Source organism: Paenibacillus sp. P4_A9, from assembly GCF_056402415.1.
Genome location: NZ_JBFUHL010000007.1, coordinates 1 through 115,343, shown reverse-complemented (window position 1 = coordinate 115,343; position 115,343 = coordinate 1). Strand labels below are relative to the sequence as shown.

93 protein-coding genes and 1 tRNA gene (1 of these 94 running past the window's edge) are annotated in these 115,343 nt (G+C 46.6%); 71 read left to right on the top strand and 23 right to left on the bottom strand.

Annotation, left to right across the window (positions count from 1 at the left end; translation table 11 throughout):
* The 7 genes from AC1DVJ_RS08520 to AC1DVJ_RS08490 all read left to right on the top strand — a co-directional run.
* Positions 1-1,273, top strand: the 3' portion of a protein-coding gene (locus AC1DVJ_RS08520) for a hypothetical protein (protein WP_477589881.1). Its footprint begins 467 nt before the window's first position; only the last 1,273 of its 1,740 coding nucleotides appear in the window; its start codon lies beyond the left edge, outside the window; the stop codon is at positions 1,271-1,273.
* Positions 1,274-1,287: 14 nt separating this feature from the next.
* Positions 1,288-3,528, top strand: coding sequence for a glycoside hydrolase family 88/105 protein (locus AC1DVJ_RS08515; protein WP_477589880.1), 2,241 nt, complete (start codon positions 1,288-1,290; stop codon positions 3,526-3,528).
* The gene (locus AC1DVJ_RS08510) at positions 3,525-4,280 is read left to right on the top strand and encodes an MgtC/SapB family protein (RefSeq protein ID WP_477589878.1); all 756 of its coding nucleotides are present in this window, start codon (positions 3,525-3,527) and stop codon (positions 4,278-4,280) included. Before AC1DVJ_RS08515 ends, AC1DVJ_RS08510 begins: the two co-directional genes overlap by 4 nt.
* Before the next feature lie 112 nt (positions 4,281-4,392).
* Positions 4,393-5,232: a glycoside hydrolase family 43 protein gene (locus tag AC1DVJ_RS08505; RefSeq protein ID WP_477589876.1), complete on the top strand. Its 840-nt coding sequence runs from the start codon at positions 4,393-4,395 to the stop codon at positions 5,230-5,232.
* 819 nt (positions 5,233-6,051) lie between these two features.
* On the top strand, positions 6,052-6,699 hold the full coding sequence (locus AC1DVJ_RS08500) for a chromate transporter (RefSeq protein ID WP_477589874.1): 648 nt from the start codon (positions 6,052-6,054) through the stop codon (positions 6,697-6,699).
* 17 nt (positions 6,700-6,716) lie between these two features.
* A complete protein-coding gene (locus AC1DVJ_RS08495; RefSeq protein WP_477589873.1) occupies positions 6,717-7,253 on the top strand; it encodes a chromate transporter in 537 nt (178 codons plus the stop codon).
* A gap of 42 nt (positions 7,254-7,295) precedes the next feature.
* Positions 7,296-8,276, top strand: coding sequence for a formylglycine-generating enzyme family protein (locus AC1DVJ_RS08490; RefSeq protein ID WP_477589871.1), 981 nt, complete (start codon positions 7,296-7,298; stop codon positions 8,274-8,276).
* Positions 8,277-8,344: 68 nt separating this feature from the next.
* On the opposite strand, the gene modB is transcribed toward AC1DVJ_RS08490, so the two are convergent.
* Positions 8,345-9,022, bottom strand: coding sequence for a molybdate ABC transporter permease subunit (gene modB / locus AC1DVJ_RS08485; RefSeq protein WP_477589869.1), 678 nt, complete (start codon positions 9,020-9,022; stop codon positions 8,345-8,347).
* 3 nt (positions 9,023-9,025) lie between these two features.
* On the bottom strand, positions 9,026-9,799 hold the full coding sequence (modA, locus tag AC1DVJ_RS08480; protein ID WP_477589867.1) for a molybdate ABC transporter substrate-binding protein: 774 nt from the start codon (positions 9,797-9,799) through the stop codon (positions 9,026-9,028).
* A 180-nt stretch (positions 9,800-9,979) separates the two neighbouring features.
* Here modA and AC1DVJ_RS08475 point away from each other — a divergent pair, with 180 nt between their 5' ends.
* Both AC1DVJ_RS08475 and AC1DVJ_RS08470 read left to right on the top strand, forming a co-directional pair.
* Positions 9,980-10,933 carry a substrate-binding domain-containing protein gene (locus tag AC1DVJ_RS08475; protein WP_477589865.1) on the top strand — a complete coding sequence of 318 codons (954 nt, stop codon included), beginning with the start codon at positions 9,980-9,982 and terminating at the stop codon, positions 10,931-10,933.
* A gap of 12 nt (positions 10,934-10,945) precedes the next feature.
* Complete coding sequence (locus tag AC1DVJ_RS08470) at positions 10,946-11,221, top strand: transporter suffix domain-containing protein (RefSeq protein WP_477589863.1); 276 nt, start codon at positions 10,946-10,948, stop codon at positions 11,219-11,221.
* Between the two features lie 172 nt (positions 11,222-11,393).
* Here the strand turns inward: AC1DVJ_RS08470 and AC1DVJ_RS08465 are convergent, their stop codons facing one another.
* Positions 11,394-12,290, bottom strand: a complete 897-nt coding sequence (locus tag AC1DVJ_RS08465) for a LysR family transcriptional regulator (RefSeq protein WP_477589861.1) — start codon at positions 12,288-12,290, stop codon at positions 11,394-11,396.
* Positions 12,291-12,543: 253 nt separating this feature from the next.
* On the opposite strand from AC1DVJ_RS08465, the gene AC1DVJ_RS08460 reads away from it, so the two are divergent.
* The 12 genes from AC1DVJ_RS08460 (at position 12,544) to AC1DVJ_RS08405 (ending at position 25,152) form a co-directional block, all read left to right on the top strand.
* Complete coding sequence (locus AC1DVJ_RS08460; RefSeq protein ID WP_477589860.1) at positions 12,544-13,872, top strand: LLM class flavin-dependent oxidoreductase; 1,329 nt, start codon at positions 12,544-12,546, stop codon at positions 13,870-13,872.
* Between the two features lie 16 nt (positions 13,873-13,888).
* A complete protein-coding gene (locus tag AC1DVJ_RS08455) occupies positions 13,889-15,220 on the top strand; it encodes an LLM class flavin-dependent oxidoreductase (protein WP_477589859.1) in 1,332 nt (443 codons plus the stop codon).
* A 20-nt stretch (positions 15,221-15,240) separates the two neighbouring features.
* Positions 15,241-16,884: an ABC transporter substrate-binding protein gene (locus AC1DVJ_RS08450; RefSeq protein ID WP_477589857.1), complete on the top strand. Its 1,644-nt coding sequence runs from the start codon at positions 15,241-15,243 to the stop codon at positions 16,882-16,884.
* 21 nt (positions 16,885-16,905) lie between these two features.
* Positions 16,906-17,829 carry an ABC transporter permease gene (locus AC1DVJ_RS08445; RefSeq protein ID WP_477589855.1) on the top strand — a complete coding sequence of 308 codons (924 nt, stop codon included), beginning with the start codon at positions 16,906-16,908 and terminating at the stop codon, positions 17,827-17,829.
* A 21-nt stretch (positions 17,830-17,850) separates the two neighbouring features.
* On the top strand, positions 17,851-18,747 hold the full coding sequence (locus tag AC1DVJ_RS08440) for an ABC transporter permease (protein WP_477589929.1): 897 nt from the start codon (positions 17,851-17,853) through the stop codon (positions 18,745-18,747).
* A gap of 3 nt (positions 18,748-18,750) precedes the next feature.
* Complete coding sequence (locus AC1DVJ_RS08435; RefSeq protein ID WP_477589853.1) at positions 18,751-20,787, top strand: ABC transporter ATP-binding protein; 2,037 nt, start codon at positions 18,751-18,753, stop codon at positions 20,785-20,787.
* Between the two features lie 44 nt (positions 20,788-20,831).
* Positions 20,832-21,647, top strand: a complete 816-nt coding sequence (locus tag AC1DVJ_RS08430) for a CoA transferase subunit A (protein ID WP_477589928.1) — start codon at positions 20,832-20,834, stop codon at positions 21,645-21,647.
* A gap of 15 nt (positions 21,648-21,662) precedes the next feature.
* Positions 21,663-22,433, top strand: a complete 771-nt coding sequence (locus AC1DVJ_RS08425; protein ID WP_477589850.1) for a CoA-transferase — start codon at positions 21,663-21,665, stop codon at positions 22,431-22,433.
* Positions 22,434-22,447: 14 nt separating this feature from the next.
* Positions 22,448-23,035, top strand: coding sequence for a cysteine dioxygenase family protein (locus AC1DVJ_RS08420; RefSeq protein WP_477589848.1), 588 nt, complete (start codon positions 22,448-22,450; stop codon positions 23,033-23,035).
* Between the two features lie 48 nt (positions 23,036-23,083).
* Complete coding sequence (locus AC1DVJ_RS08415) at positions 23,084-24,259, top strand: CaiB/BaiF CoA transferase family protein (RefSeq protein WP_477589846.1); 1,176 nt, start codon at positions 23,084-23,086, stop codon at positions 24,257-24,259.
* Positions 24,256-24,729 carry a DinB family protein gene (locus AC1DVJ_RS08410; RefSeq protein WP_477589844.1) on the top strand — a complete coding sequence of 158 codons (474 nt, stop codon included), beginning with the start codon at positions 24,256-24,258 and terminating at the stop codon, positions 24,727-24,729. Before AC1DVJ_RS08415 ends, AC1DVJ_RS08410 begins: the two co-directional genes overlap by 4 nt.
* Positions 24,730-24,855: 126 nt before the next feature.
* Positions 24,856-25,152 (top strand): DUF6509 family protein, encoded by a 297-nt coding sequence (locus tag AC1DVJ_RS08405; protein ID WP_477589842.1) that lies wholly within the window; start codon positions 24,856-24,858, stop codon positions 25,150-25,152.
* Positions 25,153-25,214: 62 nt separating this feature from the next.
* Here AC1DVJ_RS08405 and AC1DVJ_RS08400 read toward each other — a convergent pair whose 3' ends face one another.
* Both AC1DVJ_RS08400 and AC1DVJ_RS08395 read right to left on the bottom strand, forming a co-directional pair.
* The gene (locus tag AC1DVJ_RS08400) at positions 25,215-26,156 is read right to left on the bottom strand and encodes an aldo/keto reductase family protein (RefSeq protein ID WP_477589840.1); all 942 of its coding nucleotides are present in this window, start codon (positions 26,154-26,156) and stop codon (positions 25,215-25,217) included.
* Positions 26,157-26,301: 145 nt separating this feature from the next.
* Entirely contained in the window at positions 26,302-27,438 is a 1,137-nt protein-coding gene (locus AC1DVJ_RS08395; protein WP_477589838.1) for a GGDEF domain-containing protein, read from the bottom strand.
* 171 nt (positions 27,439-27,609) lie between these two features.
* Here AC1DVJ_RS08395 and AC1DVJ_RS08390 point away from each other — a divergent pair, with 171 nt between their 5' ends.
* The 5 genes from AC1DVJ_RS08390 to AC1DVJ_RS08370 are packed head-to-tail and all read left to right on the top strand — an operon-like array spanning position 27,610 to position 34,069.
* Positions 27,610-28,773 (top strand): glycosyltransferase family 4 protein, encoded by a 1,164-nt coding sequence (locus AC1DVJ_RS08390; protein ID WP_477589836.1) that lies wholly within the window; start codon positions 27,610-27,612, stop codon positions 28,771-28,773.
* Between the two features lie 26 nt (positions 28,774-28,799).
* Positions 28,800-30,077 carry a metallophosphoesterase family protein gene (locus AC1DVJ_RS08385; protein WP_477589834.1) on the top strand — a complete coding sequence of 426 codons (1,278 nt, stop codon included), beginning with the start codon at positions 28,800-28,802 and terminating at the stop codon, positions 30,075-30,077.
* Positions 30,074-33,298: an AAA family ATPase gene (locus AC1DVJ_RS08380; protein WP_477589833.1), complete on the top strand. Its 3,225-nt coding sequence runs from the start codon at positions 30,074-30,076 to the stop codon at positions 33,296-33,298. The genes AC1DVJ_RS08385 and AC1DVJ_RS08380 overlap by 4 nt, the downstream gene beginning before the upstream one ends.
* A gap of 26 nt (positions 33,299-33,324) precedes the next feature.
* Entirely contained in the window at positions 33,325-33,603 is a 279-nt protein-coding gene (locus AC1DVJ_RS08375; RefSeq protein WP_477589832.1) for a hypothetical protein, read from the top strand.
* A 28-nt stretch (positions 33,604-33,631) separates the two neighbouring features.
* Entirely contained in the window at positions 33,632-34,069 is a 438-nt protein-coding gene (locus AC1DVJ_RS08370) for a hypothetical protein (protein WP_477589830.1), read from the top strand.
* On the opposite strand, the gene AC1DVJ_RS08365 is transcribed toward AC1DVJ_RS08370, so the two are convergent.
* A complete protein-coding gene (locus AC1DVJ_RS08365) occupies positions 34,001-35,041 on the bottom strand; it encodes a YkvI family membrane protein (protein WP_477589829.1) in 1,041 nt (346 codons plus the stop codon). The genes AC1DVJ_RS08370 and AC1DVJ_RS08365 overlap by 69 nt on opposite strands.
* A 117-nt stretch (positions 35,042-35,158) precedes the next feature.
* On the opposite strand from AC1DVJ_RS08365, the gene AC1DVJ_RS08360 reads away from it, so the two are divergent.
* Together AC1DVJ_RS08360 and AC1DVJ_RS08355 are read left to right on the top strand one after the other, a co-directional pair.
* A complete protein-coding gene (locus tag AC1DVJ_RS08360) occupies positions 35,159-35,794 on the top strand; it encodes a DedA family protein (RefSeq protein ID WP_477589827.1) in 636 nt (211 codons plus the stop codon).
* Positions 35,795-35,912: 118 nt separating this feature from the next.
* A complete protein-coding gene (locus AC1DVJ_RS08355; protein WP_477589825.1) occupies positions 35,913-36,833 on the top strand; it encodes an IS1595 family transposase in 921 nt (306 codons plus the stop codon).
* A gap of 71 nt (positions 36,834-36,904) precedes the next feature.
* On the opposite strand, the gene AC1DVJ_RS08350 is transcribed toward AC1DVJ_RS08355, so the two are convergent.
* Together AC1DVJ_RS08350 and AC1DVJ_RS08345 are read right to left on the bottom strand one after the other, a co-directional pair.
* Positions 36,905-37,063: a glycine zipper domain-containing protein gene (locus AC1DVJ_RS08350; protein ID WP_477589823.1), complete on the bottom strand. Its 159-nt coding sequence runs from the start codon at positions 37,061-37,063 to the stop codon at positions 36,905-36,907.
* Positions 37,064-37,785: 722 nt separating this feature from the next.
* On the bottom strand, positions 37,786-38,499 hold the full coding sequence (locus AC1DVJ_RS08345) for a DUF4309 domain-containing protein (protein ID WP_477589821.1): 714 nt from the start codon (positions 38,497-38,499) through the stop codon (positions 37,786-37,788).
* A gap of 267 nt (positions 38,500-38,766) precedes the next feature.
* On the opposite strand from AC1DVJ_RS08345, the gene AC1DVJ_RS08340 reads away from it, so the two are divergent.
* Together AC1DVJ_RS08340 and AC1DVJ_RS08335 are read left to right on the top strand one after the other, a co-directional pair.
* Positions 38,767-39,336 (top strand): xanthine phosphoribosyltransferase, encoded by a 570-nt coding sequence (locus tag AC1DVJ_RS08340; RefSeq protein WP_477589819.1) that lies wholly within the window; start codon positions 38,767-38,769, stop codon positions 39,334-39,336.
* A gap of 80 nt (positions 39,337-39,416) precedes the next feature.
* On the top strand, positions 39,417-39,743 hold the full coding sequence (locus tag AC1DVJ_RS08335; RefSeq protein ID WP_477589817.1) for a hypothetical protein: 327 nt from the start codon (positions 39,417-39,419) through the stop codon (positions 39,741-39,743).
* A gap of 74 nt (positions 39,744-39,817) precedes the next feature.
* On the opposite strand, the gene AC1DVJ_RS08330 is transcribed toward AC1DVJ_RS08335, so the two are convergent.
* Positions 39,818-40,135: a hypothetical protein gene (locus AC1DVJ_RS08330; protein ID WP_056615935.1), complete on the bottom strand. Its 318-nt coding sequence runs from the start codon at positions 40,133-40,135 to the stop codon at positions 39,818-39,820.
* A 177-nt stretch (positions 40,136-40,312) separates the two neighbouring features.
* Between AC1DVJ_RS08330 and AC1DVJ_RS08325 the strand changes: the two genes are divergently transcribed.
* Both AC1DVJ_RS08325 and AC1DVJ_RS08320 read left to right on the top strand, forming a co-directional pair.
* Positions 40,313-40,576, top strand: a complete 264-nt coding sequence (locus AC1DVJ_RS08325) for a hypothetical protein (RefSeq protein WP_477589815.1) — start codon at positions 40,313-40,315, stop codon at positions 40,574-40,576.
* Positions 40,563-41,342 carry an adenosylcobinamide amidohydrolase gene (locus AC1DVJ_RS08320; protein ID WP_477589813.1) on the top strand — a complete coding sequence of 260 codons (780 nt, stop codon included), beginning with the start codon at positions 40,563-40,565 and terminating at the stop codon, positions 41,340-41,342. Before AC1DVJ_RS08325 ends, AC1DVJ_RS08320 begins: the two co-directional genes overlap by 14 nt.
* Positions 41,343-41,413: 71 nt before the next feature.
* On the opposite strand, the gene AC1DVJ_RS08315 is transcribed toward AC1DVJ_RS08320, so the two are convergent.
* Positions 41,414-41,599, bottom strand: a complete 186-nt coding sequence (locus tag AC1DVJ_RS08315; protein WP_477589811.1) for a hypothetical protein — start codon at positions 41,597-41,599, stop codon at positions 41,414-41,416.
* A 113-nt stretch (positions 41,600-41,712) separates the two neighbouring features.
* Here AC1DVJ_RS08315 and AC1DVJ_RS08310 point away from each other — a divergent pair.
* Both AC1DVJ_RS08310 and AC1DVJ_RS08305 read left to right on the top strand, forming a co-directional pair.
* Positions 41,713-41,796: transfer RNA gene (locus AC1DVJ_RS08310), tRNA-Leu, on the top strand.
* Positions 41,797-42,084: 288 nt separating this feature from the next.
* The gene (locus tag AC1DVJ_RS08305; protein WP_477589809.1) at positions 42,085-42,738 is read left to right on the top strand and encodes a Bax inhibitor-1/YccA family protein; all 654 of its coding nucleotides are present in this window, start codon (positions 42,085-42,087) and stop codon (positions 42,736-42,738) included.
* 87 nt (positions 42,739-42,825) lie between these two features.
* Here AC1DVJ_RS08305 and AC1DVJ_RS08300 read toward each other — a convergent pair whose 3' ends face one another.
* Entirely contained in the window at positions 42,826-43,008 is a 183-nt protein-coding gene (locus AC1DVJ_RS08300; RefSeq protein ID WP_477589808.1) for a hypothetical protein, read from the bottom strand.
* A 208-nt stretch (positions 43,009-43,216) separates the two neighbouring features.
* Here AC1DVJ_RS08300 and AC1DVJ_RS08295 point away from each other — a divergent pair, with 208 nt between their 5' ends.
* Positions 43,217-43,498: a hypothetical protein gene (locus tag AC1DVJ_RS08295; protein WP_477589806.1), complete on the top strand. Its 282-nt coding sequence runs from the start codon at positions 43,217-43,219 to the stop codon at positions 43,496-43,498.
* Positions 43,499-43,589: 91 nt separating this feature from the next.
* Positions 43,590-43,781 carry a YqzE family protein gene (locus AC1DVJ_RS08290; RefSeq protein ID WP_477589804.1) on the top strand — a complete coding sequence of 64 codons (192 nt, stop codon included), beginning with the start codon at positions 43,590-43,592 and terminating at the stop codon, positions 43,779-43,781.
* A 78-nt stretch (positions 43,782-43,859) separates the two neighbouring features.
* Here the strand turns inward: AC1DVJ_RS08290 and AC1DVJ_RS08285 are convergent, their stop codons facing one another.
* The 3 genes from AC1DVJ_RS08285 to AC1DVJ_RS08275 form a co-directional block, all read right to left on the bottom strand.
* Positions 43,860-44,804 carry a hypothetical protein gene (locus AC1DVJ_RS08285; RefSeq protein WP_477589803.1) on the bottom strand — a complete coding sequence of 315 codons (945 nt, stop codon included), beginning with the start codon at positions 44,802-44,804 and terminating at the stop codon, positions 43,860-43,862.
* Positions 44,805-44,920: 116 nt separating this feature from the next.
* Entirely contained in the window at positions 44,921-45,925 is a 1,005-nt protein-coding gene (locus AC1DVJ_RS08280; protein ID WP_477589802.1) for a YqhG family protein, read from the bottom strand.
* Positions 45,922-47,712: a DEAD/DEAH box helicase gene (locus AC1DVJ_RS08275; protein ID WP_477589801.1), complete on the bottom strand. Its 1,791-nt coding sequence runs from the start codon at positions 47,710-47,712 to the stop codon at positions 45,922-45,924. The genes AC1DVJ_RS08280 and AC1DVJ_RS08275 overlap by 4 nt, the downstream gene beginning before the upstream one ends.
* A 216-nt stretch (positions 47,713-47,928) precedes the next feature.
* Between AC1DVJ_RS08275 and AC1DVJ_RS08270 the strand changes: the two genes are divergently transcribed.
* Complete coding sequence (locus AC1DVJ_RS08270) at positions 47,929-48,768, top strand: lipoate--protein ligase family protein (RefSeq protein WP_477589800.1); 840 nt, start codon at positions 47,929-47,931, stop codon at positions 48,766-48,768.
* Positions 48,769-48,837: 69 nt separating this feature from the next.
* Here the strand turns inward: AC1DVJ_RS08270 and AC1DVJ_RS08265 are convergent, their stop codons facing one another.
* The 4 genes from AC1DVJ_RS08265 to dat all read right to left on the bottom strand — a co-directional run bounded on the left by AC1DVJ_RS08265 (position 48,838) and on the right by dat (position 52,843).
* Positions 48,838-49,632 carry an ABC transporter ATP-binding protein gene (locus AC1DVJ_RS08265; RefSeq protein WP_477589798.1) on the bottom strand — a complete coding sequence of 265 codons (795 nt, stop codon included), beginning with the start codon at positions 49,630-49,632 and terminating at the stop codon, positions 48,838-48,840.
* Entirely contained in the window at positions 49,632-50,546 is a 915-nt protein-coding gene (locus tag AC1DVJ_RS08260; RefSeq protein WP_477589796.1) for an ABC transporter permease, read from the bottom strand. The genes AC1DVJ_RS08265 and AC1DVJ_RS08260 overlap by 1 nt, the downstream gene beginning before the upstream one ends.
* A 184-nt stretch (positions 50,547-50,730) precedes the next feature.
* Positions 50,731-51,756, bottom strand: a complete 1,026-nt coding sequence (locus AC1DVJ_RS08255; protein WP_477589794.1) for an ABC transporter substrate-binding protein — start codon at positions 51,754-51,756, stop codon at positions 50,731-50,733.
* Positions 51,757-52,012: 256 nt separating this feature from the next.
* Positions 52,013-52,843, bottom strand: coding sequence for a D-amino-acid transaminase (gene dat / locus AC1DVJ_RS08250; RefSeq protein WP_477589792.1), 831 nt, complete (start codon positions 52,841-52,843; stop codon positions 52,013-52,015).
* Between the two features lie 288 nt (positions 52,844-53,131).
* Between dat and AC1DVJ_RS08245 the strand changes: the two genes are divergently transcribed.
* Together AC1DVJ_RS08245 and AC1DVJ_RS08240 are read left to right on the top strand one after the other, a co-directional pair.
* Positions 53,132-55,768, top strand: a complete 2,637-nt coding sequence (locus AC1DVJ_RS08245; RefSeq protein ID WP_477589791.1) for an adenosylcobalamin-dependent ribonucleoside-diphosphate reductase — start codon at positions 53,132-53,134, stop codon at positions 55,766-55,768.
* Between the two features lie 218 nt (positions 55,769-55,986).
* The gene (locus AC1DVJ_RS08240) at positions 55,987-60,681 is read left to right on the top strand and encodes a DUF3320 domain-containing protein (RefSeq protein ID WP_477589789.1); all 4,695 of its coding nucleotides are present in this window, start codon (positions 55,987-55,989) and stop codon (positions 60,679-60,681) included.
* A 409-nt stretch (positions 60,682-61,090) separates the two neighbouring features.
* Here AC1DVJ_RS08240 and AC1DVJ_RS08235 read toward each other — a convergent pair whose 3' ends face one another.
* Both AC1DVJ_RS08235 and AC1DVJ_RS08230 read right to left on the bottom strand, forming a co-directional pair.
* Entirely contained in the window at positions 61,091-61,336 is a 246-nt protein-coding gene (locus tag AC1DVJ_RS08235) for a hypothetical protein (protein ID WP_477589788.1), read from the bottom strand.
* Positions 61,323-62,087, bottom strand: a complete 765-nt coding sequence (locus tag AC1DVJ_RS08230; RefSeq protein WP_477589787.1) for a ParA family protein — start codon at positions 62,085-62,087, stop codon at positions 61,323-61,325. The genes AC1DVJ_RS08235 and AC1DVJ_RS08230 overlap by 14 nt, the downstream gene beginning before the upstream one ends.
* Positions 62,088-62,612: 525 nt before the next feature.
* On the opposite strand from AC1DVJ_RS08230, the gene AC1DVJ_RS08225 reads away from it, so the two are divergent.
* The 11 genes from AC1DVJ_RS08225 (at position 62,613) to AC1DVJ_RS08175 (ending at position 82,205) form a co-directional block, all read left to right on the top strand.
* Positions 62,613-65,492: an endo-beta-N-acetylglucosaminidase gene (locus tag AC1DVJ_RS08225; RefSeq protein WP_477589786.1), complete on the top strand. Its 2,880-nt coding sequence runs from the start codon at positions 62,613-62,615 to the stop codon at positions 65,490-65,492.
* A gap of 255 nt (positions 65,493-65,747) precedes the next feature.
* Entirely contained in the window at positions 65,748-67,490 is a 1,743-nt protein-coding gene (locus AC1DVJ_RS08220) for a sensor histidine kinase (protein ID WP_477589784.1), read from the top strand.
* Between the two features lie 5 nt (positions 67,491-67,495).
* Positions 67,496-69,181: a response regulator transcription factor gene (locus AC1DVJ_RS08215; RefSeq protein WP_477589782.1), complete on the top strand. Its 1,686-nt coding sequence runs from the start codon at positions 67,496-67,498 to the stop codon at positions 69,179-69,181.
* An 88-nt stretch (positions 69,182-69,269) separates the two neighbouring features.
* Positions 69,270-70,943, top strand: a complete 1,674-nt coding sequence (locus AC1DVJ_RS08210) for an extracellular solute-binding protein (RefSeq protein WP_477589781.1) — start codon at positions 69,270-69,272, stop codon at positions 70,941-70,943.
* Positions 70,944-71,036: 93 nt separating this feature from the next.
* Positions 71,037-71,951 carry an ABC transporter permease gene (locus AC1DVJ_RS08205; protein ID WP_477589780.1) on the top strand — a complete coding sequence of 305 codons (915 nt, stop codon included), beginning with the start codon at positions 71,037-71,039 and terminating at the stop codon, positions 71,949-71,951.
* Between the two features lie 12 nt (positions 71,952-71,963).
* Positions 71,964-72,848 (top strand): carbohydrate ABC transporter permease, encoded by an 885-nt coding sequence (locus AC1DVJ_RS08200; protein WP_477589779.1) that lies wholly within the window; start codon positions 71,964-71,966, stop codon positions 72,846-72,848.
* Between the two features lie 44 nt (positions 72,849-72,892).
* Positions 72,893-75,343, top strand: a complete 2,451-nt coding sequence (locus AC1DVJ_RS08195) for a glycoside hydrolase family 38 N-terminal domain-containing protein (protein ID WP_477589777.1) — start codon at positions 72,893-72,895, stop codon at positions 75,341-75,343.
* Between the two features lie 4 nt (positions 75,344-75,347).
* The gene (locus AC1DVJ_RS08190) at positions 75,348-77,417 is read left to right on the top strand and encodes a DUF5054 domain-containing protein (RefSeq protein WP_477589776.1); all 2,070 of its coding nucleotides are present in this window, start codon (positions 75,348-75,350) and stop codon (positions 77,415-77,417) included.
* Between the two features lie 20 nt (positions 77,418-77,437).
* Complete coding sequence (locus AC1DVJ_RS08185; RefSeq protein ID WP_477589775.1) at positions 77,438-78,904, top strand: alpha-L-fucosidase; 1,467 nt, start codon at positions 77,438-77,440, stop codon at positions 78,902-78,904.
* Between the two features lie 48 nt (positions 78,905-78,952).
* Entirely contained in the window at positions 78,953-79,825 is an 873-nt protein-coding gene (locus AC1DVJ_RS08180) for a sugar phosphate isomerase/epimerase family protein (RefSeq protein ID WP_477589774.1), read from the top strand.
* A gap of 4 nt (positions 79,826-79,829) precedes the next feature.
* Positions 79,830-82,205, top strand: a complete 2,376-nt coding sequence (locus AC1DVJ_RS08175; protein ID WP_477589772.1) for a hypothetical protein — start codon at positions 79,830-79,832, stop codon at positions 82,203-82,205.
* 328 nt (positions 82,206-82,533) lie between these two features.
* Here AC1DVJ_RS08175 and AC1DVJ_RS08170 read toward each other — a convergent pair whose 3' ends face one another.
* Positions 82,534-83,367: a helix-turn-helix domain-containing protein gene (locus tag AC1DVJ_RS08170; protein WP_477589771.1), complete on the bottom strand. Its 834-nt coding sequence runs from the start codon at positions 83,365-83,367 to the stop codon at positions 82,534-82,536.
* A 164-nt stretch (positions 83,368-83,531) separates the two neighbouring features.
* On the opposite strand from AC1DVJ_RS08170, the gene AC1DVJ_RS08165 reads away from it, so the two are divergent.
* Entirely contained in the window at positions 83,532-84,665 is a 1,134-nt protein-coding gene (locus AC1DVJ_RS08165; protein ID WP_477589770.1) for a glycoside hydrolase family 88 protein, read from the top strand.
* A 136-nt stretch (positions 84,666-84,801) separates the two neighbouring features.
* Here the strand turns inward: AC1DVJ_RS08165 and AC1DVJ_RS08160 are convergent, their stop codons facing one another.
* Positions 84,802-85,659 (bottom strand): AraC family transcriptional regulator, encoded by an 858-nt coding sequence (locus tag AC1DVJ_RS08160; RefSeq protein WP_477589768.1) that lies wholly within the window; start codon positions 85,657-85,659, stop codon positions 84,802-84,804.
* A 110-nt stretch (positions 85,660-85,769) separates the two neighbouring features.
* On the opposite strand from AC1DVJ_RS08160, the gene AC1DVJ_RS08155 reads away from it, so the two are divergent.
* From AC1DVJ_RS08155 to AC1DVJ_RS08060, 20 genes are all read left to right on the top strand, one after another.
* The gene (locus AC1DVJ_RS08155; RefSeq protein ID WP_477589766.1) at positions 85,770-87,830 is read left to right on the top strand and encodes a beta-galactosidase; all 2,061 of its coding nucleotides are present in this window, start codon (positions 85,770-85,772) and stop codon (positions 87,828-87,830) included.
* A 326-nt stretch (positions 87,831-88,156) separates the two neighbouring features.
* Positions 88,157-89,125: an ABC transporter permease gene (locus AC1DVJ_RS08150; RefSeq protein ID WP_477589764.1), complete on the top strand. Its 969-nt coding sequence runs from the start codon at positions 88,157-88,159 to the stop codon at positions 89,123-89,125.
* A gap of 15 nt (positions 89,126-89,140) precedes the next feature.
* Entirely contained in the window at positions 89,141-90,040 is a 900-nt protein-coding gene (locus AC1DVJ_RS08145) for a carbohydrate ABC transporter permease (protein ID WP_477589763.1), read from the top strand.
* Between the two features lie 50 nt (positions 90,041-90,090).
* A complete protein-coding gene (locus AC1DVJ_RS08140) occupies positions 90,091-91,731 on the top strand; it encodes an extracellular solute-binding protein (protein ID WP_477589761.1) in 1,641 nt (546 codons plus the stop codon).
* A 70-nt stretch (positions 91,732-91,801) separates the two neighbouring features.
* Positions 91,802-92,863, top strand: coding sequence for a glycoside hydrolase family 88/105 protein (locus AC1DVJ_RS08135; protein WP_477589759.1), 1,062 nt, complete (start codon positions 91,802-91,804; stop codon positions 92,861-92,863).
* On the top strand, positions 92,860-93,030 hold the full coding sequence (locus AC1DVJ_RS08130; protein ID WP_477589757.1) for a hypothetical protein: 171 nt from the start codon (positions 92,860-92,862) through the stop codon (positions 93,028-93,030). Before AC1DVJ_RS08135 ends, AC1DVJ_RS08130 begins: the two co-directional genes overlap by 4 nt.
* A 180-nt stretch (positions 93,031-93,210) precedes the next feature.
* A complete protein-coding gene (locus AC1DVJ_RS08125; protein ID WP_477589755.1) occupies positions 93,211-95,040 on the top strand; it encodes an FAD-dependent oxidoreductase in 1,830 nt (609 codons plus the stop codon).
* A 107-nt stretch (positions 95,041-95,147) separates the two neighbouring features.
* Positions 95,148-96,008 (top strand): DUF421 domain-containing protein, encoded by an 861-nt coding sequence (locus tag AC1DVJ_RS08120; protein ID WP_477589753.1) that lies wholly within the window; start codon positions 95,148-95,150, stop codon positions 96,006-96,008.
* 291 nt (positions 96,009-96,299) lie between these two features.
* Entirely contained in the window at positions 96,300-97,862 is a 1,563-nt protein-coding gene (hutH, locus tag AC1DVJ_RS08115) for a histidine ammonia-lyase (protein WP_477589926.1), read from the top strand.
* A 66-nt stretch (positions 97,863-97,928) separates the two neighbouring features.
* The gene (gene hutU, locus AC1DVJ_RS08110) at positions 97,929-99,611 is read left to right on the top strand and encodes a urocanate hydratase (RefSeq protein ID WP_477589752.1); all 1,683 of its coding nucleotides are present in this window, start codon (positions 97,929-97,931) and stop codon (positions 99,609-99,611) included.
* A gap of 15 nt (positions 99,612-99,626) precedes the next feature.
* Positions 99,627-100,934: an imidazolonepropionase gene (hutI, locus tag AC1DVJ_RS08105; RefSeq protein WP_477589751.1), complete on the top strand. Its 1,308-nt coding sequence runs from the start codon at positions 99,627-99,629 to the stop codon at positions 100,932-100,934.
* Positions 100,931-101,899 (top strand): formimidoylglutamase, encoded by a 969-nt coding sequence (hutG, locus tag AC1DVJ_RS08100; protein WP_477589749.1) that lies wholly within the window; start codon positions 100,931-100,933, stop codon positions 101,897-101,899. Before hutI ends, hutG begins: the two co-directional genes overlap by 4 nt.
* Before the next feature lie 201 nt (positions 101,900-102,100).
* Entirely contained in the window at positions 102,101-103,396 is a 1,296-nt protein-coding gene (locus AC1DVJ_RS08095) for an ABC transporter substrate-binding protein (protein WP_477589747.1), read from the top strand.
* 23 nt (positions 103,397-103,419) lie between these two features.
* Positions 103,420-105,255 (top strand): sensor histidine kinase, encoded by a 1,836-nt coding sequence (locus AC1DVJ_RS08090; RefSeq protein ID WP_477589745.1) that lies wholly within the window; start codon positions 103,420-103,422, stop codon positions 105,253-105,255.
* Positions 105,233-106,768 (top strand): response regulator, encoded by a 1,536-nt coding sequence (locus tag AC1DVJ_RS08085; RefSeq protein WP_477589744.1) that lies wholly within the window; start codon positions 105,233-105,235, stop codon positions 106,766-106,768. Before AC1DVJ_RS08090 ends, AC1DVJ_RS08085 begins: the two co-directional genes overlap by 23 nt.
* Positions 106,769-107,043: 275 nt before the next feature.
* The gene (locus tag AC1DVJ_RS08080) at positions 107,044-109,755 is read left to right on the top strand and encodes a beta-galactosidase (protein ID WP_477589743.1); all 2,712 of its coding nucleotides are present in this window, start codon (positions 107,044-107,046) and stop codon (positions 109,753-109,755) included.
* 86 nt (positions 109,756-109,841) lie between these two features.
* Positions 109,842-110,756: an ABC transporter permease gene (locus tag AC1DVJ_RS08075; protein ID WP_477589925.1), complete on the top strand. Its 915-nt coding sequence runs from the start codon at positions 109,842-109,844 to the stop codon at positions 110,754-110,756.
* 45 nt (positions 110,757-110,801) lie between these two features.
* Positions 110,802-111,710 carry a carbohydrate ABC transporter permease gene (locus tag AC1DVJ_RS08070; RefSeq protein WP_477589742.1) on the top strand — a complete coding sequence of 303 codons (909 nt, stop codon included), beginning with the start codon at positions 110,802-110,804 and terminating at the stop codon, positions 111,708-111,710.
* Positions 111,711-111,751: 41 nt separating this feature from the next.
* Positions 111,752-113,326 carry a DUF3502 domain-containing protein gene (locus tag AC1DVJ_RS08065; protein ID WP_477589740.1) on the top strand — a complete coding sequence of 525 codons (1,575 nt, stop codon included), beginning with the start codon at positions 111,752-111,754 and terminating at the stop codon, positions 113,324-113,326.
* A gap of 81 nt (positions 113,327-113,407) precedes the next feature.
* Positions 113,408-114,424 carry a LacI family DNA-binding transcriptional regulator gene (locus AC1DVJ_RS08060; protein ID WP_477589923.1) on the top strand — a complete coding sequence of 339 codons (1,017 nt, stop codon included), beginning with the start codon at positions 113,408-113,410 and terminating at the stop codon, positions 114,422-114,424.
* Positions 114,425-114,534: 110 nt separating this feature from the next.
* Here AC1DVJ_RS08060 and AC1DVJ_RS08055 read toward each other — a convergent pair.
* A partial coding sequence (locus AC1DVJ_RS08055) for a helix-turn-helix domain-containing protein (protein ID WP_477589738.1) occupies positions 114,535-115,343 on the bottom strand: 809 nt, incomplete at its 5' end.

Below are 115,343 nucleotides of genomic sequence, written 5' to 3'. Positions count from 1 at the left end.
TCATCGTTGGGTCATAACCGCTGCACTTTGCTTACTCTATGAAATTTTCCCGCTGCCCGAGCTTCTGGCAAGAGCGGAAGACTGGCTGGCAGAAGGCTTGGATATCACCGAAGATGGTGAGTGGACAGAGCGCAGCAACGGCATTTATAACGCTGTCAGCGATATCGCGCTGTATCATACGGGACGATTGATGAACCGTCCTGAACTCATCGCATGCGTACGCAGTAATCTACGTATGATGATGTATTTAATCCACCCGTCGGGCGAGGTTGTAACGGATTACTCGGGTCGACAGGATTTCGGTCAGACGGCTACGATGGCGAACTACTTTCCGGTTTACCGCTTAATGGCGGCGCATGATAAGGATCCGATTTTTGCTGCTATGGCGGATTATGCGGGATCTTTCATCACTGGCTTCCATGAAGGCGTGAACAACCATCCACTGATGAATATGCTCGTGTACCCGGAAGCGGATATTTCGCAGCTGGAACGAGCGCCGCTGTTGGATCGTTATGTGAAAGTGTTAAATGCGCAGCATCCGATCAAGGAACATTTGCAACAAATAGATGAAGTAGGGCATCACATGCACATCCAGCATAGCAGCATGCATCTCACTTTCGGAGCTCCGCTGGTTCGTATTCGTGACCTGGATCAAAGCGTAACAATAATGTCGCAGACGCCATCTTTCTTCGCACTTCGCCACGGGAAAGCAAGGCTGCTCGGTATTAAACTAGCGACTTCGTTCTCTCCAGGTATTGTGAAATTCGCAGATCTGACAGCGAGTGAAGGTGTCTATAAGCTTGAAACCGTGCTGGAAAAAGGCTACAACGGCCCGATCCCGCGTAGTTTGCTGCCTGCTGGAGCGGAGGGCTCAATGCTCAGCCCTTGGTATTTGCTGCCGCACCAGCACCGGCCGATGACTCATCTGCAGAAGCTGGAGCTGCAAGCGGAAATCACTTCTGGAGATTCCGAATGGACGATCCACGTTTCCTCAGACGAACGTGAAGATGTCTTCACGCAGTTGACCTTCATTTTTGGAAATGAAGGTACGGTGAGTGGTGATGACTTGCTTGCAGGTGAAGAAGGCAAGTTCTTCCTCAAAAGCGGTGCAATGAAGTATGAGGTAGACGGGGATGTTATGGAAATTTCCTCTGGCGCCTATGAACATATCCTGCCAATCGTTCGTGAAGATCAGCATCCGTCCGGATGCCAATATGTCCATGTCAACTTAGTTACCCCTTATGATCGGACTTTCAAGATCCGTCTACTGTAGAAAGGAGGTTCGTTATGACGATCTATTTTAATGAACAAGAGAGTATACAAACCCGTTTGGGGAATGACGATAAACGAACATTGAAAGTTCTAGCTGATCGCTACATTGGTGCTAATCCTCCTGTACCTTTCGCGTTTAGAGCTTTTAGCCGAGCAGGTATTATGCAAAATGAAAAAGGGATGTTTGATCTCGATTTGGGCCGCAGATTTCCTGAGGCAAAGCCTGGTCAATTTTCTTATGCGTATGCCTTGGTTTGGAGTGATGGGGAACGTAATCTGGATCTATTGCTCAGCTGTCTGGGACCGATCCAGTTTTATTTCAACGATGAGCTGACGTACCGTTCTAACGTCATTGACGAGATTAAGCCAGATGCGAGTGTAAAGCTGAATGTGGACTTCGTACATGGCTGGAATCGCCTTTTTATCAAGGCTAAACATACGGCTGCAGGTTTCGGTTGCTTATTCGGTTCGGATGAAGCCAAAGTGCGAATTCTGAATGTGCTTGCGCCGTTTGCAGAACGGCAAGGACAAGCGGGTTGGGTGTTTTCCGAGCCGGTAGAAAAGGATCTATTCGAGGGGCGTTCCTTACCAGATGCGATGTCTTCGGAGAGGAATAACGGTTTGCATTGGCTGCCGATCCGTGAATGGAACGAGAATGAGAGCTCGAAGCCTGCTTGCGAGCGATTATTTGGTATCCAGCCGAATAAGCAGGCGTTTGCGTGGACGAAGCTGAAGAAGGTTAGTGTAGGACAAGAAGCTGTCTTGCTGCGTGGGCATGCAGCGGGTTCTCTAACGATGTGGCTGGATGGCAAGCAGATTCTTGAGCTTGGAGAAGAAGGCAGTTTTCAGGTAGAGGTTCCGCTATCCTATGGTCAACATGATCTTGTGATCCGAAGTGTTTGTGAAGATATTACATGGGGCTATATGTTACAGGCACAATTCGGAGGCGAGGCCGTTAAATTAAGCGCACCGCTGCAGGTTCATGGTTCAGATGATCCTTGGTTGTATCTAGGACCTCTGGCTGCCAATGTTGACTTAACCTATGAAGATTTGGTGCGAACAGATCGCGTATATGCGATGGACATCAATTCCGATAAGAAGACCTATTGGCGATTGGATCGTCCCGATACGTGGATTCGCCCTTACTATGAGAATGCCATGCTAAGCAATAAATGGACAGTTGGCAATGTAACGAATTATGCGCGTTGGGATTACCCGCTCGGCGTTACCATATATGGTCTGCTGCAAACGGGCCGTTTATTGGAGCGAGCTGACATTACCCAATATGCGCTGGATCATGTTCAGAGCTGTACCGATATGTTTACGTATTCACTTTGGGATCGTGAGCAGTATGGCTTCCCAGCTATCAATCAACAATTGGTTATGATGAAAATGCTGGATAACTGCGGTTCCTTCGGCTCCGCGATGTTGGAGGCCTATCAGGAAGATCAGGATCAGGGATACATGCTGATTGCCAATCGAATCGCCAATTTCATCCTGCACGGCTTGGAACGCAAGGAAGATGGCGCTTTTTATCGGATTTGTCAGGATGAATATTCGGCGAATACGATGTGGGCTGATGACCTCTACATGAGCACACCGTTCTTGTGCCGTTATGCTCGAATTACGGGCAGGGCAGAAGCGCTCGATGAAGCAGCTAAGCAATTTCTTCTTTTCCGTAAGTACTTGTATATGCCGGAAGAACGTATCATGTCACATGTGTTTGATTTTAAATATGGCATGGCGACGGGAATACCTTGGGGACGTGGCAACGGCTGGACACTCTTTTCGTTAACAGAGGTGTTGGAGGCATTGCCAGCTACACATGGAGCGCGGCCGGAGCTAATCGGTTTCTTTAATGATCTATGCGGGGGGTATGCTGATCTTCAAGCGGATAGCGGCCTTTGGCATCAAGTATTGAATGACCCTGATGCCTATGAGGAAGCTTCGTGTACCGCGATGTTCGCTTATGCTTTTGCACGTGGCGTACGTTTTGGCTGGCTCAAGGAGCCGCAGCGTTTCATCGAAGCGGCGTTGAAGGCATGGGATGGTCTGACCCGCATCGCAATTGATGCGCAAGGGAACGTGCACGGTGTATGCAGCGGCTCTAGGTATGCGTTTACGGCAGATTATTATAAAAAGGATCTGCTTACCGTCAAGAATGATAATCATGGAGTTGGCATTATGATGCTGGCAGGTTCGGAAGTTGTGAAGTTGAACCAATGGTTGGCAGCTCCGATTGAGGTAATGCAATGATCATTGCTACGAGTAGTGTATGGCAAATCAGTCACTTGGATCTCATCATACGCATGGTATTGGCGGTCGTACTTGGTGGTTTGATCGGTCTTGAACGGGAATGGAACAATCACGCGGCGGGCTTTCGAACGCACATTTTAGTTTGCTTAGGCTCGACGACCATCATGCTGCTGTCAGTGTACGGATTTTCCGATTTTGTGAATGAACCGAATGTCCGTATCGATCCCTCGCGCTTGGCTGCACAGGTTGTTAGCGGTATTGGTTTTCTGGGTGCTGGCGCCATATTACGAAACGGCAGTGTGATTAAAGGATTGACGACGGCCGCTTCCGTGTGGCTGGTTGCGGCAATTGGTTTAAGCATCGGTGCAGGCTTCATTACAGGAGCGCTAGTTTGTACCTTTTTAGTCCTCATCAGCTTGTATGTCTTGAATAAGCTGGAGAAGCATATCATTAGGCACCGTCGAACACACGAAGTTGAAATTTTGATCAATGAACAACCCGGCTTCCTAAGTTCGGTTACTTCTCGATTTGGAGAACAGGGTATTCAAGTAATCAATCTCAAGATGAGGCCAGAGAGTGCTTCTTCACATGAGGCAGAGAATGCTGGGAGCATCCCGATGATGCACTTAATCTTCAGTCTAAGATGTCCCAAGCATGAGAAACTGTTTGCGGCGTATGAGCAAATTTCCGCGCTGGACATCGTCGTTAGCATGGAAGCTTCCAACTTCGTATTTCATAATCAAGCCGCATAAGAACGAAATCCCGCTATGGTCATTGACTGGAGCGGGATTTTTCGAAGTCTAACGGAGAGAAATGATGAGCAGCTAATAAACATCTATTCAATAGAAGGGGGAGCGAGCCAGCGTGTACGTATTCAGCTATTTTAAAGAACAAGAAGAAAAGTTGTTTCTGGCTACGAGTGAGGACGGTTACCAGTGGAACGAAATGAACGATGGAAGAGCAATCTGGGAGTCAGTGATTGGAACAAAGCAGCTACGTGATCCATTTATTTTAGAAGACGTTGAAGGTAAGTTTCATCTCGTATGGACGGACGGTTGGAAGAGCAAAAGCATCGGTTACGCATGGTCCCAGGATCTTGTTGAATGGCATGATGTCAAGCTAATTCCAGTGATGGAGCACCAGCCTGAGACCCAGAATACGTGGGCACCGGAAATTTTCTATGACACTAGTAAGCAAGCTTATCGGATTGTATGGTCATCTACAGTAGGCTCAGGGCCGAGAAATCATCGAATCTGGTCTGCGACAACGACGAATTTTAATGATTTCTCGGAAGCGAAGATCTTCTTTGATCCAGGCTATAACGTCATCGATGCTACCCTTACTGATCTGGATGATCATTATGTGATGCTGTTTAAAGATGAACGAGGGCTTAATGAGAAGGGAACTGCGAACAAAGCCATTCGTTCTTGTATCGTAGCCAAGGAGGATCGTGATGCTCCGACGGTAACCCGTATTTCCGAGTTGATAACCCCAGCGCTAACAGAGGGACCGACGGTTTATCTTGTGGATAGGGACAGTAGCAAGGAATGGATTCTGCTTGTAGACGGATTCCAGGAGCAATATTACGGAGCTTATAGCTCAAGTGATTTAATCACTTGGAACAATATCACGGACCAAGTTCATGTGCCCAAGGGGGCTAGGCATGGCTCGGTGATGAAGCTGAGGAAGGCGTTCATGAAGTAGCATGTGAAAAAAGAAAAGCTGAGCGATGGATGCCTATAAGCATTTATTTGTTTCACATCATCAGTCGGCAATAATTCCATACACGCACATAAGTGCTCAGCGGCTGCAGAAGAATTAGTCGAAAAATTTTAACCGAGCCTATCGCATCGCGCCCCCGTCAATAGGCTCGAAAACCGAGCCTATCGCATCGCGCCCCCGYCAATAGGCTCGAAAACCGAGCCTATCGCATCGCGCCCCCGTCAATAGGCTCGAAAACCGAGCCTATCGCATCGCGCCCCCGCCAATAGGCTCGAAAACCGAGCCTATCGCATCGCGCCCCCTTTAATAGGCTCGAAAACCGAGCCTATCGCATCGCGCCCCCGGCAATTGGCTCGAAAACCGAGCCTATCGCATCGCGCCCCGCCAATAGGCTCGAAAACCGAGCCTATCGCAAAGCGCCCCCGTCAATAGGCTCGAAAACCGAGCCTACCGCATCGCGCCCCCGCCAATAGGCTCGAAAACCGAGCCTATCGCATCGCGCCTCCGTCAATAGGCTCGAAAACCGAGCCTATCGCATCGCGCCTCCGTCAATAGGCTCGAAAACCGAGCATGTTTGTGCCCGAAGCAAACAATGTGCTCCGAATTGATTCCTACCCCTACGTCACTTAAAATCAAATCGAATTAAACTAAGTGAATCTATCGGATTAAAGGAATTAATTCTACGCGATTACCGCAGGTTGATTTCCGCTAATGCACTAACTTTTAAAATGTTTATTCCAATTTGAAGTTAAGCGAAGTATAATTGAGAGACCATACAAATGGGTAAGAGGAGGAATCCATATGCGTATAAGTCAACTACATCTATGTTTGGATATATTCTGGACGTTTCTCAAAATCGGACCTTCCACGTTTGGCGGGGGATATGCAATGATTCCCGTCATTGAGCGGGAAGTGGTAGAAAAGCGAGCATGGATCGCTGAAGAAGAAGTAGCCAATATCGTAGCGATCGCGGGCTCAGCCCCCGGCGGGATCGGCGTCAATACATCTGCCTTTATCGGCTATCGCATGGCAGGCATACCTGGTGCAGCGGCCGCCGTCATGGGCATTACTTTACCGACATTCCTGATTGCGTTAACGCTAAGCATCTTCTTGATCTTCATGCAGTCCGACCCGAAAGTCGTGGCCGCATTCAAAGGCATTCATGGTGCCATTATCGGTCTTATCGTGTTGGCGGCTTACAATATGGCTCGTTCGGCTATTTTTGATAAAACAACATTAGTAACTGCCGTAGGTACTGTGGCGATTCTGTTGCTCCTACCTATTAATCCACTATTTATGATTCTCATCGGTTTGTTTATCGGCTTTGTTTTTGTCAAAGTGAAAGAAACATTTGGTTTCAAAATCAGCCTGGAAAAGGGCAAAGAACCTGTACACACGTCCTACAATGGCTACACCTACTACGATTACTATATCGCGGATGGTATCTAAGAAAGGTGGGAATGTAGATGTTGTGGGAGCTTTTTATTACATTTTTGAAAATAGGATTCATGTCGTTCGGCGGCGGCTATGCGATGATTCCCATCATTCAACATGAAGTTCAGCAGCATGCCTGGATGACAACAGAGCATTTTGAACAGAGTGTGGCTGTGGCGGGAATGGCTCCTGGACCCATTGCGACGAATATGGCAACTCTGATTGGTTATCGTGCAGATGGGATTCTTGGTGCTGTTATATCCACGATTGGCATGGTGTTGCCTTCACTGGTTATTGTCCTTATCATTTCTTCTTTTTATTATAAAATCTATCAAAGCGGAGCGGTAAACAAGATTTTTTATGGGCTAAGACCGATTGTAACGGGATTAATCGTCTACGCGGCTATCCATTTTGGCTTTCCGGACCGTATGCAAAATATCTTTACATGGCAGGTGTTATTCACCGTTGTGATTGCCGCAGGCGTGTTTTTCCTTGTTCACAAGTACAAATGGCATCCACTTGCCACGATTGTGTTGTCGGCACTGGTTGGGATTGCTATATTTAGTTAATTGCATGCAATCTGATAGAACGAAAGCGAGAGGACGACAGTTATGGATACGAATAAACCAACCTGCTGTTCCGCCAGCCGTGGCAGTGCGTCATCCGATCAGCCATCTATGCGACCAGATGCGTCTATTTCAGTCGAGATAACTGCGACGGCGGGGCCAATAGGCAAAGAAGGCATGGTACTGATTCCCGGCGGGAAATTCCATATGGGGACGGACGACCGCGAAGGCTTCCCAGCGGATGGTGAAGGGCCAGTGCGTGAGATTACCTTAAAGCCTTTCTACATAGACCATTGCGCGGTAACGAATGCTGATTTCAATCAATTTGTTGAGGCAACGAGCTACAAAACGGAGGCAGAGTCCTTTGGCTGGTCGTTCGTTTTTCATTTATTCGTGTCCGAAGCGACGGCAGCGCGTGTACAGAATACCGTACAGCAAACCCCGTGGTGGTGGGTAGTTGAGGGAGCCGATTGGCTGCATCCGGAGGGGCCTGATTCGCATGTCGAAGACCGCTGGGATCACCCGGTCATCCATGTTTCGTGGCGAGATGCTATGGCCTATTGCAAATGGGCAGGCAAACGTCTGCCGACGGAAGCTGAATGGGAATTCGCTGCTCGCGGCGGACTAGTTCAGAAGCGCTATCCCTGGGGAGATGAGCTTAAACCAGGCGGTCGACATATGTGTAACATTTGGCAAGGTAAGTTTCCGGACAAGAACAACCAAAGTGACGGCTACGCCGGCACGGCGCCTGTCAAAGCATTCGAGCCGAATGCCTATGGCTTGTATAACGTGGCGGGCAACGTGTGGGAGTGGTGCTCCGATTGGTTCAGCCCGAGCTTCCATGTGAAGGGCAAAAGGGACAACCCTGTCGGCCCTCCATCGGGAGATACGCGAGTACTTCGCGGCGGCTCGTACTTGTGCCACCGTTCGTACTGCAATCGCTATCGCGTCGCAGCGCGCAGTAAAAATACGCCAGACAGCTCGACGGGCAACATCGGCTTTCGCTGTGCAAATGATGCCCAGTAGTTGAGATGAAAAGCCACCTATTCCATAACGGAACAGGTGGCTTTTTGTGTGTAGCGCCGTACCCAACCTCATTCCTCACCCCGCGCCTTCCGGTTCGCCAGCAGCAAGAATCCGAACGAGATGCCGATAATCGCTCCCGCCCAGCACCAAGCTAGCGTGTGATTTCCTGCTTCAACCGCAATGTAGATGGCGGTGGGTAAGGTTTGCGTGCGATGCGGAATATTACCCGCGATCATCAGGGTGGCACCGAATTCGCCGAGGCCTCGTGCAAATCCGAGGATGTACGCTGAGCGTACAGAACGCCAGGCGAGTGGCAAGGTGATGTACGCCAGCACCTGCCACTCGTTAGCTCCTGCTGAACGAGCGGCGTTCTCCAGATCTGTTTTGACCGAGGCGAAGCCTGTCTTCATCGTTTGATAAACGAGGGGGAAAGCGACGACGATCGAAGCGATCACCGCCGCCCCCCAAGTGAAAATGATTGATTGATGGAAGAGTGTGTCCATCACCGTTCCGATCCAGCTCTTCTTGCCAAGCAGCACGAGCAGGATGAAGCCGACGACGGTTGGCGGCAATACCAACGGCAGCATAAATACAGTCTCAATCAAGGACTTGCCCCGAAAGTTCCGCCGTGACATTTGCCATGCCGCGTATCCGCCAAGCAGCAGAACGAAAACACTGGCAACCAAGGCAACCTTCAATGACAACAGAATAGGAGAAGCAAACTCAGTCCATGTGATGTTTTCCATGATCTATTTCCCGACCGTGAAGCCGAATTTGACGAACACATCCTGTGCTTCTTTGCTTTTCAGATACGTGTAAAATTCCGTTGCTTCTTTGTTATGCTTGCTCGCTTTAACAATGCCTGCAGGATATTCGATCGGTTTGTACGATTTGGGGTCAACAGTGAGAGCAACCTTCACCTTCGAAGAGGTTAGCGCATCCGTTTTATACACAAAACCGGCCTCTGCATTACCTGACTCCACATAGGTGAGCACTTGTCGAACATCTTTGCCTTGCACGATTTTGGCTTGAAGCGGGTCCCACAGCTTTGCATTCGTCAAAGCTTCTTTCGCATAGTTGCCTGCAGGAACGGTTTGGGGTTCGCCGACAGCAATATGAGTTACACCAGCTGCAGATAGATCCTCAAGCTTTTGCACGTTCGATTTGCTATCTGCGGGGACGATGACGACCAAGCTATTCAACAGCAAATTACTTTGCTGTGAAGCATCGATCAACGATTTATCGACGAGTTCTTTCATGTTTTTGCTAGCGGCAGAAAGGAAGACATCAGCCGGTGCGCCTTGCTCAATTTGCTGCTGCAGGGCACCGGAAGCGCCGAAATTAAACAGAAGCTTTATGTGTGTGTATTTCTTCTCGTAGTTGGTTTGAATTTCTTTCATGGCATCCGTCAAGCTCGCAGCTGCAGAAATGGTTAGCTCTACATGGTTCTGTTCGACTTGCTTTGAACACCCAGTAACAACAATTGATGCGGCAATAACAATTAACAAAATAGTACGAAACATCACTTTCTTCAGCGCAGTAACCCCTCCACAACTAATTATCTATCTATTTTGATATAAATAGTATGATTTAGATATAAATGATTATAGTTGATCCCCACCTTTTCGTAAATAACTAAAATTTGAATTACATAGAACTTGCGCTTATGATAGAAGAAGACATTACATGCATGGAGGAAAATGATGACAACGGACATTTCCTATACTACAGAAGACATCTCCAAGCTTTTGAAAATCTCCAAGCTAACCGTCTATGATTTGATTAAAAAAGGTGATCTCCCCGCCTATCGAGTGGGCAAGCAAATGCGTGTAGATGCGGCCGATCTTGAGGCATATAAAGCACGAGCCAAAGGTGGGAGAGGGCATGCGGTCAAGACCGAGCCCATAGAAACAGTCCCAACCCAGTATGTCCCAAGCCATTCCATGTCCCAACAATCGCTGGTCATTACTGGACAGGATGTTAGTTTAGATATTTTAGCCAAGCATATGGAGAAAAAAGTCCCTCAAATCAGGCCGCTTCGCTCCTACGTAGGCAGCTTGGACAGCCTCATTGCCATGTACAAGGGTGAATCAGACATCGTCAGCACGCATTTATTGGACGGTGATACAGGTGAATATAACATCCCCTATATACGAAAATTACTGATCGGATCCTCCTATATCGTCATCAATCTGGTCTCAAGATCAGCAGGCTTATATGTTCAAAAGGGGAACCCCAAACAGCTTCGGGGCTGGGCTGATCTCCAGCAGCCAGGTCTACAGCTTGCCAATCGTGAGAAAGGCTCGGGGGCTCGCGTTCTTTTAGATGAGCAGCTTAGGCTTCACGGTATCTCTTATCAACAGATACAGGGGTACGATCAAGAAGAATCCAACCACATGGGTGTCGCTGGAAAAGTTGCGCTTGGTGAAGCGGATTTCGGTGTGGGTATAGAGAATGCCGCCTATATGGTCGGCGGCGTTGATTTCATTCCGCTGATCCAAGAGCGGGTTGATCTCGTTATGCTCAAGAAGCCGGGGAATCTCGCGTGGATCGAGGCAGTCAAGCAGGTACTGCAGTCGGAAGCGTTTCATCATGAGCTGCGTCCGATTCAAGGCTACGATATATCGCAAACGGGTCATATTTTATTTGAAACTTAGGGGGGAAATGATGTGGTCAAAAAACTGGGCATCAGCTTGTTAATCCTATCGACAATCGCATTCTTAAGTGCTTTTACGATCCCAATTTTCATTCATTCGGGCGGCGGGATGGCTAGATGGATTGCGGGTCTGCTCATCTTTAGCGAGGTTACTTTCTGGACGGGCGGCATCCTGTTAGGCAAAGAGGTCGCCAAGAAATATAGAAGCTATCTCAATCCGAAGAACTGGTCACGTAAGAAAGTGTCAGACAATCAAGACAAGATGTCCATCAAACAAGACGAGATATGAGAAAAACTTCTATCGAAGTACTTCGAGGATGAGCGACCGCGTTTTAAATGTTATTTTTATCGCCAATAAGAATTTGTGTTTCCGATCCCCGGAAACTTATAAATTCTTATGTGGTGAAAAAGCAGTATTCCTCATGCGGGAATGCTGCTTTTTTTGTTGCCATCGCATCTCATTAAGCAGATACCGAGCTTTTCAGCTCGCTACGGAATATCTCAACGAGGCTCTCCGTCGCGAGGCTAAACGTACTGCCGTTCATTTTGCGCAGCAAGCCCGTGACTAAGCCCGAATCGAGATCATCGATGGGTTTAAGAACAGTGCCTTGCGGACTAGGCGTTGCCGAAATAACGGGAACAACCGCGATACCGAAATCCGCTTGGACATAATATTTGAGTGCAGCCATATTGCCGATCTCCATGCTAGAGTAAGGACTGCCGCCATTTTCGAGCAGCTCATTTTCTAATTTTTGACGATAAGGGCATTGGGAATTCGTGATAAGTAAGTATTCGTGCTGAATATCCCGCAGATGAATGGACGTTTGGGATGCTAACGGATGGGATTCTGGGATGAGTAGTGCAAGTCTTTCGATGAATAAGGGCTCGAAGGAATGGTCTTCTAATCCCGTATTGGGTGTACTGCAAATGGCCATATCGATGCTCCCCTCATGGAGCATTTGGCCTAGCACGGTGGTGTTCCCAATGTGAATGCTTATCTTCACTTTGGGATGCCGACGCAGAAAGGGACCAAGCAGCTGCGGCAGCCGATAGCTTGCTGTGGGTTCCATGACACCGAGACGAATGATCCCTGCATCCCCTTTGACAAGTTCATCCATAGAAGCTTGTAGATAGTCATACTCCTTTAATAAGAGATCGGCATTTTGATGAAAAAGTCGACCAGCCTCGGTCAGCGTCAATTTCTTTCCCCGTTCTAAAAGCTTAACCCCCAGATCAGCCTCAAGCTTTTGAATATGCATAGTGACCGTCGATTGCCCATATTGCAGCTCCTCCGCTGCCCGTTGGAAGCTGCCGAGCCTGATGATGGTTTGAAATGTTTTGATATTTCGAATATCCAAAGGGATCCCCGTCCTCTCCCGAACAAATGGTTCATGATTTATGAATTCAGCGATCGGTTTTTCTGATTTTACAAAGTCTTACAACTATCATATCATAAATACTTATTAATCCAAGTTGTTTACTTGTATATTCACAAAAAGTGAATCAAACATTCAGTTTTTTGAATTGTACATGTGAAAGATCCTGCATTATGATAAATACCATTAAGTTCATCGGAATAATTAAATATAAAACAAACGGAGGCTGATTCGAATGGCACATGCAAAAAAAATAAAACTAGGTGCAATGATTCATGGCGTAGGCGGAGGCTGGGAAGATTGGAAGCATCCGGATGCAATTACGGATGCAAGCACGAATTTTCAATTCTATAAGCATCAAGCACAAACGGCAGAAGCTGGGAAGTTTGATTTTGCTTTCATCGCAGATAGTGTTCATATCACGGAGAAATCAAGCCCTCATTACTTGAATCGTTTCGAGCCGCTGACCATTCTATCGGCGCTTGCAGCCGTTACGAAACGCATCGGCCTTGTTGCAACGGTGACAGTCAGCTATAGCGAGCCCTACACGGTAGCTAGACAATTCGCTTCACTGGATTTGATCAGCAAAGGGCGCGCCGGCTGGAACGTGGTCACCTCTTGGCTGTCCGGCAGCGCAAATAACTACAGCAAGGATGAGCATCCCCCGCATGAGAAGCGTTACCGCATCGCCCAAGAGCATGTGGATGTGGTGAAAGGGTTATGGGACTCGTGGGAAGATGACGCGTTCACGCGGGATCGAGCAAATGGTCAGTTTTTTGACCCGGCGAAGCTGCATACCTTGAATCACAAAGGTGAGTTCTTCTCGGTGCAGGGTCCGCTCAACATTGCCCGATCGAAGCAAGGGCAGCCTGTCATTTTCCAAGCAGGAACATCCGAGGACGGTCGTAATTTTGCCTCCAAAAATGCAGATGCTATCTTTGTCGGACATGAACATATTGAGGAAGCGAAAGCTTACTACGCGGATATTAAACGCAGAGCTGTTTCCTTTGGCCGTAATGCAGACGATGTATCCATCCTGCCAGGCATTCGCCCAATCATTGGACGTACAGAAGAGGAAGCAGAGCGCAAGTATCTGGAAACGGTCAACCTTGTGTCCATCGACAAAGCGATTATTGCGCTGGGTCGTCCATTTAATGACTTCGACTTTAGTGTTTATCCATTAGATGAACCTTTCCCAGATCTAGGTGATTTGGGCGCGAACAGCCAGCAGGGCGGTTCGGAGAAGATCAAAAGATTGGCGAAAGAACACAATTTAACCTTGCGCCAAGTTGCCCTTCGTTTTGCAACACCGAAAGGGAATTTCGTTGGAACACCGGAGAAGATCGCAGATACGATCCAGCAATGGGTGGAAGAAGGAGCGTCCGATGGCTTCATCATTGCCGTGGGAATACCGGGAGCGTTACAGGATTTCGTTGAGCTGGTTGTGCCTATTTTACAGGAGCGCGGGCTGTATCGAACCGAATATGAGCATGAGACACTGCGAGGCCATTTGGGTCTGGAAGTGCCGGTCAATCGCAATAGTAAAACCGAAGTACTGAACTAATAAGGGGGAAAACCACATGTCCAAATCCAGAAAATTGAAGCTCGGAGCAACGATCACAGGTGTAGGTACTTCGAAACATACATGGCAGAACCCAGAAATACCGTTAGATGCAAGTGTTGACTTTGACTTTTATGCAGGGCAAGCGTTACAAGCGGAGGAAGGCAAATTTGACTTTGTTTTCATCGTAGATAGTACGTATATTACGGAGAAATCAGCGCCTCATTTCTTGAATCGCTTGGAGCCATTGACGGTACTATCAGCGCTTGGAGCGGTTACTTCCAAAATTGGGTTGGTCGGGACGTTAACCGCGTCCTTCACTCAACCATTTACGGTGGCAAGACAGTTTGCTTCGCTGGATCATATCAGCGCGGGTCGTGCAGGTTGGAACGTCGTGACGACAGGGCTTGAAGGTGCAGCGCGCAATTACAGCAGGGATGAGCATTATGCCCATGACGAGCGCTATCGGATTGCGGAGGAGCATCTGGAGGTTGTGCGCGGTCTGTGGGATTCGTGGGAAGATGATGCATTCGTTCGTGATCAACAAACCGGTGTCTTCTTCGATCCGAGCAAGCTGCATGCTTTGAATCATAAAGGCAAGCATTTCTCCGTGCAGGGTCCGCTCAACATTGCACGTTCGCAGCAAGGTCAGCCCGTTATTTTCCAAGCAGGCGGGTCGGACGATGGTCGTAATTTAGCAGCGAAGAGTGCGAATGCGATTTTTACAGGACATGAATCGATCAAGGAAGCCAAAGCTTTCTATCAAGATATTAAGACACGGGCAGCAGCGTATGGCAGAGCGAGCGAAGAGATACTCGTGTTCCCAGGCATCAGTCCAATCATTGGCAGGACGGTAGAAGAAGCAGAGAGCAAGTATCGGGCGATTGCAGAATTAGTAACGATAGAGGATGCGCTCGATCAATTAGGCCGACCATTCACCTATCATGATTTCAAGCAATATCCACTGGATGAACCATTCCCGGATCTCGGCGATCTCGGTAGTAACAGCTATCGCAGCGCAACGGATCGTATCAAGCGGATTGCGAAGGAAGAGAAGTTAACGCTTCGTCAAACGGCGCTGCGGTTTGCAACGCCAAGAAGCAGCTTCGTCGGTACGCCAGAGCAGATTGCCGATACCGTTCAACAATGGTTTGAAGAAGGTGCAGCAGACGGCTTCATCATTTATACAGATATTCCGAGTGTACTCAAGGATTTCGTGGAACTCGTTGTCCCGATCCTTCAGGAGCGTGGCATCTATCGTGAAGAGTACGAAAGTGATACATTGCGAGGCAACTTAGGGCTTGAAATCCCAGTAAACCGCTATACGAAACAGAGAATAGCCCAAGCATAGAGCTTAGAGGGGGAAATCATATGAAAAAGAGAATCGAATCAATCGTCGGCGCACTACTTATCACGTCATTGGTATTATCAGGCTGTGGAGATGCGTCAAAAGATGAAGGAGCTAAGAACACGGCTGAGCAAGGAACGGGGACGGTAACTCCGGGGGGAGAGCTCGTATGGGCATTGGCAGGAACAGTAACATCAGATAGCTTGGATGCGCACAAAGCGGGCTTCGCCCCTACGACGAGAGTCATGCGATCGCTCTATGACAGCTTAGTCGTGGAGCTTCCTGATCACACGTTTAAACCGTGGTTAGCGACAGCTTGGGAGCTTTCTGCGGATAAAAAGAGCTATACCTTTCAATTACGCAAGGATGTGAAATTCCATGATGGAACACCATTCAATGCGGAAGCCGTCAAATTTAACTTCGATCGTATTATCGACCCTGCGACGAAAGCGTACAGCTCGCTCAATGAATTGGGAACCTACCAATCGACAGATGTCATTGATGAATTCACGGTGAAGGTGAACTTCAAATCGCCTTTCGCGCCATTTCTCAGTAATGCAGCTAAGGTGGATTTGGGCTTCGTTTCACCGACAGCGGTGAAGAAGTACGGCGAGGCTTTCCCGCAGAACCCTGTGGGTACGGGTCCATTCAAGCTCAAGAAAATCACACCCAGCTCACAAGTCGAATTCGAGAAAAATCCCGATTATAACTGGGGTCCTGCGAATGCGAAGCATCAAGGCCCTGCGTACTTAGATAAATTAACGGTCAAATATGTGGAAGAAGAAGCGACCCGTGTCAGCGTTTTGCAGAGCAAACAGGTACAGGTGGCGGACATTATTCCTCCGCAAAATCTAGTCGCGTTGAAGGCGGATAAGAATTTCAATGTGCAGGAAACAGAGCTTCTGCAAGCCAATTTCACGTTATATTTGAATATTAAAAAGGCGCCTTGGAATGATCTGAAAATACGCCAAGCTTTCCGCTCATCACTCGATATCGATTCTGCGGTTAAGACGATTTATCTAGGCACTTCGAAGCAAGGTTGGTCACCGATTTCACCGCAGCAGTTCGGGTATACGCCAACGAGAGAAAAGTCCTATCAATTCGATGTCGCTAAGTCAAATCAAACGCTTGATGAGGCAGGCTGGGCGAAGGGTGCAGATGGCTACCGTGCGAAAGACGGCAAGCGTCTAACGGTAGAAGTTATCGACACGCAAGGAAATCGTGAGAAACGATTGGATCTTATTGCGATATTCACGCAACAGCTGAAACAGGTCGGTATAGAGCTGAAGGTGATCACCTTGCCTACGGGAACCTACACGGATCGCCGTAACAAAGGGGATTACGATTTAATTGCAGGCAGTCAATTCTCAGGCGATCCTGATGTACTTAGACAACTCTATTCGGCCAAAGGCCCGTCTAAGGAAAATAACCTTGCCAAAACGAATGATCCGAAGCTAGATGAGCTGCTCGAACAAGGGTATTTGGAAACGGACCCTGAGAAGCGGAAAACCATTTACAAAGACGCTCAAGAATACATTATCGATCAAGTGTATGGAATACCAACGTATGTCTTTAATTATTCCGTCGCTTCAACCAAAGAGGTCAAAGGGATCACATTCGACTCGCCAGCATGGCCTGTCTTCTACGACGCTTGGATTCAAAAATAAGAACATGAGGGGGAGTCCCGGATGGTGAAGTATATATTAAACAGGCTTATCGTTTCTATTCCAGTCATCATAGGTTCGCTGACGCTTGTTTTCTTAATCATTCACTGGCTTCCCGGGGATCCGGCCCAGATGATTGCAGGTGATGATGCCGCACCAGAGCGTATTACCTATTTGAGACATCAACTAGGCTTAGATCGACCGTTGTGGCAGCAATATGTTGTATATCTGTGGGATAGTTTACGGGGAGATTTCGGACATTCTTTTGCCAACAGCCAGCCAGTGATTGATCGACTCCTCGCTCAGCTTCCCGCCACTCTTTCTTTAGCCGCACTGAGCACGTTATTCGCGATCGTTGTGGGGTTTATCCTTGGTATTTTATCAGCCGTATATCAAAATCGGGTTTTGGACTACATCGTGCGCGTCATCAGCTTGTTAGGTGTATCCATGCCAAAGTTTTGGCTCGGCATACTATTAATTCTCGTTTTCTCCGTGCATTTTCAGCTCCTTCCGGCAATTGGGAATGGCAGCTTCAAACAACTGATTCTACCGTCGTTCGCGTTAGGTGTGACAGGAGCAGGGATGTTAACCCGAATGGTTCGCAATAGTGTGCTGGAAGTCATCAATGAGCCATTCGTATTAACACTGCGTGCAAAAGGATTATCTGAAAACATTGTGCTGTATAAGCATGTGCTGCGTAATGCGCTCCTACCGGCGGTGACAATTCTAGGCTTATTGGTCGGTGAAATGCTGTCGGGCGCTGTGGTGACTGAGACCGTTTTCTCCAGACAGGGCTTAGGTAAATTAGTCGTAGATGYCATTAATCAGAAAGATATTCCGGTCATTCAAGCGGCGATTCTGATTACAGGACTTTTTAATATTTTGGTCAACTTAATGGTAGATGTTTCGTATTCCTACGTCGATCCGCGTGTGCGTAAGTCAGGATAAGGAGGAAAGGAGTTGGCTGTTATGCTATTCAACACGGTGACAACAGAAAGATTATTGCGTAAAAGACAAGAACTTCTCACATTCTCATTTCGGTTCAAAAAGCTAAGCTTGTCGAAGGTGCTTCTTGGCCTATCGCTCTCTATTTTAGCTTTTCTGATCGTGTGTGCCATCTTCCCTTCTTGGATTGCTCCTTACTCGCCAACGGATATGCTTACGGATCAACTGCTGCAATCACCTAGTCTGTCACATCCGTTTGGTACGGATCAGTTCGGTCGCGATGTGTGGACGTTGGTCATCTATGGGTGTCAGCAGTCCCTTGTCATGGGTGTTGTCTCAGTTGTCATAGGAGGTTGTATCGGCACGTTTTTCGGTCTTATGGYGGGGTATTGGGGCGGGAAGGTGGATTCCTTGTTTATGCGCTTCAATGATATTTTGATGACGATTCCGGGGATCTTGCTCGCCATTGCCATCTCGGTTGCGCTCGGACCTAGCTTCTTTAATGTGATTCTGGCGATCAGTGTTGCAACCATTCCTGGTAAAGCCAGAGTTGTTCGCAGCCAAGTGATCTCGATTCGCAATCGGCCATTCATAGATGCAGCCCGTGCCGTAGGAACCTCACATGTGGAAATCATGATACGTCATATACTGCCGAATTGTTTTTCACCCTTGCTCGTGATGATGACGATCGGGGTTGGCAGTTCAATTCTAGTTGGAACAGGGCTGAGCTTCCTTGGCCTAGGTGTGGTGAAGGAAATTCCAGATTGGGGCTATATGCTGTCTCAAGGACGCAGCTATATGACGGTTGCTTGGTGGGTAGCGACGTTTCCAGGGCTGGCTATTACACTTCTGGTGATTGTGGTTAATCTAATAGGTGACGAAATTCGTGATCGCATGGATCCTAAGAAATCGAGGGCATAGAGGATGAAACCACTACTTGAAATAGATGACTTGTCGGTTGATTTTCAAACGGCAAGCGGTTCACTGAATGCGATAAACAAGATTAGCTTACAAATAGGTACTGGCGAAATTGTGTGCTTGGTCGGTGAGTCGGGGTCTGGCAAGACGATTACGTCCTTGTCGATTATGCGACTGATTAATTATGATGGGGGCTATATTTCGCAAGGGGATATTAAGCTCAATGGGCAAAGTCTTGTGGGTCTGTCTCAAAAGGAAATCAGCGATCTACGAGGCAAGAAAATTGCGATGATTTTCCAAGAGCCAATGACTGCGCTGGATCCGATCTTCACGATTGGAAGCCAAATCGTCGAAGTGATTGTGCGCCATGAGCGAATTTCGAAGGTTGGTGCGCGTGATAAGGCTATTTCGCTCCTTCGCCGAGTAGGCATTCCAGAGCCAGAAATTCGCATGGGTCAATATCCGTATGAGCTTTCCGGCGGTATGCGCCAAAGGGCGATGATTGCCATGGCACTAGCTTGCGGACCAGATCTGCTGATTGCTGATGAGCCTACAACGGCGCTGGATGTGACGATTCAAGCCCAAATCTTAAGCTTGCTTCGTGAGCTAAAAGATGAATTTCAAATGTCGATTCTGCTGATCACACATGATCTCGGAATTGCGGCTGAAATGGCGGATCGTGTTGTGGTTATGTATGCGGGGAAGGTTGTTGAGCAATCACCCGTGCATCAACTATTCGAAAATCCCGCACATCCCTATACGCAAGGGCTTCTGCATTCCATTGTAACGCTGGATAATGTTCGTGGCTTGAAGCTGTACACGATCAAAGGCACAATCCCCAGCTTGTCTAATTTACCGACAGGCTGCCGTTTCCACCCCCGTTGCCCTTATGCAACGGATCGCTGTTTGAGTGAAGATCCGCCTCTGCAGGAGCTTCATGGCCGTGAGGTCGCATGTTGGAACGCAGAGCGGATTGATCATCTGGCAGCTGAGTTTTTCGGAGATACAGTGACTCCGACACCTGTCGAGTTGATCGCTGGCGAAGACATTCGTAAGGATGCTTGGACGCTGGGCTTGGAGCAACCGTTGCTCCAAGTGAAGAATGTGAAGAAATATTTCCCGATTCGTCAAGGATTGTTTGGTCGAGGCCGCACCTCCATTAAGGCGGTTGATGATATTTCCTTTGACATTCGCAAAGGGGAAACCTTTGGTCTTGTTGGGGAATCCGGCTGCGGGAAATCGACGCTAGGCCGCGTTCTGTTGCAGCTGGAGAAAGCGACAGAGGGCTCGATTCATTTTGAAGGCAAAGATCTGATTCAGGCGGGTTCGAAAGGTTGGAAGGATACGCGAAGAGATATGCAGATCGTGTTTCAAGATCCGTATGGCTCCATTAATCCTCGCTGGAAAGTGGGAGATATCATCGGTGAGCCGTTCTGGGTGCATGAATCCTTACGCGGATCAGCGAAAAGAGCCAAAGTGGAGAACGTGATGGAACTGGTGGGTCTCAATCCATCCTGGTATGATCGCTTACCGCATGAGTTCTCAGGCGGGCAGCGTCAACGGATCGGGATCGCACGAGCGATTGCGTTGAATCCGAAGTTTATTCTAGCCGATGAAGCCGTCTCGGCATTGGATGTTTCCGTTCAATCTCAAATCGTCAACCTGATGCAGGATATACAGCAACGCATGAATTTGACGTATTTGTTCATTGCCCATGGGCTTAATATTGTTCGCTACATTTCGGATCGCATTGGTGTGATGTACCTAGGCAAGCTGGTAGAAATTGCGCCAACGGATGAGCTGTTCAGGCATCCTGCACATCATTATACGAAGGCGCTTCTATCCGCGATTCCAGTTCCGGATCCTAAACGTAAGCGCAGCTTCGTACCACTCGAAGGCGAAATGCCCTCGCCAGCTAGACCGCCTTCTGGCTGCCGCTTCCATACACGCTGCCCAGCAGCGACAGCGCTTTGCCGTGAGGTCGTTCCAGAGTTGACGGCCATTGCCCCAGGTCACTATGCGGCTTGTCATTATCCATTGTAGGAGATTGAATTTTATTAGAAAAGGGAGTGACGATTGTGCCATCCATGGTGCCATCATCCAAGATTATCTCCATCCAAGAAGCGGTTGCACAGATCCCAGATGGTACGAAGCTTGCCGTTAGCGGCAACATGGAGATGTCACCCATGGCTCTCATTCGTGAAATCGTACGCGCACAGCGGCGACAGCTATATCTTGTTTGTGTGGGGGCTGCAGCCGTGAATGCCGATCTGCTGATCGGGGCTGGGGCGGTTTCAACCGTCGAATTCTCACAAATTTCGATGGGGGAGTATGGGTTTGGACTGAATTTTAGGCGAAAATTCGAGCAAGGCGCGATTGTTGGACTGGAGCATGCTTGTTCCACGCTGACAGCTGCGATTGGGGCTGGTGCTTCAGGCATACCCTTCACACCCGTTCGAGGGTTAATCGGAACAGATTATATGACAATTAGACCTGATTTTCATGTGATACCGAATCCGTATCATGCGGAGGAGAGCATTGCCATTGTGCCAGCGATTCGACCCGATGTAGCGATTCTTCACGGCTACAAGGCGGATACGCTCGGTAATATCATTGCCCATCCTGCGCAGAACAATCGACTGTTAGCGCAAGCCTCAGGGAAGACATTCGCTACGGTAGAAGAAATCGTATCTCCTGATGCGCTGCGAAGTGAAGCCAGTCAATTAGGTGCCTATATCCCTGCGCTGTTTCTCAGCGGTGTCATTCATGCCCCAGGCGGCGCTTCGCCAACGGCTTGTCCAGGTTTTTATGACGTAGATGATGAAGTGATTTCCACATATATGGAAGCTTCGGCTTCAGATGCTGCTTTTGATTTGTATGTGAAGAGCTTAATTAACACTTAGCGGAGGAGGTATTGTATGAGTCGTGTGTCAACTTATTCCATGGAAGAGTCCATGATCTGTTACTTAGCTAGAGAGCTGCGCAATCATGAGGTTATTGGGGTAGGGAACAACTCACCGATACCAGCTGCGGCTGCGTTGCTTGCGAAATCGATGCATGCGAAGCAAGCTTCCGTGTATATACTCGGGCAGTGTGACTGGCCCTTCCAGGGGACGAGAGAGTTCTTTGATCTCATGCAGCGCGGGGGGATGGATGTATTTTTTCTGAGTGGAGCACAAATCGATAGTTATGGACGCATCAATTTGCATGTGATTGGCGATTATGGAAAGCCAAAGGTGAGACTCCCCGGCGGGGCAGGCTCAGGTGTTGTCTATTTTACGTGCAAGCGCATTTTCTTATTTAAAACAGACCACGGGATCAAAGGTTTTCCAGAAACGCTCGATTTCGTCACATCCACACCTGCATCGGGGCAAGGCGTTTATCATCAAAATGGATTAGTTGGCGTCTACACGCCCCTTGGTGTCATGAAGCCTAATGGTCCAGAACGTAGATTACGGCTAGCTGCTACCGTTCCAGGTGTGAAACCTTTTGAGGTGCAAGGGCGAACAGGATTTGATTTGGGATTGACCAACGAGGATGACACAGCGATTCCTACCCTCGAACCTCCTTCAGCGATCGAGCTGGCGACACTTCGTTATGAGGTAAGCCAGAAATTACGCCGTATCTATCCGTTGTTTGCGAAACAGCACTTTGGTGCCTTTATGAAAAGCGCAGCAGTTCAATCATAGAAAGAGGGATGGACATGAGCGAAAATAAAATATTTAACCAGCTGGAAACTGATATTTCAGTCATACTGGCTCGTCATCAGGATCATCGAGCAATCATTGATCAGGTGCGTCCTCATCTGCAGGAGCTCCTTACAAATGAGCATTTGCTTCCTGCTGATTTGCAAGTGCCGCTGTCGAATAAATATGCACAATACTTGTTATATAAGCCGGAGAACGAGTCTTTTTCAGTCAACGCTTTCATTTGGGGAGCGGGGCAGGTGGCACCGGTGCATGATCATCTGGTTTGGGGTCTAGTGGGCGTTTACCGCGGTTCGGTTGTGGAGAAACGCTATCGTCGTGAGGATCTCGGCGAATCCGCTGAGCCACGCTACACGATTCGCGAGGTATCCGAGATCACGGCTACCCAAGGTGATATCTCCTTTGTGTATCCGCCTGATTATGATATCCATGGCGTTGCCAATCCATTTGCTGAAGTAGCCATTACGATCCACATCTATGGGACGGATATCGGGAAGCAGCCTAGGCATATTCATGACGTGGCATCCGGGAATGCGCGAGATGTCATCACGAAGCATGATAATGCAAGTCCCATTTATAGCTAATGCCCTCGAACGATCTCTAACCACCAAACAAAGAGGAGCGAAGAGAACATGAGTAGTAACAATCAAGGCCCACTTGCAGGCGTAAAAGTCATTGAATTTGGGCAAATTGCGGCAGGTCCCTTCGCTGGCATGCTGTTCGCAGATCTAGGAGCGGATGTTGTAAAAGTGGAGCGACCTGATGTCGGGGATAGCATGCGGGAATGGCCGCCCTTTTTTACAAACGAAGAAGGGGATAGCTATAGCTCCAATTTCAGTTCACTGAATCGAAATAAACGCAGTATCGCGGTTGATTTTAAAGCGACAGAGGAGCTTGAGCGACTCCGTGAGCTATGTGGGGGGGCCGATGTGATCGTTGAAAATTATCGTCCAGGCGTGCTCGCGAAATTTGGGCTTAGCTATGAGCGATTAGCGGAAACGAACCCGAAGCTCGTCTATTGTTCCATTTCTGGTTACGGCCAGACGGGTGCTTACGCACAAAAGGGCGCATTCGATGTCACCATACAAGCGATTAGCGGGTTAATGAGTGTCACGGGCGAAGAGTCTGGCGAGCCTGTCAAATGCGGTGTTCCTGTGGCTGATTTCGTTGCAGGACTATACGGCGCCTACACCGTCGTTGCGGCGATTCATCAAGCTTTTCGGAGCGGGAAAGGCAGCTACATTGATTGCTCAATGTTAGCTAGTGTGCTTGGGATATCCGCTTTGCAGACAAGTGAATATTACGGCAATGGCGTGGCGCCGAAGCGTTTGGGCAGTGCTCATCCTCGCAACGCACCGTATCAAGGCTATCAAGCAAGTGATAAGCCATTCGTAATTGCAGCTGGGAATGAAAAGCTGTGGCGTGAGGTGGTGGCTGCGGTGGAGCAGCCAGCGTTAGCCGACGATCCGCGTTTTCAGAATCAGACACTTCGCGCGAAGCATCAGAAGGAGCTGGCACAGCTACTTCAGGGAGTATTTAGTCGGAAAACCGCAGCAGAATGGCTCGACATCTTCGATGGGCGTGGTGTTCCATGTGCGCCGATTAATACGTTTGAGGATATTTTGCAGGATCCTGCTGTGACGGAAAGTGGCTTGATTCATGAACTGGAGCTGCCGAATCACACACGAACCACGACAGTAGGCTATCCCGTTAAACTAACGGACTACCAGTTTCAGATCTATCGCAAGCCGCCTCTCAAGGGTGAGCATACGGCAGAAATTTTTCAAGAATGGGGTGTTAGATCGTGAGTGAGACAACAAGACTTCATATCGATATATACCGAGCAACTTCGGAGTTAATTAAACAACGTGTAAGCGAGCTTTCACGTGAACAGTTGGAATGGAAGCCCGCGCCCGAAAAGTGGAGCGTCAAAGAAGTAGTGTCCCATCTGGTGGATGCCAGCTTCGTACACGCCGTGCGTATTCGCAAAATTGTAGCGGAAAATGGCAAAGAGTTTCTCCTCTATGATCAGGATGCCTGGGTTGCGAGCTCGCGAGCGAACCAGTCGGAGCTGAGTGACATTTTACTTGCGTTCGATGCGGTGCTTGCCTATAATGCGCTGTTCTATGCACGTTTGACGGAGGAACAGTGGGAGCGGAAAGGGAATAATAACGGCAAAGAAATCTCGGTCGCCGATCTATTTCAAGGCTTTATCCGTCATGTGCAGACGCATTTGCTGCAAATCCAGCGGAATTTGGATGCCTTAGGGATTAAATAACGGCGAGGCTATCTGCAGTGGAAATACCTATTGAAGGCATCTAACTGGTTGATCCGTAGATGCTCTTTTTTCTTTTGCTCGTTTTTCGGGTATACTAACAGGTGCAGAAGAGAAAGGGGCGGTACGATGTTTACGATTACAACCTACACAGTGGAATTGGTCAGGGATCCTTTTGGGATTTTGACCGGGCGACGATACGAATTTATCATCGATATTGAAGTTGAGGAAGATGATGAGCTATATTCCGAGAGCGGCCTATATATCAGAGCCATCTACAATGTGACCGAAGAAACGTCAGCACTTATGAAATATGAGCTATATGAGAAAACGACAGAGCTTTATCTGGATTTCGATCTGGAGGACGATGAAGTTGCGGTCGTGGAAGCGTTCTGTAAGGAGCATTATTTGGAAGGTAATGAATAAGGAGGAGGAGCGCTGTTGCTCCTCTTTTTTTTGTGCAATTCGTTTGGAAGCTGCAACCTGATCTACCCTTGCAGAATAACCTCAATGCTGCTTAGCACATCATCCGTCAAGCGAATGCCGCTTGCGCTACAATTCTCGATAACTTGTTCTGGTCGGCTAGCACCCACTAGGGCGCTGGATACGTTGTTTTGACGTAAGATCCAAGCGATCGCAAGCTGGGACACCTTGATGCCTAATTCATCCGCAATGCCGGATAATTGGGTTACTTTGTGTAGAACAACCTCATTAAGCTGCTTTTCATCCCAGTTTTTGCTGCTTGCACGGCTATCGGCGGCGATAGGCTGCCCTGAACGGTACTTACCAGTCAGAAGACCTTGAGCAAGTGGCGAGAATACAACCTGACCGAAGCCCTTCGTTTCGCCGAGCGGGATGATGTCTTTTTCAATATAACGAGTGAACATATTGTATATAGGCTGATTCACAACTAGCTTATCTAATAAGAACTTATCTGCGATCGCATAGGCCTCCACAATTTGAGCTGGTGTCCATTCACTTACGCCAATGTAAAGCACTTTACCTTGCCTGACCAAGTCATCTAGCGCGCGAAGTGTTTCTTCTAGCGGTGTCTCAACGTCAAAACGATGGCAGTAATAGAGGTCAATATAGTCCTTATTCAGTCTACGTAGACTAGCTTCGGCTTGTTCTTTAATATGTTTACGGGAAAGTCCGCGATCGTTGGGTCCATCGCCCATTTTACCATATACTTTCGTTGCTAAAACGTAGGAGTCCCGTGGATAAGCGGATAGGACTTTGCCCATGAGCTGCTCGGCTTCACCGCGTTCGTACACATTGGCTGTATCGAAAAAGTTCACACCTAGATCATAGGCTTGTTCAATGGAACGCACAGCAGGGTCTTCCCCGACATAACCGCCATAGGTCATCCAACTGCCTAGACTAATTTCACTAACTTTGAGACCACTATTTCCGAGTTTACGATATTGCATGCTACATTGCCTCCTGATTTAACTTGAAATGTGTAAAGTTGATGTATGTACGGTTCTATTATAAAGAATTCAGCGACCAGACGTAAGAACTAAAAAGCAGGTGAGTTACTTACCTCCAGGTGAGGGACTTACTCACCTCTGCAAGTTAGGCGAACTTCACAACCTTGTTCTTTCCCGTGGTCTTGGCACGATACATGGCTTCATCCGCTTGTTTAATGAGCTCTTCGGCACTCAACCCATTCTTATATTTACTATATCCGATGCTCGCCGTTACAATGGTTTCTTTCTCGATTCGGCTGCGAATTCGTTCAGCAAAAGCGTCCATTTTCACGCTGGGATCGGAAACCATGATCACCATTTCTTCACCGCCATAACGGCCTGCAATCCCGCATTCCTCTGCTTCATCCTTCATAATTTGCGCGACTTGCTTGAGCACATTGTCCCCCATCTGGTGTCCTTGCGTATCGTTCAATTTCTTGAAATTATCGATATCGCTGAACAAAATAGTAACAGGCAAATGGCGCTGAACATGCTGTGTAACGCGATTGTAGAAAAATTTGCGATTATAAAGACGTGTTAGTCCGTCTGTAATGGATGAATTATAGATGGCTTGCATCAGCTCAACGACACGTTCAAAGAGAATCATAAATAAGAGAAAATAATAAATGATGGGCAGCAAATTGACTGCGAGGGTTAGCGCTGGCTGAGCATTCTCATACATATAGGTATTCAGCAGATGAACCGTCTGAAAGAAAAAGTAAATCGTCAAAGCCAGTTGGTATTTCATTTGCTGTCCAATGTACGGAGGAATCATATAGAAGCATAGGAAAATGAGTATGAATACATAGAGCTCTAGACCAATATCTTGCAAAAGACGGACCTGTTGCTCTGTCCCGGTATACATGTTAGGGACAATGATGTGGAGCGTAGACACGATAAAACCCATTACAATTAAGCCGTAGAAAAATATATATTGCTTGCGGTTCGTACGATTATATAATTGATAAATCCCCATATTTATAAGTACAAATGAAATAATTTTGAGCATGTGCTGCAAATAATTCATTAAACTCGTATCGATGCCGTAAAGCGTTACATACAATTGAAGCAAACAATGGATGCCGACAAAAACGAGCGATATCGTCATGGACATATACGCTTTTTTGCGTCGATCCAAAAACAAACGAAGTGAAATGACGAACATAAGAGCTACCATCACAACGATTATCGCATGCGAGAGAAATGAGGCTAGTTCACCGTAAAGCAGATCCATGATGTTCATGTGTTCCTCCAAGAAAACTTATTTTTCGTCATAAGTAGACTCTATTATAAAGGAAAATGAGGTCCAGGGATAGAACATTTGTGCTGTTAAGGCTGTGTTCTCTTTTCTATTCGTCTGACACAAGTTACAATAAGAAGGTAAGCTCAAGGATTTGGGAGAGGGGCTCATGCAATGAACATATTGCAAGCATTGTTTTTTCCCCCGGAACAACCGGGTGGGGTGTCATCCATGGTTCCCTATATTTTGGACCGATTTAATAAAAAAGGATGGGAATTGGAGCTATTTTCGCTGCCTAAGCGGATTCGCGGCAAGGGAACTGAGGAAGTAACATTCACTACTTTCGATTGGCGTAAGTATGCGGGAAACCCGATTATCGATAAATACATTCAAACCTATAAAGATTATGTATGGTGGACGAAGCTCAGAATTTCTAAGAAATTTGATATTATACATGCCCATCATCCTATTGCTGCATTGGTAATGAAGCAGGTTTTTCCAGATACACCCGTGATTTTGACCATTCACTCCAGCTTCGAGAGAGAGCTCATTCTTAATGGGCGCATTGCTGAGAATGGCGTGGAACATCAATTTCTAACCCAGATTTATGGGGAGCTGGAAGCAAAAGTAGACCAGATTATAACAGTTTCAAATTCGTTTAAGCAGTATATGGCGGAATATGTACAAGATAGTGAACGCATAGGCGTCATTCCGAACGGCTTTGATGAGAAACGCTTCCGTCCGATTTCACATGAGAATCAAGTCACGCAATTCATTACCGTCTGTCGGTTAGTGCCCGCCAAAGGGTTGGATACGCTGCTTATTGCCTGTGGTGAGCTGAAGAAGCGCGGACATCCGTTTGTTCTCCATATCATTGGCGATGGACCAAGCCGCGAAGAGCTTGAGAAATTAGCGATCGAGCAAAATATTTATGAAGATACGATTTTTTATGGGTATATGCTCCATCCGGAAGAATTCATGCCGTTCTTCGATGTATTCGTTCTGCCATCCCGTGCAGAGGCTTTCGGTTCCGTGTTCGCTGAAGCAGCGCTGTGCTGGTTAGCTTTGATCGGTACGAATGTTGGCGGGATTGCTGAGCAAATTGAGCATGGTCACAATGGCTTACTAGTACCTGTTGGGGACGCTATGGCGCTGAGTCATGCACTAGAGAAAGTCGTGATAGACCCTAGCTTCCGCTATAATTTAGCGCGAGCGGCTTGGGAAAAAGCTAAAAAGACCTACTCATTGAATCGTGTACTTCGTCAATTGAAAAGTGTGTATGAACGCTATCAAGTGACAGAGCAGACGGATCAAGAGGAAACAGGTCAACAAGAATAAAGTTCAATAAGGAAGGCGTTTGAGCCATGAAACGACTGCGGTTTATACATGCTGCCGATTTGCACTTAGATAGTCCATTTAAAGGCATGTCGGCGCTTCCTGAGCGGGTTCGAGAGCGAGTTCGAGAATCGACGTTCGAAGCGTTGAAGGAGCTTGTGGCTCTTGCCCTGCAAGAAGAAGTGGATTTTGTGTTGGTTAGCGGGGATGTTTACGATGTGTTGGATCGTTCGCTGCGGGCACAAATTCGCTTTCAGAAAGCAGTGGAACAATTAGCTGCAGGAGGCATTCCTGCTTATATCATACATGGTAATCATGACCCCGAGGATGGACGTGCCGCAAAGCTGGTTTGGCCGGCAGACGTTCATTTTTTTGCGTCTAAGAAAGTGGAGACCTTCCAGATTGTGAAGCAAGATCGCGGTATCATCGCCGAGATCCATGGGATTTCGTATGGGAGCTCAGCGGTAACCGAGAATCTTGCCTTACAGTTTAAAAGAGGACAAGATCAAGTGTGCCAGATCGGACTCTTGCATACGAATGTCGATGGAGATCCTCATCACGATAACTATGCGCCATGCAGCAAGCAGGATTTATTGGACGCGGGCATGCATTATTGGGCTCTTGGCCATGTACATACTAGACATATTTTGAATCAACAGCCTGCCATCGTGTACCCAGGAAACATCCAAGGCAGAAGTATTCGTGAAACGGGACCCCGCGGTTGTTATTTGGTAGACATTGATGAAAATGGTCGTGCAGAGCTTGCTTTTCATGCCTTAGATTCGGTTCGTTGGTTTCAAGAAAAGCTAGCAGTGACCCATATTCCAACAGAGCAGGTTTTGAAAGATCGATTAGGTGAACTTTTGGATCGGCTGCGTCAAGAGGCCGATGGCCGAGATGGGATTGTGCGTATCGTCTTGGAAGGACGCAGCGAGATTCATGAACGGCTGCGTAAGGGACGTGCCTTACAAGAGTTGATGGATGAATTGAGAGAAGAAGAAGTGGAGCGCAGCTGCTTCGTGTGGATCGAATCGATCGAGGATCGAACGGCTAGCGAGCTTGATTTGACTGCAGCTTTGGAAGAGAAGAGCTTCTTAGGCGATCTGTTAAGGTATGCTGCAGCGTTGCAGAAGGACGATGTCACGCTAGAGAGCTTCGCAGGGGAGGCCCTCGCTGCCCTTCAAGGGCTGCCTCAATCTGCTGGTAATCCAGCAACGGCTTCGCCTGAACAGCTACGTGAATGGCTACGATCTGCGGAAGTACTTGTTGCGGATCTACTCACCGCGGATGGAGGGAACGCTGGATGAGAATTATAGCCATCCAAGTCGATGGATTTGGCAGCTTGCGTGATCGCCAGCTGAATACAGACAGCCAACTGGCCGTTTTCTATGGCGCCAACGAAGCTGGCAAGAGCACGCTCATGGGCTTCGTCCGCGCGGTGCTGTTCGGCTTTCCGACGCGAACGAGTCGGTCGGAGCGCTACGAGCCGCTGGGCGGTGGCGCCCACGGGGGCGCACTGACCCTGCTCGATGAGCAGGGTCAGCGCATCCGCGTCGAGCGCTATGACGCGCCCGCCACGGGCGGCAAACGAGCCTCTGCGGGGCTCGTGAAGGTCACGCTTGCCGATGGCACCACCGGCGGCGAAGAGCTGCTGAACACGCTGCTGGGCGGCCTATCGGCCGACCTCTATCGCAGCTTGTTCGCTTTTGGTTTAACCGAGCTGCAGGAGCTTCGCACCCTGCAGACGGACGAGCTCAGCGGCTATCTGTATAGCGCTGGGCTTGGTGTAAGCGGCTCGGCCATCATGGAGGCCGAGCGCAAGCTGACGGCGCAGGCCGACGCCCTGTACAGACCCCGCGGACGCATTCAGGAGATGAACCGTCTCCTGAAGGAGCTCGAGGGTCTGGAGCAGTCGCTGCGCCGCAGCCGTGATGGAGCAGCCGACTATGATCGGCTGCAGGAAGAGCGCCGCGCAGCGGAGGCGCGCGCTGCTGCCCTGGAGGGGCAGCAGGAGGCGCTGCGCGCGGAGCTGCACAAGCTCGGCCTGGCCGGCAAGGCGCGCAGCGGATGGCTCCGCTTGCGGCAGATCGGCCGCGAGCTGGAGGGCCTGCCGGCCCGGCCGGGCTTTCCGGAGCAGGCCACGGCAAGGCTGGAGGCGCTCGAGGCCGAGCATGAGCGCCTCCAGGCGGAGCGCGACAAGCTGCAGCTGCGGCTGCAGAGCTTGCGCAGCGAGCTTGCTGGGCTCCCGATGGATCCGAAGGTGCTCGTGCATCAAGTCGAGCTGAATCACTGGCTAGAGCAAGCGGCTAGCTACGAGGAGCATAAACGCCAGATCGAGCAGCTCCAGGTTGAGCTTGCGCACCAGCGTGCGCAAGTGGATAGACTGTTATCCAATTTGGATGTGCAATGGGATGAAACCGATGTCACCTCGTTCGCTGTAACGATTTCACTTCGTGAACAGGTGCGTACGTATAAAGAGCAGTTCCGACATAGATCAGAAACCGAGCTGCGCATGCAGACAGAGCTGGAGAGCTTACAGGCACAGGTTTCTCGCGGACAAGAGCAGGTAGCGGGGCTAGAAGCAGCATGTAGAGGCATTCAAACCGGCAATGAGACACTTGACTCCAATCCAACTGCATTCTTGCAGAAGCTGGCTTCTGATTATGCGCGTTGGCAGCTAGTTACAAGTCAATTGGCACATCTCCAAGAGCGTCAAGCTGAGCAAAAACTACACCTCCAGGGCCTCGAAGAAGCTGCCAAGGCAGGACGAGATGCTGCTCGTAAATTGCGTCAACGCATGATGATGGCTGCTGGATTTCTAGCGCTTCTCACACCGTTAATTTTCGCCTGGCAGGGCAACTGGCTAGCAGCAATAAGTGCCTTTCTTATTTTCGCAGGTGCATCTGGCTATATCTGGTTTTCGGGTCGTCAAACGCAAGGTAGCAGATCATCCCGTGTGATACCACCCGCAATAGCTCAAGATCACCGCTTGGAGCAGGAGCTCCAGCAGCTCGAACGTCGCATTCAGGAGCAAATCCAGCATTTTCAGCGACAGCAGTTTCAACAGGTTAGTTATCAAGAAGCTGCTGCAGCGACAGCGGAAGTGACAAGCTTGGATCGAAGCCAAATTCCTACAGTGTCGATTCAAGCGCTTCAGCCTCATCTGGATGCTTGGTTCCGAGAAGCGGAGAAGAGTAAGCATCAACAGAGCGAACAGCTCCGTAAGCTTGAGAAATTAAGGGATGCTCAGGAAAATCTGCACACACTTGGGCAACATCATGAACAGCGCATGCGTTATGCTGACGAAGTCCAAACGGAGAGCATGAAGCTTCATGCTGCCTGGAAGGAATGGCTGCAAAGCCTTGGGTTAGGCGTGCAGTTATCCTCAGATGCCCTGCTAGAAACGATTCAAGTCATCGAGCAGGCGCAGGAGGGACTGCGTCAATTTCACAAAATGGCATCCAAACTAGACATGTTAACCGGAAACGTCCATACATTTGAAGAAGCGGTTTGCAGGCTGCTTGATTTGCCAGCACCGACTCACGATTGCTTATTCGCTTTCAGGAGCTGGAAAGAAGCAGAACAGCGGCAGCTAGGACTTATCGCGGTACATAGACAAAGCGAGCAGCAGCGCTTAGAAGCGGAGCAAGCTATTCTGCTCGTTGAACAACAATCTGATCGGACACGGGCTCGTGTTCAACAGCTCCTAAACGAAGCATCGGCGGTAGACGGTGAGCACCTGCGAATTTTGGAGCGAGAGCAGCTTCAAAATAAAAAGCTTGAAGACGAAAGAATCGTACTGGAAGCTTCCCTTGAATCGTTATTAAGCCGATCTTTATTCGCAAGCTTTTTAGAGCTGATGGAATCGCAAGGGGAAGAAGATCTAGCCCTGTTAACAGCCTCTCTACATGCGAAACTGACGGAAACAATCTCTCAAACTAATGAGCTAAGAGAGGTTATTGGAAAGCTTACGGGTCAGATCGAGAAGCTGGAGCAGGGGGCAGAAGCGGCGAATCAGCGGTTGCAGGCGGAATCGATTCGAACGACGCTGTCACAGCAGGTGAATCAGTACGCGGTGGCTTCGTTTGCCGCACTTTTATTGAAAAAAGCACGCGATGTGTACGAACAGGAGCGTCAGCCAGGTGTGCTGCTGCGGGCTTCTGAGTATTTTGCAAAGATGACGAATGGGGCGTTTGTGGCCGTTAAAGCGCCATTTGGCGAGCAGCGATTACTGGCTGTAAGAGCTAACGGACAAACGGTAGACACGAATCAGCTTAGTCGCGGGACCGCCGAGCAGTTGTACCTAGCTATGCGTTTTGCTCTTGTAGAGGAATATGGGGGGAAGGCGATTTTACCCTTAGTGTTGGACGATATTCTCGTAAATTTCGATGAGGAACGGATGGAAAGCTGTTTACTTGTTCTGGCGGATTTGAGCACGCGTCATCAGGTGCTGCTATTTACATGTCATGGGCATGTGCGCGATGCGGCAGCCAGAATCATTCCTGGTCACCTGTATATTCAATTATAGAAGCAATGGGACGGGAGGCATGAAACGTGGAATCAGGTAACGATAAGAAGAAGGAACACCGGGAAATTTCCTATCAGGTCGGATGGAAAAAAGGAAAAATCCAGTGGAATGAAGGCGCGACGGACACGCTTCGTGCTAGCGGTGGAGATCATGACGATGGTGCGACAGAAAGGAAGCGTCTGCAGCTGCTTTGGTTTCCTGCGATGAAGCTTCCCCCTGTGATGTTGCTTCCCTTGCTTTATGCACTTCCAGTCATTAGCTTTGGCTGTACAATACTACTCATCTATGGCTTGCGTCAACGCTAGTCTATGAAGCTGAAGGAGGGGGCACGAAATGAACTTATTTTTAGCTATTATGGGTGCGATAGTTGGGCTATTTGTGACTGGAGCCGGAATCTATACAGCTTGGACAGTACACCAGCTCTGGCGGCAGCAAGCTGCGTCGCCGAGAGCTGTCAGTCAAGCCCAAATTGCCGTAACGTATTTCTCCAGATGGACGATCATCGATTTTTCGGTAGTTGGTCTATTTATCATTGGACTCTTATTAATGGTGGCAGAGCTCGTGGCGGTTGGACGAGACCATACGGAAATAGCGAATTTTCATTGGGCGTATTTGCTTACGGGTATTATCATTTCAACGATGGGCATGCTGCTGTTGTTCATTCGTTTGATTGTCGTACTCAGCTTCCCTTCAGGGAATGCCTCACAAGGTACTTCGGCGGTTACGCCAGATCATCAACACGAGCCAAACGACACTAACCACGCCAAATAGCGGATATAAAGCGGTTAGCAATGTTTTGAATCCAATGTGACTGATAACATAGCTAAGAAGTAGGATGGCGATCAGAATCACTTTCGGAGGCAGCTTAATTCGCTGCTGTAGCTGCATGGATAACCCATAGGCATCACCGATAAAGGTAGTAAATATTTCCCCATAAATAACGAGCAAATAAGCAACTTGTGGGAAATAACCTAATTTGGTCATAATATTCCCCATGGGTATTTCAAATTGTGAGATTCCTGGCATTTGTGCGGATAGGGCATAATGTGCAGCTAAAAGAAGCAACCCTATGCCTGCTCCGCCAAGCAATCCGCCCCAATAGAGCACGGATCGATTCCGAATCGCTCCACCCATGGGAACGAGTACAGCTTGCGCCATTGCCAAATTAAATGCTGTGTAGAGAAACGGTGCAAACCAGACACGAACCAGATGATCATCGCTTGTAATACGCAGCCAGTTGCCAGACGCTGGTGAATGCCAGGTATAGACAACAATGACAAAGCTGAAGATAAGCATGATAGGAACTACGACGGAGTTTACGGTCATAATGGCTTTGATCCCGCGTGTCAAAATCACATACGAAAGTATGAGTGTGATCACTAATCCTGTTGTATACGAGAGATGAAGCTGCTCTTCAAATACCGTGCCAGCACCCGCTAACATGACGGTTGTAATGCCAAAAAGAACAATCATCATAAACAAACTGATCCATTTCCCTATTTTTTCACCAAAAAGCACCTTATTCAAATCCTCGTAGGATTCTGCTTTCAAGTCATGTGCCATAAGCATAAGCTGTATGCCAATCCATATGAACAGCATCGTAGATAAAGCGATCGTTAATGTGGCTAGCGAGCCATAGCGAGTGAAAAATTGAAGGATTTCCTGCCCGGAAGCAAAACCAGCCCCAACGACGGTTCCGATGTAGGTGAAGGCGACACGGACAATCTGTGCACCATTTCGCATATATTGCCTCGCTTTCTTTCGTTTGATATAGTACAAGGTATGTTTGTGTGCAAGCTTGCATGACTGGAACTTAGGGCAAGCCCCTCAGTTGACGTTATACTCGGGAGTGGGTCGGTTGTGAAGGAATTCTTGTTTGATTTTATTAACCAATATGGCTATGTTGCTTTATATCTCGTTTTGTCCGCAGGTATGCTAGGAGTCCCGATTCCGGATGAAACCTTAATGGTGTTCATCGGCTCATTGACCGCATGGGGAGGCCCTTTTGACTTCGGTCCAACACTAGCCGTTATTTATGCAGGTACTATGACGGGCATGACGGTTAGTTATTTAATCGGTCATCGTGTGGGGAAGCCTTTTCTCACTCGTTATGGCAAATGGGTGAAGCTTACACCGAGCCGAATCGAGAGAGCGGAAGGCTGGTTTAAGAAATACGGGCTGTGGACGGTTTTCTTCGGTTATTTCGTACCTGGTGTTCGTCATTTCACTTGCTATTTGTCAGGCGTTAGCGGCGTGAAGTTTTATAAGTATATTTTGTATGCGGGAACGGGAGCGCTGCTGTGGTGTACAACCTTTCTGACGCTTGGCCGATTTATCGGCGATAATTGGGAAGCGTTTTTACATTTGATGCATACTTATATGGGGATTTCACTATTCTTTCTTGCTATTCTTACTGCCATAGGCGTGCTGATCTACCTTCGTTTTCGGAAACATCATGTTGTTGTGCTGAGACGAAAATCGAAAAAAAGACCATGAATTCAACCTTTAAGGGTGAATTCATGGTCTTTTTTTAACGCTGTTTTCGCTTATATTGTTGCTCTCGGTGGAGAAACTGTATAATATAGTTCATGTTTCCCCAGGAGGCGATTAAATCATGGATTGGCTTAATATATACGAAAATTTCACTGATTTGCCAGCGAAGGAACAACACCGCTTATTTGAAGATATCAAAGAAACATTATTTCCTGAGCCTAAAGTTCAGGGGCTGCTTAGTGATATTCGAGAAGCAAAGTTCTCGAGTGGATTGGCATGTCTGCATTGCGGCAGTTTAAGTGTAAAACGGAATGGTAAGTATCGCGGTCGTCAGCGCTATTTATGCAAGGATTGCGGAAAAAGTTTCAATCACATGACGGGTACGCCGATGGCGGGAACCCATAAACCCAATCTTAATGCACTCCGTTCGCTTGGAAATAGCCAGCTTAATGGAATCATCGAAAGCGATGAAACGCACTTTCTGGAGTCGGAAAAAGGTCGCAAAGGTGGGATACCTCACCGTGATGCCCGTAAACGCGGTCGCAAGGTAGAAAACAAAAAAAGGAGAAGCGTAAGCGTGGCATCTCTAAAGAGCAGGTCAGCATTGTTGTTAGCTTATGATAGAAATGACAATATCATTTGTCAGATGGGTGGTCGCGGTCGTATCAAAGCTGAAGAAATCGACAGTGTTATCGGAAGGTATATTACGCCTTCTTCTTTGCTTTGTACAGACAGCGCGACGAACTATAAAAGGTTTGCCAAATTGAAAGGATTGACGCACGAAATTCTGCCGCGTGGAACTCATGTGTCGAAGTCGATATACCACATCCAACATGTGAACTCGTTTCATTCTCGCTTAAAACAGTGGATGGATCGATTTCAAGGAGTCGCTACCAAATATATCGACAACTATATGTTTTGGTTCCGATTTCTAGAGTTGCATAAGAAACTCGATTTTACCGACAGACAGAAGAAACTCCTGTTGGATATCTGCAAACGAGCGAACTTTACGACCGTAGAAAGGTTGAGAACAGGTGTATAAAAAGGCGATAGTTCCTTAGTAATTGTAAAGTAGTGGTTATTTCTGGTTATTAGGTGAATGGCATGATTTAATCATTGATCTTTATTTTTGCTATTTCTAAACAACCCGATTACTAATCCGACTAAAATTCCGAAAACAATTCCAAGACCTACATTATCAAATGCTGCTCCAAACGCGACACCTAATGCAGTTCCAACGCTTATGAAAACACCGATTCCGACACCTTTCATTTCAATAAATCACTCCATTTCTTTACTTCATTCCAAAAACGTCACTGCTGCTGTGGCAGTTTCGGATAGGTATGTTCTTACAGCCTTCCCTTCATACTGCGCCTTTACAAAAGATACAGAAATGAAACACAATACGTTTCAAAATTCTTGAAGTTTCACCTTGCTAACCTACCAAATAGTTCATTGAAGTAACCATGCCATTCTATTTTACTTCATTTAACTATATAGCAACAATTTTTACGAAAAAAGCCTTTTTTAAAAATGCGCTCCCAGGGCTGAGTTAGTCGATTAATTCGGAAAAAATCGAGTTACGCGTAGCGAGAATGGCAATAAGAGTAGTGTAAGTCGAAAAAATCTGAAATAATCGATAAACTCGAGGGAAATAGCGCTCCGCGGGCTGAGTTAGTCGAACTCCAGGAGATCTAACGGACATAGGAGACGCAATTGGGGCCAAATATGAGGATTTCCTAAGCTAACGGACATAGGGGCTGTTATTCCAATGTAAACTGGCTATTTAGCCGTTTACAAGCTAGAATAACGTCAGTCATGTCCGTTAGCATTTGAAAAGGGTGTTTCTGGCGGAAATAGCGTTAACTATTTCCGTTAGCTGTGGTTCGTGGATCCTAGAGTGATACTGGGAGCGCATTCGCGCTCCTGTCAAATAAGAAAAAGCAGAGGATCCATGGTGGATGCTCTGCTTTTTCTCATTTATTGCGTATCGGTTACGAATTTGCAAAAAGCTTAATGGATTGAATCGTATTGTCATGCGGATCGATATCGATCTTGAGCAAAGTGCCCTGAGCCTTATAAGAAAGCACATAGGTTGAGTTCGTATCAGGCTTGCCAAGGATAGCAATCGCATCCTGAACGCTTTGGCCTAAACGCAAACCATGCAAGCCAGGGTCAATTTCAATGGAGTGCACATCGACGAATTCAAGCGTTCCTTTGCTATTGAAACCAACCGAAAAGTCGGTGAAATCGTAAACCTCAATGTTATCGTCTTCCATAACAAATTGTTTCTTCACTTTGCCAAAACGCTCCAGTACCGATGCTTTCGCTGTTCCAAGCTTTAACCCCATCAAGGTCGGCTTCTCTTGCTGGTACGCATCCTCGGCTTTTACCTTCGGCTTGGCCGTGGGTTTCGGACTCGTGAAGGCTTGTGCTTGAGATAATTCCCCTTGATCTACTTTGGTAATACCGGCAACTTGGGCTTCGTGTTTGATACTTTCGTCAATCGGAGGTGTGGAAGTCGGCGCTGAGACAGCGATGGAAGGCGCTGGCTCCTGGTAAATCTGGGATGGCGTGTACGTTGTTGCGTCTATAGTAGCCTTTGGAGCAGGAGCAKATGATTCTTGGCATCCAGTTACCAAGAATGATGCAATTGCAACAGGCAAACAGCCTACAAGGATGGGTCTAATTAAGTTGTTCATTGCCATCTTTCCTTTCCTCCGAGGAGTAATTAAAGTAATAAATACAAGTAAGATTAATTTTACTGTTTTATCGAAGGTTTTCAATGCATCTTCGTGCCCAAATGTGAGCAATTATAGAACGAATTCCAATTGAATGAAATCTGCTTATATATATTAGACACTATAGAAGCCCAAAAAGTTTCAGTGTTTTTTGTTATTTTATAATTGGACTTGAAAGTGGCAGGAGCAATATGGTAACTTACTCATAATAGACAGCTATAGGGGGCCGATTTCATGGAGTTATTAAAACAGCGGATCTTAGAGGTCGGCATCGTTGCTTCAGATCAAGTACTTAAACTTGATGCTATTTTGAATCACCAGGTAGACCCTGTTCTCATCATGGAGATGGGTAAAGAATTTGCAAGATTGTTTAGAGAAACGAAGCCAGACAAAGTGTTGACCGTGGAATCATCCGGTATTCCTATTGCTTATACGACAGCCCTGCAGCTCGGTGTTCCCATGGTCTTTGCACGTCGCAAGAAGACGTTGACGATGGATCAAGATACCTATAGTGAACGTGTTCCTTCCTTTACCAAAGGCATTGTTACGGATATCATGGTGTCCTCGCATTTGCTGAGCAAAGGGGAACGGATCTTATTGATCGATGATTTCATTGCAAACGGGGATGCAGCCCGCGGCTTAATTCGTATTGTGGAAAAAGCAGAAGCTGAGCTCGTAGGCGTTGGTATTGTTGTAGAGAAATCTTTTCAAAATGGCGGTAAATCGATTCGCGAACGCGGTATTCGCGTGGAGTCGCTCGCTCGAATTGCTTCACTGGCGAACGGGCAGATCACTTTTGACTGATTTTACATCTGCTCAATGACTTCCCTGAAACCGATTTATCCATTATAATGATTACAAGGTAAGAGAGGAGGCTGACATCTATGGGTATCGAAAATGGTTCCATTGACTATTTTATGACAAAGCTTGGGGAAGCAAAGACTCACTTTGAACGTGCGCTTGATTGTAAACATACAGAGTTTGATGACCTGTATCCGTATATGATTGAACACCCTCAATTTTTCTGGTATAAGCGCTATGTGGCCTGGTCCGAGTTGTTAACAGTCGTGAAGCTTTGTACGGAGCTAACGATCGAGTGGGAGCAGCAATTCTCTGATGCACAATCGGATTATATCAAAAAACGTGTGATGTCGAGCAAAGTCCTTGATTTCTGGTTTGAAACGAATGATTCGAAAGAGCATGTAAGTTAATCAACCATATATGAAAAAAGGCCAATGAATTCCAATAGGATTCTTGGCCTTTTTGTTATTGCGGAAGTCGAGGATCAGATGCCATTTTCCAGAACATTCATGGTTTCGATATGCCTCTTCGTCTGTTCAGAACCTAGTCTGTGAAGTGTTCTATACACTTCGGTTAAGTAGTAATCATATTCCTGATTCGTTTCATTCGAGTAGTATACTTTCCAAGGGAGCCAGGAAGTTGCATAGCTGCCCTGAGAAGAATTGTCGGTTTCTTCAAAAAGCTCCTGCAGCTTAGCGATGTCATCTTCCGTTGCGGATATTTCAAATTCATAATCAAGCGCGGTGCTGTCTTCGAGTACTTCTCCCGTGCCTACATTGACGTAGTACGTTCGCTTCTCCATTGATAATGTCCTCCCTTACGGTAGGCATGAGGTAGCCTTTGCCTTGTCGCGTGTTCGTCTTCGTTAAGGTAACCGAAGATGAACGGATTTATGTAAAGTTTCACCGAATCGCAAATTGGTGTATGCTAAGAAAGAACGATTAATTTTTACCATGCCTATAATGGAGGTGCTACATAGATGATTTCGGAAGAGCAATTGGATCAATATCGCGTGGATAGCACTCTGCTAAGAGTGATTAGAGATGTTAGTCCGGCGAACGATGTGCGTGGAATTGTTGTAGCTTGGGATGATGAGACGGTCCTTATACGCAAAAAAAACCGTAGAGTAGTCAAGCTTGCCCGCGGATACGTGTATCAGCCTTATGAGAACGAAAGGCCGCCAGCGTTTATGCTCCCTCAGGAAACGATAACGCCGGATGATCTGTCCGATGATGCAGAGTGAGGGAGCTTCTACACGTATTGCTGGTGTAGGTATGAAGCAGGTCCAATCACCGCATGGACGTTACTTACAGATCTCAAGTGAATCCCCATTGCGAACGCTGAATTCCTCCCCATGGGGTGGCGGATTTGGTCATCATCACGTTTTGATGAATCGACAAGTGGACAAGACCTACAATGAGGTCGACCCTTTGGTGGAGATGGAGGCTTTCATCGCACGAGAGGGGGTGGATCCTCAAGATACGGCTGGGATGCTCACCGCGGCGTGGGTGAAGGATGTTGGCTTCAAGGAGCTAGCTTGGCCGCCAGAGGCCGGGAATGTTGGGGACCCTCATCCAGATGCGGAAAGTCCGGAGGAAGCCCTTCGAGTTGCTGCTTGGGTGACCGTTGGGCTAGGCAATAAAGCGCGAGCAGGGGCTATGCTGCCAGCTACCTCTCTTTATCCTGGCACGATCAATACGATCGTTGTCATAGAGGGCAATTTAACGGATGCTGCTATGGTGAATGCGGTTATTACTGCCACCGAAGCCAAAACTGCGGCACTCCAAGAGTTGAACGCCATGATCAATGGTCAAATTGCAACAGGTACGACGACAGATGCCGTGTTGATTGCCGCAACGGGCAGAGGGGCGACGACATATCGGTACGCAGGTACAGCGACAACATTGGGCTACCTCATAGGCAGAACCGTTTATGAAGCTATTTTAGCATCCGGAAAGTTGTATGAACTTGAAATGAGCAAACGCGCTGCGGCCCATTCGGCAGGGTGAAGTTGTGTGGAGCAGCGAAGGTAAAAAGACCTCTTGTCCACTTGGACAGGAGGTCTTACTCATTCTACTTCTCACGTCCTGCGTGTTACGCCATAAGCGAGACCAATGGCTAACGCATCGAGATCCGTGATATCTTCATCTTCACTTTCACTTTTGAAGTTTGGATCATGTACGATTCCCTCAGCTTCACCCTCGGTTAGATGCCGCTGATTGCCAGTATACTTCGGTTCCAACGCTTTGATTTCTTCTTCATTCATAGCTCATACCTCCTTTGAGATTAGGGTTAGGAACAGGCTGGAGAATTATACACAAGAGGCAAAAGTTTCATTGACGAGCTTTCGCGTCACATGGTATATTATTTTTTGTAAACGCGATCATGGCGGAATTGGCAGACGCGCACGGTTCAGGTCCGTGTGGGCTTACCCCCGTGGAGGTTCGAGTCCTCTTGATCGCATCATATTTAAAAGTAAGCCCTTCAATTCATTTTGAAGGGTTTATTTTTTCTGTTTGTTTGTGATTCACCAGCTGTCAGAAATAGAATATCTGGAAAATATCCCGCTAAATTTCGCAATCTCGTATAGTGCAAAAATTCATCATTATTGTTCCATTCCCCTCAACTCCAGAGGATTGGTGCGATAATGCGCAATTGGCTACATCAGAATGTAGCGGCTTTCATGAATGTCAGGTATAATACATAGGATAGATTGTACATCTCTATATATCTAAAGGAGCTGAATTTTTCATGGATAGAACCGTTACCATTACACAATCCGGCAGCTTTGCACATGTGCTTCAAACATTTGCCATTTCACTCTTAGTGTCTTTTCTTGGAACGCTGATCGGAGCTATGGTTGTACCACCATCGATGATTATGTTATTCGTCATTGCAGAGGTTGTGATGCTGGTTGCTGCGATCATCATTCGTATCCGCGGTAAACATATCGGCTACGGATTCCTCTATGCGTTTACAGCTATTTCTGGCGTGACGCTCTATCCCGTCATCATGTATTACGGCGGCCAGCTTGGGGCTAGTGTGGTTTCGGGTGCGTTCTTCGCAACGGCGGTCATTTTCGGGTCGTTGGCCTTCTATGCGCACCGTTCTCAGCGTGATTTTAGCTTCTTAGGTGGCTTCCTATTTGCAGGTACGATTGGACTTGTCTTGATGAGTGTGCTCGGCATGTTCCTAAATTTCGGTTCCATGATGAATTTGGTTTGGTCCATGGCTGGGATTCTGATCTTCAGCGGGTGGGTGCTGTATGATGTCGCGCAGTATCGCAACGGTGTCGCATCCGAAGCCGTTCCGCTCGCGGCATTGAATATTTACCTTGATTTTATTAATTTGTTCCTCTATATTTTGCGCTTCATCGCTTCGATTGCGGGAATCAATAGAAACTAAAATATGCGGACAACGCATGATAAAAAGCACGATGGCTCCAAACCACAGGAATGTGGGGGAGTCCATCGTGCTTTTTTTGCTGACAACCTAGCGCTTTCCCGGCAGTTTTTTCGTATGAAAAAAAGGAATATCTCCTCGAAAGCTTCGATTGATTTCTAGAAGAGTATGGATTAACTGGGTCAAATCTGTATAGTTCATACGCATGGAGAAAGGGGCTAAAGCATTATCAGTCTTTATGCGAATCTCAAGCCTTAGATTTGCTTCATCCATATAAATGTCAAGCTGCTCGGTTGCAAGCATTAGTTCCCACATTCAAACCAACACCTCTTTCTCTCTCTGTTACTCTAGCTTATGTGTGTTGGACGAGATTAGAAGTAGAAGCAACGAATCAGATAGATGCTTTTTATGGAAATAAGCACGATTTCACCTCAAGTCTCATACAATTTAATGATCATAATTGAAAGAGGTGAGAAGACCTATGGCAACTTGTAGCACATGGATGTATAAAGGGATTTCGCCTTCGGTATTCAGAGCATTGCAGCAGGTGGGTAGGAGACAAGGGTTTGCTATTCCTAACACAGCATCAGGCAAATTTACGATTTCAGTGGTCAGCATGAATGTTGGCTTTCAATATGCCTGGGATACGAGCGCACAAACCTTGATGTTGCTGTGTGATAATAAGCCGATGCTGCTAGGCTGTGGTACGATTAAAACTTTCGCTGATAAAATTATTGCGGAAAGTGGCGGAAGGCCAGCATGAACGCAGGTGTGTAGGCGTTCAATCACCTGCCTTTGCGAAGTTTAAAGCCTTATTGCTCTGGTTAGAATAAGGGTAAAAGGCAGGTGGACGTATGGCAAAAAGCGATGATCTCGTGAAGTACATAACACAACAAGTCGTCACTTATATCGACACACCGAAGGAAGTACGACAACAAGCGAAAGCTTCGATCAAAGAACAACGAGAGGGTTGGCAAACCCGCTGGTTTGGGATGCTGCCACTAGCTGCACGGATGTTGCTCGGACGGACGAAGTCAAGAAAATGAGAGTGGTAAAAAGGCCAACCAGATAAACTGGTTGGCCTTTTCATGGTGATTGAAACGTGGTCACCGTGACAAGCCCCCCTAAGGATAAATCTCCCCTAGACCAAGGGCGGCATCCAATCGCACATAACGCGGTCCTTCGTGCTCCAAGACAAGATAGTTATCCCCATGTACCCATTGTTGATAACCAAGCACAGCTAACGGCATCGTTACCTGCCCATCATACAGCTCAGTAACGTAGGTGAGATTTCCTTGCTGCTCCAACGCGACCTGAAGCTCAGGCAAGGAGGTAACAGGTAACGGTGTGCCTTCAATCCATGGCAGTCGTTCGTAAGGATCAAATGCGGGACGTATGAGGGATTCAGCTTCCTCCGATACGTCTGTCTCCAAAACTAGGCTATCTGTCATACGTGGCGTTGGATCTTCCGTGAGTGGAAGTACTTCGCCCGATTTGGCATCGAGATAATAGGTCTCGTCATCGAGTGCGATTTTCCAAACAGAAGTGAGGGTATCCATATATAAGCGGTCTTCAATGATCGTTTCATTTTGCACAAAATCGTCGTATAAGGTCGTAAAAGGAATGAGTTCCTGTTGTATCAAGGAGCGATACAACGTGGCCAAGCTAAATAGCGGTGATGTGCCTGTCCCATATTCGGTCAAACGGAAACCGCCGTTTTCTGCAGCATGAACAATCATATAGCCCACCTCTTGCCCCTGATTGGTCAGGATGATGACCCATCCATGGGTGCCTGGACCGAGCGGATAGCTGTTCCAACGTGCTTGCTGCCAGTCTTCAAAGCCTGCTGACTTCGCGAGCGTTGATTGCCACTGACTGATGGTTGTACCGAATGAAGATGTACTCGTTAAGTCAGTCGCCACGGTAGTTGCTGCTTTGCTAGGTTCTTTTACTTGGGCCTGGGTAAGGCTTGTCCCACCTAAGTTGTCAACTGCCGAAGTGTGTATGGGCATGAAGCCAATACTGCACAAAATGAAACAAGTGGCTGTCCAAGTGGTCCACGACTTCATCTTCGTTCACCTGCCTCTCGCTAACCTCTTAGTGTATGTGACTATTGTAATTCGTATGCCTTAAAAAGAATGTTAGAACCTGTTGCGTGTTATTTGCGAGGTTTTAGCGACTTGCGTCAGTTTCTGGATGATAATCGACTCGCATTTAAGTGAAATAAACCGCCATTAATGACGGACACGGCGATTCGAGGCTTATGCTGCCAATCGATTTCCTCCAGCCGATTCCGACATTGGATTTCGATTTCGTCTCTTTTGTCGGGTTCTGCAGCTAGTAAAAGCCCATTGTAATATCCTTCTACACGATCGATTTCACTGCGGTGCTGCGCATTCGCTTCATCAGCCCAACGGTGATCGTAGGTGCTGATTTTACGTTCAAGCGTCATCTCCAGAGCATTGATCGCCTTCGGCAGTGAGATCGTATCCGGTAGAATGTGACTATTCGCAGGAAGCTTTGGAGAAAGACTTTTCGTTAACATATGCTTATGAAAATGCTCGCGAATTTCCCCGCTATTAAGCTGAATCGCAAGGGAATGAATTTCAGTCCGCTTACGATCACAGAGAAGCTCAACCTTGTAATTCACACAGAGCCACGTATTGTATACGAGGGAAGCATGGTAAGTTGCCCCCGTAGGGAAAGGCTCTTCGAATAAGTGAATGAATCGACCGCGTTCGCGAACGATGCCAAAGATTTGGTCAAGTCGTCGGCTGCCGAAGGTGACTTCATCTTGTGGAACTCGCGTGGTGATAGTCGTCGGAACGAAGCCGAAATAACGGCCGAGAATGCTATCCGGCGCACTACCCGCAGGTGGGTTAGCAGCAGCTCCGCCGGAACCAGATGGTCCGTAGCCGGTTGCGGGGGGGCTTTGGACTGTGGTAACGGCGGCCTTCGGCTTCGCTTCCAGCTTCATTTGCTCCGGGTCGATCACAAATTTGTACGTCATCGTCTCCGCTGCTGCACCTGTCCGCTCAATGAAGCTCCAATAGTAAGGACGGCCCGTCATTTCCCGATCTGCTTCGGGAGAGAGCTTAGCCGTCACATAGGCAGGGGTCTTCTCCAGAATCGTGCAGTCGTAGGCTTCCAGAAAACGCAGCACAAACGAGTGGATGTTTCGTTTATTCATGGGCCCACCTCCATGCTCTGAGAACCGCCTACCGCGTCAAGGATGTCTTGGAACTTGGCGCCGTACTGCGGATTCTGTTCGATTTCTTCCTTCACCTCGCTGAAGGAATGCCCAAGCTCATCGATTTTTCGGCGAATCTCCTCGCCTGAGCCAGCTTCCATCACCATGCGGAAAAGAGACGTTTCAAGCGAGCCCCGTTTCTCGATTTTCTCCAAAATCGTATCCAGCTGCCCGATCACCAATTCGAACATATTGATTTTCTCGTGCAATAACGAGAGGATATGTTCTTCAATGGTACCCCTTGTGGATAAGTTGTAGATGTTAACGTCATGCGTTTGACCGAGGCGATGCACACGACCGATCCGTTGTTCCACGCGCATAGGGTTCCAAGGCAGATCGAAGTTGATCATATTGTGGCAAAATTGGAGATTGATGCCCTCGCCACCCGCCTCGGTTGCTATAAGCACTTGGACGCGATTGCGGAATAAATCCATCATCCAGTCTTTCTTACCGCGATTCATGCCTCCACGATAGGGGACGGCCGTGATCTTGCGTTCTTTGAGGTAGTTCAATAAATATTCTTGGGAAGCCCGATACTCCGTGAAAATAATCACTTTATCATTGATGTCTTGAATGAGCCGCATCGTGGTTTCCGCTTTGCTATTCGACTTAATGCTGCGAATCAGCTCGACGAGCTCCCATATTTTCGGCCGTACGGGGGAGTCTTCGGCTGTCTTTTTAAATAAATTCACCAATGTAATGAACACAGCGTCCCGCGAGCTGCACACTTCACGCTGAAGGGTAATCATCGAAAGCATGGAGCTAAGATCCCCGCCACTCTCGGAATAGCGAGTTCGCACGAAATTCGTAACCCCGTCATAGAGCGCTTGCTCATCATCAGAGAGCGTGAGTGGTATATTCCGCACAATCCGCTTCGTATAGTGAACACCCCCGTCGCCGCGACGGTTCCGGATCATCACTTTGGAGAGCTCCTGCTGCAGCTGAATTTCATTCTTCGGCGTCCGCTTGCCAACAACAAAGTTGGTCTTGAAGCTGTTCTGACCGCCAAGCTGACCTGGCTTCAACAGGGTGATTAGGTTGTAGAGCTCTTTGAGATCGTTCTGCACAGGCGTAGCAGTGAGGAGCAGGCAGTATTTTTTGCGCAGCTCATTGACGAAGGTGTAGTTGGTCGTTTTCTTATTCTTCAGCTTGTGCGCTTCATCGACGATGAGCATATCGTATTCAAGACCCATCACGATTTCGCGATGCGGGTCCCTTTTGGCCGTGTCCATGGAGGCTACGATAATGTCGGCTTGCTGCCACATGTAGGCTTTCTTATGAGCAACGGCAGGTATGCCGAATTTGGTATTTAGTTCCCGAACCCATTGCAGGACAAGGGAAGCGGGTACAAGGATGAGCGTTTTGCGGACAAGCCCGCGGATCATGTATTCTTTTAAAATTAAACCAGCTTCAATTGTTTTCCCAAGTCCAACCTCATCGGCCAAAATGGCGCGTCCACGCATCTCATTCAACACACGCTTTGCTGTATCAATCTGATGCGCCATGGGCTCAAGGGTCCCCAGATGCGCGAGGCACTGCATTTCATCAAACGTAGAAATAAGCCCCGACTCTTCCGATTCGTAGGCAAGCTGATATAAGGTCCAGTCGTCCCAAGGACCTCCGCCACGTTCACGATTGTCCAGCTCGGTAAACCAGTCCCTCTCAAAATGCATATCCAGCTGTTTATGAATGGGGCGAATGTTCTCTTGCTGATCATGTTGACGCATGGCTGTGCCCTCCTAAACGTTCTGATTCTGCTTTGGCCTCGCAAACGTCGCATACATGTTAGTATGTCCAGAGAAGAATCTTTCATAACTTTTCCCATATAAGAGTTTTATTGAGAGGTAGAGGTCTGATGTCGTAACGAGGGGGCGTAGTATGCTATGATAGAGGTTAGTTTTTGGGAAAAAGGTACGTTTGGCAAGAAGGGATGATGAATAGACATGACAGCTTGGCGATTTATACATACAGGAGATCGTTCTCCTGCTGAAAATATGGCCTTAGATGAAGCGATACTAACCGCTCATAGTGAAGGCAAGGTTCCTCCGACGGTGCGTTTCTATGGATGGAATCCAGCTACCTTATCGATTGGCTATTTTCAAAAGGCGGCAGAAGTGGATCAGGAAGCGGTAGAGAACGAGGGGATTGGCTTTGTGAGACGCCCGACAGGGGGAAGAGCCGTTCTTCATGATAAAGAACTGACGTACAGTATCATTGTGGCGGAGGATTACCCAGGTATTCCACGTAATGTGACCGAAGCTTACCGTGTGTTGAGTGAGGGATTGCTGCAAGGGTTTCGAGCATTGGGCTTGCAAGCGGAGATGGTACAGCTGGCGAGTGATGAAGAGAAGGAGAAATACGCATCTGCGGGTTCAGCGGCTTGCTTCGACTCCCCTTCATGGTACGAGCTGGTCGTGGAAGGCCGCAAAGTGGCCGGCAGCGCGCAAGTACGGCAGAAAAACGTCGTGCTGCAGCACGGCTCCATCCTGCTCGATATGGATACGGAACAATTGTTTCGGATGCTTCGCTTCTCCAATGAGAAAGTGGCAGATCGGATGAAACAGAGCTTCTTGAAGAAAGCCGTAGCCATTAATGATTTGCTGCGTGATCAAGGGAAATCGGTAGTTACTTTGGGTGAGGTGGAGGAAGCTTTCCGTCGTGAAATCGCGCTTGGACTTGGTGTTGAGCTGGTGGAGTCGTCATTGACGGACTATGAGGTTGAGCTTACGGAGCGTCTTGTAAGTGAGAAGTATGGGACGGATGAGTGGAATTTGCGGCGGTAGAGGAACGTACTATAAAAAGGGCAGTCCCAGTCGCCATGTAAAATGGCTTCTGAGACTGCCTATTTGTGTTTAACCAAGAACCACGCGATCATCCGAAAGCTTGTTGCCGCTGATGTTCTCAAACTCACCGAGAAGCTGCTCCACGGTGAGATCCTTCTTCCGTTCCTCGTTCACATCGAGAATGATGCGGCCTTTATCCATCATGATCAGGCGATTGCCGAGACGAATCGCTTGCTCCATGTTGTGCGTGACCATCAATGTGGTCAGCTTCATTTCACGCACGATTTCCTCGGTCAATCGTGTGATGAGCTCTGCACGCGCGGGATCTAGCGCGGCGGTGTGCTCATCCAGCAGCAGGATCTGCGGCTGGGTGAATGTCGCCATCAGCAAGCTGAGGGCTTGACGCTCTCCGCCGGAGAGCAGACCGACCTTCGCGCGCAGTCGTCCTTCCAGGCCGATACCTAGGCGCTGCAGCTGTTCCAGGAACAGCGCGCGCTTACGCGCGGTGACGCCGAAGCTCAGCCCGCGCTTCTTACCGCGGGCATACGCCATGGCGAGATTCTCCTCGATGGTCATTCGAGGAGCCGTCCCGGCCATGGGGTCTTGAAAGACGCGGCCGATCCAGCGGCTGCGCTCGTATTCCGGCAGGTGGTGGATAACCTCACCGTCGATGCGCACTTCGCCGGCATCCGGCGTCATAACGCCGGAGATGATGTTCATCAGCGTCGATTTGCCGGCGCCGTTACTGCCGATAACCGTGACGAAGTCACCGGGCTTCAGGGTTAGGTTAATACCGATTAGAGCAATTTTCTCATCTGCCGAACCGGGGTTGAATAGCTTGGAAACATTGGAGAGCTGCAGCATTATTGCCCACCTCCTTTGTTCATTTGCATCGCGCGAGCGATGAGCTCAGCTGAACGTCGCTTTGCGTTCGCTTTTTGTTTGATCGCACGTTGCACCGAAGGAAGAACGAGCGCAATAATGACGATGATTGCGGTAATTAGCTTCAAGTCGGAGGCTTTGAGCCACTCGACTCTGAGCGCCAGTGCGACAACAATTCGGTACACGATGGAACCGAGTACAGCAGCAAGTGTCGCTTGGAAGACTGACCTAGCACCAAATATCGCTTCCCCAATAATAACGGAAGCTAGTCCTACAACGATCATACCGATGCCCATCGAAATGTCGGCAAAGCCTGATTGCTGGGCGATGAGTGCGCCAGATAGCGCGACTAACCCATTCGATAAGCTCAAGCCAAGAATCGTTGTTCGGTCGGTATTCGCACCGAAGCTACGAATCATTCGCGCATTATCTCCCGTCGCTCTAAGCGAAAGGCCAAGATCGGTATGCAGGAAGGCATCTAGCAGTAATTTGAACACAATCACAATGATGAGCGCAACCACAATTGGCTTCATGGAGGTAAACAAGGTATCTACGCCAAGAAGTGAAATGTTCGGCTTGCCCATGATGCGCATATTAATCGAATACAGGGCAATCATCATGAGAATCCCAGAGAGAAGCCCATTAATTTTACCTTTCGTATGAAGCAGTCCTGTGCAAGCTCCTGCGACTAGTCCACCTGCAAAAGCAGCTAAACAAGCTAGCCACGGCGAGTAGCCATGAGCAATCAAAATAGCAGAAATCGCACCGCCTGTTGTAAAGCTTCCATCCACCGTGAGATCGGGGAAATCGAGAATACGAAACGTGATATAAACACCTAGCGCCATCAACGCATAGAGAAGACCTAGCTCGGTGGCACCGAAGATTGATTCCAACATCGTTATTTTCCTCCTAACTTGAAAAAAAGGGATGAACGAAAGTGACGTCCACCCCTTTGTGACTCGAAATCTTACCACATAAGAAAGTATAAGTTTTCGGTACCGAAAACTACTTTATTATTGGCGATAAAACTTTCTGCTAAATGCGGTCGCTCATCTTCGAAATGCTTCGATAGAGGTTTTCTCACTGAATAATGTTTTTCTCTTTATCCTTTACTGCGGCTTTCATCGCATCTGTAACTTCGATGCCTTGTGCTTTCGCAGCTTTTAAGTTGAGGATCAGATCCATTTTGTCAGGCACAGTTACTTTCATGTCTGCTGGTTTCTTACCATTTTTCAAAATGTCGACAGCCATTAGACCTACTTGGTAGCCATGATCATAGTACTTGAAGCCAACTGTTGCAAAAGCGCCTTTTTCCACGGTATCACGGTCACTGGAGAAGAAAGGGATTTTCTTGTCGTTGGCAACTTGAATGATACCATCCACGCCGCTAACAACCGTATTATCTAGTGTAATTAGGAAAGCATCTGCGCGGCCAACAAGGGATTGAGCAGCTTGCTTAACTTCGGATGTGTTCGTTACAGGTGCTTTTACGAGTTTAATACCGTGTTTGGATAGGGATTCTTCTGCATTTTTCGCCATAATGACGGCATTGGGTTCCCCTTCATTAATAACAAGGCCAACCGTTTTCACCTTTGGCATGTTGGCAGCTACGAAATCCATCAATTGGGCAACAGCCATTGGGTTCGTGTCCGAAGCTCCGGAGACATTGCCGCCTGGCTTATCCATGTTGCTCACGATTTTGGCTGCAAGCGGGTCCGTAACAGCTGCGAAAAGAATCGGAGCCTTCTTCACTTGCTGTACAATGGCTTGTGCGGATGGTGTTGCAATCCCAAGTACGAGATCGTTGTCAGCTGAAGCTATTTTTTGGGCGATGGATAAGTTATTGGGTTGATCGCCTTGCGCATTGTTGAAGTCAACTTTCAAGTTGGTACCTTCTACGATACCTGCATCCTTAAGTGCTGCTAGGAAGCCTTGACGAGTTGCATCCAAGGAGGGATGTTCAACAATTTGCGAAATCGCGATTTTGTATGTCTTTGTTGCGGCTGCTGTAACTGCCGGCGTTGGATCAGCTTTCTGTCCACAACCTGCTACAACCATAAGTGCTGCGGATAAAACGAATGATACGAGTGCTTTCTTTTTCAACATAATTACCCCTCTCGAACTACACACTGTGATACTTGGACTCATTGCTCGCCCACCACTTTAACGCTGTTGTTTGGCAAAGTGTACGAGTGCAGAGAAACCAAGGATTAACTTAATCAACCATAGTTTAATTGTAACGCAGATTTCCGTCAATTGTTTTATCTATATTTGTTTGTTTTTCCAAACATATGTCGGGAAATTGGAAGGACTGCGTGTGGTATGGTTAAAAGTGAGGGTGAACATTCGGGAGTGGATCGATCTAGTTGAGAAAGGTTCTTTCAAATTCAGCTTGCAGTTTCTGGGTTATCGGCCCAGCTGTACCTGTACCTATGGCTTGTCCGTCGATCAGTACAATCGGTGTGATTTCAACTGTCGTACCGGAGATAAAAGCTTCATCCGCTTGCAGAAGCTGCTCGGTCGTGAAGGCTTCTTCTTTCACTGGTATTTCTAGCGAATGCGCTAGTCGCAATACCACTGCACGCGTAATACCATGCAAGATCAGATGATTCGCAGGATGTGTGTAGAGAACCTGATCTTTGACCATCATCAGATTCGAGGCACTGCATTCTGTCACTGTGCCTTCCCGATGCAGCACGACTTCTTGCACACCATGATCAAGCGCAGCTTGCTTCGCAAGGACATTGGGGAGTAGATTCAAGGTTTTGAGATCGCATCTTAGCCAACGAATATCGGGCTGTGTGATGGCTTTGATTCCGTTCTGAATCGAAACTAGCGGACGCTTTACCTCAGAGCAGTAGGCCAGTAAAATGGGCTCAGCCTGTGTCGGGAAAGGATGCGCACGAGGGGCCTCACCCCGGGTGATTTGCAAATAAACCGTGCCTTCGATGAGGTTATTTTGCTGAATAAGCTTGTTTAGGATGTCTATGATTTCTTCCTTCGAGTAAGGTAATTGAAGTCGAACCTCGCTGGCTGTGCGATCGAGTCTTTGCATGTGGGCTTCGCCCTCATAAATGAGTCCATTGTATACGCGAAATACTTCATAAATGCCGTCACCGAAATAATAGCCGCGATCATCAGGTGAAATCTGGATGTCTTTTTTATGTACGAATTCATTTTTATAAAAATACATATGGGCGTGCTCCTTAGTAAAAAATATTTATGGAACATACGTTCTAAAATATGTCCTAATATGGTATCCTACTAATAGGTTATCAAAGGAAGAGTACCGCGTCAAAGCTAGCAAAATCAATAGAAGATTAGGAAATTTTATTTTTAGGACTTTTGCCAATGGTTGAACCATATCTTGTGTAGTATAATGTTAGGGCGATACCATATATTGTGAATTGTTGGAAATGGTTTCTTGCAATTCGTATCTTAATTGCAGCTGAAAATGCAGTCTATTGGGAGGATTATGTTCATGGGGAATGTTTATGAGAGTAAGAAGCTAACGGGATTGAGTGAGAAGATATTTTTGGATCGGTATGCACTTAAGAATGCAGACACGAGTCATGCGAAGGTGGGAGATACCGTTCTCGTTCTGACCAAGGATGATCCCAAATTCCCAGCCAAAGAGGTTGGCGAAATTACGAGTCGTGAAGGAAATATCGTGAAGGTTCGAACACGCAGCGGGGTAACCGTAGAATCTGCCGTTGAGAAGCTTACGTTAAATATGGAAAAAACACCGGAAGAATTGTGGGATCGCTTAGCAGGCGCTATGGCATCGGTCGAGAAGACAGCGGAGAAGCGTCAGGAATGGACTGATAAATTCAGATACATTCTGAACGATTGGAAGCTTGTACCCGGGGGCCGTATTGCAGCTGGAGCGGATGCCAGTGATGAGTTGACGCTATTTAACTGCTACGTTATTCCATCGCCGAAGGATAGCCGTGGCGGTATAATGAGCACATTGTCCGAAATGACGGAAATTATGTCACGCGGCGGTGGCGTTGGGATCAACCTGTCTTCACTTCGTCCGAGACGCTCGGTGGTGAAAGGGGTAAATGGCTCATCAAGTGGTGCTGTCTCTTGGGGTGGACTATTCAGCTACACAACAGGCCTGATCGAGCAAGGCGGAAGCCGTCGTGGCGCGTTAATGCTGATGATTAATGATTGGCATCCCGATTTAGAGGATTTCATTACGGTGAAGTCTACGATGGGGCAAATTACGAACGCGAACTTATCCGTGTGCGTCAGCAACGGCTTCATGAAAGCTGTGAAGGAGGATTTGGAGTGGGAGCTTGTTTTCCCAGACACGACGGATCCTGAATACAATGAACTTTGGGATGGTAATTTAGATGCGTGGAAGAAACTAGGGAAGGCTGTTAAGCCTTATCGAACTGTGCGTGCGCGTGATGTTTGGCACTCGATCATTGAGTCGGCGTGGAAATCGGCAGAGCCAGGCGTTGTCTTCTTGGAATATTACAATCAAATGTCGAACAGCTGGTACTTCAACCCGATTATCTGTACGAATCCATGCGGTGAGCAGGGACTTCCGGCTTGGGGCGTTTGTAACTTGTCTGCGATTAACCTTTCTAAGTTCTATGATGAAGCGAACCACGATGTAGATTGGGAAGAATTAGCGACAGTTGTACGCTACTCGACGCGATTCCTAGATAATGTAATTGATAAAACACCTTATCATTTTGAAGAAAATCGTGCGAATCAACAAAACGAACGTCGCGTAGGGCTGGGCACAATGGGCCTTGCTGAGCTTATGATCCTTTTGAAAATTCGTTACGGAAGCCCGGAATCTCTCGTGTTCTTGGACAAGATTTATGGGTTCATGGCCAGAGAAGCTTACTTGGCTTCCGCTGAGATCGCAGGTGAGAAAGGATCCTTCCAAGCCTTCATCGCAGATAAATTTATGGAGAGCGGCTTTATGCGCAAAATGACGGAGGTCTATCCAGAGGTTGGTGAAGCGATTCGTCAGCAGGGTATGCGTAATGTTACCGTTATTACACAAGCGCCAACGGGAAGTACGGGTACGATGGTTGGCACATCCACGGGGATCGAGCCTTACTTCGCATTCGAATACTTCCGTCAAAGTCGTCTAGGCTTCGATAAGCAGTATGTACCGATTGCACAGAATTGGAAGGATGCGAATCCAGACCAAGAGCTGCCTGATTACTTCGTCACTTCGATGAGCTTGTCCGCTGAGGACCATATTCGTGCACAAGCAGCGATTCAAACCTGGGTGGATAGCTCGATTTCGAAGACAGCGAACTGCCCAGCTGATTTCACCGTTGAAGAAACGAAGCGACTTTATGAACTGGCGTATGATCTTGGCTGTAAAGGCGTGACGATCTATCGCGATGGCAGTCGTGATGTTCAGGTGTTGAGCACGAGTTCGGATAAGAAAGACGAAGTGAAAGTTGAGGCTCAAGTTCAGCCGGAAGTAGCTCCAGTAGCCGTTGCAGCAGAGGCTGTTGTGGAAACAGAAAGTTTTGCTACTATTTCTAGTAAATTAGCGGTAAATGTGGACGCCAAGACGGAACAAGTCTTCGACAAGCAATATAAGCGCCGTCCGCAAATTCTGCGTGGTGCCACCTATAAAGTGAATACCCCATTCGGTATGGCGTATATCACGATCAACGATATGAACGGCACACCAAGCGAGATTTTCTTGAATGTTGGTAAAGCGGGCTCTGACGTGTTCGCGATGGCCGAAGCACTTGGCCGCGTGTGTTCCCTGTTCTTGCGCTACGGCGATCACGGGGACAAAGTGAAACTGCTCGTCAAGCACTTGAAGGGTATTGGCGGCTCAGGCGCCATTGGCTTCGGAAGTAACCGCGTCGAGTCGATCGCAGACGCGGTGGCTAAAGCGCTCGAGCAGCACGACGAAGTGATGAGCGAGCCAGACGATGCGCGGAACTACGTGACCGCGACGAGTGAAGTGCTTGAGGCGGCGCCGGCCGCTGCTCCAAGCGGGCACAAAGCTTCGAACGCGACGAGTGTCGCGTCGAAGGACCTGTGCACGGCGTGCGGTTCCGCTTCGCTGGTGAACAGCGAAGGGTGTAAGAATTGTATCAACTGCGGCTATAGCAGATGTAATTAGGAGGAAACCAGGGCGGGTGCCCTGGTTTTTTTTTTTTTTTTTTTTATATTTTATATATTTATCTTTATCTATTATTTAATAGGTAGGCTGACTTGGTTTACTTCTTCTTCTTTTTGTGAACTATGATGAATATACTTTACTTAGAAAGTTAATTTGGAGGATTTTGGTGTTTTTTATCGAATAATATTTAAAATTGTTTGAATTCGGAGGATTAACTTATGAATGCCAAGAGCAGTATGTCTAAGAAACTAAATTTGGCCAGACAAGAACTGCTTGATCTTGGTCTCCGAAATCCATTGCTTAATTATCGAACCCTTAAAGCACGAGGACTAGAAATTATGAGTGAAAAGTCATCCGAGGTTTTCAGAAATCTAGTTTTGGATAAAAGAAAGATGACTTTCTTAGAAGTATTGGATAGGAAGAGTGAACTTAAACCTATTAGAGATGCACACGTTGAAGAACAATTTGGGAATAATGATGATTTAAATAAAGTGAAGATCTATTCGGATACAAAGTTGCAAACTAATTACAACGACAAACAGCTTCAAAGTCGACTACTAGCGACTTATACGGCTGCTAAAACCTATATTGAGGAACAAGGAGTCAATATTCTCTATTTGGCATTCGGTATGCTCAAGTGGTACGAATCCGATCAAAGCCAAGAAATACGTAAAGCTCCATTACTACTTGTTCCAGTTCAGTTAGAACGCGTGAACGCAAGAGAACGGTTTACGATGACTTACACGGAAGATGAAGTAGGACATAATATTTCTCTCGTTGCAAAAATGAAGACAGAGTTTGGGATTGAAATCCCAGATTTTGATGAAGAAAACAATTCTGTAAATGAGTATTTTGAAAACGTGAAACAAGCAGTTGAAGGTCAATCACGGTGGAGTATCGACAACGATTCTATCGTGATTGGCTTTTTTTCCTTTGGGAAATTTCTGATGTATTGGGATTTAGATGTTGAACATTGGCCAGAGCACACGCACCCCCTAGAACATTCTGTTTTAAAGGCGTTATTACAAGAAGGCTTCCAAGAGACCTCCTCAAAATTTGGTGAGGAGCATCATCTTGATCAGTATCTAAAGTATGGAGAAAGCAATCTAATTAAGGATGCGGATAGTTCGCAGATATTAGCGATATTGGATGCAAATCAAGGTCGTAATTTGGTAATACAGGGACCTCCAGGTACAGGTAAATCTCAAACAATTACGAACCTTATAGCTGACGCTATTGGCCACGGAAAAAAAGTTTTATTTGTTTCTGAAAAAATGGCTGCATTAGAGGTTGTTAAGCGCCGTCTTGATGAAGTAGGGCTTGGTGTAGCCTGTTTGGAGCTACACAGTCATAAAACAAACAAGAAGATATTGCTTAGGGATCTCGCCAATACTCTTGATTTAGGCAAACCATTAAATAAAAATAACGATCAGATTGCTCTCATAGAAGAATTGCGAGATCGGCTTAATCGTTATTGTGAGGCAATGAACACTCCAGTATCTAATTCAGGTGCGACTCCTTACAAAGCCTTAGGGGAGCTTGCGCATTACAAAGTAAAATTTAAAAAAAATAATTTACCACGAGTACCTTCTGCAAGCATGTCTGAGTGGTCAGGAGAAAAGTTCACAAAACGGGAAGCGCTAATAGAAGAGTTACAAAGTCTAATACAATCGATGGGCATACCTTCAAAGCATCCATTTTGGGGAAGCAAAAAGAAAGTAATACTGCCAGGTGAGATAGGTCACTTGGAAGAAGCTTTAGAAGTAGCATCAGTAGCCTATTCTAATTTTATCAGTCAATGTTTCAATATTGCAGAAAGTACAAAGTTTCCAACTCCTAAAAATTGTATTGATGCGGAATTGTTCCTTGAACTTACAACTCAAGCGTTAAATGCGCCAAAGATAAATGATGTTAATATAAATTCCGTGAAGTGGTTGCCATCGAAAGACAATTTGTTCAATTTAGTTGACATTGGGTTGAGTTATAAGAATGTTCACTCGAAATTTGATGAACTTCTTGTGCCTACCGCTTGGGAACAAGAAGTTTTGGGAGTAAGACTATCTCTGCTTTCTAATCAAGATAAATGGTGGAGATTTTTTTCTAAAGATTATAGATTAGCTAAAAGAAAAGTGAAGTCGTTTTTGTGTGATCCTAAAGGGAACCAAGTCCCAGACATAGAAATTATCGATGCAATTCTCAAGGCTCAAAGCTGCAAGACAATGATTTTGGAATATGACACAATCGCTAAAGAATTGTTTGCTTCTTACTGGAATAGTATGCAAACCGATTGGAATGAATTAAAAATACTGATTAATTGGGTATTGGAGTTACACCAAAGCGCAGCGGGTAAACTTCCTTCTTGGAGTATAGATTTTATTTTGGGTGCTGTGAAAATCAATAGTTTGGATCAAATTTTAGTCGAATTTAAGAACTCATATGATAATCTGGTAAATAATCTTAACTTATTAGTTAACTTTTTAGAATTAGATGGGTCTATCCGATTCGAAAATAAGCAACCCATGAACAAACAAATATTCACTATTATAAACGAGATGATCTCACTATGGAGAGAACAAGTTGATACCATCCATCAAATAGCTTCTTTTAATCAAGTTGCTGGTTTATGTCTACAAGAGGAATCCCATGATTTTGCGATATTAGCTGAATCATGGGAATTAGCCTCCATGTATTTGTTAGATTGCTTTAGATGGAATTGGTACCAAACTCTTGTTGAGAAAGCTTTTAGGGAACGAGAAGTATTATCTCAATTCGATGGTAGCAGGCATGAACAGGTAGTTAAAAAATTTAGCGAGCTAGATAAGGAATTAATTCATTTAAACCGGTTGAAGTTGACAGAAACACATTGGACTAAACTGCCGCGATACGAAGGAGGGGGGCAACTCGGTATTTTACAACGTGAGATGGTAAAGAAGACAAGACACTTGCCAATTCGAAAACTGATGCAAACTGCAGGTAATGCAATCCAGGCAATTAAACCTGTTTTTATGATGGGCCCATTGTCAATCGCCACATTTATCCCTCCCGGAAGTTTGGATTTTGATTTGGTCATATTTGACGAAGCAAGCCAAGTAAAGCCGGTTGATGCATTTGGAGCGATTATTAGGGGGAAACAAACAATTGTTGTTGGAGACAGCAAACAAATGCCTCCTACTAATTTCTTTGATTCTTTATCCAGAGAAGATGAGTCTGATGAAGATGACTACATAGCTGATATGGAGAGTATCTTGGGATTGTTTGTCGGGCAGAATGCACCACAACGAATGCTTCGTTGGCATTACAGAAGCAGGCATGAATCACTAATAACTGTTTCGAATCATGAATTCTATGATAACAAACTAGTAGTTTTCCCTAGTCCTGATGGGGAAAAGGTTGATTCAGGATTAATCTATCGTTTCCTTCCGGAAACTAGTTATGATCGTGGGCGGACGCGTACTAATAAATTGGAAGCAAAGGCAGTTGCTCATGCAGTGATGCATCATGCTAAAAATAACTATAACTTATCTCTCGGGGTAGCCGCATTTAGTATGGTGCAGATGCAAGCTATCATGGATGAAGTGGAAATGATGCGAAGAGCGGATCCATCGACCGAAGCCTTTTTTATAGCTCATGCACATGAGCCATTCTTTGTGAAAAACTTGGAAAATGTTCAAGGGGATGAACGTGACGTTATCTTTATTAGTATTGGATATGGTAAAACAGCAGAAGGCTATTTAGCTATGGATTTTGGTGCTCTTAATAGAGAAGGTGGAGAACGAAGACTCAACGTTCTTATCACTCGTGCACGAATTCGCTGTGAAGTGTTTACGAACCTTAAGTCAGATGATATTGATTTGGCTAGATCCAATGCCCGTGGGGTTAAAGCATTTAAAACATTCTTGAAATATGCAGAAAAAGGACATCTGGATATTCCCACTGAAACAGGTAAAGATTTTGATTCACCGTTTGAAGAAGCTGTGTATAAATCACTTATTGAAATTGGATATCAGGTTCAAAAGCAAGTTGGTTCAGCGGGATTCTTTGTGGATTTAGCTGTTATTGATCCAGTTCAACCCGGGAGATATCTCCTTGGAATAGAATGTGATGGGGCTACATACCACAGTGCCCGTTCAGCAAGAGATCGTGATCGCTTAAGGCAAGAGGTGCTTGAAGGCCTAGGTTGGAATATTCAACGGATATGGAGCACAGATTGGTTTAAACAACCGGAACGGGAATTGAAACGTGTTGTTGAAGCTATTGAAAAAGCAAAGGTTCTGAGTAAGCTAGATAGCAATGTAAGAAAGGTAAAAAAAGTAGAAAGCCAGGATCTCTCCATAAAACGTGATCAAGTTGATGCTGGGCCGCAAAAAGGGAATGAAGTTTTGAAATACAAGCTAGCTGATTTGAAAATTGATTTAGCAGGAAAAGAATTTCATACCCTTCCGATACCCAAAGTTAAGGCATGGGTAAATGAGGTGGTGAGAGTTGAAGCTCCAGTACACGTTAATGAAGTGATCAAACGTATTTGTGACGCGGCGGGGTTAAAAAGAGTCGGTACGAGGATTCAAAGTTCTATAGAAGAAGCAATTAGAGTTTTAGTCCATGATGGATCGATAAAAAAGAAAGATGAGTTTTTATGGCTTAACGGAACCCAGAAAGTTCAAATAAGGAATCGTTCAGAAATGGCGAACAAAAAGGCTGGATTTATTGCCCCTCAAGAAATTGAGGCTGCCATAATTAAAATTGTAGAGGAAAGTTTTGGCATAACTACAGAAGCAATACCACAGCCTGTTTCACATTTATTCGGTTTTTCTCGTCTAACAGAGGATATGAAAGATCTTATTGAGAAAATAGTGACGCGTATGACAAGTAGCAAGAAAATACAAGAAAAAGAAGGTCAACTTCTCAAAGTGTAAACATGCTACCGAGTAATTCAGTCTGTCCCACTATAACAAGAAATGTTGAATTAATGGCAAAATAAGCGTATCTACGATTAATTATTTGTCTTGCATATTAATGTATAGACTGTTTATTGGTTAAATATTTTTTCTAACGAATTCTGCAACAAACCTTTATTTTCGCCGGCGGAGCTCTTTAAATTCCAACAGATTCTGGAACAACAAATACGGAGCGCCGCGGGTTCGCGGGCTCCGTTTTCTAATTAATTATGGAATATCACACCTGGTTTGTTTTTTTTTTTTTTTTTTTTTTTTTTTTTTTTTGTGGCTTTTTTCCACTCTGCAGCAGCAGCAGTCCGATATCGTATCGATTGCAGCGGTGTCGCGGGTGTCGGGCAGACTGTAAAATGAATGAATCCCCACTGGCCTACTCGACCGGAGGGGTATTTTTATGTCTTCGCATATACTCTTTCACGGCCTCTACCACAACATCAACCATCTTCTTATTCTGTTTCGCGGCAAATATCTTTAAATCAGTATGGAATTGATCATCGAAATCAAAAGTTGCTTTTTTCTTATTTACAGGTTTCTGTATACCTGTATTTACAGTTTCCTGTATTTCTTGACTCCGCCGTTTTCCTAATAACTGATCAATCGCATCACGCTTGGACACGTTGCTCCAGCTCCTCGACAAAATTTCTATAATTACTTAGTGCCGATGTATCCGTATTACTGTATTCCTGTATTCCTGTAATAGAAAACTCCTTGATTCTATTTCTTCGCTTTATTTCCGATCGAAACACAACTTCCTCGTATTCTCTCCTTACCCTATCAATGATTGTTTTATCAATGATTGTTCTAGAATCGATCATTGTTGGCAATATGCCGCATAATACAAGGTCCAGCTTTTTAACCTCTTTGATGTGAATCATTGTTGCGATGTATCTGTCCAGCGCGTCATAACACATTGGTTCGCATTGTAGCATGACGATTGCATAGTCTGAAGCCACTAAACCATTAATAGTGTGCTCTCCGAGATTTGGAGGTAAATCAATAAGTATGTAGTCGTATCTAGCCTTTATTTTATGTAGTGTATCTCTCAAAATGGTCGAACTCATTGAAGGATTTTGATGGATAAGCATGGGCAGAGTTGCAAGCATTTCATCAGCAGGAATGAAGTGAAGGTTGTAGGTTAATTTGCGGATGTAGGGGGTGGGGTTCATGTTTTTACATGCCTCAAAAATAGTCATTTTGGAGTAATCGTGTATATCTCGTTGAGTAAGAAACTGTGTCAAATTGCCTTGGCTATCGAAGTCCACACAGAGAACCTTGTACTTCTTAGAGAGAAGATACCCCGTTATGGCAGTGGTTGTCGTTTTGCCAACGCCGCCTTTTTGATTACCGATCGAAATAATGGCTCCCATAACCCATTCCTCCTTATTTCTGTAAACCTTTATTCCTGTATATAGTTCTACAATAAATTTATTTAAAAGGGGGTCATGCGCGGTCAAGTCGAGAGTGAATTCCTTTCCGCAACCATAGCGCCAGGAATTACTCTTTCATATCAATCTCTGTATATTTATCCATAAGGTCACTTTTCGCCAGAAATATTTATTCTAACGAATTCTGTAACAACAAAAACGGAGCGCCGCGGGTTTGCGAGCTCCGTTTTCTAATTAATTATGAAACATCACATTTTTTTTGTCTGTTATTTTATGTAACCTAAATTATTTTCCCAAAATTTTCTGAAAAAAAGTAAATAATGGATATATAAATGTCATGAACGGAGACTGGTTTGACCAATCGTACGGATTTTATAATAAAGTGGAGGAGGACAAAATGACGGCAGCGAGATTTATTACGCATTCTGGGGAATCATTTTAACCTCGATAAAAGCTTTTATCGTTTTTATTAATATTAATATTAATATTAAAGAGGAGAGTGTGATCATGAAAGCAAAGCAAAAAAAACGTATAGCGGTCATTTTGGCATCATTACTATCCATGGGTGCGATACTACCAACAGGTATCGTATATGCCGGTGGCGATACGCTACCCCCGCGTGTCGGTGAACAAGGCTACAAGGGTAAAAACCAGCCGGTTTATCATGGACATCGAAAACAAAATATTTTGGATTGGACTCCTGAAACAGACGAATTTTCTGAATTTATGAGAGCAAAAATACCGCTTCAGAATCGTAATGAAGCTTTTAAGCCCACGCAGGCAAACCCCAAATTGGATCAAGAAGTTCAATACCTAAACTTGACAGGCGACTATGGTATTGAATATATGAATCCGACAGTGTATAATGATCAATTTTCACGATATCTATTCAACTTTTGGCAGTATGTGGATGTTCAAGCATCTTGGCATGGTGTAGTTACAAATCCGACGCCGGATTCTTTGTACAATCCTGTGGGAAATTGGTGGGAACATCAATTTGAGTTTGGCGTGTTAAATATTCCAAACCCGGCATACACAAATGCCGCTCACAAGAACGGCGTTAAATCTGTAGGTTGTATTTTCTTCCCGAGATCGGAGCATACGGAAGATTATATTTATAAAGATAGTAATGGAAGATTCCCTATGGCTGATAAATTAGTTGAACTGGCTAAATATTACGGCTTTGACGGGTACTTTGTGAATGCCGAAGAAGCACTGAATGCCAGCTTTATGCCCGTTTATCAAGAGTTCATTCGCGCAATGACATCTCAAGGTCTATATGTTAATGTTTACGCTTCCAATCTGTATGGTCAAACAAATCAAAGCACGTGGGGGCGAATTAACTACTCTAATAAAGATGCAAAACAGTTTAGCAACTGGGTTAAAAGTCCTACAGATACGACTATTGCCGCCAATTCCTTGTATATGAACCCTGACCCGAGTAAAGCAATGGTAGACGGTTCGGTTGCAACCATGAAGGCATTAGGTTTAGACCCAAGAAATACTGTATTTAATACACTTGAAGCAGGTCAAACTGGTTTCAGCGGAACACGCGGGGCATTATATAACACTTATGATGAAAATTTAGTCCCAAGAACGGGCTTAGCTTCTCTGGGCAATACAACGGTCTATGATCATTTGGACGAACAACTCTTTGGTCATTCGGGTCCAAATAGTTACACTGAAAATAGACGCGCAAACCCTGATTATTACAAATATGTTGCCGCAAGAGAAAGAACATGGTGGTCAGGTGCTGCAGACGCTCCTACATATAACGCGGGACAAGGGACGCTTGCTTCAGCTGGCATGACACAGGATCAATTGTTGGATGCTGTTCTAGATGCTACTCCAGACCCTGTCAAAACAGCCAATGATCCTAATCGTGGGAAACCAAACGAAGGTAAAAACTATAAGACATGGCCAGGTCTAGCGGCATACATTTCTGAAAGATCCGTCATTGATGGTTCAAATTTCTATACGAACTTTAATACTGGACATGGCATGCAATATTTTGTCGATGGTGAAGTTTCGAATGATAACCAATGGGCCAACATCAATATCCAAGATATTCTCCCAACATGGCAATGGCGGATCGACACGGAAGGTACCCGTTTAAAAGTCGATTTCGACTATGGCAAGAAATATAGTGCGGGAGATGAGTATACTCAGCTTGGCGGATATGATGGCGGCAGCTCTCTGGCAATCTTTGGGGATTTGGATGCACCTAACTTTATTTCTTTGTACAAAACAAAATTAGACATTAAAGCGGAATCAAAATTAAACATTACATTCAACAAACCATCTGTTACCGATGCAAGCAGCGTTAAAGTCGGATTGATTTTTGAGGATGATCCAGCAAAAGTTGAGTACATTGAAATTCCAAGCGGAGCAAATAAAACTACACAAGGATGGGTTCAAAAAAATCTAGACTTGTCCCAATTTGCGGGTAAAACATTGGCAGCCTTCGGACTGTCTTTCACCCCAGAACAAGGAACGATTGAGGATTATCAATTTAATGTTGGTGAAATTAACATTACCGATAGTACAGTAGTTAAACCTGCCGCGCCGACAGGCTTAAAAATCGATAAATCGTTTGATACGTCTGAAACGTATATTTCCTGGAATTTGGAAGATTACAGCAAAGTACAACAATACAATGTGTATGCGGAATTTGAGCATGGCAAAGAAATATTCTTAGGCGGAACCTATGATGACAGATTTTATATTAAGTCTTTATATGATCCGAAAGGCACTGTGAAAATCAAAGTTAAAGCTGTTGGGGCTGATGGAAGTGAAGGCAATGCAGCAGTTGTAGAAAAAGATTTCTCGAATACTGTAAGAAATATCCAGACGGTGGAAAATGTCGGTTCTGTTGATGTAACTTGGGAAACTCCGGCAGTTAAATACGTACAAGCAAAAGTAGACGTTACATTGAACTACTCCGTAACAAAAGATGTATATTCAACGACTGTGGCAAAAGGAACCAATGCAGTGAAAGTTGAAGTTCCAATTGCAGACGGAAGTACATATACAGTTAGAATTTCATTGCTAGACGCCAAAGGTAACGTAGTTACTTATGCGGATGATACAGGCGTATTAAAAGATGATCATTCCGACGTTTATGAGGGAACAGCAACATTTTTTACACCTCCTTTGAGCAGCCTTAAAAAAATTAAACTATCAGGGCCAACATCCAATGACTGGTGGCATTTATATGCATGGCAGAACGGTAACCCGATCACATTCAATGGAAAAGCATATGCAATTAGAGGCGTTGACGATCTAAGAGCACTCAGCGTTGTAGGAAGCTCTGGCGTTATTGAGATTGTATTGGAAGATTTTAATGGCAATATGTCTAAGCCTGTACAAGTTCCATTTGGAAGTTAGGGCAATAAAAAAGGATTCAGATATAAGCCTTGGTTCTGGAAGTATATTTTCCAAAACCAAGGCTGTTTTGCTTCGCCCCGTTGAAAATAGTGAGCAGGAAGTAAAAAGAAGTGAATAGAAAGATTGGGCCTTTTCTTCTATACTAGCATCAGAACATGCAATTTTATCCAGAAAAGGGTCATTGTACAGGAAATCTCATCCATTTGTCGAATACAGAGACAAATCTATCTCATCGACATCAGGGGGAATACAAGATTGAACTTGCAGAAGTGGCTAAAGCCAAACATTTTTTCGAAACTGATTCTATCGTTTCTGGTTGTCCTCATTCCGATTTACGGCCTTAGTATCTATGCCATTCAATCTGCAGAAGAGAATGTTCGCGACCAGCTATCGCAATCTGTCGTTTCGAATGTGAATTTCTATATGAGTTCTTTTGAAAATGAGATGCAACGGATCATGCAATTAAATAAGGAACTTATATTCGATGACGATTTCCAAAAAATCCGTACGATAGCTGACGCAATGGATGATTATACACGAGCACAGACGATTTTAAGCGTAAAAAAGAAGCTGCAGTTGCTAAAAACATCTAGCTTATACGTGGAAAACGTAAAGGTGTATATTCCTTCACTTGATAGAGGCATCTTCGCCAATAATTATGAAAATGAATTCCCACAGGACGAACTGGACGCGCTAATGGAGTCTGGCCGAGTAGGTTCGCCGCTCACCTATTGGAAAAATGGGCTGTTTCTAAGTGATATGTATCCGAAGCCTTATCTGCAGAAGCTACATCCGACGATTGCTCTCGGTGTTGATTTATCTACACCAAAACTGCAAAGCTCACTTCATCGAATTATTGATATGAATGGGGCAGGTGCTGCCTTGATTAATATCGGGCAAAATTGGTCGTTTTCGGATGGGAAAAGCGACTTTATATTATCAAAACTACGAGTCTTCCTCTCCGCTCAAGTACAGAAGGATAGCGTGAGCGATCAAGGCAGCTTAACGGTCAACGGCAAAAAGTACTCAATCACTTTCACATATTCGAAGCTATTGCAAACGTATTTAGCTGTTTATATTCCTGAAAGCCAACTGCTCGGCCCATTAGACAAGTATCGTAAAATTTTGTGGTTGCTGTCTATTCTTTCTTCCATTGTCATTGTGATTTTCTCCTATTGGATTTATCGACTTATTCATCAACCTCTCAAGCGGCTCATCAGTTCGTTTCGGCAGGTAGAGCGAGGTAATTTGCAAGTCGAAATTCATCACAATTTTAACGATGAGTTTAAATACTTGTATGGTCAGTTCAATCAGATGGTTGCACATTTGAATCGGTTGATCGGTGAAGTGTATGAAGAGCGGATTTATTCGCAGCAAGCGGAGCTGAAGCAACTGCAGTCTCAAATCAATCCTCATTTTTTATATAATAGCTTTTTCATTTTGCAAGGGCTTATTCGGATGCGCGATTCTGAAACATCAGAAAAGCTTATTCAGCATCTCGGAGAGTATTTCAAGTTCATTACACGAACAGGAGCGGACACAGTTACGCTAGAGCAGGAAGTAGGCCATTCGAAAGCGTACACCGAAATTCAAACGTTGCGATTTTGCAATTTGATAGAGGTGAAATGGGGAGAACTGCCGCGCTCGCACTGTCATATGCAAGTTCCTCGCCTCATTTTGCAGCCACTCATTGAAAACGCCTATATTCATGGATTAGAAGATAAAATAGCAGATGGCAAGCTGACGATACAGTTCCAGGTGGAGCAGGATTATTTACGAGTAATTGTGGAGGACAACGGAGAGAACCTCTCGAATGAGCGGTTAATAGAATTGAAGGAAATGCTGCAGTCACCCAAAATCTACAAGGAGTCGACAGGACTGTTTAATGTTCATCGTCGCTTGCAATTAAGATATGGTGAAGCGTTTGGTCTAATTGTTACAAGAGGAGCGTTAGGGGGCCTTTATGTTGTAATGAGGCTACCATGCAAGGAGGGATAACCTGGATGTATAGATTATTAATCGTGGATAATGAACCGTTGATTGTCGAAAGCATTGTTGATTTATTCGAAAGAACTTCCGTATCCGAATTGGAAGTACATTGCGCATATTCCTCTGTTGAGGCGCTGAAATGTCTGGAAAAGCTCAAGTTCGATATCGTGCTCTCGGATATACGGATGCCTGGCATGAGTGGAATTGAGCTCCATCACGAAATTATTAAATATTGGCCTTGGTGTAAAGTGATCTTTTTAACTGGATATAACGACTTCGAGTACATCCACATGGCGATTCGAAATGGCAGTGTTGATTATTTATTGAAAACTGAGGGAAGCGATGCAATCGTTGAGGCGGTTCGGAAGGCGATGTCGTCGTTGTCCGATGCTTTGGCCGTTGAGCAATTCATCTCAAAATCGAAGCAGCAAATGCAAATGGTCACACCGTTTTTGCAAAAGGAGTTGCTATGGGAGCTGCTGCAAGGGGATGCTCATGCCTATCGTTCCATGCAGCGAAGCTTCGAGGAAGTATACATGGAGCTGCGTCCGTCTGAGCCTGTAGTTGCCATGATCGGAAGAGTGGATAACTGGAACGAGAGTGTGAGTTCCTTCGACAAGTCTCTATATTTATTTGCTATTCAAAATATCGCGAAAGAATATTTGTCATCAACGGTGCAGCTTTTTTCTTTTGACTTTGAGAAAAAGACGAAAATCATTTGGTTGATACAACCTAGCGTCAGCGAAACAGGTCTGTCCTCTGATGAGCTGTCCATGGTGCGCCAACGCACACTTGTGTTTAGCAAAGGCGCAGCGGAAATGATTCAAGGGGCCTGCAAGAACCTGTTGAAGCTGAGCCTTTCTTTGGCAGTCGGTACCACTTTCAAAGAGTGGGGCCATATATCCGAACAATTCGAGCATTTGCAGATGCTGCTCAATAGAGGTCTAGGGCTTGGTCAGGAACTGATGCTGCTGGAACAAAATATGGGGGCATTGCCGGAAGCATATGTCGAGCACGAACGAAGAAAGCAACTGAAAAAATTGAACGTACTGCACAGTGTGCTGGATAACGGACAGAAAGACCAGTTTATGGATGAATTCACCAGTGTTGTGAATGCAGTAAGTGAAGCTGCGCCGCAGTTGAATTCGATTAGAGCCGAAATTTATTTCACGCTTGTTTCGATTTTTTTATCCTATATAAATCGGTTGGAAATTCAGAGTGAAATCGGGATAGAAATCAATTTGGGCAGGTTGACGACGCTCGATTATCAGAACAATTGGAAAGAGGTCGTTGACTATTTTTACAAATTAGCCGAAGTGTTGTTCGAGCATAAGTTGACTGGGCAGGATAGCCAAGAACACGATGTGATTCGTAAGATACAGCGGTATGTTCAGCATAATTTATCGGGCGATTTGACGCTTAACCGAATTGGTGAAATAGTCGGGCACAATCCTTCATATTTGTCCCGATTGTATAAACAGATCACAAATGAAGGGTTGTCAGATTATATTATGTCGGCACGGCTTCAAAAAGCGAAAGAGCTTCTGGAAGAAAATAGGCTGAAAATTCACGAAGTTTCGATCGCCGTCGGTTTTTTATCGGATCAGTCATTTTACCGTTTTTTTCGCAAAGCGACGAACAAGACGCCTCAAGAATATCGGGAAAGTGTTGCGATGTTAAGAAATGCGACTATAAAGTAAAGAAAGGACAATAGAAACATACAAAAATTAATATTATTATAAATATGTAACCAGTTATTCAATATATATCCAATAGGAGGGTTATAAAATGGCAGTTAAAAAATTGTTCTCTCTATCAACCGTATGTTTAGTAAGCCTTTCACTGCTGGCAACCGCATGTTCAGAAGATGGAAAAAGCAATGATGCTTCGCAGCAATCGACAGACAGTAAAGTGTCAAGTACACCTGCAAGTGCGGCTGTAAATTATGATCCTCTGGGCAAATACGATCCACCGATTGAGGTTCACTCCGTACGTATGGCACTTCCAAATGATCGCTTCGAAAATGGCGACACGAACCAAGCCAACGTTTGGACAAGAGAATATGAAAGCGCTCTCGGCGTCAAGCTCGTTTACGATTGGCTCGGTGATCCGAACGGTGATACCAATAAACTGGATATATCGATCGCATCCAACCAAATACCGGATGTATTCGCTGCAACCGCGAAGCAAATGAATCAATTGGTCGATGGGGGACAAATTCAGGATTTGACGGAGGTGTGGAACAAATACGCCTCACCGGCACTGAAGGAATTGGCCAATCAAGATGGAGGACTGGCTCTGAAATCTGCTACATTCGACGGCAAATTAATGGCTATTCCTAAATTCGGAGGCAACATTACAAGTGCTGATATTTTATGGTTACGTACTGACTGGTTGGATAAGCTGAATCTGCAGCCACCGAAAACGATGGATGATTTGTTGAAAATTGCTGAGGCGTTCGTGACGCAAGATCCGGACGGAAACAAGAAGAATGATACGTTCGGGTTAGCGGTCAGTAAGGAACTTAACGGTTTGGCGGGATTTTTCAACGGATTCCACGCTTATCCGGGCATTTGGATTAAAGATGCTTCTGGAAAATTGACTAACGGAATCGTTGCTCCAGAAATGAAAACAGCACTATCCAAGATGCAAGAACTGTACAAAAAAGGATTTATTGATCGGGAATTCGCTGTAAAAGACGGTGGCAAAGTTGTTGAGTCTATTTCGCAAAATAAAGTAGGCATTTATTATGGTCAGAACTGGTACTCCTATTGGCCATTTAACGATGCTAGAAAGCAGAATCCAGGCATGGAGTGGAAGCCGTACCCGATTGTGTCCGCGGACGCTAAAGTTGCGACCCCAGGAGTCGGATTCCCAATATATGAGTATGAAGTAGCGAAAAAAGGTTACAAAAATCCGGAAGTCATTGTAAAGATGCTGAATTTGTGGATGGAGCGCGCCTATGGAAAAACGGCCGACTGGAATAAATTCTCAGTTTCAGCGAAAGGAACAGAAATATTCCAATATCCGTTATTCCAAGCGTTTGCGCCGAATAAAGACGTGCCAGACAACTACCTTGCCGTGAAAAACGCAACGTCTTCCGGGGATGCCTCCAAGCTGAATCCAGAGCAAAAAGCGCTTTTTGAGAAGATAACGGCTTTCAAAAAGGGAGACGACTTGCAATGGGCTACTTACCGTCAAGCCGGTCCGACAGAATCCTCGTTCGAGGTGTTGGCGGGTTATAAGGATAAGTTGTTGACGACAGGTTACCTAGGAGCCAATACACCAACAATGGTCGAGAAGCAGGGAGTTTTGGATAAGTTACAAAATGAAACATTTACGAAAATTATTATGGGTGCTGCTCCAGTAGACGAGTTTGATAAATTCGTTGAGCAATGGAAAAAATTGGGCGGAGATAAAATCACGCAAGAAGTCAATGATGCGAGCGCCAAACTAAAATAAAACAGGATACTGAAGCGAGAGGGGAGTGCTACTATTCACCTCTCGCTTTATACTAAATAACAAAATAATCGATCAATGGTAAAGGAAGGTGCCGTGATGCGTAAAAGGTGGAGACGGGAGCTTCCGCTGCATGCTATGGTTTTACCCAGTTTCATTTTAGCCGTACTTTTTAGTTATTTTCCTATGGTTGGCGTCGTTATTGCATTTCAAAAGTTTACGCATATACGCGGGAATGGACTCTTGGGTTTTTTCGGAAATAAGTGGATTGGTCTTCAAAACTTTCAATATATTTTCGAGCTGCCAGATACGCTCCAGGCTATTCAGAACACGGTCATTATTGCAGTGCTTAAAATTTGTACCGGACTTGTCGTACCTATCGTTATTGCGCTTCTATTGAATGAAATTCGAATATCTTCAATTAAACGCGGCGTTCAAACGCTCATCTATTTGCCTCACTTTTTATCGTGGGTTATTTTAGGCGGAATTTTGATTGATATTTTGTCTCCAGAATCAGGAATAGTGAATCAACTGCTACGGTATATGGGGATTGAACCTATCTTTTTTTTAGGAGACAATCATTGGTTCCGAAGCGTACTGATCGTGTCGGATGTATGGAAGGAATTCGGATTCAGCACGATCGTCTATTTGGCGGCCATTACGAGTGTAAACCCTGCTCTATACGAAGCGGCAGTCATCGATGGGGCATCGCGTTGGAAGCAAACGATAAACATTACACTTCCTACCATATTCCCTATCGTTATCTTAATGCTGACATTGAGTTTAGGAAATGTGCTCAATGCGGGATTCGATCAAGTTTTTACGTTGTACAACTCAACGGTTTACGAGACTGGAGATATTTTGGATACTCTTGTCTATCGAACTGGCGTAGTCAGTGCGCAATATAGTGTCGCAACTGCGATGGGGCTGTTTAAATCTGTCGTGTCCTTGATCTTTATAAGTGTTTCGTATTGGTTCGCGTATCGTTTTTCTAATTATCGTATTTTTTAGGGGGGGACCCTCATGTTTCATCGACCTTCGATTCGTTATCGGTTGTTCAGTATAAGCAACTACGTGTTCTTAATATTCGTGTCGCTGCTGTGCCTTGCGCCAGTGGTTCATGTGTTAGCCATTTCCTTCAGCACTAGCAGCGCTGCTTCCGCTGGGTTGGTGAAGCTGTGGCCCGTTCAATTCACACTTGCGTCATATTCGTTTATTCTGGAAAATTCTCAATTTTTAAAATCCTTCGTAATTTCGATTCAGCGAGCAATCTTGGGTGTATCGATCAGTGTGGCATTGTCTATCTTGCTTGCTTACCCACTGTCAAAGGAAGTGAAAGATTTTCGTTTTCGTACGGCGTATGCATGGTTTTTTGTGTTTACGATTCTATTCGGAGGCGGGCTTATTCCGTGGTTTATGACCATTCAGATGTTAGGCTTGATGAACTCCATTTGGGGACTAGTGCTGCCGGGAGCCGTGCAAGTATTCAATTCCATATTACTTCTTAATTTTTTTAGGGGCTTGCCTAAGGAACTGGAAGAATCGGCTTTCATGGACGGCGCATCCCATTGGACGGCACTGTGGCGCATTCTAGTTCCAATCTCAATGCCTGCCTTGGCTACAATCTTGTTGTTTTCATTCGTCAATCAATGGAACTCTTGGTTCGACGGGCTGCTGATTATGAATACGCCGGATAAATATCCACTGGCAACCTATTTGCAAACGATCATTATTAAACCTGATTTTGCCAAAATCAGCATGATGCAAGCGAAGCACTTGTCTGAAATATCAGATCGGACAACGAAAGCGGCGCAAATCATTATCGGCTCATTGCCGATTTTGTTGGTCTATCCTTTTTTGCAAAAGTTTTTTGTAAAAGGGATTGTGGTTGGAAGTGTTAAGGAGTAATCGACATAACTTGATAGGCTCAAATGCTGAGAGGGGTTCAATACATGCAAAAGTTGGCTCGTAAGTGGCGAATTTATGCCATTCATCATTCCCATACCGATATTGGCTATACGGAAAGACAAGAGAGAATAGAGCAATTTCATGTTGATTTTATTCGACAGGCGCTGCGAATCGCAACACAAATTCGAGCGGGACAAAAGGAAGAATGGAAAGGCTTTAAATGGACTTGCGAAACGTTCTGGGCTGTCGAGAGATTTTTGGAGGTAGCCAGTGAGCAAGAGAAGCTTGAATTTGCAGAAGCTATTCGCAATGGCGATATTGAGCTGTCAGGGACGTACTTGAACATGACGGAATTGGCGGATTATGACTTGCTGAAAGCAATTCATGCCAAAGCTGCAGAATATGGACGATCAATCGGTCATCGTGTGGATTCGGCGATGACAGCTGATATTAACGGCTATAGCTGGGGCTACGGTCAAAGCTTACTGGACGCAGGCGTTCAACATTTGTTTTCGTGCATTCATACGCATCATGGCATGTTTGCCTTGGGACGCAAGCAAACGCCTTTTTGGTGGAAGACGCCGAAGGGAGAAAAGCTGCTAGTCTGGAACGGGGACCATTATTTTCTTGGCAATGAGCTTGGCATATGCCCAGACGCAGTAGGCAGCTACATTATTCGCGATGAGTTTCATACACCAAGCATCGTCAACAATCATGATGAAATTATGGCTACTCGGATCGAACGGTATTTGACTCTGCTTGAGTCGGAGGATTATCCGTATGACTTTGTCCCGGTTACGCTTTCTGGTCTGGCGACAGACAATGGCGCACCGAACGGAGCGATTATGGATGTGATTGGCAGATGGAATGCGGAATATGGGGAGCAAGTTCAAATTCAGATGGTGACATTGAGCGAATTTTTCAGCCAACTCAAGGAGCATGGCGCCGATATTCCCGTATATGCAGGAGACTGGCCGGATTGGTGGTCTGATGGCGCTGGTTCGACGCCAATGCAAACACAAATTTTCAAAGATAGCCAACGCACGCTGCGCAAAATCAAGCGACTTGACCCAACTCAGGAAATTGTTAACCGTAAGGAGCTTGATGAGATTGAGTATCAGCTTGCGATGTATGCCGAGCATACGTGGGGATTTCATAGCTCAATTGGTCAGCCATGGCATTGGAACGTTCAAATGTTAGAAGTACGTAAGCTTGCGTATGCAGCGAATGGGAGCCGACTCGCGCATTCAGCATTAGATAAAGTGCGTGACGCCAAGGGCGGTTCGCTGTTATACCCAGGTCGGCCATTCCGTTATCGTGTCGTAAATACGGAACTTCAGCCTTCCCGTCAGCTTGTTGAATTTGAATGGGACGGATTTGAGAACGAGCGATTCAAAGATGGGGTTGAAGTAATTGATGAAAGCACGCTGCAGGCCATACCTCATCAACTGGGCTATCAGAGGGCGACGATCGAAGTCAGTTTGGCTCCCGGAGAGCAAAAACAATATGCGCTCCGACCAGCAAAGCCGTCCAAGGCGAAGACGACGGACAACTTCAAGCTGTTGGCTGTCGATTCGGTCAACGATGTTGAAGATATGTATGATAGCAGCACTGCAAAGGAGCTTGTTGCTGTCACGCAGCATTCCATCACGTCACCTTTCGTACATATAAGTTGGAATGAGGCGGAAGGAATCGTCTCGTGGATAAACAAGGAAACAGGTAATGAGCTGATACGTAATGATAAAAAACATGGAGCGTTTACACCTGTCTATGAAAAAACACCTGTAGCCGATCCGAAAAATCAAGGGAATATGTATACGTCAAGGAACCAAATGGGCAGAAATCGCAAGGGCATCAATGTCAAACGCTCATCTGGATGCATCGTGAAAGTGAGAACAGTTGAGACAGGACCTCTATTCGGTATTGTAGAACTGCAGTTCGAACTTCCGGGGACGAGCTATTACTCACTGTTTATCAAGGTGTATGCTACGATGAACCGCGTCGATGTCGCAGTGCGTTTACACAAAGATTCCGTCTGGGAGGCGGAAAATGTATACTTGTCAATCCCGTTTTCAGCTGGAAACGAAATGGATGAGACACTTTGGCTGGAAAAATCGGGTGGACCCGTTCGGCCGTGGGTGGATCAGATTCCAGGCACTCTTCTTGATTTTACGTGCATCCAGGAAGGGATGGCATTTGTAGGAAACAGCGGTTCACTAATAATCGCTACACCGGATACACCGCTTATTCAACTTGGTACACTGGAATATGGTAAGCGATACCTTCATACCCAGCAGCCAAAAGAGCTGAAGCCGGAACTTTACGTATGGGCGATGACAAATTACTGGGAAACCAATTTTAAAGCTACGCTTGGTGGATTTTACGAATTCCGATATTGTCTGGAATGGAACAAAGAGATAACTGTCGCTGAGAAAGCGATCGAACATTGCCATACGCTGAGCGCAGGGCTTACATCATGGCGAATTGGGGAGTGAATAAATGATTAAGAGAGTACACGTTATATTTAAAACGCATCTAGATATTGGCTTTACGCATATGGCACAAGACGTCATCGATAAGTATATGAATGGTTTTATTCCGCAAGCCTTGGACATGGCGGAAAAACTCGCGCATGAAGAGGGGCCTGTCAAGTTCGTTTGGACGACAGGCTCGTGGCTGATACGTCAATTTTTGCAAACAGCTTCGGATCAGATGCGCGAGCGTATGGAGGAAGGAATTCGTCAAGGCCGAATCGCTTGGCACGGTTTGCCATTCACTACGCATACTGAGATCATGGATGCAAAATTGTTTGAGTTTGGTCTGTCGTTTTCACGTGAGCTAGATCAGGAATTTGGACGAAAGACGATTGCTGCCAAAATGACAGACGTTCCCGGACATACTATCGCCATGGTTCCTTTATTAGCGAAAAATGGTATTCAATATTTGCATTTAGGTGTCAATGTGGTTTCAAAAAATCCGAAGGTGCCCAAAATGTTTTTATGGCGTGCAGCGGATGGCTCGGAAATTATAGTAAATTATGCCGACGCGTACGGCAAGCCGTTTCAAATGGAAGGATTGGAAGATGCGCTGTACTTTGCGCACACAGGCGATAATGACGGACCTTCATCTTTGGAAGAGGTGCGTGGGCTTTATGCGAAGTTGCAACTTGAATATCCCGAAGCGGAAATTATTGCTTCGACTCTGGATAATTTTGCCGAAAAACTGCAAGCGATTAAACATCGTTTGCCTGTGATCTGCGAAGAAATCGGCGACAGCTGGATTCACGGGATCGCCTCCGATCCTTGGAAGATCGCTCGCTACAGAGAGCTGTTGCGTTTATGCGATAAATGGCTTCATTCAGGGGAAATTGATGCACGGAGCGAGACATATGCCCGATTTTGCGAGCGCTTGATGCTTATTCCGGAGCATACGTGGGGCTTGAATGCGTCAGTTTATCTCGTTGACTTCACTAACTATTCGCCATCTGATCTCGCTGCTGCAAGGGAGCGGGATACGATCGATGACGCGAAATGGAAGAAGTTCGACTATTTACGTCAGCTTGCGACTCCTGTTCGCTCTTTTAGCTACTATGAGAGCTCATGGAAAGAACAGCGCGACTATATCGCGCAGGCGATTACTGCCTTGCCCAACCACTTGGCAAAAGAAGCTATCGCAGCAATGGCGGGTCTACAACCGAATGTACTGAGTATTCCAGATGAGTGCGCTCAGTTGTTGCAGATCGGTGAAAGCTGTAACGTTGGGATGTTTCAGGTTGCCTTCGCTACTGATGGCTCTATCTGTGCGTTAACGGATAGAAGCGGTAAAGTCTGGGCGGATGAAGAACATCGATTGGGAAGCTTTAATTATGAAACATTTAGTAAGGAATGCTATGATCGATATTTTAAAGAGTATGTAACCAATTTACATATTCATCATAGTTGGGCAGACAACGACCTTGGGAAGCCAGGCATTGAATATGTCCAACCGAAGCCAGAGCATCGGCTTTTTAAGGCGAGAGCTAAGAAAATCGTATTGGAAAGACAGAGCGAATATGACGTTGTCATCGCGGATTTACAGCTGCCCGAATACGTTTGTGAGCATCACGGTGCTCCTCGTCAAGTGGCTGTAGTTTACAAGTTTCATAGAGACAAACCACATATCGAGGTTGAGCTGCAGTGGCAAGATAAGCAAGCTTGCCGTCTGCCCGAAGCCAGTTGGTTTTCTTTCGTCCCGCTAGTTGACAACCCGAATATTTGGGAAATGGATAAATTGGGTCGCAGAATATCGCCTCTGTTTGTAGTCAAGGATGGCAATCGGAATATGCACGGCGTTAACTCGGGACTGTATTACGCAGGCGCGGATGGGTCAGCTGTGATCGAGACGTTAGATGCGCCTTTGGTTTGCCCAGGAAGTAACAAAATTTTGCAGTTCGACAATATCTACGCTCCATTGGAAGGCGGATTTCATTTCAACTTGCACAACAACTTGTGGGGAACGAATTTCGTCATGTGGTTTGATGACGATATGAAGTACCGATTCCGGCTTACATTGCAGTCGAATGGCTGTTGAAAAGGAGAGGACGCACAAGTATGAGTGATTTGAACATAGAGGTAATTCTGCAGACTGCACCATCTGAAGCCGAGGTAGTGGAGGAAGGTGTTCACAATTACAGCAGTGAGTCGAAGTGGGTGAAGCCGGATAATCCGATTACTGTGGAACGCCTAGAGTGGTTCAAGGATCAAAAATTGGCTCTGATGATGCACTGGGGGCCATATTCACAAATTGGCATGGTTGAGTCGTGGATTCTTAGTGATGAGGATGGAGATTGGGCTCGTCATGATGTGGATTGGACAAACGATTACGAGGAAATGAAACGTGAATATTTCGGATTGGACCGTACGTTCAATCCGTTCCGCTTTCAGCCGGAAGTGTGGGCTGACATCGCTTCCGAGGGTGGGTTCAAGTATTTGATATTTACGACCAAACACCATGATGGTTTCTGCATGTGGGATACGCATACGACAGACTACCGGATCACCGGACAAAATACGCCGTTTCATTCACACCGATACGCCGACATTTGCAAGCATGTATTTGATGCTTTTCGCGATAGAGGGATGGCGATTGCTGCTTATTTCTCCAAAGCGGATTGGCATACCCCCTATTATTGGGCGCCCGGTATGGCGCGAGGTCGCCATATGTGGCGAGGACCTTCGTATAGTCCTGAAGAATACCCTTGGTTATGGGAGAAATTTGTGGAATTCACACATGATCAGATTATGGAACTGATGACCCGCTACGGCCGAATCGATGTGTTGTGGTTGGATGCAGGCTGGGTGAGGGACGGTGGTTGCGTGAAGCAGGACATTCGGCTAGGTGAAGTTGTGGAGCGGGCTCGTCAGACTCAGCCTTGGCTGCTTTCCGCAGATCGCACGGTAGGAGGACCCTATGAAAATTATGTGACGCCGGAGCAGACCATCCCTAAACGTCCGTTGAACGTGCCGTGGGAAAGCTGCATCACGATAGGCACTTCCTTCTCTTTCAAATTTGAGGATCAGTACAAGTCAGCGCGGGAGCTGGTCCATATTTTAATGGAGGTTGTTTCCAAGGGTGGGAATTTGGCTCTGAACGTAGGGCCTCAGCCCGATGGCAGATTGCCGGCAGGAGCTGTCAAAAGCATCAAAGAGCTGGGAGCATGGATGAATGTTTACGGAGAGGCTGTTTACGGCACACGTATTTGTGCGCCATACTTTACTGGCTCTTGTGCGTTTACATCAAATAAAGATGTTGTATACTGCACCTACTTATACCCAAACCTGGAAACAGCCGTTGACGAAGTTGTTCATATTCCTTATGTTGAACCTGTCGTAAGCATTGAGCTTGTCGGAATCGAATGTCAATTGGAATTTGTATGCACGAAAGAGGGGATCGCAGTCACTCTTCCTGCCAGTGAAGTAAATAGGGAAGCTCCGATTGCCCACGTATTTCGTCTTCGGAAGATAGGTAAAAATTCTGATGATGTAATTAGCGTGCCGATAGTTGTGAAAAGTAAATGATTCGAGAGTGTGGCTCGAAAAATAACTCTAAAAGGATGGATGAAGGTTATGAAAGTCGGTCTCAGCACTTATAGTTTGTTAAACGCTCTCAATTCAGGAGAAATGACCGTTCTCGATATCATAACTTGGATTGCCGATAATGGCGGAGAGCATATGGAAATCGTGCCGTACGGCTTCACGCTTGTTGACAACTTAGACCTTGCCGATGAGGTCAGGGTAAAAGCCAAGGAAGCGGGCATTGAACTATCCAACTATTCCATGCCCGCCAATTTCGTCCAGCCTTCAGAAGAGGCTTTTCAACTTGAGATTGAGAGGGTCAAGCGGCATGTGGATCTCATCGCACGCATGGATATGAAGCATATGCGACATGACGTAACTGCATTTTCCCTTCCGAAAGAGCATATGGGCATGGCCTGGTTCGAACAAAATCTGGAGTCAATGATTCGGGGCAGTCGTCTGATCGCCGACTATGCGGCGTCCTTTGGCATTACTACGACGATCGAAAATCACGGCTTCAGCGTGCAAGCGAGCGATCGCGTGCAGCGCGTCCTGCAAGCCGTCGATCGTCCGAATTTTCGTACGACGCTGGATATCGGTAATTTCATGTGCGTGGATGAGTCCTCCATTATTGGCGTGATGAACAATCTGCCTTATGCCTCGCTCATTCATTTCAAAGATTTTTATTTCCGGTCTTACGATCAAAAACCGGGTGAGGAAGGATGGTTCCTGACGTCGCACGGCAATTATTTGCGCGGTGCCATCGTGGGTCATGGCGATATTGACTTGCGGCGAATCGTCAAGCTGATCAAAGATTCCGGCTATGACGGGTATATGACGGTGGAATTCGAGGGAATGGAAGAGTGCAGGACGGCATCGAAAATAGGTATGGGCAATTTGCGCCGCCTGTGGGACGAGGCCTAGAACGATGGGAATACAAATTCAGGCAGGTCAATTGATATTTTGTATTAGTGCTCAAGGCAATTTGATGCAGTTTTCGGATGCGGCAACCGGTAGAAGGTACGATAAGCAGTCGTGCTGTTCTCCTTTGCTGCGAATAGTCATTGGACAGCATATCGAGGTGCCGGATTCCGCCGCATTCGATGAAACTTCGGGGAAGCTGTCGCTTTTTTACGAAAGCAGCGGAGCGCAGGTGGATGTGAAGGTCGACGAGAAGGAAAAATACGTCACGTTTGAAGTGATCGGAATACAGCAAACGAATCGGAAAGGTGAAATCGACGCGATCATTTGGGGGCCATATGCTACTCAAATTTCCGGTTCGATAGGTGAGTCCGTTGGCATCGTCCACAATGGCGAATGGGCTGTCGGCCTATTGTCGCTCAATCCCAAAACCATAGGCGGATGGCCGGCTGAGCTAGGAATGTTGGAGTTCGTGAATTTTCCATTCGCAGACAGTAAATTCGAATATAAGTTTTGTACAGCTTGGCCGACCCACGAAGGCAGTCTGCTTCAGGCGTATGCACGAAACCGTATGAAAGGCGGGCGGAGACCGGTCTGGAATTTAAAGGAAGTTGATGTGGCTCCGCTGCACAACGACGATGCGGAAATCCTCGGATCAAAGATAGCGCTGTTCGGCTGCACTGTCGATCGGGTGCTGGATACGATCGAGGCAGTTGAACTGAGGGAAAATTTACCTCACCCGATGATCGAAGGCGAATGGGGAAAAGCATCACCCGCAGCGAATCAGTCTTATTTGATCACAGATTTCACCGAAGCGACAATTGATGAAGCTGTGGGATATACAAAGCAGGCAGGGTTGAAATACGTTTACCATCCTGACCCGTTCGCACAATGGGGACATTTTAGGCTGAAGCCCGGAAGTTTTCCGAATGGTGACAAGGGGCTGCGTACTTGCGTTGAGACGGCCGAACGTGAAGGCGTGCACGTTGGTATCCATACGCTTTCCAACTTTACTACTTTGAATGACCCGTACGTAACGCCAGTTCCGGACAGCCGGCTGCAGACAGTTGGCGTTGCGCGTCTAAAAGAACCGCTAAGTGAGGCGGCAATTGAGATTGAAGTTGATGATCCTCTGCCTTTTCAACAAAGTTTGTACCGAAAAACGGCGATTATCGGCAAAGAACTCATCGAATACGAGATTGTTTCGGAGAGCACGCCTTGGATGCTGCTTGGCGTCACACGAGGAGCGAACGGCACGGTCGCAGCCGCTCATGAAAGCGGCTCGGAAATCGGCCGCGTTTGGGATCACCCGTATGATGTGCTTTTTCCGAATATGGAGCTTCAAGACGAGTACAGCGATCGTATTGCTCAACTTTTCCAAGTAACCGGTTTAAAACAGATTTCTTTTGACGGGCTGGAAGGTTGTTACGCAACCGGTCATGACGATTATGGAGTGAACCGTTTCGTCAAGCGATGCTATGACGGATGGGGCAGTGGTGTCATCAATGACGCCAGCATTGTTGTGCCGAATTATGCGTGGCATATTTTTACGCGGTTCAATTGGGGAGAGCCGTGGGGAGTGGCAACTCGCGAAGGACAGCTGGAATGGCGGCTCAGTAACCAGCGTTATTATGCAAGAAATTTTATTCCTCCGATGTTGGGATGGTTTCTTATCCGATCTGCTTCCAATCGCTTTGAAGCGACGACTCAGGATGAGATTGAATGGGTGCTGTCAAAAGCGGCAGGCTTTAACGCCGGCTTTGCCTTGTCAGCCGATGTGGCAGTGCTTAGGCGCAACGGTAACATCGACAGCCTGCTGAAATTGGTGCGTACTTGGGAGAGTGCGCGTCAAGCCGGAGCGTTTTCATCAGAACAGCGTGAGAGAATGAAAGATCCTGAAAGCGACTGGCATTTGGAATTGACAGAAGAAGGGGTATGGAAATTATATCCTATAGCAATTTCTAATTCGTTCCAATGTAATCCGGAGGAACTGCAGCCCGGCCAGCCAGGAGGTGCGGATTGGGTATTTTACAACAAGTACGGCGGGCAGCCGTTGCGATTTTGCATGTCTGTGTCTGCAGCTTACGGTAACGAGCATGGTACTGTGAAACGCCCTACGTTCTATACAGACGGAGTGTATATGATTTTCGATACGGAGGTGAAGGCTGGCGAGTATTTGGTGTGCGACGGCAGTCGAAACGGTCAAATCTTCGACAGCAACTGGAATTTGCTTCGGACGGTTCAAGCTTCCGAAGAGGCTCTGACGGTACGGGCAGGGAGTCAAACCATCTCGTTCAGTTGTAAGTTTATAGGAGAGCATAGGCCTTCTGTAAAAATGAAGGTGTATACGTGGGGAACGCCGGAATCGGTGCAAGTGCCTTAAGGGAGCAAGGGATGGCATTGAACACAAACATGGGTGAGGGATCTCCTGTGGTTATCGGTTTGTTGTCAGCTAGGGGAAAGGCTATTGAACTAATTGCGGCGGATTCGTGTTTTTACGTGCTTGTTGTACACAACTTCTTCTTCTTTTTCACTTAATTTGGTTTTGATATTTTTGGAATAACTGAAAAACTCGTGGACTTCGATATCTAACGCATCTGCGATCCAATACTCAAATTTTTTACAAATTAGGTACGGCAACAGCAAGCGTAAAAAGTATAGATGAATGTAGTAAAAGGGAGCATGTGCTCATAAATACGAGCTCAATCGCTTTACGTATATCCCGCTGGCGAAACACCTGTAATTTTCTTGAATGCCTTATAGAAATTAGAGTAATCCTCAAATCCAGTCATCTTACAGACCTCAGTTGGAGGGATGGAAAGCTTCAATAATTCGATCGCCTTCGCGATTCGTTTGTGAATGATGTATTGCTTGAAGCTGTAGCCCGTTACTTTTTTGAAGAGATGGGAGAAGTAATACCGATTGATGTAGAAGGTTTCCTCGATATGCTGGAGAGTAAGCACACGATATAGATTGTTATGGATGTACGTGACGATATGCTCAATTTTGGCGTAGTTGCCTTCAAGCTCAAACGTATGCAGATGTGTGGCGATAAGATCATTCAAATGAATGAGGAGTCGGATAAAAGTCAATTCAATGAGCACTTGACTTGCCGGTTGACGGTTACGAATATGCTCTTCAATTTCGGTGAAATAGGCGCCTAGTTGTTCTACCAGCTTGCTCGGGATGCGGTTRAAGCTTCCGGGCTTTTTACGGTCAAAATATTGCAAAATCGGGTAGCTCATCTCTTGGTAATGCTGACAAAATTCAGGCGTGAAAAAAATAAGGATTCGTTCATAGCTAGCATCCGTAGTGAAATAGGGTCGATGCATTTCTCGATTATTAATAATCAAGAGATCCCCTGGACTTAGGGAATAATTCTGTTCTTCAACTTGATAAACGACATTGCCGGAGATTAAATAATAAATTTCGTAACAATCCAGCGTATAGGTGCGGTGTTGTTCGTCATGAGGGGTTTGAGTTATGGAATGGGTATAACTAAAAGCACCATTTTTCAGGCGAATGGAGGTAAGTATTTCGTTCATAGTATCCCTCTTTGGCATAGGATTTAATGAATCAACTATATCATAAAATGCAAACTGAAAAAGCAATTTATGCAATCTATTGCGCAAGGTCTACCATAGGTACAAGATCGGAATCCCGATATACTTAGGTTATTCACACAGATTAGCTATGGGAGGCAATCAATATGAAAGCGATTTTACAGGAAAACAAAGCTTACATTCAAGGCACATGGGATCGGATCACAGCGAAAATAGCCAAGACCTCATCCCGCATTCAAGACGGATTTCCTCACACGACCAATAATGGAGTCTTTGACGATTGGCATGATAATCTTTCCTGGTGGACGAATTCGTTCTGGTCTGGTATTCTATGGCAGCTGTACAAAGACACGAATACCGATGCTTACAAGCAATATGCGCAAAGTATCGAGAAGAAGTTAGATCAGGTACTACATAGCTATGATCAATTGCATCATGATGTAGGCTTTATGTGGCTGTTATCCAGTAAACTGAATTATGAACTTACTGGTGATCAGCAAGCAAGACAACGCGCTATGCTGGCTGCAAATGTACTATCCGCTAGATATAATCTAGCAGGCGGTTACATTCGTGCTTGGAATGGAAACGGCACGGAAGGCGTGGCTATTATCGATTGCATGATGAATATTCCGTTGCTGTTCTGGGCTAGTGAACAAAGCAAGGATGATCGCTTTAAGCATATTGGTTTGAAGCATGCTGACAAGACAATCAAGGACTTCATTCGAGAAGACGGCTCCGTCAATCATATCGTGAACTATGATAAGGAAACAGGCGAAGTGCTAGATATTCCAAGAGGACAGGGCTATGAGAGCGGTTCGTCATGGTCACGAGGCCAGAGCTGGGCGATTTATGGCTTCGCTCAAACGTACAATTGGACACAGAAACCCGAGTATCTGCAAGCAGCGAAACGAATCGCACATTATGTGTTAGCGTGCTTACCGCTTACGGGTTATGTACCACTATGCGATTATAGACAACCAGCAGATGCAACGCTTCTGGATAGCAGTGCAGGGGCAATCACCGCTTGCGGCTTAATTGAAATTGCGAAAGCTGTGCCAGATGCGGAAAAGGCGCTGTACCTCCAATCCGCAATGTTGATTCTCAAAGCGCTCGATGAGAAATGTGCCATCTGGGATCCTTCCGAYGAGTGTATCCTGACGAATGCGACATCAGCCTTCCATCCTGGAGAAAACAAACGCACGACGGTAGAGAACGGTGCACTCATCTATGGTGATTATTATTATGTTGAGGCGATTAGTAAGTTGAAGGAGTTATTATAAGTTTTTACTTTAAAAAGCATTAGAAAGAACCATCCAGCGATAGCAGTGTAAACTGCAGAAGGCTGGATGGTTTTATTTCTTGTTGGCTTACCGCACCCATTCCAGAGGATTGATGCGATAATACATCATTTTTCTGTCATTTCTTAATAAATTGTTTAGGCGTCGCACCATAGGTTCGTTTAAAAATCCGAATAAAATAACTTGTCTCCATTCCCAGCTGCTGCGCCACTTGTTCAACAGTCATACCAGGGTTCTCTTGAAAAAGTTGCAGGGAACGCCGCATTCGGATTTGTTGAATATATAGCATGGGTGACGTGCCATAGCTGCCTACGAATAGTCGATGGAAATGTTGAACGGAGTAACCGACAGCTCTAGCCAGGTTGGATAAATGCAAGCGTTCATTATAGTGATCATGTATAAGCTTGATCGCTTCTTGAAGAGCAACATTGGATTGCCCGACTGGGTTAATCCGTTGTTTTACCTCTTGACTGGTCTCTCCTTCAAGGATGAAGAGCAGCATGTCATACATACTTCGAGACGATTTCCAGAATCCGTGTTCGCCATTCAGGTTGATCAGCTGCCATAAGGCTTCAAGCTTATTCCAAAGCTCATGAAACTGGGACTTCTTTAATTGAGTGGGTATACGGTTGTCAATGTGCTCCAGAATGGAACCGGAAGATGAGCCGTCAAAAGCGACGAAGCCTAGCTCCCAATCCTCMTCGCCTTGATCAGGAAAGTATTCATGGGGTACGCCGGAGGGAAGGATGAGTATGCTTCCGGGAGTCATCAACAGATCTCGACTACCTTGAATGCGAAAAATCCCCTTACCGCTTCGGCATAAGAAGAGCTGATGTGCGGGATACCCCTCGGGTCTTTGAAGATGCTTCTGCTCATGACTGCCAACACAATACACGTATAGAGGCAACATATTTTCAATCATGGCAAATTCAGCAAGAAGAAATGGCATCATGAGATTCTCACCACCAATGTTCATTTTGTACGATTTTTCATCTCTTCTGTTCTATTAGTATAACGATTGGTTGGTTTATAATCAAAATCAATAAGAGAATACGACGATTTTTGAAAAGAGGGGATGATAGGGCAATGACACAAAAATTTCAACCTATTAGCAATAAACTGCCAGTCATGATGCATGGCGCTGATTATAATCCAGACCAATGGCTTCACGATCCACATGTTTTGGAGGAAGACATTCGACTCATGAAACTGGCGGGCTGTAATGTCATGGCAATTGGTATTTTTGCCTGGGCTGCACTGGAGCCGGTAGAGGGAACCTTTACGTTGGAGTGGATGGATCGAATTCTGGATACGTTTGCTGAAAATGGTATTTATGCATGGCTTGCAACGCCAAGTGGAGCGCGCCCTGCGTGGATGTCCGAACGATATCCAGAGGTAAGGAGGGTGGCGGCCAACCGTGTACGAAACTTGCATGGATTTAGGCACAATCATTGCTTCACAAGCCCTGCGTATCGGGAAAAGACGGCGATCATGAATAATAAGCTTGCTGAACGCTATGGTCAGCATCCGGCAGTTATCGGCTGGCATATTTCCAATGAATTCGGCGGAGATTGCCACTGCGACTACTGTCAGGATGCTTTCCGAGAATGGCTGCAAAAGAAGTATGGGACGCTAGAAGCACTTAACGCGGCTTGGTGGACTTCATTTTGGGCGCATACGTATACAGAATGGAAGCAGGTCGAATCACCTGCACCGCATGGTGAGACAATGGTTCACGGACAAAATCTGGATTGGCATCGATTCGTTACGGATCAAACCGTCGATTTTTGCAAGCATGAGATCGACGCGGTTCGTGGAGCGAATCCAGATCTACCAGTCACGACAAACATGCATTTGATTGAAGGATTAGACTATCGCAAATTTGCAGAAATATTAGACGTTATTTCGTGGGATGCCTATCCAACTTGGCATGAGAGTCAGGATGATAGCCAGTTGGGAGCAACCGTTGCCTTTTATCATGATTTGTTCCGCTCGCTGAAACAGAAGCCTTTCCTACTTATGGAAAGCACCCCAAGCTTGACGAATTGGCAGCCAGTTAGCAAGCTAAAGCAACCTGGCATGCATAGATTGTCTTCCCTTCAAGCTATAGCACATGGATCGGATTCGGTGCAATATTTCCAATGGCGTAAAAGCCGCGGCTCAAGCGAGAAATTCCACGGAGCCGTTGTTGATCATGCCGGACATGAGCACACACGTGTGTTCAAGGATGTAGCCGAGTTGGGACGGACTTTAACGAATATCTCCGAGGTGGTTGGCACAACAACGCCTGCGGAAACAGCGATTTTGTTTGATTGGGACAACCGCTGGGCGATCAAAGATTCCCAGGGTCCGCGAAACATGGGCATACACTATGAGGAAACCGTGCTTGCCCATCACCGTGCGTTTTGGGAGCAAGGCGTGGCGGTCGATGTGATAGGTTCGGAGGATGATCTATCCGTCTATAAGCTAATTGTTGCGCCTATGTTGTACCTTTGCCGTGAAGAAACTGGAGGTAAACTCGAGAAGTTTGTAGAACAAGGCGGGACGCTAGTTACGACATATTGGTCCGGCGTTGTCGATGAGCATGATTTGTGTCATCTCGGCGGCTTCCCTGGTCCGCTTCGCAAAACGCTCGGCATTTGGGCCGAGGAAATTGAGGGACTATATGATCATGACCGAAATGGCGTAGCGATGCTGCCAAATAATCAACTTGGACTGACAGGGTCTTTCGAGTCTCATGAGATCTGTGAAATTATCCATACCGAGGGCGCGGAGGTACTAGGCGTCTATACAGACAGTTTTTATGCGGAGCAACCTGCACTTACCGTAAACCGCTTTGGCGAGGGGCAAGCCTATCATATGGCGACGCGGCTGAAGTCGGATTTTCTTCATGCATTTTATCAAAAATTAATTAAACAAGCCGGAGTTGTGCGAGCTATAGATACGGATCTTCCACAGGGGGTCACTGCTCAGGTACGTACGGACGGCTTGAATGATTATGTATTTATAATGAATTTTAGCGGAAAATCGGTCAGTGTTGCCCTTGATAACGAAAGCTACTCACATTTGGAATCTAATGAACCTGTTGAAGGTGTTATCGACTTTCAGGTTAACGGGACTGAACTTTTAAAACGACAGACTAAATGACAGAAATAGAAACAACCTTGGTGTAAGAAAGAATTATTACGCCAAGGTTGATTTGTGTTCATATTTGACGGAATTCATTCATTTTCGACAAAATACGATAATTAATAGGGATTTATATCTATATATCAATCAAATTCTTTTTAATACTCGTAAATAGTCGGTTTATAAGCGCAATCACAAAGACTGTTTTTTTAACAAACAGATCGACTTTTTACATGTGAATGACATGGAAAACCCATTATGATGTGAGAAGGTAAACATTCCCATTAAACTGCAACCGAAAAGGAACATCAACCGGGGACCCCAAGTACGGAGGAGGTGAGACTATGAAAGCATTGGCAACTTCTGATACTAAAAATGTAACCGCTTTATCGGCTGCCAAGAAGATCAAACGGGGGGTATATCACTATCTGCGCAGGGATTGGCAGCTCTACGTGCTGCTGCTTATTCCTTTAGCAATGGTATTGATCTTTAAGTATGCGTCCATGTTCGGACTCACGATCGCTTTTAAAAACTATAAAATCGCGAGGGGCTTCTGGGGCAGTGAATGGGTAGGATTTGAAGTATTTAAAGAGATTTTCGCCAAACCCGACTTTAGCCGAGCGATTCGGAATACGTTGCTGCTGAATATCCTGGACCTTCTGTTCAGCTTTACGATGCCGATTGTACTCGCTCTTATTATCAACGAGGTCAAAAACATTATGTTCAAGCGGGTGAATCAGACGCTGCTCTATCTGCCMCACTTCCTCTCCTGGGTGATTATCGGTGCCATCGCCTATCAGCTCTTAAGCGAAGGCAACGGCATGGTGAATAATCTCATCGAAAAGCTGGGGGGCATCCGGATCCCATTCCTGCAGGAGGATACCAATTGGGTGATCAGTTATTTGGCCATTGGTGTCTGGCAGAGTATGGGATGGGGGTCGATCATCTACCTTGCGGCTATCAGCGGCATAAATCCAGAGATGTATGAAGCGGCTATCGTCGACGGAGCGGGCCGATGGCGTAAAATGTGGAATGTTACCTTACCCTCGATCCGGATGACGATCGTGACTATGTTGATCTTGAGCTTGGGCGGTGTAATGGGTGGCTCTTTCGAGCGGATTATGGCCCTACAGAACAAGGCGACCACGGAGTTCACCACGACCATACCTGTTCTTGTGTACCGCTGGGGGATTGAAAGCGGCAACTTCAGCCGTGCGACCGCATTAGGTTTATTTCAATCGGTCATCGGGCTCGTCCTCGTCTTGATCGCCGACCGGATAGCGAAGAAACTGGGCGAAGACGGATTGATTTAGAGAGGATGCGAACCCATGAAATTATCTGCCGGCACGAATGCCGTAAAACGTAGATTTCGCTTTGACATTTGGGATGTGATGATTCACTCGGTATTGATTATTGCCTCCTTGGCGTGTACGCTGCCGTTCCTACATGTCGTCGCCAAATCCTTGAGCGATGACGCCTATGTAATCGCTAACAAGGTGTATCTCTGGCCTGCCGGCTTCACTATTGGGGCCTACGAGAAAATCTTTGCTGACGATAGTATCCTAAGATCCCTTTACGTTTCCGTCCTCGTTACTGTGCTGTTCACGATTCTGGGGATGATCGTTACGATTTGTGCGGCCTATCCGTTATCGCGCAAGCAGCTGAAAGGCCGTAGGCTGCTGACCTTTATCTTTGTGTTCACCATGTACTTCCATGGCGGGATTATTCCCGATTACATGTTGATGAACAGCCTGGGGATGTTGGACAGTATATGGTCACTCGTATTGCCGCTATCGTTCAGCGCATTCAATTTGCTGATTTTGAGGAGCTCCATCTCGAGCAGTATTCCGGTTAGCTTGGAGGAGTCGGCAAGAATTGACGGAGCTGGACACTTCCGAATTCTATTGAATATTGTCCTCCCGCTCTGCAAGCCGATTTTGGCAACATTATCCCTCTTCTACGCGGTAGGTCGTTGGAATGCTTATCAAGATGCTCTGTTCTACATTAAACAGAATACCGACCTGCGGCCGTTACAGTTAAAACTCTATTATCTGGTTATCCAGGCGACCGAAAGCTTTCAACTTGAGAGCACCCAAGTGGAGCTTAGCAATCCTGAGGTGCTCAAGGCCTCGGTCGTTGTCTTCGCGACATTGCCGATCGTCTGTGTCTATCCGTTTATCCAGAAGTATTTTGTTCGAGGAACGATGCTTGGGGCCGTTAAGGAATAACTTTAAAGCGGCGTTGGCATAGATACTAATTTGATATTGGAGGAAATACGATGAGCATGAAGAAATGGGCCCCTGTGATTTTGGCCTCCGTGATGAGTACTGGTCTTTTGGCGGGCTGCAATGATAACGGCAGCGGGAGCACAACGTCACCATCCACGGCCAGCTCGGCTAGTCCAAGTGCGAGCGCAAGCACCAGCTTGCTTGATTCTTCGAATCGCTTCGCACAGACGGTCAACCTCGATATTCCAGTGTATGATCGTGCGTTCGAGGGGTGGAACGTAGCCGACAACTATTACACGCGATGGATCCAGAAGGAATTCGGCGAGAAACACAATGTCAAAGTCAATTTCGTGCCGATTTCGCGCAGTAACGAAGTGAGGGATTTCGAGCAGATGCTGTCAGCCGGCAAGGCACCGGATATGATCTTCCATTATGACATGCCTCAGGCGCTTACATACTATTCCGAAGAGGTCTTGCAGCCGCTCAAACTGGACGAAGTTGCCAAGTATGCCCCGACCTACTGGAAGAACATGAGCAAGACGGTTGAACAATATGGTGTAGTGGACAAGAAGAATATGTTCATCTTCGCTAAGCGTCCTAACTATAACAACTTTGTGAGTCTCATCCGGAAAGACTGGGTCGAGAAGGTCGGCATGAAGGTAGAAGATCTGACGTCTTTGGAGAAATACAACGAGATGCTCGTGAAATGGAAGGCAGCGGGACTCGGTGTATCAGGCGGAGCCTTAACCCGGAATGTGTTCAATTACAGCTATGCCTTCCGCGATTGGCCGATTGATCCGAAGTACCGCGCGCTTAATTCCGATCTTGCGGTTGCGGATTTCACCACCGCCGATACGGAGCGTTGGCTGAAGAATTTAAACTATCAATATAACAACGGATTGATTGACAAGGAGTTTTATCTGCGCGACGACGACAACAAGATCAAGGCCGAGTTCGTGGCAGGCAGGACCGGTACCTATGGACTTTATCTTGCCAGCAATACGGACTTATTCGCCGCTACGTTGAAGAACAATCCGCAAGCCCAATTTGCCGTGATCCCTCCGGAAGCCGGCGTACCTCAAGGACGCAAGCCGCAGGGCCGCGCCGACTGGCCGTTTGGGTTCATCATGGGCATTAACCACAAATCAACCGAACAAGAACGGGTTGCCGTGTGGTTGTATCTTGAGTGGATGAGCCAGCCGAAGAACTTGTTCTACCTGCAGAACGGGGTCGAAGGTCAGAACTATACCCTCGATGCCGATGGCCTGCCGAAGAAAGTTGCGGATTTCAAAGGCGAATCAAAGCTTTCCAACAACAACAATAAGGATTACTGGGGGCTAGTGACCGAAATCGCGGAATTCTCCACACCAGATTTGACAACCAAGGCGAACCTGCGCAATTGGACGGTTCCTGGACAGGAGCCATTGACTGAACAGCTGATGAAAAATTGGAACGCTACCGCAGAATATCGTACGCCGGATGCTTTGTTCTCCGTTGTACTCAAGAATGTAACCGAGCATAAAGCGGACCTGAATGCCCTCTTCCAGGAGCTCTACCTGAAGATTGTTATGTCTCCTCCAGATCAGTTTGATAAGCTGTATGCGGATGCCAAGAAGAAGTTCCTTCAGGCAGGCTATCAAGAGATTCTGGATGAGAAGCAAAAAGCGATCGACGCGGGTCAATTCCGTTAATCGCGATAACCGTATCTAAACTTTTAAGTGCCCCTGCCGTTAGCGGGGGCTCTAGTTTATGGAGGGCAATATGAAACTGAAACTAGATGCAACAGCGAGCGATTTGCAACAGATTGCCGGTCGTGTGGCGGACTATACTTTTGGGATGGATCTGACGTGGGATTGGCCAGGAGGCGTTGCGTTCTACGGCGTCAGCCGATTGTTCGAAGTGACGGGCGAACGCGCCTATCTGGAACGGATGGTGGCGTGGTGCGACGAGTATATCGATGCTGGAATTCCGGGTTGGACGGTAAACACGTGCGCCATGGGGCACATGCTGCTAACCCTCTATGATCAAACAAACGATCAGAGATACCTCGATCTCATCCTCAGCAAGGTGGACTATCTGGAAAACAAGGCACTGCGTTTCGGGGACCGGGTGCTTCAGCATACGGTGTCTTCTAAAAACGATTTTCCGGAGCAATGCTGGGCGGATACGTTATTTATGGCGGCCTATTTTCTGTTGCGCGTCGGCGTCAAGCTGAAGGAAAAGCGATTGATCGACGATGCACTGCATCAGTTCTTCTGGCATATCAACTATTTACAGGATGAGGAAAATGGGCTATGGTACCACGGCTATAATCATATCAACAAGGATCACATGTCCGGGATTCACTGGGCGCGCGCCAATGCTTGGGCGGCCTATACGATGTCTCGTGCGGCAAGGTCGGTGCCGGAAGGCTATCTGTATCCCCCGATGATGCATATCTGGAGTTCATTGCGCGACCAGCTTGCAGCAATCAAAAAGCTGCAGAAGGAAGACGGCCTCTGGGGCACTGTGCTCGATTACCCAGATGCTTACGGCGAGGTTTCGGCGACTGCGGGCATCGCCGCCTCGATGGTGATGCAAGGCAATCCGCTGCATGCGAAGTACGTTCGGAAGGCCTTAGATGGCATACTGGCCAATATAACCGAAAACGGGCGGGTCATGCACGTATCCGGTGGGACGGCCGTCATGAACGATATCGAAGGGTATCTCCGCATTGACCGTAAATGGGCGCAAGGCTGGGGACAAGGGCTCGCGCTCGCGTTCCTTGCAGCCGTCATCGAGAGGGCCGAGAAAGAGGAAGAAGTTGGAGCGGTTCGGGATTGAATATAAGCGAACTAGCGTTGATTTCCGACATCAAATGGCGTCTAAGTAGTGATATGAATGGTCCTTACTATCATCAGCTAGTTACGATGGTGTTTGTAATGTATAGAAACGGGATGAGGGATTGCTTCGGCAGTCTCTTTTTTCTCTTTTATGTGCCTTTCGTGTAAAGATAGTTGTTAAGTAGGTGATCTCATGTATCGAAATAGCATGGATTCAGAAGTATGGTGAAAATTAAGAATTTGATAGCTTCTTGAAGACATTGGAAGTTACAATGAATAATAAAGCGTTCTTGCACGCTTCTAGAAAAAATGGAAATTGAAACCTGATAGAGGGGGAAAACATCAGTCATGAGTGGAAAAAATAAGAGCGCTCTCATACATGCGGATGTACTAGTTGCTGGAGGCGGAATCTCAGGCGTAGTAGCCGCCATTGCGGCTGCCCGGAACGGTGCGAAAGTTATTCTTTGTCAGGATCGATCCGTTCTAGGCGGTAATGCCTCTTCTGAAATTCGGATGCACATCGTTGGGGCCGCACATTCAAAGCGAGGGACGGCCTTAGAGACGGAAGCCAGGGAAGGCGGCATTCTGGAAGAAATTCTTCTTGAATGTGCTGTTCGCAATCCACAGCGAAGCGCTTCTATGCTTGATCTCCTTTTATATGAAAAATGCCGTGCAGAAGAGAACCTGACACTGATGCTGAATACAACGATTATCGGCGTACGAATGGACGGGAATCGGATTGTGTCGGCGCTAGCTACAAGAGAAAGTACAGAACATGGCTTCGAAATATTCGCGGACATCTTCATGGACTGTACGGGAGACGGTCGTCTCGGGAAAGAGGCGGGCGCGTTATTTACGACAGGCAGGGAGTCTTCCCAGCAATATGGGGAAACTTTTGCAGGCAAGGAATCCGATACCTATCGTCTTGGTTCTTCACTTCTTTTCACAGCTCGAAATATGGGGAAACCGATGAAGTTTATACGGCCTGTATGGGCGAAGCAGTATACAGAAGAAGATTTGAAATACCGCAACCATGCCTCATGGGAATACGGGTATTGGTGGGTGGAGTTTGGCGGATTATTGGATACGATCTCAGATAACGAAATGATCCGCGATGAGCTCTTAGCCATCATGATGGGCGTCTGGGATCATATTAAAAATAGCGGTAACCATCCGGAGTCCGAGAACTGGGCGCTTGATTGGTTCGGCTTCGTGCCCGGCAAGCGGGAGTCTCGTCGTTTTATCGGCAAACATATACTGACGCAAGGGGATTTGGAAAATGCCGTCCATTTCGAGGATGTCATCGCCTATGGCGGGTGGCCGATGGATACACATCCACCGCAAGGGATAGAGGCCAAAGAGGTCGATCCCTGCCATCAACCGCATACCAACAATGTGTATGGCATACCGCTAAGAGCAATGATTAGCGCTAATGTGGCGAATTTAATGTTTGTAGGGCGTAATATTTCAGCTACGCATATTGCCTTCTCAAGCACAAGGGTCATGGCAACCTGTGGTGTGATGGGGCAAGGCGCTGGCACATTTGCGGCACTTGCGATAAAGGAAGGTCTTCCGCTTGATCAGGCGTATCAAAACAACAATTTAATCCTGAATACACAACAGCAATTAATCAAACAGGATGCGTTTCTTCCTGGCATTCCGAGCAGTGACAATTTGGCAAGCCAAGCGGTTGTTCGAGCTTCATCGGAACAGCCAGAGGGGCTAGCTTCGAATATTATTGATGGATACACACGCTCGATGCATGGAACTAACGGCGTCAGGCTGGACTTAGTCCTTCCCGGTTCACACAGGTGGATGTCGCAGCCTAAAGACCAGATCCCTTGGGTTGAGCTGGAATGGGAAACACCTATATCAATAAGCGAAATAACGGTGGTTTTAGATACAGGCATGCATCGAAGACTGACACTGACACACGAGGATAATCTGCACAAAAGAAACGAATGGGGACCACAACCGGAAACCTTGAAGGATTTCCGTGTGATTGCTTATTTTGCCAATACGTTCGAAGTCGGTCGTCAAGTGATGGACATCCAGGATAACTACCAACGGCAGCTTACAGCTCATGTGCAATTGGAAAACGTGTGTAGGTTACGTTTGGAAGTCCTAAGCACCAATGGGCTCGATCATGCGAGAGTTTTTGAGATCAGATGTCATTAATGATGGTGAAAATTTGGAAAATATATCTTATCCTTGCATAAATTTCATGGGATCGACAAACAATTGAATACAATTGGAATATTGTATGATATTGAGGAGGATCCCCAGTGTTAAATTGGCTTGAAGTTGTTTTACGAACATTATTAGCGGTTGTCGTATTGTTCTTTATGACAAAGCTGTTGGGTAAAAGACAAATATCTCAACTTTCCTTCTTCGAATACATAACCGGCATTACAATTGGGAGCCTTGCGGCTTACATATCGTTGGATTTGGATTCGAATTGGTATCTAGGTTTAGTATCCTTAACCGTTTGGATCGCATGCTCGTTAGGAATTGAATTTTTGCAGTTAAAAAGTAAAAAGATGCGCGATCTCATTGATAGTAAAGGTACGGTGCTGATTAGGGACGGAAAGATTTTAGAAGATAATTTAAAGAAAGAACGTCTCACCACCGATGAACTCATGGAGCAATTGCGCAAAAGATCTGCATTTAAAGTAGCCGATGTTGAATTTGCAATCATGGAACCAAGCGGCGAAATTAATGTATTATTAACGCGTGCAAACCAACCGCTGACTCCCAATCTTCTGGGGATTAAAGTTGCGCCCGAGAAGGAGCCCCAAGCGGTTATCATGGACGGGGAAATCATGGATGAAGCTTTAGCGACGATCGGTTTTAGCCGGGGATGGTTGAAAACCGAGTTAGATAAAATCGGTGTTACGATTGAAAATGTATTTCTAGGTCAAGTGGATTCATACGGCCAATTGTTTGTGGATCTGTTCGACGACAAGATCATGGTACCTGTGCCGCAGGAGAAAGCAACGCTATTTGCGACATTAAAGCAATGCGAGGGCGATCTGATGTTGTATGGACTGACCACGAATAATAAAAAGGCGAAAGAGATGTACGAGCACTGCTCGAAGCAAATGGAGGAAATCATCGCGCAATTGAAGCCCGTGCTTAAGCGTTGATGCGAATAGTTGCGAACACGACGATGCATCTGTAAAAGATGCTGAAACTGGGCATTAAGCCATCTTGACAGCTTGCGAACCAGCGTGTGAAAATAAGATTAAGCAAGATTAGGCAAAAACATAATAACGATAAAGTGAGTGATCGCGATGATGGATCGGCTGGAGCTTGATACCGGACAATCGCATACAACCCTCTTTTTTAAAAAGGGACCGTATGGAAGTTAACAACTTCCGTACGGTCCCTTTCTTTTGGTAAAGCGAGAAAGGAAAGGAGTCTGAGTTGACATGGCGATGGTATATAAACAGCAGGAAAACAGCCTAGAAGCGACTCCGGTTGTATTAGACGGGGAGCAATTGATACCTGAGTTAGTAGCGGCGGTTGTTTATGACAATGTGCCGGTAGAACTAGATGAACAGGCACTTAGGCGTGTGGTCGAGTGCCGCAAAATGGTGGAGGAACTGGTCGCTGCTGGCAAAGTGGTATACGGGGTCACGACAGGGTTCGGAAAATTTAGCGACGTACCTATTTCACCGCAAGACGCTGTACAGCTGCAGGTTAACCTGATCCGCAGCCATGCCTGCGCTGTCGGCAGACCGCTGCCGGAACCGACGGTTCGTGCTTTGATGCTGCTGCGTGCAAACGCGCTGGCCAAAGGATATTCCGGCATCCGCCCGGAGACGCTGCAGCTATTGATCGACTGCATCAATTGTGGCGTCCATCCGATCGTGCCGGAACAAGGCTCGCTCGGCGCTAGCGGAGACTTGGCTCCGCTGTCACATTTGGCGCTGGTGCTGATGGGCGAGGGTGAGGCCTTTTACCAAGGTGAACGCTTACCAGGTGAGAAAGCGCTTGCAAATGCAGGGCTCAAACCGATTACCTTGCAGGCGAAAGAGGGGCTAGCTCTGATTAACGGTACCCAGATTATGACGTCCATCGGTACTTTAACTTTAATAAAATCACTACGTCTTGCGAAAATCGCCGATGTGATCGCATCACTGACAGTGGAATGCTTGCGAGGCATTCCGGATGCTTTTGCGGAAGAGGTGCATCAGGTACGCCCTTATCCTGAACAGGTTGGCGTAGCGAAGAACCTGTACACTCTGCTGAATGGCAGCAAGTTGACGACACGCCAAGGCGAACTTCGCGTACAGGACGCATACTCGCTGCGCTGTCTGCCACAAGTGCATGGTGCGACACGCCAAGTTCTTGCCTATGTGCAGGATAAGATTGCCATTGAGATTAACTCCGCGACCGACAATCCGTTGATATTCGTGGATAAAGGTCTTGTCATCTCCGGCGGTAATTTCCATGGGCAGCCGATCGCGTTCGCCATGGATTTTCTAAAAATCGGCATGAGCGAGCTTGCGAACATTTCGGAACGTCGTACCGAACGACTGGTCAATCCAGCGCTATCTGGGGGACTACCTGCTTTTTTGAGCCATAACCCAGGGGTGGGTTCAGGCTTGATGATCACGCAATATGTAAGCGCATCGCTCGTTTCGGAAAATAAAGTGCTGGCTCATCCGTCCAGTGTAGACTCGATCCCGTCTTCGGCGAATCAAGAGGACCATGTGTCCATGGGAACCACAGCAGCACGCCATGCTGTGCTGGTCATCGACAACGTGTCCAAGGTGCTGGCGATCGAGTTGATTTGTGCAGCTGAAGCTGCCGAATTTGTTGGGGCTGAAGGTCTCGCCCCGGCGACGCGGGTTCTGTACGATAAGCTGCGGGCGCTCGTTCCCCCAGTTGTGGAAGACCGTTCTATTTCCCGTGATATCGAAAACGTGGCGACTGCATTGCTGGAAGGCGAATGGCTGCAAGCGGTTGAGGGTGTGTCGGGAAAGCTATTTTAGCTACTTGTGTACGTTACTACGCTTGGAGTTACTCGAAATAATAATTTTTTCAGGAGGAACAATCCGATGACAATGACAAACTCGACTAAGTCCAAACGAGAAATTCGTGCCCCTCGCGGTACAGAACTTTCCTGCAAAGGCTGGGTACAGGAAGCTGCCATGCGCATGCTAATGAACAATCTTGACCCGGATGTCGCAGAACGTCCGGAAGATCTCGTCGTCTACGGCGGTATTGGCAAAGCGGCTCGCAACTGGCCTTCATTCGATGCCATTGTCCGCGAATTGCAGCGGTTGGAAAGCGATGAAACGCTGCTGATTCAATCCGGCAAGCCGGTCGGCGTTTTCAAAACCCATGAACGTGCACCGCGTGTGCTGCTCTCAAACTCTGTTCTCGTGCCAAAATGGGCGAATTGGGAGCATTTCCGTGAGCTGGAGCAAAAAGGGCTGATGATGTACGGACAAATGACTGCTGGCAGCTGGATTTACATTGGGACGCAAGGCATTTTACAAGGCACGTATGAAACCTTTGCCGAAGCTGCCCGCCAACATACAAATAGCTCACTCAAAGGGACTTTGACGTTGACCGCGGGCCTTGGCGGCATGGGTGGTGCACAGCCGTTAGCGGTCACCATGAATGAGGGCGTCGTCATTGCCGTCGAAGTTGACCGAACTCGCATTGAGCGCCGAATTCAAACTCGTTATTGTGATGTGCTTGCTGAAACGCTGGATGAAGCACTGCTGCTGGCAGGTAAAGCTATGGAAGAGAATAAAGCGCTAGCCATCGGCCTACTGGGCAACGCATCAGAAATATATCCGGAAATTGTGCGACGCGGGATCAAGCCGCATTTCGTTACGGACCAAACGTCGGCTCATGATCCGCTGATCGGCTATATCCCAGCGGGCTTTACGTTGGAGGGAGCATCCGAACTGCGTGAGACGGATCCTGAACAATATGTGAAGCTTTCCAAAAGCAGCATAGCAACCCATGTGCAAGCGATGCTCGACCTGCAGCAACTGGGCTCCGTCGTATTCGATTATGGCAACAATATTCGTCAAGTCGCCTTCGACCAAGGTGTAACAAACGCTTTCGATTTCCCAGGCTTCGTCCCAGCCTATATCCGTCCGCTTTTTTGCGAAGGCAAAGGACCTTTCCGCTGGGTAGCGCTCTCTGGCGATCCGGAAGACATTCGCAAAACAGACGAACTTGTGATGAAGCTGTTCCCGGAAAATACTCACCTGCATCGCTGGATTACGATGGCGAGTGAGCGTGTCGCGTTCCAAGGTCTCCCGGCGCGTATTTGCTGGCTTGGCTTTGGGGAACGCGAAAAATTCGGTCTCGCGTTGAACGAAATGGTGAGAAATGGCGAGTTGAAAGCGCCGATTGTTATCGGTCGCGATCACTTAGATTGTGGCTCTGTGGCGTCGCCAAACCGTGAAACAGAAGCGATGAAAGACGGTTCCGATGCTGTTGGCGACTGGGCGATCTTGAATGCGCTGATCAACACATCAGCAGGGGCATCTTGGGTTTCTATCCATCATGGCGGCGGCGTAGGCATGGGCTACTCGCTTCACGCAGGGATGGTAGTGGTAGCAGATGGGACGGATGCGGCAGATGAGCGCCTCCGCAGTGTGCTGACCTCTGATCCCGGCATGGGGGTTATCCGCCATGTGGATGCAGGCTATGACGAAGCGATTGAGACAGCGGAAAAGCATGGCATTCGCATCCCAATGCGTGAGCAGGGACAGTGAAGGGGGAGTGAGGAGATGGAACGGATTGATTTGCTCGTTACGGGGATTGGCCGTTTGGTCACGCCTCCGGGGAATGTACCGCGCTGCGGGCAACAAATGAAGGAAGTACATGAGATCACGGATGCAGCGATAGCTATTCGCGCAGGTAGAATCACCTCATTTGGTCCAGTCCAAGAAGTACTGGACCTCCTAGTAGACGTCGAAGTTGTAGAGACCATCGACGTTGGCGGACGTATGGTTACGCCAGGGCTGGTCGATCCGCACACTCATCTCGTTCACGGCGGTTCCCGTGAGCATGAGCTGGCGCTGAAGCGGTCCGGCGTCTCATATTTGAACATTTTGGCGCAGGGCGGTGGCATTCTTAGCACGGTGAAAAGTACACGGGCCGCCAGTGAGCAGGACCTTTATACTAAGGCGCGTCGAAGCCTGAACGAGATGCTGTTGCATGGTGTCACGACGGTTGAGGCGAAAAGCGGATATGGTCTTACCTTGGAAGACGAATTGAAACAATTACGTGTGGCGAAACTTTTAAACGATACCCACCCGCTCGATATTGTCTCTACGTTTATGGGTGCACATGCGGTGCCACCAGAGTATAAAGGGCGTGCTGAGGAATTTGTAGATCTCATCGTCCATGAGATGCTTCCCAAGGTGGCTGAAGAGGGGCTTGCGGAGTTTTGCGACGTGTTTTGTGAGCAGGGTGTTTTTTCCGTCGAACAGTCACGCCGTATTCTGCTGAAAGGTAAACAGTGCAATTTGCTTCCGAAAATACACGCAGACGAAATAGAACCGCTTGGCGGAGCGGAGCTGGCGGGAGAAATCGGTGCAATTTCCGCTGAGCATTTGCTGGCAGCGACCGATAAAGGCTTGGCTGCAATGGCCGAACGAGGCGTGATTCCAGTGCTGTTACCAGGCACTTCGTTTAACCTTGGCCTGGCCAAACATGCGCGTGCACGCGACATGATCGACACCTATGAACTGCCGGTGGCCCTTTCAACGGACTATAACCCAGGCTCCTGTCCGACCGAGTCGATTCAGCTAATCATGATGCTGGCGTCTCTGAACTTGAAGATGACGCCGGAAGAGATTCTGACCGCATGCACAATCAACGCGGCGAACGCGCTGGGACGAGGGGATGATATTGGTTCGATCGCGGTGGGGAAGCGTGCGGATTTAACGATATTTGATGCGCCGAATCTCGCTTATTTGCCGTATCATTTCGGTATTAACCATACGTTTGGTGTTATCAAAAGCGGAAACGTGACCGTATGGAACCGTTCCATCGTGACTGGAGAAGCAAATAAGGAGGGGGCTGCGCTATGAGCCACGAGATCCCATTTCTCAAACCGCCTGATCAAGCTGCGTTCAGAGATCATATGGAAACCAAGGTTGCCCACTGGATTCACCAGTGGGACGGTCAAGAACAATTGCTTGCAGGCATTATCGGCATCCCGTTGTCTAAGCCGTCGATCTCGCATTCAGGCGCTTCGACTACGCCGGCGGCGGTTCGTACGGCGTTCAAGTCGTTTACTACATACTCTATGGAGTATGGTGTTGACCTGCAAGAGTTAGCTGTTCGTGACCTCGGCGATATCCAAATGCATGTGACGGACATCGCCGAATGCCACCGCCGCATCGAGGAAAGTTTGCGCGCGCTATATAACGATCAGCCGGGCTTGATCCCGATCATCTTTGGTGGTGATCATTCGACGAGCTGCCCGTCGATCAAGGCCTTCGTCGACCGCCATCCTGGTCAAAAAGTGGGTATCCTTCATTTTGATGCCCATCATGATGTTCGTAATTTTGAGGACGGTGGCGTCACCAACGGAACGCCGTTCCGCGGCATCCTCGAATCGGGTGTGGTTCAGGGACATCACATCGTACAAATCGGTATTCGAGGCTTCATGAATTCGAAGCCGTACCATGACTACGTGAAGAGTAAAGGCGTACATGTCTATACGGCACGTGATATTCGGCGGATGGGCATGGATGCTGTGCTCGACCAGGCGCTTTTGCTTGCGGGAAATGGCACGGATGTGCTGTATGTAAGTTTTGACGTTGACGTTATCGATCAGGCCTATGCACCGGGATGCCCGGCGATCGGTACCGGCGGGATGAATCCGTGGGATGCGCTGGATGCCCTCTACCGTCTAGGTTCGCTGCCGCAGGTGCAAGGGCTGGACTTCGTCTGCATTGATCCGACCGTCGATGTGCGTAATGTAACCTCGCGTTTAGCGGTACAGTTCATGCTCAGCTTCTTGGCAGGGCTCGCAGCGCGCACGAAATAATGAAGAATATTGAGTGCCCCCCCCTATTAAAAAGGGCCGAAAATCCGCATTTAGGGTTTTCAGCTCTTTTCTATTTGAGCTAAACCACTTATAGTAGATAGACAGAATATTCTCGTTATATACAGCAACCCTCATGTGAGAACATAAAACGATGATGTCTTTCGAATTATTTGTAAACGCTATCATCGGGAGAGTGATTGGATGAAATTTCGCGGGATTACCCTCGTCGTATCCCTATGTATGTGGTTAACGGCTTGTCAGACGCAGAACGAAACGAATGTTATCAAAGTGCAACCAACGGAGCAAACACTTTCATGGGTTCACCATTTTGATGAGGAAGGCGCTCGCAGATGGATCGATTTGGGTACGCAGCTGTTCACTGAGAAACATCCTTCATATTCATTCGCTATTACGGGTGTTGATGGTGGCAACTATTTGAGCTTGCTTCGTACATGGGCGATATCGGGCAATATGCCGGATATGTACATGATTGATAATTTGGACACGGCGAAGGATTTTATTGGGACAGGCTACGCAATGGATTTAAGTAATCAGCCATTCCTCACTAACATTGATGAGCGTTACCTTAGTGGTGTGAAGTCAGCCGATGGGCGAGTTTGGGCGCTGCCGATCGATGTGAATGGTGTTGGTGTTATTTACAATAAAGAGGCATTTGCTAAGGCCGGTATTAAGGAACCGCCGAAGACGTGGCAACAATTCATAGAAGCCTGTAAAGCTCTGCAAAAAGTGGGGATCATTCCGATCGCCGCGGGCTATAAGGATGCTTGGACAATCAGTTGGGACATCGCGGCAGATCTTTTGGCGAATCAGCATGCCTGGAATCCCTCATGGATTGCGGATATTGAAGCAGGCAAAACAACCTTTGCTGCTGACCAGATTCATTTCAAAGACATTTTGCAACGCTTTGGTGAACGCTTGAATTATGTCAATCCACGACCGTTTGATACGGACTGGAACCAAGCGCAATCGCTGCTTGCGGAAGGGCGAGCCGGGATGATTATTAATGGGACTTGGACGATTGATGGGGTGAAATCCAAAAATCCATCCAGCAATTTGGGATTATTCGCATTCCCTTATTCGGCCGACCCGAACAAGGCGATCTTCGGATTAAAATCGACAGGCGGCATTGTTGTCAATCCCAAATCCCCTCATAAGGAAGCCGCCTTACGAACATTGGAGCTATTTGCTACGCAGCAAATGGGCGACATTTTCCAAACAAGAAAGAAAGCACTATCTGTCATTAAAGGCTTACCGAAAGACTTTGATCCCACCTATGTCGACTTAGACACAACCTATATTCAAACAGGTAAAACGTACGATTGGTCGAGTTTGTCCATCGATTTCGTCAATCAAGATTTGCAGAAGCTGTATCTCAATGCCATTACGAAATTCGTCATTGATCGGGCTCACAATGTGGACCAAACGGTGCAAGAGCTGGATAAAGCATTTAATCAAATTCGTACACTCTCCAAATGAGAAGTGGTAAGGAGTAGGCATGAATGGTGGGTATTCCGTCGGTATTTGAACGGATCAGAGATTTTCGAATTCGTACGAAGCTATTCCTTTCCAATATGGTTCTCATTTTATTTATCTCCACCACTATCGGCGGGGCTGCGATCTATGCGTCAACCCAGTTCATTGAAGCGAATACCAAGGATCTGTCCATGCAAGTGATCCACCAGGTATCAGACAATATTGAAAGCAAAGCGAAGGAAGCCTTCACGTCCTCCGTTTATGTCCTCAGTGATACGAGTATTCGGCAAATTATGGCTGAACAAGGGGAGCAAGTAACGAGCGATAATTACCCTGCTTTCCGAAGTCGCATGTCATTTCTCCTGGCGCAATATGGCAATAGTAATCCCTATTTGAATGCCATTATGATTCAAACGAGCAAAGGACAATTATATTGGTGGGAAAATAAAAAGGGACTGGAACATACACTGGGTCAACAGGATGTTTCCTCCATGACGGTAAGCGGGAAAGACTATCTGCAATCGCAACATCTTAGTGTTGGATGGTCAGCTTCTTTGCGGAATCAAAAAGAAGTGTTCCTAGTCCGAGATTTCATTGATGTGAACCAAATCGATCGCAGCTTAGGTACAATTATTTTCAGTATTGATGCTAGCTATTTTCTATCACTTGGCAGTGGGAGTTCTATCATTCAGCAGAATAATGTCGCAATTCTTAACCCATTCAACGAATTGCTGGTAGGCGGGGGCACTCCTGAATCAGACAGGCTCATCAAGAAAAGTATTCATAATGAACTGAGTGAACAAGATGAGGCCATGGCCACTGTGGAATTTGCAGGCGCTGATAGCCATTTATTCGTGCAAGAACGAACACCAACCTTGGGATGGCGGGTACTTTGCTTTATTCCGATGTCTGTTTTGTTGTCAGGTACACAAGTATTAGTTTTCGTTATCATCCTTGTTTCATTAGTAGCTGTATTGATCTCAACGATTTTCGCTGCCATACTGTCCAACTCTGCTGCGCGGAATATCAAAATTCTGGAGCAGACGATGCGACGCGTAGAAGATGGCAATTTTGACGTGAGAGTAATGCCATTAGGGAAAGATGAAATCGGCAGTCTAGCGATCCGGTTTAATTTCATGCTCGGTCGGATCAATGAGCTCATAAATACCGTGTACAAGGAGCAAATCGCCAAGCAGCAAGCGGAATTCACCGTATTAAGAAGTCAGATTAATCCTCATTTTCTTTATAACACCCTTGGCACGGTGAAATGGTACGCTCGGATGAACGAACAGCCGGAGATCGAGCGAATGGTTACTGCAGTCATCGACCTATTGAAATCTTCCGTGCGGCGCGTGGGTGAATTTCAAAGCCTAGCTCAAGAAATCACGCAGTTGAAGAACTATGTGTTTATTCAGAAGATTGGCTATGGGGATGCCTTTGAAATCACGTATGAGGTGGATGAGCAGTGGATGACGAGTGAGGTGCCCTATTTCATCCTGCAGCCTTTGGTTGAAAATGCGATTCTTCACGGGATCGAAATGTCCAAAGGGCAGGGTCTCATTCGGGTAAGCGCACAGGTTGATGAGCAGGTCTTAACACTGATCGTAGAAGATAATGGCAAAGGCATGAATGAGGCAGCAGCCTCGAGTCTTGTGAAAATGGCCTCACAGAAAGAATCAGTCCCTGGTGTGACAGGCATTGGTATTCACAATGTGCATGAGCGGATTCAGCTTTATTATGGTCAGTCCTATGGACTTAGCTACGAGAGTGCGATAGGCGTGGGCACCAAAGCGATTGTACGTATTCCCTATAAAATAAATCGACAGAGGTGGGCTGAACATGCTGAAAGCCATGATCGTTGAGGACAATGCGATCTACCGATATGCGATTAAATCGATTATTCGATGGGAAGATTACGGTTTCCAAATTGTGAGCGAAGCATTGAATGGCGTGCATGCCCTTGATTTATTACAGCAGCAGCCTGTTGATTTGATTCTGACAGATATTTCGATGCCTGAGATGAATGGGATTGAGTTGATTCAGAAGGTGAAGCAAGACGATGTTTCGATCAAAATCGTAGCGCTAAGCTCCTTCGATGATTTCCGTTTCGTTAAGGAGGCTTTAAAGCTAGGTGCTGAGGATTACTTGCTTAAGCATGACTTGGAGCCTGAATCCTTGCAGCAATTGCTTCATCAAATGAATACGAAAATTGAAGCGGATCAACATCAGAAGCGACAAGCAAATATTCGAGATGCGAACCTGCAAGAAATGTGGCATTTACTCGGACGTAAACTCCTCTTCGGGGAACTAAAGACAGTTGAGGAGATGGAGGAGCAAGCAAAGGCGATTCAATTTCCGATGTCCAAAGGACCAACAGCCGTAATCCTCATCGAAGGTGAGTGCAACAAAAGTGGTGGCAATGGCACCTTCTTCTCACAACTAGAAGGTACCCATGTACGCGTTCCCATTTCAGACAATAGATCCGTTATCATGACGTATATGCCAAATGAAAAAAGTGAGCGGGCGTGCAACGAAGAATTGCTGCGACAAGCAGACTTGTTCATGAAGGAAAGTGGAGGAAATTCTACCCTGACCGTTGGACTCAGTTCGATCGGGTATGGTTTAAAGGATTGGCCGATGCTGTATAAGCAAGCTGAAGCTGCCCTTGAACGATCGATTTATGAAGGGACAGGTCAAGTCTATGCCTACGCCAGTAAGAAGTCCACAGCAACAGAGGGTAAAGAGATTTCGATGAAAGCCTTATCGACGGCCATCCAAAACGGACAATTCTCTGAAGTAGATATGCAAACGGAACTTTTCTTTGACCTTTTATTGGAAAGAAAGCCCCCATTAGCGGAAGTAAAAAGCTATCTCCATGAGTTGGCCATCCTGGCGAAAGCAACAGCAATCGGAAGAGGTACGTTTACGCCTAGCGCGGAGGTGACCTTTCGACAATTGAATATTTTACTTGAACCCATGCCTTCCTTTCACCACTGGCAACCCTTATTCCGGGATTGGATGAAAGAGATGATATGTGAATCGAAGGGGCATGTACCATTTCGCAAGGAAATTCAAACTGCCATTGCCTATATGGAAGAGCACTACGCCGAGGATATTACGGTAGCTCTGTTGGCAGAAAACCTTCAACTTAGCGCTAACTATCTATCCAATTTGTTTAAAAGTGAGACAGGGCTAAGATTCGTTGAATATTTGAATCGCTGTAGAATTCGTAAGGCGAAATTGCTGCTTCAGGATGCTTCTCTGAAGGTTTATGAAGTAGCTGAGAAAACAGGCTTTCAAGAGACCTCCTATTTCTGTAAGGTGTTTAAAGAGCTTGAAGGGAAAACAGTCAAAGAATTTCGATGTGAGTCTTAATATTAAAGTGAAATAACTCGTGAGTTCTGTGATTTATATAAGAAATCAGTAAAATATAGAAGGCATGGGGCTGTGAATTGCGTTATAATTCACAGCTTTTTGCTATGCATGGAAGTCAGAAACATCTTAGTTTTCTTATATATTTAGAAGTTTCCTTCAATGAAAGCGCTTTATAAATCATCTATACTGACTTTAGGGACAACAGTTATACATGACGGGCGAATGAAACGGGTTTCATAATATCTGTCAGAGAGATGAACTGAGGGGGTTAACCATTGCAGGGATCCATTAGCCAAGAACAAATCATTCAATTATCGCCCGAAGCGATGCGAATAGATGGCCAATCAACAATCATACTCTGTGCTTCTTTATTCTACTTTCGACTCCCTCGCGCAGTATGGACAGAGCGATTACGTAAAGTGAAGGCCATTGGTTATAACGCAATTGATGTGTATTTTCCTTGGAATCATCATGAGGTTKAAGAAGGGGATTGGGATTTCAGCGGAGGGAAGGATGTCGCGTATTTTCTTCAGGAGGCTTCCGCAGCTGGCTTATGGGTTATTGCAAGACCAGGACCCTATATTTGCTCAGAGTGGGATGGGGGCGCATTGCCTGCCTACTTATTCGTCAATGAAAATCTGCGACTGAGGGATAATGACCCTCATTTCTTGCAGCATGTGTCTAGATGGTATGCGCAAATTCTACCAATCCTTCAGAAATATGAGCTTGGGCAGAACGGTTCAATCATCGCTGTTCAATTGGAGAATGAGCTCGATTTCTACCCATGTGAGGACCCAAAAGGCTACATATCAGCATTGAGAGATATGGCCCTTCAATCTGGCATCAAGGTCCCGCTGATTGCATGTGCGGGTCAAGGCGGATTGTTTCAGGCAACCGGGGATGCGGACGGTGTTGTGCCAACCTGTAATTTTTACCCGAATGACCGTGATCCGGTCTTTGAAGAGAAAGTGCTCAGTTACAGAGAAGAATTATCGCGCAGGGGCTATCCCTTACTGGTAACTGAGACGAATCGTTCTCACTTTCTTCTCCGAAGACTTTTATCAGCAGGCGCGAAGCTGCTTGGTCCTTATTTGCAAGCTTCAGGAACGAATTTCGGCTTTACGAATGCGGCCAATAATTGGGGCAACCCTTTATCTTTTCTCACATCGGATTACGATTTCCATGGCATGATTACGCCGGAAGGGCACATACGTGAAGAAGCATACGAAGGCAGATTGCTGCATCATGTGATTCAAACCTATGGGTCATCTTTGGCAGAAGCATCGCCAACGGAAGGAGTAACGAGTCGACTAAGTTTAAAACAAGGTGGAGAGCTCTTATTTTTATTAAATGTCGTTACAGGTCAGTGTCCGATCTTGCCACTGAAAATACCGTTACGAACATGGGGAATAGAAGGGGGCGGCCAACTCGATTATGCAACGGCAGAGCTGATTCAGGTGAAGCAGCTTGCGGATGGGCAGCGCACTCTCCTCATTTTTCATACAGAGGGAGTAGGGGAATTACGTTTCTCCTTCGAGTCGGAGATTGACATACAGAACGCAACGATGGAGGTTCATGCCCCTATTCGTGAGCATCAAATTACCTTATCCTTTCAAGCTGCGGTCAACGATGCTAGTGCCAGTATTCACCTAGCAGATGGGCGAATTCTCGAAATCGTCGGTATCAGTCGCGCTCGTGCACTGCTGTTGGAAGGTGTCGATGAAGCAGGCAACCTGCAAATTGGAATACCAGTGGTGCGAACCACAGAAAGCCGAGTCATGGACTCGACTTGGATGCATAGCAGCGTTGACCCGATCATTGCCCTTGCAAGTGATGCAATATCGATTGGAGATTGCGCTGATTATTTAGAAAAACACGGGATCTATCGCGGGTTTGCTTGGTATCAAGCGCAATTACCGCTTCAGCGAGATTATCAAGGCCTTATTGTACAACGTGCTAGTGATGTGATTTCACTCTATTCGGGCGAAGCCTATTTGGGGACAGTAACGCCCGGCGGTACAAGCTGCATGCTGCCAATCCCTCCGAATATTCACATAAGCTCTGAACTCACAGCTCGCGCGGAAATTTGGGGACATACGAATTTCCACGATACGACGCTTCCCGGACTACATTTGAACAGTCTGAAGGGACTTACCGGCATCGTTGGGGTCACTTCGGAACGGGATTTAATCCAGAACTGGCGATGCAAGCACATGAAATCGACAGAGGACAAGGACGATTACGCTGCCACAGATTTGGATGATGGCCAGTGGCCAATTGGGAGCCTTGGAGGCTGGTTATCTGCGGAGCAGCCTTCACACCACTGCTATCGGAAGCAGGTGAAGCTGTCGGACACAGCCGATTCGTTCATCCTGCATACGCCGGGTAACTTCACACAAGCTTATGCTTATGTTAATGGTCATTCACTTGGTCAAGTGAATCCACATGATCCTTTTCTCGAACTGACACCTTATGTAGAAGCAGGCGAAACAGCGGTAATCACGCTATTTTTAGATAAAACGTATATCTCTTTGAACGGTCAAATCAAGCTGTACGAAGGAATGTCTGCGAAGAAGTGGACGGTAACGGGTTGTCAGGAACAAGGTTTATTGCAACATGCGCAGATGGCGCATTCAGAAGCGCAACCTGTCACAGATGCCATAGCGATGAAGCCCGGGGCAGTCTCATGGCTCTACAGCAAGCTTACAGATCGGAATGAGGGATTAGGCTGGCGTGTTTACGTCAAAGGCCGTGATATGAAGCTGACAGTGTTCTTCAATGGTCATTTGGTGGGGAGATTATGGACCCAAGGTGGTGCAAATAGGCCAGTTTTCCGTGGCGGCAGCGATGAATCATTTTATGTTCCTGGTGCTTGGTTTCATGAACAGGAAGCGGGGAATGACCTTGTTATTATGCTGGAAGCGGTAGCTTTGAATGAGGATGCGATATTGGAGCCGTTGCGTTTCCAACCCGTATCCGAGAATTAATTGAAGGAGGCGTGCGCATGAAAACCGCCAACACAACACAAGCGGTAAAGGATGTACCCTTGGTTCTCAAGAAGCGTGCGACACCGATGCGTAGATTTTTTAGATTTTGGACACACCGCACCTTAGTACTTATGTGCGTGCCTGCGATTCTTTTTTTCTTAGTGATGTCGTATCTGCCCATGCCTGGCCTATATCTTGCCTTCATCAACTATAACTACTCGGCCGGGATCTTCGGCAGTCAGTTCGTTGGGTTTGACAATTTTAAATTTCTGGTTACCTCAGGCGCGCTCTGGAAGCTAACGTCTAATACCATTGCGTATAATCTGGCTTTCATCCTATTTGGAAATATCCTGCAGATCGGTATTGCAGTATTACTGAATGAGCTTCGTAAAAAGTGGTTCAAGAAAGTCACGCAATCCATGATGTTCCTGCCTTTTTTCATCTCATTCGTCCTTGTCGGCCTCATTGCGTATAACATTCTTAGCTACGATTATGGGATGTTGAACGGCATTCTCAAATCAATCGGTTGGGACCCCGTGAAGACGTACTCTAACCCAACGATATGGCCCCTTATCATTGTCATTACGTATTTGTGGCACTCCACCGGCTACGGCTCCATTGTCTATTTCGCCGCCATTATGGGGCTAGACTCCGAAATCGTGGAAGCCGCAGAAATTGATGGTGCTAATGCCGTGCAGCGTATTCGCTTCATCGTACTGCCTTGGCTGAAGCCGACATTCATCATCTTATTGCTCTTCTCCTTGGGCGGTATCCTTCGCGGGAACTTCGGATTGTTCTACAACTTAGTTGGCGCCAATAACACCGCACTCTTCGAAGCGACAGATATTATTGAAACCTTCGTGTTCCGATCCTTAATGAACAACTTCAATTTCTCATTAGGAAGCGCGGTCAGTTTATATCAATCCGTATTTGGCTTCTTCATTGTCATCACAGCGAATTGGCTTGTGAAGAAGGCTTCGCCTGATAATACACTGTTTTAATTGAAATAGCCTTCATCTAACTTGATCGATTAGGAGGGACACCCAGTGGAGCAAGTCATCGCTCGTCAGAGGGGGAGAGATTTCTCGTCCGTCGCCATACGACTATTCGGCTACATCTTTATCGGGTTTTTCGCGCTATGCTGCCTAGTGCCGTTTCTACTCGTCCTTGGAACCTCATTCACGGCAGAGAAGTCGATTACCTTACATGGTTATAATTTATGGCCAAGAGAATTCAGTACGTTTGCTTATAAAATCGTGTTCGAGAATCCTGGCATGATTGTTGGTTCCTATGGGGTAACGATGGGGATCACGATTGTTGGAACAACCATCGGACTATTCATTGTTGCCATGACTGGATATTCCTTGCAGCGCCCAGACTTTCCTTATCGGAATCGGATTTCCTTCTTCATCTACTTTACTACGTTGTTCCAAGGCGGGGTCGTCCCTTTCTACTTAATTATGACCCAATGGCTGCACCTCAAGGATAATTATTTAGCGGTTCTGCTGCCAGGATTGATGAGCCCTTTCCTCATTATTATGATGAAAAGCTTCGTCACATCGATTCCTCATGCGATTACAGAGTCCGCCAAAATGGATGGAGCCGGCGATTTCAGAATCTTTTCAAGGCTGATCTTGCCTATGACGACACCAGCTTTGGCGACAATCGGCTTATTCATTGCCCTCGGGTATTGGAATGAATGGTATAATGCCATGCTCTTCCTTTCACCAGATTTGAAATATAGGCCCTTACAATTATTTCTCTATAATGTGGTTACCAGTGCGGACTTTATCAAGAATTCGTCGGTTTCCTCCAACGTACAACCCCGAGATATGCCGATGGAGTCTATGAAAATGGCGACAGCTGTCGTAGCAACCGGCCCCGTCATCCTGTTCTTCCCGATGATTCAGAAATATTTTATCCAAGGTATCACCGTTGGTGCTGTTAAAGGCTGACGTCAAAGCATAGATCAAATTATTGATGGGGAGGCAATTCCATGTTAAAGAGAAATCAGAAAGTGCTTAGTGTCGCACTCGCAGCAACGCTCGCAGTAAGTTTGACAGCTTGTACGAGTTCAAGCAATCCCAATTCGACAGCGGCTTCAACGGCAGCAGGTGGTAAAATCGATACTTCTGAGTTCCAAACGATTTCTTATGTCATGTTAGGCGACAAGCCGAAAAATGGGCAGTTTGAGAAAGTAATGGAAAAGCTGAACGCCCTTCTGAAACAAAAGGTCAATGCGAATTTGGACATCAAATGGGTGGAGTGGGCAGATTGGCAAACGAAGTATAATCTATTGCTGGCTTCTGGCGAGCCTGTTGATTTGATTACGGTAGCAACAGACTGGCTGGATACGTGGCAAAATGCGCAAAAAGGCGCCTTCATGCCGATGGATAAGCTCCTGCCAACCTATGCGCCGATCACGTGGAAGGAAGTACCCGCAGAGAACTGGGCAGAGACGAAATACAAGAATCAGATCATGCTAATCCCCGAAGATCACTATACACAATGGGTAAATCACGGCTTCCAGTATCGGGGAGATTGGGCGAAGGAATTCGGTATTACGTCGCCAATCACGGATTGGAAGACTTTAGAGAAATATTTGCAAGGCGTCAAGGATAAGAAGCCAGGCGTTATTCCTTGGGATACGAATGGGACATCAGGCGGAAATATTGGCGGCTACATCAATTCCTACACGGACGCGATTGAGCTCCCAATTAATACAGGTTTATTCGCATTAGTCTATGGCAAATCCTTTAACGATAAGTATAAAGCGTATAGCCCTTTCCTCGATGATACGTTCGTTGATTTTGCTAAAATGATGAAAAGCTGGGGCGACAAAGGCTTCTGGCGCGAGGATGTCTTGAACTACAAAGGCGACAACCGTTCGTTGCTCGAAGCGGGGAAAACGTCCGTGGATCAGCATCATACGCAAACCTACCTCGGCGAGCGCATCAAAATGGATAAGCTGCAGCCAGGTTCAGATCTGCAATTCTTCCCTTTCTCAGCGACCAAAAATAATCTAGTCTCGATGTCGATCACACATGGCGGTACCTCTCTTGGTGCGAAAAGTAAGCATCCAGAGCGCGCATTGATGGTTTATGATTTGATTCGCCAAGACCCTGAAATCTATAAACTGATGAACTATGGACTCGAAGGCGTACAGTATGTTGTGAAAGATGGCAAACGCTTCCGTCCTGATGGTTACGATGTCCAGAGAGATGACTTCTACTCTAACTTCTGGGGTGGTCGTATCGATAAGAATGAAATTCCGAATGGCGAAGACTGGGCTGGGAAAGGCAATTTATATGCCTCTTACGATAAGATCAAGAAAGCCTATCCTTACGGCCGATTTGTATTCGACAAAGCCAACGTCACGAATGAGTTAACGGCAATTACACAGGTAGTGGGATCCAAGGGACCTGCGATCCTCTACGGTAAAGCGGGTGACCCTGTGAAAGCAGTAGAAGATTTCAGAGCGAGTTTGAAATCTGCCGGTTTTGACAAAGTTATGGCGGAAATACAGAAGCAATTGGACGAATTCAAAAAAATGGTAGAAAGCACGAAATAAGGATGTATCCTATCGAAGGTCTGTTTCAGAACAGGCCTTCGATCTTTCGCTTTTCATTTTGACGTAACGGAGAGTGAGCTCCTGGAAACCATTACAGTCTACGATATTGCTAGGGAAGCGAACGTTTCCGTCGCGACGGTTTCTCGCGTTCTCAATGATACGGCACCCGTTCGGACCTCGACCAGGCAGAAGATTATGGCTATCATCGAAAAGCATAAGTTTCAGCCCAACGCTTTAGCGCGCAGTCTTGTGAATAAGAAGACYGGAATGATAGGCGTATTATTTCCGGATAGCAGCAACATGTTTTTCCCAGAGGTGTTCGGAGGGGCAGAGAGAGCTGCGCAAAAGCTGGGTTACACCCTTTTTCTATGCAATACCTTCAGTGATTGCAGCAGAGAATCCGAATATTTAAATTTGCTATGTGAAAGGCAGGTGGATGGGCTTATTATCATGGGCGGCCGTATTAATGCACGTCATTGCCCGGAGGACCTTGTACAGGAAGTAGTGGATATTCAGAAGAGGATTCCCATTGTGCTCATTAATGGCACTCTGCCAGGACATCCGTGTCATCGTGTGAAAACGGACGAATTCATGGGCACACAGCTGATTGTTCAGCATTTGATTGATCGTGGACATCGGCGGATTGGTTTCTTGGGCGGATGCGCAGAAACCACAACGACGATGGAGAAGCTGCAAGCTTACCGGCGTACACTTGAGGCGAATCATCTCTCTTTTCGCAAGGAGTGGGTACGCTTAGGGGATTTCTCTATGTCATGCGGGGGGAAACTCATGGATGCCGTCTTTGAGCTGCCGAATCGGCCTACAGCTATATTTTGCATAAACGATTATGTAGCCATAGGTGCGATGAAAGTGGCGATCGCTCGCGGGATGCGAATCCCAGAGGACATCGCAATTGCTGGATTTGATGATACGCAATTGTCATCGGCGATGAATCCGGAGCTAACGACAGTCTCGCAGCATAGTGAACAACTGGGTAAGCAGGCGATCGCCATTTTATCCAAATTGATTCAGAAAGAAAAGGTGAAGAAGCTGACAGTTCTGACGCCTAATCTCATCATTAGGCAAAGTACGCAATGAGAAGGAGGGAAGAAATCATGAAACTTTTTGGAAGTTAAGCAGTAGTCAAGGAATACGCCAAGGGTGTCCCTCAGTCATTTTTATGACTTTGGGGACACCCTTTTTGCGCGTTACATCAGGTCATTTCTCCTATATTGTCCTGGCGTTTCACCCGTAATTTTCTTAAATGCGTTTGAGAAATGAGGGGCGTCGGTAAACCCGCAAAATTGTGCTACCTCTTCCATTGAGTAGGCGCCTTGTTTTATAAGTTCTTGAGCATGCTGAATACGCAAATGCAGGAAATATTGATGAGGAGCAACACCAAACTTCTCTTTGAAAAGAGCAGAGAACCTTGATGGTGAGAGCCTTGCTCTTTTTGCCATATCATCGAGCGATAACGATTCTGAAATATGATTATACAAGTACGAAGTGATCCAGTTTAAGGATTGTGGCTTAAACGATTTATCTTCTTGATTCAGATCGCTAAATTGTTTCAATAACTCAAGGACGACTTCCGTAATCAAATGATTCGCTTCCAAATGACTGATCACGTCGCCATTTTGCCAAAGTCCAACTATTTTTATTAAGGTTTCTTTTTGAACAGAGCGAGAAAGCCTAAATTTCACGGGTATCRATATGTTTACAAAGTCGTTCAATCGTGGCTGCATAAGATGCTTGTACTCAGATAGATCAATTTGTCCTGGTTTAGTTGGAAAACTTTGATCCCGGGTCGAATTGTAGAAAAGATCAAAATGAACAAATGGTGTAATGGTTCGCGTAATTCCCTTTAGTGAGCATATTGAACCTGGTTGTATGAGACAAAATTCACCTTCCTGAAATTCTGTCAATTTACCGTCAATATCGAATTGACAGCTTCCTTCCTGAATGTAAATAAGTAAATAATCCAACAGTTTTCGATTAGGCACGATCCATCCAGAAG

Excerpts from the sequence above, each read along its gene's own strand:
- AC1DVJ_RS08515 (WP_477589880.1), top strand. The coding sequence starts at position 1,288 with ATGACGATCTATTTTAATGAACAAGAGAGTATACAAACCCGTTTGGGG.
- AC1DVJ_RS08510 (WP_477589878.1), top strand. The coding sequence starts at position 3,525 with ATGATCATTGCTACGAGTAGTGTATGGCAAATCAGTCACTTGGATCTC.
- AC1DVJ_RS08500 (WP_477589874.1), top strand. The coding sequence starts at position 6,052 with ATGCGTATAAGTCAACTACATCTATGTTTGGATATATTCTGGACGTTT.
- AC1DVJ_RS08495 (WP_477589873.1), top strand. The coding sequence starts at position 6,717 with ATGTTGTGGGAGCTTTTTATTACATTTTTGAAAATAGGATTCATGTCG.
- AC1DVJ_RS08490 (WP_477589871.1), top strand. The coding sequence starts at position 7,296 with ATGGATACGAATAAACCAACCTGCTGTTCCGCCAGCCGTGGCAGTGCG.
- modB (WP_477589869.1), bottom strand. The coding sequence starts at position 9,022 with ATGGAAAACATCACATGGACTGAGTTTGCTTCTCCTATTCTGTTGTCA.
- modA (WP_477589867.1), bottom strand. The coding sequence starts at position 9,799 with ATGTTTCGTACTATTTTGTTAATTGTTATTGCCGCATCAATTGTTGTT.
- AC1DVJ_RS08475 (WP_477589865.1), top strand. The coding sequence starts at position 9,980 with ATGACAACGGACATTTCCTATACTACAGAAGACATCTCCAAGCTTTTG.
- AC1DVJ_RS08460 (WP_477589860.1), top strand. The coding sequence starts at position 12,544 with ATGGCACATGCAAAAAAAATAAAACTAGGTGCAATGATTCATGGCGTA.
- AC1DVJ_RS08455 (WP_477589859.1), top strand. The coding sequence starts at position 13,889 with ATGTCCAAATCCAGAAAATTGAAGCTCGGAGCAACGATCACAGGTGTA.
- AC1DVJ_RS08450 (WP_477589857.1), top strand. The coding sequence starts at position 15,241 with ATGAAAAAGAGAATCGAATCAATCGTCGGCGCACTACTTATCACGTCA.
- AC1DVJ_RS08435 (WP_477589853.1), top strand. The coding sequence starts at position 18,751 with ATGAAACCACTACTTGAAATAGATGACTTGTCGGTTGATTTTCAAACG.
- AC1DVJ_RS08430 (WP_477589928.1), top strand. The coding sequence starts at position 20,832 with ATGGTGCCATCATCCAAGATTATCTCCATCCAAGAAGCGGTTGCACAG.
- AC1DVJ_RS08425 (WP_477589850.1), top strand. The coding sequence starts at position 21,663 with ATGAGTCGTGTGTCAACTTATTCCATGGAAGAGTCCATGATCTGTTAC.
- AC1DVJ_RS08420 (WP_477589848.1), top strand. The coding sequence starts at position 22,448 with ATGAGCGAAAATAAAATATTTAACCAGCTGGAAACTGATATTTCAGTC.
- AC1DVJ_RS08415 (WP_477589846.1), top strand. The coding sequence starts at position 23,084 with ATGAGTAGTAACAATCAAGGCCCACTTGCAGGCGTAAAAGTCATTGAA.
- AC1DVJ_RS08405 (WP_477589842.1), top strand. The coding sequence starts at position 24,856 with ATGTTTACGATTACAACCTACACAGTGGAATTGGTCAGGGATCCTTTT.
- AC1DVJ_RS08400 (WP_477589840.1), bottom strand. The coding sequence starts at position 26,156 with ATGCAATATCGTAAACTCGGAAATAGTGGTCTCAAAGTTAGTGAAATT.
- AC1DVJ_RS08395 (WP_477589838.1), bottom strand. The coding sequence starts at position 27,438 with ATGAACATCATGGATCTGCTTTACGGTGAACTAGCCTCATTTCTCTCG.
- AC1DVJ_RS08390 (WP_477589836.1), top strand. The coding sequence starts at position 27,610 with ATGAACATATTGCAAGCATTGTTTTTTCCCCCGGAACAACCGGGTGGG.
- AC1DVJ_RS08385 (WP_477589834.1), top strand. The coding sequence starts at position 28,800 with ATGAAACGACTGCGGTTTATACATGCTGCCGATTTGCACTTAGATAGT.
- AC1DVJ_RS08380 (WP_477589833.1), top strand. The coding sequence starts at position 30,074 with ATGAGAATTATAGCCATCCAAGTCGATGGATTTGGCAGCTTGCGTGAT.
- AC1DVJ_RS08370 (WP_477589830.1), top strand. The coding sequence starts at position 33,632 with ATGAACTTATTTTTAGCTATTATGGGTGCGATAGTTGGGCTATTTGTG.
- AC1DVJ_RS08365 (WP_477589829.1), bottom strand. The coding sequence starts at position 35,041 with ATGCGAAATGGTGCACAGATTGTCCGTGTCGCCTTCACCTACATCGGA.
- AC1DVJ_RS08355 (WP_477589825.1), top strand. The coding sequence starts at position 35,913 with ATGGATTGGCTTAATATATACGAAAATTTCACTGATTTGCCAGCGAAG.
- AC1DVJ_RS08350 (WP_477589823.1), bottom strand. The coding sequence starts at position 37,063 with ATGAAAGGTGTCGGAATCGGTGTTTTCATAAGCGTTGGAACTGCATTA.
- AC1DVJ_RS08340 (WP_477589819.1), top strand. The coding sequence starts at position 38,767 with ATGGAGTTATTAAAACAGCGGATCTTAGAGGTCGGCATCGTTGCTTCA.
- AC1DVJ_RS08335 (WP_477589817.1), top strand. The coding sequence starts at position 39,417 with ATGGGTATCGAAAATGGTTCCATTGACTATTTTATGACAAAGCTTGGG.
- AC1DVJ_RS08330 (WP_056615935.1), bottom strand. The coding sequence starts at position 40,135 with ATGGAGAAGCGAACGTACTACGTCAATGTAGGCACGGGAGAAGTACTC.
- AC1DVJ_RS08325 (WP_477589815.1), top strand. The coding sequence starts at position 40,313 with ATGATTTCGGAAGAGCAATTGGATCAATATCGCGTGGATAGCACTCTG.
- AC1DVJ_RS08320 (WP_477589813.1), top strand. The coding sequence starts at position 40,563 with ATGATGCAGAGTGAGGGAGCTTCTACACGTATTGCTGGTGTAGGTATG.
- AC1DVJ_RS08315 (WP_477589811.1), bottom strand. The coding sequence starts at position 41,599 with ATGAATGAAGAAGAAATCAAAGCGTTGGAACCGAAGTATACTGGCAAT.
- AC1DVJ_RS08305 (WP_477589809.1), top strand. The coding sequence starts at position 42,085 with ATGGATAGAACCGTTACCATTACACAATCCGGCAGCTTTGCACATGTG.
- AC1DVJ_RS08300 (WP_477589808.1), bottom strand. The coding sequence starts at position 43,008 with ATGGATGAAGCAAATCTAAGGCTTGAGATTCGCATAAAGACTGATAAT.
- AC1DVJ_RS08295 (WP_477589806.1), top strand. The coding sequence starts at position 43,217 with ATGGCAACTTGTAGCACATGGATGTATAAAGGGATTTCGCCTTCGGTA.
- AC1DVJ_RS08290 (WP_477589804.1), top strand. The coding sequence starts at position 43,590 with ATGGCAAAAAGCGATGATCTCGTGAAGTACATAACACAACAAGTCGTC.
- AC1DVJ_RS08285 (WP_477589803.1), bottom strand. The coding sequence starts at position 44,804 with ATGAAGTCGTGGACCACTTGGACAGCCACTTGTTTCATTTTGTGCAGT.
- AC1DVJ_RS08280 (WP_477589802.1), bottom strand. The coding sequence starts at position 45,925 with ATGAATAAACGAAACATCCACTCGTTTGTGCTGCGTTTTCTGGAAGCC.
- AC1DVJ_RS08275 (WP_477589801.1), bottom strand. The coding sequence starts at position 47,712 with ATGCGTCAACATGATCAGCAAGAGAACATTCGCCCCATTCATAAACAG.
- AC1DVJ_RS08270 (WP_477589800.1), top strand. The coding sequence starts at position 47,929 with ATGACAGCTTGGCGATTTATACATACAGGAGATCGTTCTCCTGCTGAA.
- AC1DVJ_RS08265 (WP_477589798.1), bottom strand. The coding sequence starts at position 49,632 with ATGCTGCAGCTCTCCAATGTTTCCAAGCTATTCAACCCCGGTTCGGCA.
- AC1DVJ_RS08260 (WP_477589796.1), bottom strand. The coding sequence starts at position 50,546 with ATGTTGGAATCAATCTTCGGTGCCACCGAGCTAGGTCTTCTCTATGCG.
- AC1DVJ_RS08255 (WP_477589794.1), bottom strand. The coding sequence starts at position 51,756 with ATGTTGAAAAAGAAAGCACTCGTATCATTCGTTTTATCCGCAGCACTT.
- dat (WP_477589792.1), bottom strand. The coding sequence starts at position 52,843 with ATGTATTTTTATAAAAATGAATTCGTACATAAAAAAGACATCCAGATT.
- AC1DVJ_RS08245 (WP_477589791.1), top strand. The coding sequence starts at position 53,132 with ATGGGGAATGTTTATGAGAGTAAGAAGCTAACGGGATTGAGTGAGAAG.
- AC1DVJ_RS08240 (WP_477589789.1), top strand. The coding sequence starts at position 55,987 with ATGAATGCCAAGAGCAGTATGTCTAAGAAACTAAATTTGGCCAGACAA.
- AC1DVJ_RS08230 (WP_477589787.1), bottom strand. The coding sequence starts at position 62,087 with ATGGGAGCCATTATTTCGATCGGTAATCAAAAAGGCGGCGTTGGCAAA.
- AC1DVJ_RS08225 (WP_477589786.1), top strand. The coding sequence starts at position 62,613 with ATGAAAGCAAAGCAAAAAAAACGTATAGCGGTCATTTTGGCATCATTA.
- AC1DVJ_RS08215 (WP_477589782.1), top strand. The coding sequence starts at position 67,496 with ATGTATAGATTATTAATCGTGGATAATGAACCGTTGATTGTCGAAAGC.
- AC1DVJ_RS08210 (WP_477589781.1), top strand. The coding sequence starts at position 69,270 with ATGGCAGTTAAAAAATTGTTCTCTCTATCAACCGTATGTTTAGTAAGC.
- AC1DVJ_RS08200 (WP_477589779.1), top strand. The coding sequence starts at position 71,964 with ATGTTTCATCGACCTTCGATTCGTTATCGGTTGTTCAGTATAAGCAAC.
- AC1DVJ_RS08195 (WP_477589777.1), top strand. The coding sequence starts at position 72,893 with ATGCAAAAGTTGGCTCGTAAGTGGCGAATTTATGCCATTCATCATTCC.
- AC1DVJ_RS08190 (WP_477589776.1), top strand. The coding sequence starts at position 75,348 with ATGATTAAGAGAGTACACGTTATATTTAAAACGCATCTAGATATTGGC.
- AC1DVJ_RS08185 (WP_477589775.1), top strand. The coding sequence starts at position 77,438 with ATGAGTGATTTGAACATAGAGGTAATTCTGCAGACTGCACCATCTGAA.
- AC1DVJ_RS08180 (WP_477589774.1), top strand. The coding sequence starts at position 78,953 with ATGAAAGTCGGTCTCAGCACTTATAGTTTGTTAAACGCTCTCAATTCA.
- AC1DVJ_RS08175 (WP_477589772.1), top strand. The coding sequence starts at position 79,830 with ATGGGAATACAAATTCAGGCAGGTCAATTGATATTTTGTATTAGTGCT.
- AC1DVJ_RS08155 (WP_477589766.1), top strand. The coding sequence starts at position 85,770 with ATGACACAAAAATTTCAACCTATTAGCAATAAACTGCCAGTCATGATG.
- AC1DVJ_RS08145 (WP_477589763.1), top strand. The coding sequence starts at position 89,141 with ATGAAATTATCTGCCGGCACGAATGCCGTAAAACGTAGATTTCGCTTT.
- AC1DVJ_RS08140 (WP_477589761.1), top strand. The coding sequence starts at position 90,091 with ATGAGCATGAAGAAATGGGCCCCTGTGATTTTGGCCTCCGTGATGAGT.
- AC1DVJ_RS08135 (WP_477589759.1), top strand. The coding sequence starts at position 91,802 with ATGAAACTGAAACTAGATGCAACAGCGAGCGATTTGCAACAGATTGCC.
- AC1DVJ_RS08125 (WP_477589755.1), top strand. The coding sequence starts at position 93,211 with ATGAGTGGAAAAAATAAGAGCGCTCTCATACATGCGGATGTACTAGTT.
- hutH (WP_477589926.1), top strand. The coding sequence starts at position 96,300 with ATGGTATATAAACAGCAGGAAAACAGCCTAGAAGCGACTCCGGTTGTA.
- hutU (WP_477589752.1), top strand. The coding sequence starts at position 97,929 with ATGACAATGACAAACTCGACTAAGTCCAAACGAGAAATTCGTGCCCCT.
- hutI (WP_477589751.1), top strand. The coding sequence starts at position 99,627 with ATGGAACGGATTGATTTGCTCGTTACGGGGATTGGCCGTTTGGTCACG.
- hutG (WP_477589749.1), top strand. The coding sequence starts at position 100,931 with ATGAGCCACGAGATCCCATTTCTCAAACCGCCTGATCAAGCTGCGTTC.
- AC1DVJ_RS08095 (WP_477589747.1), top strand. The coding sequence starts at position 102,101 with ATGAAATTTCGCGGGATTACCCTCGTCGTATCCCTATGTATGTGGTTA.
- AC1DVJ_RS08090 (WP_477589745.1), top strand. The coding sequence starts at position 103,420 with ATGGTGGGTATTCCGTCGGTATTTGAACGGATCAGAGATTTTCGAATT.
- AC1DVJ_RS08085 (WP_477589744.1), top strand. The coding sequence starts at position 105,233 with ATGCTGAAAGCCATGATCGTTGAGGACAATGCGATCTACCGATATGCG.
- AC1DVJ_RS08075 (WP_477589925.1), top strand. The coding sequence starts at position 109,842 with ATGCGTAGATTTTTTAGATTTTGGACACACCGCACCTTAGTACTTATG.
- AC1DVJ_RS08065 (WP_477589740.1), top strand. The coding sequence starts at position 111,752 with ATGTTAAAGAGAAATCAGAAAGTGCTTAGTGTCGCACTCGCAGCAACG.